Genomic DNA, 112,290 nt, shown 5'->3' with positions numbered 1-112,290 from the left:
CGCCGCCGCGGCCATCATGATCGTCGTGTTCGGGGCGTTCATGTTCAGCGGCAACCGCATGCTGACCCAGTTCGGGTTCGGGCTCGCGGTGGCGGTGTTCGTGGACGCGGTGATCATCCGCTGTCTGATCCTCCCGGCGGTCATGCAGTTGCTGGGGCGGCGGGCCTGGTGGCTTCCGGAGGGGCTGGCGAAGCGGATGCCCCGGGTGGCGATCGAGCACGACTGACGGGAGGGCGGTGCGTCCCGGCCCGCGCATCGCGTTACGGTCGGGACCACTGCCCCACCCTCAGGAGCCACCCCTTGCCTTCCCTCCCCGCCCTGGTCACCGGTATGGAACGCCATCAAGTCGCCCTCTACGTCGGGGCCCTGGCCGCCGGCGGCGTTCTCGGGCTGGCGGCTCCCGGCGCGGGGCCCGGTCTGGAGCACGCGATCAACCCCGTGCTGGCCGCCCTGCTGTACGTGACGTTCCTCCAGGTACCGGCCGCCGAACTGCTCCGCTCGCTGAGGGCGGGGCGTTTCCTGGGCGCGGCGCTCGTCGTGAACTTCGTCGTCGTGCCCCTCGTCGTCGCGGCGATGTTCGGCCTGCTGCCCGGCGACAGGGCCGTACGCCTCGGGGTGCTGCTGGTGCTGCTCGCGCCGTGCGTCGACTACGTCATCGTCTTCAGCGGTCTCGCGGGCGGCAGCGGTGAACGGCTCCTGGCGGCGACGCCGTTGCTGCTGCTCGCGCAGATGGCGCTGCTGCCGGGGTACCTGTACCTCTTCCTGGGGCCGGATCTCGCGAAGGTCGTCGACACCGGCCCCTTCGTGGAGGCGTTCCTCGTCCTGATCGTCGTCCCGCTGGCGCTCGCCTGGCTCACGCAGGCGTGGGCGGCCCGGCGCCCGGCGGGCGGGCGCGTCTCGGACGCCGCGGGGACGGCCATGGTCCCCCTCATGGTCGCCACCCTGCTGACGGTCGTCGCCTCCCAGGTCCCGAAGCTCGACGGCACGGGCCGACTGGACGACGTCGTCCGCGTCGTGCCGTTCTACGTGGCGTTCCTCGTCGTGATGCCGTTCGCCGGGCTGGCGGTCGCCCGGCTCTTCCGCCTCGGCACCCGTGACGGGCGCGCGATCGTCTTCACCGGCGCCACCCGCAACTCCCTGGTCGTCCTGCCCCTGGCCCTCTCCCTGCCCGGTACGTTCGCGGTCGCGGCCGTGGTCGTCGTGGCCCAGACGCTCGTCGAGGTCATCGGGATGGTGGTGTACGTCCGGGCCGTTCCCCGGCTCCTGCGCTGACGGACCGGACCGCCGGTTCGAGCAGCGACAGGCTCCGCTCCCCCGCGTCGAGCGCGGCCCGGACGCCGACCGGCATCGGCAGGTTCGCACCGGCGTGGCCGAACTCGACGTTGCCGAGGACGGGGATGTCCCGGTCGCCGAGGACGTCGAGGACGATCTCGGCGAGGGTGGGGGCGGTGCCGGACCCCGCGGCCGTCCCGAGCCCGTCGATCGCGTGCGGGACGCCGACGACCATGCCGGAGATCCGGTCGAGGACCCCCGCGTGCCGCAGCACCTGGAGATAGGTCCACACGTACGACGCCTGCCCGCCCGTCTCCTCCCAGAACAGCACGGCTCCGTCGAACCGTTCGAGCGGCAGCGCGTACGGGGTGGCCTGGACGAGCGCGACGCGGTTGATCACCCCGCCGATGAGCGGCCCCTCGGCGCGGCCGGCCCGCCAGCACTCCCACGACCGCGTGACCGGCAGCGCCCCGATCGCCCGGCCGCCGGTCAGCAGCGTCGCGTACAGCCCCTCCAGCAGCGCCCGGCGCTCCGTCGGAACCGTCTGCCACTGTCCGCCGAACCCGGGGGTGGCCAGGTCGGCGTGGAACCCGACCAGCCCGGTCCGCGCGTACAGCACCAGGTGCAGCAGCGAGATGTCGCTGTACCCGAGGATCGGCTTCGGGTCGGCGGCGACCGCGTCGAAATCGATCAGATCGAGGTATCCGAACACGTTCTGCCCGCCGTCGTGCGCGACGATCGCCCGCACCTCCGGATCACGCAGCAGCGCGTTGAACTCCGCGGCGATCTCCCCCGGAGCCGCCGCGCCCCACCACCTCTCCCGCCCCACCCGGAGCAACGGCGCCCGCCGCACCCGGAACCCCATCCCCTCCAGCACCCCGACCGCGCGCCCCAGATCCGCCTCGTACACGGCGTGCAGCGGCCCGGACAACGACGCGACGACGACAAGGTCCCCGGGCTTCAGGGCGCGGGGACGCAGCGGCAGAGATCCAGTCACCGCCGCAGTATCCCCACCCCTCTCACCGGCGCACCACGCAATTACCGCGCCCTCACACCACCGCGCCCAACGCCTCCAGCGCGTCCTCGCCCACCGGAATGAGGACGGCGCTGTCGACCCCGGCGTCGAACAACTCGCCCAGCGTGGCCCGCGCTTCCTCGGGCGTGCCGGTCACGGCGAGTCGGCGCACCCATTCGTCGGGGAGGGAGTCGGTGAACTCCTCGTCACTGGTGGCGCGTCGGCGCAGGGCGAGGAGGTCGTCGTAGAAGGGCAGCGGGGTGACGTGGGGGCGCCAGTCCGGCTCGCCGACGACCGCCAGGGCGGGGCGGACTGCTGCGAGGGCGGTGGCGGAATCGGGGTGCACGGACGCGAGGTTGTAGGCGACCAGGCGGTGCGGGCGGGTCGGTGAGACGTGCTTGAGCACCTCACGCGCGTACTCCGGCGACACCGGTTCCGCGAGGAGCGTGCCGTCGGCCACCTGGCCCGACAGTGCGAGGGACCTGGGTCCGCGGACCCCGGCGAGGAGGGCGGGCGGCACCTCGGGAACGGCGGTCTCGTGCAGCCCGACGCCGTCGAGGCGGACGTACTCGCCGTCGTGGTCGACGCTCTCCCCGCCCAGCAGCCGCTTGAGTACGGTGATGTACTCCCCCAGGAACGTCAGCGGGCTCCTGGGCCAGGCACCCGCGCTCCGCATCCAGCCGGGCATCCCGTGCCCGACGGACACGTCGACCCGGCCCGGATGCAGCTGCGCGAGACTGGCAATCTCCATCGCGGCGAACGCCACGTTCCGCGCGCCGGCGGGCAACAGGCCGATCCCCACCCGCAGTCGGCTCGTCACGGCGAGCGCGGTCGCCGCCTGCGCGACCCCGCCCCGGTACCCCAGATCCTCCACCACCCACAGCTCCCCGAACCCCAGCTCCTCGGCCCGCCGGGCGAACGCGACGACGTCCCCGGCCGCGAGGTCCCGGGGCATGACTACGCCGATCATGGTGTTCTCCTGTCACTGTCCGTCCCCGTCCCCGTTGCCGGTTCGGGGTCAGGCGAAGTACGCCTTCTCGTTCACATGGAACATGTAGTTGCGCCAGTTCGCCTTGATGTAGGTGTAACGGGCGGGGTCGTAGCTCCAGAGTCCGGCGAGGGCGTCGTCGACGAGGGGCTCGTTGGCGCGGACGAAGCGCAGGACGGCCTCGGAGACGGGGGCGTAGGACCAGTGCCAGCGTTCCTGGCTGATGGCCGGGGAGTTCTGGGCGGAGTCGGCCGTGTAGGTCTGGAGGAAGCCGTAGCGGGCGGCGTTGGCGCGCAGCCAGGCGTAGTGGTCGGTCTGGGGGCCGCCGTCGTTCCAGTCCTGGGGGGTGGTGTCGAAGAAGTCGGCGTCGGAGCCGAGGTGGTGGCGGGAGACGCCGGGGGCGGTGGAGGTGCGGAGTATCTCGGTCTGGCGTTCGTCGGAGGTGAGGGAGGACTCCCAGACCGTCCGGTGGGAGTCCTTGTCGGGGTCCCATTGCGGGTCCGTGCCCAGTTCTGCCGGGTACTTGGCGCGTATCTCGTCGGTGATGATCCCGAAGGTACCGGCGCCGCCCGAACCGGTGCGCAGGAAGTCGTACTTGCGGTCCCATATGGAGCGCTGCGTGGCGGCGGCGCGCACCCAGGAGACGACGACGTCGCCCCGTGCGGTCCCGGTGCCGCTCGCCGCCTCGTCGGCCAGGCCGTTGACCTGTGCCTCCATCTCCGCCTTGAGGTCGCCGGGCGCGGTGCCCGAGCCGGTTATCCAGGACGCGACGTCCGCCGGGGCGGCGGCGGCCAGGACGCGCCCGACCTGGAACCGGCGGCGGTCTATGGCCCACTGCGAGGTGAACTTCCGCGGCGGCGGGGCCGTGTCGGCGAACGCCTGCCGGCCGATCCCGGCCACGCCCGCGACGGCGCCCGTGGCGGCGAGCCCGAGGAATCCCCGGCGGCTGCGGGTCCTGCGGTGTCGTCCCGGGGCCGGCTCGCCGTGCGCGTCCTGCATGGAGTTTCCTCTCTGGGCGCCGCCGCGGAGGCGGCGGCGGTGGGGGGTGCGGCAGTTCGGAGCCCTCGAAGAGGGTCCGGACATCCGCCGCCCCCCGCCCAGCCTTCAAACTCCTTGAAACCTAACGCAGTTGCGCACACCCACACGCCAGAGCCGGTGAAAATCCGCTACAGATCAGGCAACGGACAGGTGAAGGTCCGCGGCCGGGACGCCTCCGCCTCTCAGAACAGGCCGTTGGCGTGCGGGAGTTCGGCCGGGATCGGGGCGATGACGTCCCAGTGCTCGACGATCTTCCCGCCGGAGACCCGGAACAGGTCCCAGTAGGCGACCGCGACCCCGAACTCGCCCTCCGACTGCACCAGCACGAAGTCGCCCTCGGCGACGACCCGGTGGACCGTCTTGTAGACCAGGTTCTTGCCCTGCTCGGCCCACTTCCCGGCGGCGGCGCCGAAGCCGTCGAGGCCGTCGGCGGCCTCCGGGTTGTGCTGGTGGTAGGTCTCCGTGGAGATGAAGTCCGTCAGCACGGAGTAGTCGGCGCCCTTCAGCACCTTCTCCGCGAACTCGGCGACCAGCGCGCGGTTCGCCTCGGTCCGGTCGAGGTCCGCGGGGGCGGCGGGGCCGTCGGTCTGGGTGCGTCCGGAGGCGGTGACCGCGACGACCGGCGTCAGCGCGTCCCAGTGCTCGGCGAGCCTGCCGTCCGCGTCGACGCGGAACAGGTCGAAGGCGACCAGCGGCGCAGGGCCGAAGCCGTGGTACGTGCCGTGCAGCGCGACCAGGTCGCCGTCCGCGATCACCCGGGCGCCCTCGTACCGGAAGTCCTCCCCCAGCCCTGCCACGAGTGCGCGCAGCGGCTCGGGGCCGTCCGCCGCGAGGCTGCTGTGCTGACGGTAGTCGGCGGCCACCCAGCGGTCCACCGCGCTCGGGTCCTTGTCCCCGAACAGCTCCCCCACCGCTTTCAGCACGATCTCCTTGTTGCCCATGGCACCTCTCCTGTCTGCGGACTCCGGCACTTGCTTGCGTTTCATCCTGTCCGGGGGCCGGGACGGGGGCACGGTGCAGTCGGGAACGATGACGGTAGAAAGGGGACAGGCGGCGTTCAGGGCGTGGGCAGCCAGGGCGCGAGCGCGGCGTCCACGACCTGCGTCACGGTGTCCTTGTCGAGGGTCTGGCCGAGCACGAACCGCTTGAAGAGGAGGGGGCCGAGGATCTGGGCGGCCAGGACTCCCGCGAGGTGGTCGTCGGCCTGCCCGAACATCTCCTCCCGCAGCCGCCGTACGCCCGGGTCGCGTTCCGAGCGGTCGATGACGGTGGCGATGACCGAGGCGGAGATCGGCTGGTTGAGCCACTCGGCCTGCTGGTCCAGGTGGACGAGGAGCTGTTCGCGGAGCGGGCCGCCCCGGAGGCCACGAGCCCAAACCGGGCTCCACTTGGAAGGTAATGGGCAACGCCCCTGAGGAGCACGACATGACCACGAACGAGAACGCCATCACCCTCCGGTTCACCGACCGGGCCGCCGCCTACCAGGCCCTCAGCGACCTCAAGCACCTTCCGCCGGCCGGCGCCGAGGTGCGCGGCGCCGTCCTCGTCGAGCGGCTGGCGGACGGCACGGTCCGCGTCCCCGAGGGGCTGGAGACCGACGCCGAGCAGGGCCTCGCCGTCGGCGGGGTGATCGGCTCCCTGGTCGGCATCCTCGGGGGCCCGCTCGGTGTCCTCATGGGCTGGGGCATCGGCGCGGTGATCGGCGGCGGTCACGGCTACCGGCGGGCCGAGGAGGCCACGGAGGCGGTCGGCGGGTTCACCCCGCACCTGCCGCCCGGCGGGACGGTCGTCCTGGCCGAGGTCGTCGAGCACGGCACCGAGGCGCTGGACGTCCTCGCGATGCGGCACGACGCGGTGCTGGAGCGGAGGCCGACGGACAGCGTCCGAGCCGAGCTGAAGGCGATGGAGGACGCCGCCGAGCGGATGCGGGGGGACGAGGTGAGGGCTCGGCGGGAGAGCAGGCGGGCCGGGGCGGAGCAGCGGATCAGGACCGGGGTGGCGCAGCTCAAGCGGAGGATCGCGTCGTAGCGGCTCCCCCAGGACGCGGGGCAACACCCCCCTGCCTCGCACGGCGAGGGGCGGGCCAAGCCGGGTCCGTCCCTCGCCACCCCCCCCTTCCTCCTCGACGCGCCTCTCAGGCGGCCGGTGCCGAGCCGGTCGACAGCAGGCCGTTCACCACGATCCGGGCGAGCGACTCGGCCGTGGCGGCGCGCTGCTCCGGAGAACCGGCGGCGGCGCGGCCCAGGCGGTGGGCCAGGGGGAGTTCCACCATGCCGGAGACGGGGGGTACGACGGCGTAGAAGAGCACGTCCATCGGGACGGGCGCCATCGCCCCGGAGGCCACGAGGCGGTCGATACTCGGCATCATGGTCCCGAGCATCGGGGCGAGGTAGTTCTCGTAGAGGTGGTCGAGGCGCTCGGTGTCGCGGGAGAACTCGTCCACGAAGACCCGCCCGATCAGCGGAGTCTGCGCTGCGGCCCGGTAGAAACCGGCGACGGTCCGGCGCAGGTTCTCGGCGTCGTCGGCGTCGGGGTCCGCCCGGGGCACGCTCTCCAGTTGCGCCCTCAGCGGGGCGTCGACGACGGCCCGCCAGAACGCGGCCTTGGAGCCGTACCGGTCGTTGATGAAGTTGTGGCTCACGCCGAGCCGACGGGCCAGCTCCCGCGCGGAGGCGCGTTCGTACCCCAGCTCCGCGAAGGCTTCGAGGCCGCGCAGCAGGATGTTCTCCTCGTCGGGCACCGCGGGCGTCTCGGTGCCGGGGCGGCCCGGCCGTCGGACGGTCTCGTCTGTCGTCTCCATCGTCGCGCCTCTCCTTCGGCCGTGCCGGGGCCTCTCACCATCCACCTTACTTGACACGTGTCAGATTGAAGGTGGGTCGAAGGCGGGCCTCGGTTCGGGCGTCGGGCCGGTGAGCCAGGCTCTGATGCGTGCGGACTGGGTGCGGATCTGGGGAAGGGCGTTCTGGGGGTCGTTGCCCACGCGCGCCTGGAGCGAGTCGCTCGCGTCGAGGGAGTTGAGCGCGTCCGTGTGACGGCCGAGAGTGCCGTACAGCACGGCGAGGTTGTTCAGGGCGACGGCGTGGTCCGTCGAGACGCGTCGTTCCAGTCCGCGGTGGATGGCCGTGGCCCTCAGGAGGGCGTCCAGGGCGTCCTCCCTTCGGCCGAGTTCGTTCCGCCGGCTGCCGAGGGTCGTCCACGCGCGGGCCAGCTCCTCGTCGGAGCCGAAGTCGACGGCTCGTTCGGCCGCCGCGAGGGCTTCCTCCCGGCGCCCGGCCGCCGCCAGCCGGTGGGAGAGGTTGTTGAGGATCATCGAGAGGCCGGGGGCGAAGTCGAGTCGGGTCGTCGCCTCGTACAGCCGCGCCGCCTCGGAGACGGCCGCGAGACTCTCCTCCGCGCGGCCCGACTCCCCGAGCCGCACGGACAGGTTGTTGAGGGCCGCGCCCAGACCGAGGGTGTGCTCCTGCGGAGCCCCCGCGGCCAACTCCCGGTAGACGCCGACGGCTTGCTCGGCGTGGGACAGGGACTCCTCCAGCCGCCCCAGGAAGGCGAGGTGGTTGGAGAACGTCATCAGACGGCCGGCGAGGGCCGGCCCGTGGCTGATCAGATCCGACCGGGCCAACGGCTCCAGCCGCTGGATGTCGTCGAAGAGGCGGTCGAGGAGGTCCTCGGCCGTGCGGGTGCTCGGCCGCTGCTCGAACGCGGCGGTGAACGCCCGCACCAGATCCCTGGCGGTCGGCCTGATGAGAGGCTCCGACGCCAGACAGTGCCGGAGGGTCACGAGGAGCGCGGAGTCGATCCGCAGGCTGCCGTCCGCGCCGGACCGGGGGTCCGTCCGCTCCCCGGCGAGCAGGCTCAGAAGCAGCGAGCCGGCGGCGTACATGTCGCTCTCGGGGGTGAGCGCGGGTCCGCTCGCCCCCGCCGCCAGGTAGGCGGCGTTGAGCGGCAGAAGGTCGCGGCGCGGGGTGCCGATCCCGTCCACGGTGGCGGTCATCCAGCCGATCAGCCGGACGCTGCCGTCCGTCACGAGCACGGTGCTCGGTGCGAGGGAGCCGTGGACGAGACCGAGTTCGTGGACGTGGGCGAGGGCCCAGGAGAGACTCAACCCGATCTGGAGGAAGACCTGTTCGGGAACGGCTCCCCAGTGACCGGCGAGGACGTCTCCCAGGTTGGGGGCGAGAGCGCCCCCGTCGTCGACCAGCTCCGCGGCGATCCACGGCGGTCCGCCGCCCTCGTCGGCCTGTACGTCGACCAGGGCGGGGGCGTAGCCGCCGTCCAGCCTGCGCAGGCACTCCGCTTCCGCGCGGACGAGTTCGAGCGCGGCCATCGGATCGTCGGTGTACAGGGCCACCGGGGTGCGGACCGTGACGAGCCGGCCGTCCTCGCCCTGCGCCAGGTACATCGTGACGAGCCGCCCGACCCGGTCCCTGCGCCACAACAGCCGGAACCGCCCGAGCCGTTGCGGATCGTCGGACGACAGGGCGCACCACCCGTCCGGAGCGGTGAGCGGCTCCTCGCCCCCCGTCGAGACCCCGAGCCGGTTCAGCAGCCGTTCCCGCAGCCAGCCGAAGGAGCGTCCCGTGTCGTCGACGACGGCCGTCCCGTCGGGATGGCCGACCCACGCGGGGAAGACCGGCGCGTGGCCGACGGCGTCCTCGATGTCCCGGGTGACGGCCTCGCTGGTGCGCAGCAGTTCCGCCGGGGACACCACGCCGAGGAGCACCCGCCGGGCCTCGCCCGTGAAGTCGAACCGCCGGTGGTGCGGGAGCAGTTCGGTGTCGTGCGGTTCGCGGACCTCGTGCATCAGGCCGCCGAGGAAGACCTCCATGAGGTGCCCGGAGTCCGTCGGTGCGCCGAGGGCGTGCTGCACGAGGCGCATCACGGGCGGCGTGACGGGGGCGACGGCCGCCACGTGGGCCGCGAGCCGGTACGCCTCGGTGGACGCGGCCTCGCGGAAGCGGAGCACCTCGTCGCCGTCCGGCGCTTCGACGGCCGTACGGGGGACGGGAGTTCGGCCGCCCTCCCACAGCGGGAGCGAGGCCGTGCCGCCCGGTGAGGCGAGGAGCCGCGCCCATTCGCCGACGGCTCGCGGGGTCGGGGTGAGGACGGGCACGGGGACGGAGTCGAAGGGGGCGAGCCCCGGCGGCAGGTCGGGGTCGGTGGCGTACCAGGCGCGGGTGGGGCCGCCCCGACGGTACGTGGTGACCTGGCCGTGGCGTACGTCGATCCCGGTACCGGCCCACAGCCGGCCCGGCAGCGCGTGGACGATCGCGACGGGACCGCAGCTCCCCCACCGGTCCGTGACGTCCCGCATCCCGCCGTCCCGCCACGCCGGGCCCACCCCGTCGCTGACGACGAGGACGAGCGTGTTCCCGCTCGGATCGCACAGCGTCCTCGGGGTGAGGGCGCGGCCACGCGGCCGAAAGGGCCTGGTGCGCAGCGCGGGGACGGCGCCCCGGGTGTCGAGGCCGTACACGCGCACGTCCCGAAAGGCCCCGGCGCGTTCCATGAGCCTGCGGACGTCGGCGGCGAGCCGCTGCCACAGGACCATGGAGACGCCGTCGTCGATGACGAGGGCGAGGGTGAGCCAGCGGGTGCGCACGGGACGGGTGACGGTCTCGGCGACGCCGGTGTCGGCGACGGCGGCGACCGTCCGTGCCACGTCGAGTTCGCTGCGGCGCCGGTCGGGGAAGCGCTGCCGCAGGGGTCGCAGCGCCTTGCCGAGGTGGAGCTGGCCGGAGCCGGTGAGGCGGGTCTCGGGGGTGCGGACGGGCAGTGCGGGCGACGAGGCCGTGGCCGGGGGTGCCTGCCCGGTGTCGTCCGTGGCCGTGACCGGTCGCGCGGGTTCGGGCCGCTCGGGTGGTGCGGGGGCCGGGTCGGGGCGCGGCGGCGTACCGGGCCGCGGTGGCGTCGGTTCGGCGGGGTGGGGCGTGGCGTCCTGGGCCGGCGGTGCGACGGGTACGCCGGCGGCGCGGGCCAGCGGCGCGGCGTCCCGGGGCAGCCGGTGGGCGAGCCACAGCGCGTCGAGGAGTTCCTCGTGGGAGACGTCCGCGCCGCTCGCGGCAAGGATCTGCGTCACGCGTGAGAGCACGCCGTCACACCGCTCCGCCGAGGCGGTGCAGGACCGCGTCGAGCAGCGCGCCGGCGTCGAGCTGGACGCCGCCCTTGCGGAGGAACACGGCGTTGAGGAGCTGGTCGGTGGCGAGTTCGCCGGCGGCGCGGCGGCCGAGGAACTCGCGCAGCAGGTCGTCCATGCCGTCGAGGGCGTCGGCGCCGAGGTGCGCGGTGACGATCTGCCGCAGCCGCCGCTCGTCGGGGTCGGGCAGGTCGAGGCGTACGCAGCGGCGCAGGAAGGCGGCCGGGAAGTCGCGTTCGCCGTTGCTGGTGATGACGACGACGGGGAACTCGGCGCAGCGGACGCGGCCCTTGGTGACGGGGGCGGTCTCGTCGGGGTCGTCGGTCTGGACGTGCACGGGGGTGTCGTCGTCGCCGAGGCGGACGAGTTCGGGGATCGCGAACTCGCCCTCCTCGAAGACGGTGAGGAGGTCGTTGGGGAGGTCGACGTCGCCCTTGTCGAGTTCGTCGATGAGCAGGACGCGGGGTCGGTCGGGGCGACGCGTGCGGGGGGCGAGCGCGCTGCCCAGGGGGCCGAGGCGGAGGTAGGCGCCGATGCCGGGCTGGGTGCCGTCGGTGTCGCGCCGGAGGCCGGCCTCGCGCAGGCGGCCGACGGCGTCGTACTGGTAGAGGGCGTCCTGGAGGGTGGAGCGGCTGTTCACCGGCCACTGGAGGACGCGGCCGAGGCCGAGTTCGTGGGCGACGGCGTGCGCCAGCGAGGACTTGCCGGTGCCGGGCTGGCCGGTCACCAGGAGGGGGCGGCGCAGATGGAGGGCCGCGTTGACGACGTCGGCCGCCTCGGCGTCGATCAGGTAGGGGCGGGTGGCGTCGGGTTCGCGGCGGTCGAAGCGGCGCCACGGCGGGGCGGCGGGGAACGGGGTGTCCCGGGGCTCGCCGTCCCCGCGGAACAGGCGCCAGTCGCCGTCCTGTGCCGGCTCTGCGATGGTCATGACGCGTTCGTTCCTCTCACGGGGTCCGCGAACCGCAGCGGCTCGATCCTCGGGTGGTGCTCCTCCGGCTCCCAGACGAGGGAGGGCCGGGCCCGGCGTCCGCCCGCTCCGGCGACCGCGTCGCTCCTGAAGTACCGGACCCGCTCGGGGAGTCCGTCCAGGTCACCGGCGGGTGCCAGGCCGGCGAGCCGGTCGGCGTCCTCGTGGCCGCTCGCGTCCCGGTCCCACAGCACGACCGGCGCGCCGAGCGCGAGGGCGGCGAGGAGCCAGGGGGTGCGCTGGTCGGCGGGGCCGTGCAGGACGACCCGTGCGGTGTCGCGGTGTTCCGTGCTCAGGAGGTGGACGAGCCGGTCGCGGCTGTCGCAGGCGGGGCCGACGACGAGGGTGATGTTCCGTCCGTTCGTCCACCGGCGCCGGCGGTGGTCCTCGCATCGGGCGCCGAGTTCGGGACAGCTCAGGGAGACCCGGTAGTCCGCGCCGATCGGCCGGGCCGGAAGGATGTCGTCGGCCGCGCCGGGGACCCATTCGTCGACGGCCCGCTGAAGGCCGTCCCGGTCGACCTCGACCGTCACCCACGGCACCCTGTCCCCCTGCCCCGGTTCCTGCCGGACGGCGAGGACCGCCTCGCTCAGGCAGCTCGCCACCTCGGTGGGGGTCTTGGAGACCGACTCCACCTCCTTCAGCACCCGGTGCGACCCGTCGTCGCGGGCGAGCAGAATCCGGCACCGGTACCGCTCGTCGCCCGCCTCGGCGTCGCGCTCCAGCTTCATCACCACCCGCGACACCGGGGAGAGGGGGCGCTTCGCCCAGCGGTCGGCGTCCGCGCGGCGGTCGGCCAGCACTTCGTGGCGGACGCCGAGCCGGGCGGCGACCGTCTCCGACCAGGCTCGCAGTTCTCCGCCGAGTGCCCCTTCGGTGGCCGCCGCGACGTACTCGACGACTCGCAGCAGCGCGGGAGCGGCCTGCTCGGTCAGCCTCTCCAGGTCCTCGATCACGTCGGCGAGGTGGTCCTCGTCCAGGCGGGGACGGGTGAGCGCCTCGGGGAGGATGTGGTGGCGCAGGGCCTCGCCGGCCGCGCGGGGGATCAGCGTCGGGTCGGCGGCGCGGCTGCGGCGGAGGCGGGAGAGCAGGTCGGCGTACTCGTTCGGGGAGAGGAGCGCGCCGTGGCCGAGGGTTCTCGCCGTGGCGAGGAGGGTGGTGAGCGCGGTGCGGGCCGTATCACGCAGGGTGGGGGCGAGGATCTCGGCGAGTGTCGCGAGTGCGCGGGGGTGGGCCTTGGCGAGCGCCACGAGGTCCGCTGTGCGGGGGGCGTATCCGGCGGTGTCGACACCGTCGTAGCCGAGTTCCCGCGCCAGCTCCCGGCCCCGCATGCCGAGGGTCGCCTCGTCCGGGAAGAGCGGGCGCAGCAGGCTCTCCAACTCGCGTTCGGCGGCGGTGCGTTCGGCTCCGGCCGCCGCTCTCGGCAAGGGGGCGCCGATCGCGGCCAGTCGGGGACAGCCGTCGAGGTGGGCCGTGAACGTGTCGTCGGTGGCGAACGAGGACACCGGTACGGCGATCAACCGGCGTGCCCCGTACGCCTGGTCCTCCTCGGTCACGACGCCGACGAGGTGGCCGCCGCAGAAGATCGCGGCGCCCGAGGCCCCTCCCCACGCGTTCCCGTCGCCCTCGCGGGGAGCGGGGGACGGGGTCTGGTCCAGGACGTAACGGCCCCTGCCGCCGGAGAGGACGGGGAGGAAGCCACGGAGGTGTTCGGGGGCGCGGAGGCCGCCGTTCTTCGCAGCCCACGGGTAGCCCAGGCCCTCGTACGGCAGCGGTGCGAGGCCCTCGGGGCGGCCCCAGCGGACGGGGCCCGGGAGGGGGATCTCCTGGTCGAGGAGCAGGAGGGCGATGTCGAGGCCGGCCGGGTGTTCCCAGAGGAGTCGGGCCGATGTCCTGGTCTGCTCGCCGTCGCGTTCGTGGCCGACGCGGACCTTGATGGTCCGCCAGGGCGCGGTGGTGACCTTGTCGATGAGTACGTGACGTGCCGTCAGCACCAGCCGTGGCGCGATCAGGTAGCCCGAACCGACCGTGATACGGCCCTCGTCCCCGCTGCGGATCAGGGCCAGTCTGCGCGGGTCCACCTCAGTCCTCGTCCAGCGACCCGGTCTCGTCGTCCGCGATCTCGGGGCGGGTGCCTGCGGCGGCCCGGTCCTTCACGGAGAGTTTGAGGGTCAACTTGTGGGTGCGGACGGTGGATTGGTCACCGCCGACGCCTACGGTGGCCACGCCGAAGGTGAGCTTGCCGTCGCCCTTGGTGGAGTCACGTAGCTCCAACTGGAGCTCCAGCTCGGCTTCTTCGACGCCGAACGCGAACTGCTGGTTCACGCCGAGGCGTTGGGCCTCGTACAGCTCCTGGCGCAGCTCCTCGATGGCTGCGGCCAGGCCGATCGTCGACATTCCGTGCGCCCCCGGGTCAGAGAAAGTCAGTGCGTTGTCGGTACGTTACAGCGCTGGCGGGAGGGGGTGGGGGTGATTGTGGAACAATCCGGGCGGGGGTGATCGCCGTATGGAAGCGGAGGCGCGGGGCGGGGAGTTCCGGGACGTGCTGTGGCAGGCCGTCAATGCGCTGCGGGGTTCTGTCGACGCTGCTCGGTACAAGGAGTTCGTGCTCGGGCTGGTCTTTCTGAAGTACCTCTCCAGCACGTTCGAGGAACGCCAAAGCCTGCTCACCGAAACTCTGTTCAGCCAGAACGCCCCTGAAGAACGGGTGGCACAGATCCTGGAGGACCTGACTCTGTACGATTTCTGGGTCCCACCGACCGCCCGATGGTCGTGGATCGAGGCCCATGCCAGGCAGGGGGGTGCGGGCAGGGTTCTTGACAAGGCGGCGGGCGCGATCATGCTGGCCAATCCGGATCTGACCGGAACCCTGGCGGGCGTTTTCGGTGACGCCGACATCGACCAGGACCGTCTGGCCGACCTCATCGACCTCCTCAGCACCCGCTGGGCCTCGTACAGACGAGTGTCAGCCGCACTCGCCGAGGAGTACTCGGCCTTCCTCGACGGCTTCGCACGGTTCGAGGGCAAGTCGGGCGTCGAGTTCCACACCCCACGTTCCGTGACCCGACTCGTCCTGGAGATCCTGAAGCCCTACTCGGGCCGGGTGTACGACCCGATATGCGGTGCGGGCGACATGCTCGCGCAGACGGCCATGTCCTTCGAGCGGAGTCGCGGCTCGGTCTACGGCCAGGAACGTCATACACGCACGTGGAACCTGGCCAGGATGAACCTCATCGTGCACGGCTTGCACGCTGATCTGGGTCCGGGCCCGGCTGACGCCCTCAGCAACGATCACCATCCGGACCTCAGGGCTGATTTCGTGATGGCCCATCCGCCGTTCAACCTCAGCGACTGGGCGCGCGATGTGTCCGACCCCCGCTGGACCTACGGCGTTCCTCCTGCCGACAACACCAACTACGCCTGGCTCCAGCACATCGCCGCGAAACTCACGCCCCAAGGAACCGCCGCCGTCATCCTGGCCAACGGCTCCCTCCATGCCCGCAAGGCCGAGGGCGAGATCCGTCGGGCCATGCTGGAAGACGACCTGGTCGCCTGCATCATCACCCTGCCGCCCTACCTCTTCCCCTCGACCACGATCCCGGCCTGCATGTGGGTCCTCGACAAGGACAAGTCGCCCCGCCAACTGTCGGAACGGACCGACCGGCGTGGCCAGATCATCTTCATCGACGCCACCGAAACAGGCACGATGGCCAGCAAGACCGAACGTGTCCTGGAGGACACCGACCTCGCGAAGATCGTCAACGCGTACCGATCCTGGCGCGGCACAGGCCCGCGCTACCACGACGAACCCGACTTCTGTTTCTCGGCGAGCCTGGAAGCCGTACGCGCGAACGAGTACTCCCTCAACCCGGGCCTCTACGTCACCCCCAGCCCACCGAACCTCATGCAGGACCTCTACGCGGTCTTCGACGGCCACGACCTCCCGCTTCAAGGGGGATGACACCTGGGGGCGCACTCGACGGAGCCGCCCCCAGCCACCTCACCCCCGCCCGCGCCTCACCACGTCACCGGCAGCCGCTCCACCCCGTGCACCGCCCGCCCCACGAACGCGAACTCCTCCGGGTCCTTCGCCAGCCGCAGTTCCGGCAGGCGTTCGAACAGCATCGGCAGGGCGATCTGGAGTTCGGCGCGGGCCAGGGACTGGCCGAGGCAGTGGTGGAGGCCGTGGCCGAAGGCGAGGTGGCGGTCGGACTCGCGGGTGAGGTCGAGGGTGTCGGGGTCCTTGAAGGTGCCGGGGTCCCGGTTGGCGGACTGGAGGGCGATCACCACACCCTCACCGGCCCGGATGGTGACCCCGCCGACCTCGACGTCCTCGGTGGCGATGCGCCGCATCCCGATGTGGACGATCGTGAGGTAACGCAGGAGTTCCTCGATCGCACCGGGTACGAGACTGTCGTCGGCGCGCAGGGCTGCGAGCTGCTCGGGGTGGCGCAGCAGGGTGATGGTGCCCAGGGAGAGCATGCTCGCGGTCGTCTCGTGGCCCGCGATGAGGAGTTGGACGAGGAGCCCGGCCGCCTCCGCCGCGCTGGCCTCGCCGGTGGCGACGCGTTCCGTGGCGAGCCGGCTCATCAGGTCGTCGGAGGGTGCGCCGGCCTTGGCCGCCAGCAGCTCCTGGAGGTAGCCGAAGAGGGCTCCCCATCCGGCGCGCATCGCCTCGGGTCCGGCGGAGACGGTGGCGAAGGCGGCGGCCTGCCGGTGGATGAACTCCCGGTCGGAGTACGGGACTCCGAGGAGTTCGCAGATCACGAGCAGGGGCAGCGGGAGCGTGAAGTGCTCGACGAGATCGGCCGAACTCCCCTGCTCCTCCAGCCCGTCGATCAGCTCGGACGTCAACCGGGCGATGGCGGGGCGGAGTTGCTCGACCCGGCGGAACGTGAACTCGGGGATCAGCATCCGCCGCAGCCGGGTGTGGTCCGGCGGGTCCATCGCGAACAGCTGGCCCGGCGTGCGCGGGGGTGTCGTCGGCTGGAGGCCGGGGAAGCCGGGGCGGAAGTTCTCGGAGCTGAACCGGGGATCGCTGAGGACGGCGCGCGCGTCGTCGTACCGGGTGACCAGCCAGGGATGGAGGTCGCCCCAGAGGGTGATGCGGTCCAGGGGGCGTTCGGTGATCCAGCTCCGGTACTCCTCGGCGGGGTCGAGGAGCGGGCGGGCGACGGGCAGCGGGGGCGGGGTGGGCGTCGAGTTCACGTGGGGCTCTTTCGATCCAAGGGGCATGGGGGGTGGCGGGTGTCTCGCCTCGGTCACTCGGTCTGCTTGAGGTCCGCCAGCCCCAGCAGCAGTTCCTTCACCTCGGTCGCGTGGATGGCCTCCCGGGTGAACTCCGGCCGGGAGCACAGGAGTACGGGGCCGTCCTGCGGGTCGTCGGGGAGGCGGCCGTGGCTGCCGCTCACCCCGGACGGGTCCAGCGGCACGGTCTGGATGCGGTACCGCAGGCCGAGCTTCTTGCGGGCGACCTGTCCGATGACGCGTGCTTTGAGGGCGGGGACGGTGTCGTCGTAGAGCAACTCGGCGGGGTCGTAGCCGGGTTTGCGGTGGATCTCGACCTGGCGGGCGAAGTCGGGGGCGCGGGCGTCGTCGAGCCAGTAGTAGTACGTGAACCAGGCATCCGACTCGGCCACCACGACCAGCTCACCGGAGCGTTCGTGGTCGAGACCGTGCTCCTTCTTGCCCGCCGCGTCCAACACCTGGTCCACGCCGTCGAGTTCGGCGACGATCTCCGCGACCCGGTCGAGGTCGGCGGGGTCACGAACGTAGACGTGGGCGAGCTGGTGGTCGGCGACGGCGAAGGCGCGGGAGGTCCAGGGGTCGAGGTACTCCATGCCGTCCTGGGTGTGGACTTCCAGGAGACCGGCCTCCCGCAGCGCGCGGTTGATGTCGACGGGGCGGGACGCGGGGGCGATGCCGTACTCGCTGAGGACGACGACCGTCGCACCCTCCTTCTCGAAGTGGTCCAGGAGGGGGCGCAGGGCGTCGTCGAGGCGGCGGGCCTCGCGGGCGGTCTCGGGGGAGCCGGGGCCGGTGCGCTGGGGCTCGTAGTCGAGGTGGGGAATGTAGACGAGGGTGAGGTCGGGCTGCTTCTCGTCGAAGATCTGCCGGGCGGCGCCGAGAATCCACTGCGTGGAGGGGAGGCCGGCGTTCGGGCCCCAGTAGGTGAACAGGGGGAACGTGCCCAGCCTGTCGGTGAGTTCGTCGTGCAGGGACGGCGGCCAGGTGTAGCAGTCGGGCTCCTTGCGGCCGTCGGAGTAGTAGACGGGGCGTGGGGTGACCGTCCAGTCGACGTCGGCGCCCATCGCGTACCACCAGCAGATGTTGGCGACCGTGTACCCGGGGTCGGCCTTGCGTGCGGTGTCCCAGATCTTCTCGCCGCCGACGAGGGCGTTGTGCTGCCGCCAGAGCAGCACCTCACCGAGGTCGCGGAAGTACCAGCCGTTCGCCACCGCCCCGTGCACGGACGGGAGTTCACCGGTGAGGAGAGTCGACTGGACGGTACAGGTGACGGCGGGCAGGACGGTGTCCATGCGGGCTTGGAACCCTCGTCCGGCGACGGCGGAGACGGCGGGCATGTGCCGCAACAGCCGTGGGGTGAGGCCGACGATGTCGAGGACGACGAGGCGGGTCATACGGCGAACTCCTTCTGGGTGAGGCCGAGTTCGAGGAACCGTTCGCGGGTCCAGGCGAGTTCGGCGGCGATCCCGGCGACGAGGCTGTCCCGGTCGTGGGGCCGCAGATGTTCCGGCAGGACGGACCAGGTGTAGGTCTCGACCTCGATGTGGTCGCACACCGCTTCGGTCCCGCCGAGCAACTCGCCCAGCGCGTGAGCGAGTTCACCGGAGGTCGTGCGCAACGGCGGTTCCGGGGCGGCGTGCAGGGGCGCGTGGAAGTGCACCCGCCAGGGGGAGCCGTCGTCGAGCTCTCCGGCGAGTGCGTCGGGCAGGTCGTCGACGCCGGTGACGGCGCCTTCGTGGACCGTGCGGGTCTGGTGCAGGAACCGGGGTTCGACGAACCGGGCGAGGGCTCGGCGCGCCTCGGGGTCGGCGGGGTCGTCGGCATGCAGGGCGCTGGACGCCTGAACCTTCACGACCGGGAGACCGACGTCCGCGAGCCGGCGCAGCGCCTGCGCGGGTTCCTCGAACTGCACGGCGAGGTGGCAGGTGTCGAGGCAGATTCCGAGGAACTCCGGGTCGACTCCCCCGAGTTCACGGGCCGCCTGCACGGTGTCCTCGACCACGCAGCCGGGTTCGGGCTCGAATCCGACCCGGATCGTGCGGCCCGATTCCCGTTCCACGGCGGCGAGTTCGGCGGTGAGTTCGTCCAGGGCCCGGCGTGCGGTGTCGCGTGCCTCGGTGGGCCATGGGGTGCGCCAGGCGAGGGGGAGCGTCGAGACGCTGCCGCGCCGCGCGTCGTCCGGCAGGAGCGCGGCCAGCACCCGGGCGCAATCGACGGTGTACCGCAGGCGCGCGGGGTCGGCCCAGTCCGGGAGATACACCTCCTTCTTGACGACCTCGCGGTGGAAACCGGCGTAGGGGAAGGCGTTGAGGGTGACCGTCTCCAGTCCCCTGAGGGCGAGTTCGTCCTTGAGCCGCTTCACCTCCCTTTCGTCGGCGGCGAGTTCGGTGACGACGTCACGCGCGAGCCACAGCCCGATGCCGAGCCGGTCGAGGCCCAGCCGTTCCCGCACCGGCCCGGCGTACTCGGCGAGTTGGGAGACGACGCCTTCCAGATCCTCCGCCTGGTGGACGTTGCCGCAGTAGGCGAGATGGACGGTCGTACCGTCGGAGTGTCCGAATCGCAACGCCCCTCACTCCCCGCCGCGTTTGATCGAGTTGCCCTCGTGGAGCGCGGTGTCGTCGGGTTTGATCTCGTCCAGTTCGAGCCGCCCGCTCTGCCCGTAGAACGCGACAGGATTACGCCACATCACCCGGTCCACCGCGTCCTCGTCGAACCCGCCGGCCAGCATCGCGTCCGCCGTCCTCCGCGTCTTCAACGGGTCCGAACTCCCCCAGTCCGCCGCCGAATTCACCAGCACCCGCTCCGTACCGTGCCGCCTGAGGATCTCCACCATGCGGTCCTCGCTCATCTTCGTCTTCGGATAGATCGAGAACCCCGCCCAGCAGCCACTGTCCAGCACCATCCCCACCGTCAGCTCGTTGAGATGGTCCAGGACGACCAGCTCCGGCGCGATCCCCGACTCCCGCACCACGTCCAGCGTCCGCCGCGTCCCCGCCGCCTTGTCCCGGTGCGGCGTGTGCACCAACGCCGGAAGACCGTGCTCCACCGCCAGCTGCAACTGCCGCGCCAGCACCTCGTCCTCCGCCGCGGTCATCGAGTCGTACCCGATCTCCCCCACCGCCACCACCCGGTCCTTCGCCAGAAAACGGTCCAACTCCTCCAGCACCGGCAGACACCGCGGATCGTTCGCCTCCTTCGGATTCAACGCGATCGTGCAGAAATGCTGGATACCGAACTGCGCCGCCCGATACGGCTCCCACCCCAACAGAGCGTCGAAATAGTCGTAGAAACTCTCCGGCGACGTACGCGGCTGCCCCAGCCAGAACGCCGGCTCCACCAACGCCCGCACCCCCGCCGCATACATCGCCTCGTAGTCGTCCGTCGTCCGCGAAGTCATGTGAATGTGAGGATCGAAAATGCGCATCAGGAGACTCCTGCCAGGGCGGTGAGGGCGCGTTCGGCGGCGGCGCGGCGGTGGGGGCCGGGTGAGTCGGCTTCGGCGGGCAGCCCGGAGGCTTCCAGCGTGCCGGGGTGGGCGCGGACGACGGGCCAGATGTCGGCGGGGACCTCGCGGCCGGCGGCGACCCGTTCGTGGGCGAAGTCGCAGAGCATACGGGCGAGTTCATGGTCGGCGCGGTCGGTGAGACCCGCGACGCGGGCCAGCGGGATGTCGGTGAAGACGCATTTGAGGACGGCGTGCCGGTAGCCGTCGGCGTCGAGGTGGCGGGCGGCGTAGGGGCCGACGGCCGCCGTGATCAGGGTGGTGTCGTTGGTGCGCAACGCCCCGTGGACCAGGGGAAGTCCGAGGCCGGCGAAGGTGGGGTCCAGGTCTTCGAGGTGGGCCAACGACATGAGGACGGCGCGCTGTTCGGCGGCGTCGCCGTGGTGGTGGAGGGTGGTGATCTCGTCGGCGAGCGCGGTGCCGCGCAGGGGCAGGGCGGCGAGCAGGCGGACGCGGGCGGCGTCCGCGACGGTCCACTCGGTGGTCAACTGCTCGCGTCCGCAGCGCCGTCCGACGGCCGGGAAGGCGGCGCGCAGAGCTGCCGGGTTCTCGCCGACGCGGGCCATCGTGGTGGTGAGCCAGGTGCGGGCTTCGGGGGTGAGGCGGGCGTCGAGGACGGTGTGAACGCAGGGGTGCACAGTGTGCGTCTCCTCCAGTGTCGGGTCAGGACGGCTCGGCGGCCTTGAGGAACTCCAGGGAGCGGCGGGCGACTTCGGGGGCGTTCGGTGAGGCGCCCTGGATCTCGACCGAGACCGGTCCGTCGTACCCGGCGGTCTTGAGCGCGGCGAGGACGGGCGGGAAGTCGATCTCGCCGGTGCCGAGTTCGAGGTGTTCGTGGACTCCGCGCCGCATGTCCTCGATCTGGACGTTGAGGAGGTGCGGTGCGGCGAGGGCGACGCAGTCGAGGAGCGGGAGGTCCTCGACGCAGTGGGCGTGCCCGATGTCGAGGGTGACGCCGAACCCGTCGGGGTCGCCGAGGCATCGGCGCAGGTCCAGTACACGTTGGACGGTGTCGACGAACATGTGCGGCTCGGGCTCGAACGCGAGGGCGACGCCGTGCTGTCGGGCGAGGCCCAGGACCTCTTCGCAGCCGGCGGCGAGCCGTTTCCACGCCTCTTCGTCGGTCATGTCCGGGGGCCGGGAGCCGCTGCACAGGTGGACGGCGGGGGCGCCGAGGTCGGCGGCGACGCGGACGGCGCGGGCGAGCAGGTCGACGCGGCGTCCGGCGTCCTCGCGGGACATCAGGGTGGGCGCGTGCTTGTGCCAGGGGTCGAGCAGGTAGGGGGCGCCGGTCTCGACCATGACCGTGAGGCCGAGTCGCCCGGTTCGCCGTGCCAGGTGGGCGACTCGGCGGGGCAGGTCGGGGGCGTACGGGTCGAGGTGGGTGTGGTCGAGGGTGAGGCCGACGGCGTCGTAGCCGAGGTCGGCGAGGACGGTCAGGGTGTCGTCGAGGCGGTGCGCGGTGAACCCGTTGGTGCCGAAGCCGTAGCGGAGACTCACGTGGGCGACACCTTGCGGGCCAGCCGGCGCGCGAGTGGATGCGCCACGGCGAGGGCTCCGGCGAGGCGGACGGCTCCGCTACCCGCGGTGAGTGCGGCCTGGAGCGGGAGCAGGCCCATGATCCCGGCGCCCACGGCTTCCCGGACGTTCGCGGCGGAGGGTTCCCGGGCTGCGCGGGCCTGTGCGGTGCCGTAGGTGGCGAGGTAGCCGAGGGCGGCGGCTGCGGCGCCGATCCGGGCGGGGCGGTCCGCGCGCCGTAGCGCGGGAAGTGCCGCTGTGGCGAGGCCGGTCGCGGCGCTGGCGGCCAGGGTGGTCGCCGGGAGTGTGCGCGGGGCGCCGGTCACCTCGTGGCGGCTGAGTGCCGTGACGGTGTAGGTGTGGGCGCCGACGAGGAGGGCTGCCGGGAGGGCGGCGGCGGTGCGGCCGGGGGCGGCTCCGGAGAGGACGTTCAGCGCGCGGGCGCTCGCCATGGCGGCGGGGCCGGCGGGGGTGGACTTGAGCGCGAGGTCGTAGGCCCAGACCGCTGCGGTGAGCGGGAGGGCCGTACGGAGTGCGTGTCTGCCGCCGGCGAGGGCGGCGAGGCCGAGGCCGGTGGCGGTGAGCGCGCAGGCGGTCGTGAGGGCGGTGCGGCGGGGTATCCGGCCGGAGGGTATGGGGCGTTCGGGGCGCTCGACCGCGTCGACCGTCGCGTCGGCGTAGTCGTTGAGGGCCATGCCCGCCCAGTAGAGGGCCGCCGACGACACCATTGTGGCGACGATGTGTGGGCGGACGGCCCCTCCGCCCGCGACCGCACCCGCCAGAACGTCTCCCGGCACACTCGACGCGGCCGGGAGCCGGACGAGTTTCGCCAGGTCAGCCGGGGAAAGGTTGTTCGATCCTCGCATGTCGGGATAGTAAGCCAGCCACTTTAACTTTCACATACCTTTCACCCCTCACCTTCGTGAAGAGGTTGTGCAGATCGCCCAGTTCAGGATTCGTCGTATGTTCTTCGGTATCCCGCAAGGGAGTTGCACAGGAATCAGGGCGATGACGTTCCCGTGCACGACGCTGAGCGGACGGTGGCCAGCGGCCACCCTGCCCCGTCCTGTCCACGAGCCCCTTCCCTGTGTGCGCGGTAGAGTCGGGCATGGCCATGGTCGAAATGGGACACGCTCGGGTGATCGAGCTCGGGTACCGCAACCCCACGCTCCCCGCTCTGCGGATGGAGGTGCTGGCCTTCGCGGACCTCACGGGGCGGCTGTCGACGGCCCAGTTCGAGTGGGTGCACCGGCCGGACTTCCACCAACTGACGCTCGTCCACGGTGGCGAGGGGACCGGCATGGTGGACTTCCTCGACACGCCGATGCGTCCGGGGACTCTGCTGCACATCCGTCCGGGACAGGTGCAGCGCCTGCCGGTGGGCCCCGATGGCGCGCCGGCCGAACTGGACGCGACGGTCGTCCTGTTCACCCCGGACTTCCCGCCCCGGCTGCCCGCGACGCTCCCCCTCGACATCCCCGGCCCGGAACTCTGGCGTCTCGGCCCCGCCGACCTTCCGCACTTCCGCCACGCCCTCGCCGACCTCGCGGCGGAGTACACCGAGTTCCCCGGCCGGTCGCCGGAGCTCACGAAGGAGTTGCTACGGCAGCTCCTCGCCGCCCTTCTCCTGCGCATCGCCCGCCTCCCCTCCCCCGACGGCCGCCCCCGCACCCTTCCCGAAGAGCCCTACCGCCGCTTTCTCCAGGAGTTGGAGCGTTCCTTCACCACCCTCCGCCAGGCCCACGACTACGCGTCCCGCATCGGCTACTCCCTCAAGACCCTCAACCGCGCCTGCCGGCGGGCCACCGGCCACACCGCCAAGCACCTCGTCGACGCCCGCGTGGTCCTGGAGGCCAAACGCCTCCTCGCCCACACAGACCTGCCGGTCGCCTCGATCAGCCACCGCCTCGCCTTCACCGAGCCGACCAACTTCAGCAAGTTCTTCACCCGCATGACCGGAACGACCCCGGGCACGTTCCGCGACACCCAGCGCGGCCCTTCCTGAACTCCCGGCTACGATCGCCCAGGTGATCCTCGACAAGTTCCCCCTCATCGGCGGCTTCAGGGAGTTGGAGCACGGCAGTCCGGACGGACCGTCGATCCGGGACGCGGTGCGCGCGGCGGCGCCGGGGTACGAGGGCGAGTTGGTCCGCTATCTACGGACCGGCACGACCGTGGCCGCCGCACCGGCGGCCGTGCCTGACGTGTTGAGCGGTACGGGGGCGTTCATCGGGGGGCTGCATCTGCTCACGGACGGGCATTGGTTGTGGTACTCCGACCTAGCTCACTACGTGGAGCGGTACCACGTGGAGATCGAGCCCGCGTTCGTCGAGCATGCGCGCGGCCATGGCTGGACTGTTCCGCAGGTCAGCGGGGAGCGCCTCGAAGCGATGGTGGCGTTGCTCATCGAGCCTGACGGTGTGTGAGAGAGAGCCGCAGGCCGGCGCGGGAAGGGCGGCGTCCCTACCGGGTCCCGTCCAGCACCGAGGCGTCGGTGAACGCCGGATCGCGGGGCCCCGTCTCCGCCCAGAACAGCACGGTGTCGTCACCGGCCTCGGACTTGTCCGCCGGGTTCTCCACCCTGCTCAGACCCGGTATCGGATCATGTGCACTTACGGAAACCACCGGAGACACGATGACCATCACATACTCGCCCGTGCCGGAACTCAACCTCCTCAAGGATTTCGAGGACGAGGTGGGCTACGAGAATTTCGCCGACGGATTCGGCCTCACGGAATACGGAGACGTCTCCGGTCTGGTGGCCGGCTGGTCCGGCGACCCGGAGTTCCTCGCCCGGCTGATCCCGTTCGCGCAGGCCACGGGCGGCGGCTCGTTCTACGCGTTGTGGAAGATCGACGACCGTGCCGACCTGGCCACCCTGCCGGTCGTCGTCTTCGGGGACGAGGGCGGACAGTACGTCGTCGCCCGTGACCTGCGGGAGCTGCTGCGGCTGCTCGGCTTCGACGCGGAGATCTCCGTCGACTGGGAGAGCGTCTACTTCTACCGCGACGAGGACGAGCCCCACTCCCCTTCCCACGACACGTACGCGGCCTGGCTGCACGAGCGGTTCGGGCTGTCGGTGGCCCAGGACCCGGACGCCGTACTCGCGGCGGCCGGCGAGGAGTTGGGACAGCGGTTCGCGGACTGGGCCGAGCCTTACCTGCCGTGAGAAGCGGCGCCGAGGGCGTGGTGGGGCGAGGTGACCCCGGTGCCGTGCCCACGCCCCGAAAGGAGTCTTTTACTTCTGTATGGTTGCCCGAAAAGGCGCCCTGTGACCGGCCTGATCCGCCCGTGGGCGCCTGTCCGTACGCGGAGGGGACCAGCGCTCATGACCACAGTGCCCGTACCGGCACCTGGCGAGCCCCCCGTCGCGCGGGAGGCGGAACTCGCCCGGCTCTCGGGCATCGTGGACGCGGCGGCGGCCGGCCGGGGCGCGCTGGTCGAGATCGGCGGCGAGCCCGGCATCGGCAAGACCCGCCTGGCCCTGGCCCTCCTGCGGATGGCCGCCCGGCGCGGACTCCCCGCCACCCGGGTCCGGGCCGTGCACGGGGACACCGTCCCGACGCACCCGGAACGCCGTGGCGGCGTCCTCGTCCTGGACGACGTCCACCGCTGCGACCCGGCCTCGACGGCGGCCCTCGTACGGCTCGTCCGGTCCGGCGCCCCCGGCCCCTCCGTCGTCGCCCTGGTCCACCGCCCCCGGCAGACCGCGCCGGACCTGCTGCGGGCACTGGACGACGGGGCAGGGGCCGGAAGGGTCACGCGGATCGAGCCGGGCCCCCTCGGCGAGGAGGCGGTGCGGGCTCTGCTGAAAAGCTGGCGCGTGGACACCGCGAACGCCGGCCGGCTGTGCGCCGAGGCCGCGGGCAACCCCCGTCACCTGCGTCTGCTGGTCGCCTCGGAGTGGCCCGCGACCGACCCCGACGAGCTTCTCCGCGAGGCGAAGCCCCTGTTCGCGGAGGTCGACGCGGTGCCGGCCGACGCCGGTACGGCGCTGTCGGCGGCGGCCGTCCTCGGCTCCCCGTTCCGCCCGCAGGACGTCGCCCGGGTCTCCGGACTGGGCCTGGACACGACGCTGGACGTGCTCGGGGAACTGGAGCGGGCGGACCTGATCCGCCCGGCGGGGCCCGCCGGGACCCTGCGGTTCCGGCACGCCGTGCTCGGTGAGGTCGTGCACGCGCGGACGGGACTGTCGCTGCGGCTGCGGGCGCACCGGCGTGCGCTGGAGATCGCCGGGAGCGGCGCCGAGCGCGCCCGGCACGCCGAGCACCTGCTGGGGACGGACGCCGCCGTCGCCGTACGCGCGCTGGCGGAGGGGGCCGCCGAGGTCGTGGGCCGGGAGCCGGGGACGGCGGCGCGGTGGTGGGGGCTGGCGTTGGAGGTGCTGCCGGAACGGGCGGCGCGGACCGGGCTGGAGCTGGACTGCTGCCGGGCGCTGGCCGCGGCGGGGCGGCCTCGGGAGGCACGGGCCCGCGCGCACGACCTGCTGGCGGACCCCCGGGTACGGCTCTCCGAGCGGGAGACGCTCCAGGCGTACACGGTGTGCGCCGAAGCGGAGCGGCGGCTCGGGCACTACGAGGAGGCGATCGCCGTCGTCGGGACCGCGCTCGGGATGCTGCCCCGGCCGCTCCCGGACCCGCTGCCGGCGGAGGCGGTGCGGCCGGCGATCGAGTACGGGCTCGCGCACGCCCTGCGCGGCACGCACGACGAGGCGCGGGACCTGCTGCGGGAGGCGGCGCGGGCGGCGGGCGGGGCGGACGACGCGGAGCGGACCGCGCTGCGGGTGCTGGCGGCACTGTCCGCGACCCACGCCGGGGACGTCGCGGAGGCCGTCGGCGAAGTCGCCGACTGTGCGCGGCTGTTGGACGCGCTGCCCGATCCCGGCGCGGGCCGCACCCCGGAGACGCTCGTACTCCTCGGGTGTGCCGAGCTGCACCTGGAGCGGTTCACGGACGCGATCCGGCATCTGGAGACCCGCGTCCCGGCGCCGGCACACCGGCTGCCGGCCCTGGCGATGGCCGAGCAGTGGACGGGCCGCCTGGCCGCCTCCGAGCGGCGGGCCCGGGAGGCGGAGGAGCTGGCCGGGTCGCTCGGCGCGGCGGACGCGGTGACGCTGGCGCGGGCGGTACGGGCGACGGCGCTCGTGTGGTCACGGGCGCGGCGGGACTCCGCGGAGGCGGTCGCGCTGATCACGGAGACGCTCGCGGCGGTCCGCCCCGGGCGGAGCTGGTGGACGGTGTCGGCGACCGGTCTGCTGGCCCAGGCACGGTTCCTCACGGGTGACGCGGCCGGCTGCCGGCGGACGCTGCTCGACGGGGCAGGCGGTGAACTACTGCCCCTGGTACGGCCGTTCGCCCGCCCCTCCCTGCTGGCCCTGCTCGCCACGGCCGCCCTGGAGTGCGGGGACGACGAAGAGGCGCGGCGCGTGCTGCGGTCCGCGGAGGAGGCGTCGGACCGGCTCGGGCTGCCGGTCCAGGAGGCGTACGTCCAGGAGGCGCGGGCCCGGCTGCACGCGGCGGACGGTGAACACGACGTCGCCGTCAAGCTGTTCGACCTCGCCGCCCACGCCTTCCGTCGCGCCGACATGCCGGTCCAGTACGCGTGGACGCTCACGGCGGGCGCCCGCTCCCTCGCCGGGTCGGAGGGGCTCCCGGCCGCACTCCGGCACCTGGAGCTCGCCGAGGGCGTCTCGCGGGTCCACGGCGCGCTCCTCGTCCACGACCACGCCACCCGCCTGCGCGCCGAACTCTCCGGGGCCGGCCCCCTCGCGCGGCTCAGCGACCGCGAACGGCAGACCGCCGAACTCGCCGCCTCCGGCCTGCGCACCCGCGAGATCGCCGCGCGCCTGCGCCTCAGCCCCCGCACGGTCGAGACCCACCTCTCGCACGCCTACCGCAAACTCGACGTCACGTCCCGCCTGGAGCTGTCGGCGGTGCTGCGGGCGGCGCCGTGACGGGCGGTCAGCGCCTTCGGCCGAGACGTGCGGCGAGTGTCCCGGTGAACTCCTCCGCCTGGGCGAGCTGCGCGCGCAGATCCTCGACCCTGCGCTGCGCGGTCTGCTCGAACCCCCGTATCCGGCCCAGGAGTTGGCCGACCTCCCAGGGGGCCAGCTGTTCCCCGGAGTCCAGCCGGTCCGTCGTCTCCAGGAGGGTCCGTATCTCGTCCAGGGTGAAGCCGAGAGGCTTCATGCTGCGGACGACCGTCAGCCGGGCGACGTCGGACTCGGTGTAGAGGCGGAAGCCGCCCTGCGAGCGGGCGGAGGGGGCGACGAGGCCGGCGTCCTCGTAGTGCCGGATGGTGCGTAACGGGAGTTCGGTCCGTACGGCGACCTCGCCGATCTGCATGTGCTGGCCGCTCACACGGGGTGCCCTTCTCGTCTGCCTCCGCGGATCTCCAGCCTAGCGTCAGGGCGGGGTCCCGCCCGACATGATCACGCCCGGCGGCCCTCCCCGGCACAGCGAGAAGTTCACCTCATCTCCCCGTTTCGACCTGGGCGTTCCCACATCGGCCGGGCGTTCGGTCCGCAAACGCGTGTGGCGCTAAGGATGCCGAAACAGTCATGTCACGAGCCGATAACACTGCCGGGCGGGCTGACATACAACGGTGAGTCCGGGCAGGTGCGTCCGCACGACGAAAGCGACCGCCCGACCAGGGGACTTCACGTGATGCCCAGCAAGACCGTCCTGACCCGCCGCCGACTCCTCGGCCTCGCCTCCGCAGGCGCCCTCGCGGGGGTGGCCGCGTGCAGCAGGACCGAGGGCGGCGCGGCGGACGACGCCGACCTGCTCGCCGCCCTGCGCAAGCGCGGTTCCGTGAAGGTGGCCTACGCGAACGAGGCCCCGTACGGCTTCGAGGAGGGCGGCACCCTCAAGGGGGAGGCGCCGACGCTGCACGCCGAGGTGTTCAAGGCGCTGGGCGTGCCGAGGCTGAAGCCGGTGTTCTCGGAGTGGGACGGGCTGATCCCTGGCCTGCTGGCCGGCAAGTACGAGGTGATCAGCGCCGGCATGGCGATCCTCCCCGACCGCTGCGCGAAGGCCGCGTTCTCCGAGCCGGAGTTCATCTCGCCGACCGCGATGATGGTGCCGTCCGGGAACCCGAGGAGGCTCGGCGACCTGGAGTCGGCGAAGCGGGCCGGGGTCACCCTGGGCGTGCTGTCCGGGGCGGCGGAGAAGGGGTACGTGGAGGCGGCCGGCATCCCCTCGGGCAAGGTCAGGACGCTGACGAAACCGCAGGACGGCGCCGACGCCGTGAAGAACGGGCGGATCGACGCGTTCGTCCTGACCGGGATCTCGCTGCGCTGGCTCAACAAAACCAACAAGGGGCTCGATGTCACCGAGCCGTTCCTGCCGATGGTCGGCGGGGTGAAGCAGTACAGCCCGGGCGGGGCCGTCTTCCGCAAGAGCGCGGGCTCCCTGCGGGACGCCTTCGACACCGAGCTGAAGAAGATCACCTCCGACCGGGAGCGGTACGTCCGGCTGCTCGGCCCGTACGGTTTCACCGCCGCCGAACTGCCGCCCGCGGACCTGACGACGGCACGGCTGTGCGCCGCGTGACGCGGGGGCACCGCCATGGATGACTTCCTGTCCGTCTTCCTCGACGAACTCCCGTCTGTGGGCGCCGGGTTGTGGGTGACCGTCGAGGCGACCGTGCTGGGCGCGCTGCTCGCGGCCGTCGTCGCCTTCGGCTGCGGGCTGGCCGCGGGCGCCCGGTGGCGCCCGGCCCGCTGGACGTCGAGAGCCGTCGTCGAGTTCTTCCGGGGTACCTCCCTGTACATCCAGCTCTTCTGGCTGTACTACGCGTTCCCGCTGCTCACCGGCTTCGAGTTCGCTCCGCTGGCGTGCGGGGTCCTCGCGTTCGGCCTGAACTACGGGGCGTACGGCTCGGAGGTCGTCCGGGGTGCGCTGGCCGCCGTGCCCGCGCCGCAGCGGGAGGCCGCCGTCGCGCTGAACTTCACTCCCCTGCAACGCCTTTACCGGATCGCGCTCCCCCAGGCGTGGCCGCAGATGATCCCGCCGTTCACCAACCTGCTGGTCCAGATGCTCAAGGCGACGCCGCTGCTGTGGCTGATCTCGGTGGCGGATCTGACGACGGTCGTCCAGTCGCTGCGCGACCGCACCGGCGAGACCGTGCCCGCCTACGCGACGCTGCTGGTCCTGTACTTTCTGCTGGCCTGGCTGCTGACGGCCGCGATGCGGCTCCTGGAGCGGCATGCCGCCGCCCGGCTCGGCCGGACCCCGATCGCGACGAGCGGAGGCCGCCCGTGACGACCTACCTGTGGGACTGGGAGGCGGCCCGCGAGGCGCTGCCGCTGCTGCTCGCCGGGTTCAGGACGACGCTCCTGGCGACGGTGCTGGGAACCCTCGTCGCCGCCGTCCTCGGTCTGGCGCTGGCGATCGGCGGGCGGGTGCCGAGCCGCTGGGTGTCCTTCCCTCTCAAGGCCGTCCTGGAGTTCGTGCGCTCGACCCCGCTGCTCGTCCAACTCGTGGGCGCGTACGCGGTGTTCACCTGGGTGTCGCCGCTCACGATCGGCGTCGCGGTGCTCGGCGTCCACTACTCGGCCTACCTCGCGGAGGTCTACCGGGCCGGCATCGACGCCGTCCCGAAGGGGCAGTGGGAGGCGGCGCGGGCGCTGTCGCTGTCGCCGGCCCGGACGTGGGGGGACGTGATCCTGCCGCAGGCCGTGCGGACGGTGCTGCCCGCGCTCGGCAACTACGCGATCGCCATGTTCAAGGAGACCCCGTTCCTCGCCGTGATCACGGTCTCGGAGATGGTCGCGCAGGCCCGTGAGTACGGCGCCGACCACTTCGCCTATCCCGAAGCCTTCACCCTCGCCGGACTGGTCTTCCTGCTGGCGAGCTACCCGACCTCGCTCGCCCTGCGGAAACTGGAGCAACGCCTTGGCCACTGACACCGAACCCCGTGAGAAGTCCCCGGCCGAGCCGCCGATGATCCGCTTCGAACAGGTCGTCAAACGCTACGGCGACCACACCGTCCTGGACGGGCTCGACTTCTCGGTGGAGCGCGGCCGGCACATCACGCTGATCGGCCCGTCCGGTTCCGGCAAGACGACTATTTTGCGGCTGCTGATGACGCTGGAGCGGGTGTCGGACGGCGTGATCTGGGTGGACGGCGAGCCGCTGTCGCACCGGCGCGGCGACGACGGCGCCCTGAAGCGGGCCGACGAGAAGCACCTGCGGTCGGTCCGGCGCCGTATCGGCATGGTGTTCCAGCACTTCAACCTGTTCCCGCACATGAACGTCCTGCGCAACATCACGGAGGCGCCCGTGCGCACGCTCGGGCGGCCCCGGGAGGAGGCGGAGGGGCGGGCGCGGGAGCTGCTCGACATGGTGGGGCTCGCGGACAAGGCCGAGGAGCATCCGACGCGGCTGTCCGGGGGCCAGCAGCAGCGGGTCGCGATCGCGCGGGCGCTGGCGATGGAGCCGGAGATCCTGCTGCTCGACGAGGTGACCTCGGCGCTCGATCCCGAACTCGTCTCCGGGATTCTGGACCTGCTGCGGGAGATCGCGGCCACGACCGACATCACCCTGCTGTGCGTCACCCACGAGATGGGGTTCGCGCGGGACGTGTCGGACGAGGTCCTCATGTTCGACGCGGGGCGGGTCGTCGAGTCGGGCAGCCCCGAGCAGCTGTTCACCGCGCCGAGCCACCGCCGTACGCGGGAATTCCTGAGCGCCGTCCTGTGAACTCCCCCACCCGCGCGCGCGATCCGCCGCCCCGGTCCGTCGCCGCCGCCACCCGTTCCCGACCCAAGGGACCCATGCCCTTTCCTCCTGCCCTGACCATCGACCGCCCGACCGTGGACGACGGGAGCGCCCTGTGGCGCATCGCCCGGGACTCCGAGGTCCTCGATCTGAACTCCCCCTACAGCTATCTCCTGTGGTGCCGTGACTTCGCGGACACCTCGGCGGTCGCCCGGCACCGGGGCGAGCCCGTCGCGTTCGTCACCGGCTATCTGCGGCCCGACCGGCCCGGCACCCTCTTCGTCTGGCAGATCGCCGTCGACGGCGCCCACCGGGGCCGCGGGCTGGCCGGCACGCTGCTCGACGCGCTGACCGCGCGGACCGCCGCGAGCGCGGTGGAGACCACCATCACGCCGGACAACACGGCGTCCCGGGCGCTCTTCGCGTCGTACGCGGCACGCCATCGCGCGGAGGTCGAGGAGACCGTCCTCTTCGACGACGGGCTGTTCCCCGGCGCCGGACACGAGTCCGAGGTGCTGCACCGCATCGGCCCTCTGCGCTGACCCTCACTCCCCTCTTTCTTCTCCCTCCCCCCTTCCTGAGGAGTTCCCGCATGACCACCACCGCCCGCACGACCGCCGCCGAGGCGCCCCTGAGTACGTTCGAGCTGCTGGAGTCGGAGGTCCGCAGCTACTGCCGGGGCTGGCCCGTCGTCTTCGACCAGGCCCGCGGCAGCCATCTGTGGTCCGAGGACGGCCGCCGCTACCTGGACTTCTTCGCCGGTGCCGGGTCCCTCAACTACGGGCACAACAACCCGGTCCTCAAACGCGCCCTGATCGACCATCTGGAGCGCGACGGCATCACGCACGGCCTGGACATGGCGACCACCGCCAAACGGGCCTTCCTGGAGAGCTTCCACGAGCTGATCCTCAAGCCGCGCGACCTGCCGTACAAGGTCATGTTCCCGGGGCCGACGGGCACCAACGCCGTCGAGTCGGCGCTGAAGCTGGCGCGCAAGGCCAAGGGGCGGGAGTCGGTCGTGTCGTTCACGAACGCCTTCCACGGCATGACGCTCGGCTCGCTCGCCGTCACCGGCAACGCCTTCAAGCGCGCCGGGGCGGGGATTCCGCTGGTCCACGGCACGCCGATGCCGTTCGACGACTATCTCGACGGGCAGGTCCCGGACTTCCTCTGGTTCGAGCGGCTTCTCGCGGACACCGGCTCCGGGCTGAACCATCCGGCGGCCGTCATCGTCGAGACCGTGCAGGGCGAGGGCGGGATCAACGTGGCCCGGCCGGAGTGGCTGCGCGGGCTCGCGGCGCTGTGCGCGCGCCACGACATGCTGCTCATCGTCGACGACATCCAGATGGGGTGCGGGCGGACCGGGCCGTTCTTCTCCTTCGAGGAGGCGGGCATCACCCCGGACATCGTCACCGTCTCCAAGTCCATCAGCGGGTACGGACTGCCCATGGCGCTCACCCTGTTCGGCCCCGAACTCGACCTGTGGGAGCCGGGCGAGCACAACGGCACGTTCCGCGGCAACAACCCGGCGTTCGTGACGGCGACGGCCGCGCTCCACGCCTACTGGACGGACCGGGAGACCGAGTCGCGTACCGCGCGGCTCGGGGAGACCGTCGAGCAGCGGCTTCTCGCGCTGTGCGCCGAGCATCCGGGGACCGCCTGCCGGGGGCGGGGGCTGGTGTGGGGCGTCGAGTTCGACGACCCCGCGCGGGCCGCGGCCGTCTGCGCGCGGGCGTTCGAGCGGGGGCTGCTGCTGGAGACGTCGGGGCCGCAGGGGGAGGTCGTGAAGCTGCTGCCGGCGCTGACGGTGAGCGAGGCGGAGCTGGAGGAGGGGCTGGACATCCTCGACCGGGCGGTCCGGGCCTCGGGCTGAGAGCACAACGACAGGAAGGAGACTCGGATGATCATCCGATCACTGACGGAGATCGAGAACACCGACCGGCACATCAGGTCGAAGTCGGGGACCTGGGAGAGCAAGCGCCTCGTCCTCGCCCGGGAGAAGGTGGGCTTCTCCCTGCACGAGACGGTGCTGTACGCGGGCACCGAGACCCGCATGTGGTACGCGAACCACGTCGAGGCCGTCCTGTGCGTCGAGGGCGAGGCCGAACTCACCGACGAGGAGACCGGCCTGACCCACGAGATCACGCCGGGGACGATGTACCTGCTCGACGGCCACGAGCGGCACACCCTGCGGCCCAGGACCGACTTCCGGTGCGTGTGCGTGTTCAACCCGCCCGTCACCGGCCGCGAGGACCACGACGAGAACGGCGTCTACCCCCTGCTCCTGGAGGACTGATCCCATGACCACGCTCACCGACCGCTACCCGAGCCGGGCCGCCGCCGAGACCGTCACGCCCCGTCAGGACCCCGTCGTCTGGTCGGGCCCCGGCCACCCGGGCCCCTTCACGCCCGACGACCTCTCCTCCTTCGACACGGACGGCTTCCTCGCGGTCGACCGGCTCGTCGAACCCGGTGAAGTGCCGCGCTACCGGGCCGAGTTGGACCGGCTCCTGCACGACCCCGCCGTACGCGCCGACGAGCGCGCGATCGTCGAACCCCGGTCCGGCGAGGTGCGTTCGGTCTTCGAGGTGCACCGGATCAGCGAGGTGTTCGCGTCGCTCGTGCGGGACGAACGGGTCGTCGGGCGGGCCCGGCAGATCCTCGGCTCCGACGTGTACGTCCACCAGTCGCGGATCAACGTGAAGCCGGGGTTCGGGGCGTCCGGTTTCTACTGGCACTCCGACTTCGAGACGTGGCACGCGGAGGACGGGCTGCCCCGGATGCGGACCGTCTCGGTGTCGATCGCCCTGACGCCCAACCTCGACACCAACGGCGGCCTCATGATCATGCCGGGTTCGCACCGCACGTTCCTGGGCTGCGCGGGCGAGACCCCCCGCGACAACTACAAGCGCTCCCTCCAGATGCAGGACGCGGGCACCCCCTCGGACCGGGCCCTGGAGACACTCGCCGACGCCCACGGCATCCGCCTCTTCACCGGTCCCGCCGGGTCCGCCGTCTGGTTCGACTGCAACGCCATGCACGGCTCCGGCGACAACATCACCCCCTACCCCCGCTCCAACCTGTTCGTCGTCTTCAACAGCGTCGACAACACGGCGGTGGAGCCGTTCGCCGCGCCGGTGCGGCGGCCGGAGTACATCGGGGCGCGGGACTTCACGCCGGTGCGGTAACCGGTGCGGTGGCCCAGGACCTGCGGGGCGCGGGTCGGCGGACCCGTGCCCCGGCCGTCCCGGCCGCGCCCGCCTCGCGGCGGTATCCTCCGAACCCCGTCTCTCGCAGGGAAGGTGCGTCGCGTGGAGTCCGAGGAGAAGCCGGAGACCGGTGCCGTACGGGTGCGGCCCGGGATGCCGGTGGAGTATTTCGACGGTGAGGCGTGGCGGCCGTACGTGGAGCTGCCCGATCCCGGTACGGGGCCCGTGGAGGTGTTCCGGCTGGACGGCGAGACGGAGGGCACCGAGGAGCGATGAGCCTCCTCACTCCGGCCGAACCGCAGGCCCCCGAACCGGTCGCGCAGCCCGTCACCGCCGATCTCGCCACCACCGTCGCCGACATGCGTGCCGTGGCCCGGTGGACCCTCACGGCGACGGCCGCGGTCGGCGGGCTCCTGCTCGCCGGGTTCCCGCTGGCCGCCGTCGGGAAGATCCACGGCCGTGACGACCTGTTCCTCGCGATGGGCGGGCTCGGTCTGGGGGTCACCGGGGTGTCCTGGGCGATCTGGTGGACCGGCGAGGTCCTCACCCCGCGCTTCACGACCCTGCGTGCCCTGGAGGACCGCGCCCTCGGTGACCTCCGCACGGCGATCGCCGCCGAACCCGAGGCGTTCTTCGGACCGTTCGGCACGACGGCCGCCGCCCTCGACGCCGCGTGCCGTACGCATGCGACGGTGGCCGTACGGCTGACCGAACTCCTCGCCCGTACGGGTGACGAACAGCAGCGGGTGTCCCTCGCCGCGAGCGTCGCCGCCGCCCACGCCAATCTCGCGCGGGCCACCGCCCGCCGGCGTCATCTGGTCGAGCTGATCCACGCGTGGCAGGTGCGGGCGGCCCTGCGGCGGGCGCGGGTGCAGACGTTGGTGGGATCGTTGCTGGTGGTCGTGGGGGCGGTGCTGTTCCTGTTCGCGACGGGCGGGAAGTAAGGGGCGGGGTGGCCGGGAAGAGGCGGCGCGTGCAGGGGTCGGGGCGGTCGAGAGAAGGCGGCGCGTGCAGGGGTCGGGGCGACCCAGAGAAGGCGGCGCGTGTCATAACCGGTCCGCTCCCCGGCCTCCTCCCCGAAGCGACCCCTCCGCCCGACAGCGCCCCGGCATTCTCCCCAACTCCCCCCACGCCACCCCCTCCCACCCCGATCATCGACCCATGACCCACCCCGCCGTCCCCGACTGGCACCCCGCCCACCGGCTCGCCGCCACCCTCTCCCACCGCCTGACCGCCTTCCTCGGCGAAGACCCCTCGGGCGTCACGGCCCCGGACTCCCCCGCCCTGGCGGCGGAACTCCGCTCCCACGCGGCACGCCTGCACGCCGGCCGGTGGCTCGTGGACGGCCCCTTCCTCCAGCTCGTCGCCGTCCTGCACCACGCCCGCGCCCTGGCCCTGGGCGATCGCGCCGAACTCGCCACGGCCGTCGAGCTGTTCGCCCTCCTGGGCAAGGTGAGCCCGGAAGCCGTCCCCCGGGAGCTGCGCCCGCTCACCGAGGCGATGGAGACGCCCGAGGTCGACGACCTCTCCGCGCTGGGCGCCCGCGCGATCGCCGCGTACACCCGCTGGGGCACGACCCTCGCCCCCGAGGCGCTGGACGAGGCCGTCGCCGTGAACAGGCACGTCCGGGACGCCCTGCCGCCCGGCCACCCCGGCGAGCCGATGGCCCTGGCCAACCTGTGCGCGGCGTTGCGGGACCGGGCCGTGCTGCGCGACGCCGGGGCGGACCTGGACGAGGCGGTGGAGGCGGGCCGGACGGCCGTACGGCGTGCCCTGCCCGGCGATCCGCACCGGGGGCAGTACCACGGCAACCTCGCCGGCGCGCTCGTCGCCCTCTCCGCCCGCGACCCCGGGGTCCTGGACGAGGCGGTCGTCTCGGGCCGGGAGGCGACCGCCGATCCGCGCTCCCCCGCGCTGTTCCACGCCCACCTCGGTCTGGCCCTCCTCGCCCGCGCGACCCTCGACGAGGAACACCCCTCCCCCGCCGATCTGGACGAGGCGATCGACGCCCTCGGAACCGCGTCCCGTGCGGAGCCGCACGTGCCGAGGCACCTCTCCCATCTCGGCATGGCCCTGCACGCCCGGTTCGCCACCACCGGCGACCCCGACGACCTGAGTTCCGCGCTGGAGCACACCGAGCGGGCCGTCCACCGCACCCCGCCGGCCGGCCCGGAGCTCTTCGTCCACCTCACCAACCACGTCCTGGCGTTGTCGACGCGGGCCCGGCACACCGGGGCGATCGAGGATCTGGACGCCCTCGTGGACGCCACGCGCCGGCTCGTGGAGGCGGCTCCGGAACCGCTGCGGGCCGACCGGATGCGGGCGCTCGCGCTGGTGCTGGGGAGCAGGTTCGAGGTGACGGGGGACGTCCGGGACTCCGACGAAACGATCGAGGTGTGCCGTCAGGCGCTGGAGCTGGGCGAGAACGAGGAACTGCGTACGCTGCTCGACGCGTTGACCTCCCCGAAGAACACGCCGACCGGCTCGCGTCTGCTCTCGGAGGCCCTCCGCGCCTGGGAGTCCGGCGACGACGACCGGCTCGCCGAACTCCTGGAGCACGCGATCCCCGCCCTGCGCCGCGAGGACACCCCTGCCGCCCGCTTCAACCTCGCCCGCGCCCTCGACCTGTCGTACGAACGGACCGACGACCCCGCCCTCCTCGACGAGTCGGTCGTCGCCTTCGAGGCGGCGCTCAAGAGCTTGGGGCCGGGGCATCCGGAGCGGGCGACGACGCTGTCCGCGCTCGGCGTGCAGATCCGCAAGCGGGGACTGCGCCGGGGCGACGCGGCGGAGCTGGACCGCGCGGTGCGGGTGAGCCGGGAGTCGGTGGAGGCGGCGCAGGTGGGTGACCCCGACCGCGCGGGGTGTCTGACACACCTCGCTGCGGCCCACGCCGCGCGCTACGAGCTGCTGATGACGGAGGCGGACCTCGCGGAGGCGATCCGGGCGGCGCGGGACGCCGTCGTCGCCCTCACTCCCGGGCTGTCCGCGCAGGAGCGCTCCGTGACCTGGAACAACCTGGGCATGCTGCTGCGCCGTTCGCACGAACGCTCCCATGCCCTCGCCGACCTGAACGAGGCGATCGACGCGCTGCGGACGGCCGTCGAAACGGCACCCGGCGGAACGGTCGCTGGCAACGCGGCGACCAACCTGACCCTCGCGCTGTCCGACCTGTACGACCGCACGGGCGGCCTGGCCGATCTCGACGAGGCGGTCGACGCCGGCCGGCTGGCGGTCGGGGCGTACCCGGCCGCGTACGTGCACCGGCCGGGCGCGCTGACGAACCTGGCGTTCGTACTGAGCGACCGGGCCCGGACCCTCGGCCGCCGGGGCGACGCGGACGAGGCGGTGCGGTACGGCCGGGCGGCCCTGGACGGCATGGACCCCGGCCATCCGTACCGCACCAAGTGCCTGGCAGGTCTCGGCACGGCGCTCATGAGCCGGTACGAGGTGGCGGGCGACGCCGCTGATCTGACGGCGGCGGCCGACGTCACACGGCAGTCACTGGACGCGCTCCCCGAGGGTGACTGGCGGCGGGTGTCGTCCCTGGTCCTGCTGGGCCAGACGCACACACTCCTGGCCGTGCACACTCTCGGTCACCTGCCCGTCTCAGGGCTGCCCCGGCTGGCCGACGGCATGCCCCTCGCCGAACTCCCCCGGTTCATCGGCCGGTTGCCCGCGTCGACGTCGGCCAAGGCGGGCGGGCTGTTGCACGTGGCGGGTGTCCTGCGGACGATCGGACTGTCCCGGCTCTCCGACTCCGTGGAAGCCTCGGCCGTGGCAAGGCTCACCGACGGCCTCGACGAACCCGGGCGGCCCGCGCTGCGGGCGGCGCTCGCCGCGTACCGGGAGGCGGCGGCCGTGGAGGGCGTGCCCGCGAAGATCCGTTTCAGCGCCTCCGCCCTCTGGGGCCTGCACGCGGCGCTGCTCGCGGACTGGCAGGAGGCACTGACCGCCTACCGGGTCGCCGTCGCCCAGCTCCCCGCCCTCGCCTGGCACGGCCTGGAGCTGGAGGACCGGATCAGCGGCCTGGCCGTCTCCGACAGCATCGCCTGCGACGCCGCTGCCGCCGCTCTCCACCTCGGTCTCCCCGACACGGCTCTCCACCTCCTCGAACAGGGCCGCGGCATCCTCCTCGCCCAAGCCGTCGACACCCGCTTCGACCTGGCCGAACTGGCCGAGTACGACCCCGGACTCAGCGCCCGCATCGAGGAGTTCCGCGCCGCCCTGGAGGACACGACGGACGCCCGCCGACGCCGTGAGCTGGCCGCCGGACTCGACGCGGCGACGGCCGACGCGTACCGGGTGCTCGGTCTGGACGCGCTCCTCACGCCGCCGACCTCCGAGGAGCTGCGGGAGTCCGCGGCGGACGGCGCGGTCGTCGTCGTCAACACCAGCTTGCTGCGCTGCGACGCGCTGGTCGTCACGCGGGACGCCGTCCGGGTCGTGCCGTTGCCCGATCTGGATCTGGTGTGGGTGAAGGAGGCGGCGGAGTCGCTGCTGTCGGCGCTGTCCTCGCCGCGGACGGCGGGGGAGGCGTTGCGCGTGACGCTGGGGAACCTGGAGTTCCGGGTGCTGGAGCCGGTCCTGGACGCGTTGCCGCCCGAGGTGACCCGGCTGTGGTGGTGCCCGACCGGCCCGCTCGCCCTCCTCCCGCTGCACGCCGCGACCCCGGCCCGCTTCGTCTGCTCGTACGCGACGACCCTGCGCTCCCTCACGGAGGCCCGTACGCAGCGTCAGGACGACACCCCCGGCCCCGTCCTGGTCGTCGACCAGGCGACCGTCCCGGACCTGGCGCCGCTCCCCGGCGCCCGCAAGGAGGCCATCGGCCTGGTCACCCGGCTCACGGACCGCACCCTGCTGACGGGCCCGAAGGTCACCCCGCCCGCGCTGCGCAAGGCCCTCCCCCACCACACCTGCCTCCACTTCGCGGGCCACGCCCGCCACAACGCCGCGCACCCCGGCGAGGGCGGGCTGCACTGCCAGGGCGGGCTCCTCACGGTGGAGACCATCACGCGGCTGCGCCTGCCCCGCGCCGACCTCGCCTTCCTCTCCGCCTGCGAGACGGCCCGCGGCACGGAACGCCTCCCCGACGAGCCCGTACACCTCTCGGGCGCACTCCAACTGGCGGGCTTCACCCACGTGGTGGCGACGCAGTGGATGGCCCGCGACGACATCACGCGGCAGCTGACGGAGCGTTTCTACGCGGAGCTGTGCCCGGACGGCCGCCCCGACCCCGCCCGCGCGGCGTTCGCCCTGCACAGCGCCGTACGGGAGATCAGGGAGCTGCACGACGACCCCCTGCTGTGGGCGGCCTACGTCCACACCGGCCCCTGAACCGCCGCTGTCCGCCGGGCCTCAGGCTTTCGCGAACCGTCTGATGAGCGTCTCCGAGCACATCCCGTGCAGCAGCACGCTCCCCAGCACGGACAGCACCGTCGTCTGGAGCACGGTGTCCGCCCGCACCCCGTCCGGCAGGCTGTTGTAGGCGATCAGCCCGAAGACGATCGTGGTCGTCCCCCGCGGCCCGAGCAGCCCGAGCAGCACCCGGTCCCGCCGCCCGAGCGGCGACCCGAGGAGCGCGAACAGGACGGGGACGACACGGACGACGGTGAGGGCGCCCAGGCAGAACAGGACCGCCTGCCAGCTCACGCCGATCGCGAAGGTCACGACGGCCGCGAGGCCGACGACGAACCACATGGTCATCGTCATCAGCGTGGTGACGTCCTCCAGGAGGCCGACCTCGTGGGTGCCGATGGAGGAGCGGTGGGCCTGTCTGCGGGCGACGAGGACGCGGTGGACGTAGCGGAAGGCGATCCCGCACACGAAGGAGGTGACGAAGCCGTTGCCGCCGATCTCGACGCCGGCCGTGTAGGCGATCAGCGGGGTGAGGAGGACGGCGATCCGGCGGGACTGGTCGGTGGTCCAGCCGGCGCGGTCGGCGTGGTGCAGCAGCCAGGCGACGAGGGCGCCGATGACGAGCCCGGCGAGGACCGCTTTCACGGCCTGTCCGGCGGCGCTGGTCAGGGCCTCCGTCGGGGTGTGGAGAGTGGTGCTCCCGCCGGCGAGCAGCAGCGCGAACAGGAAGAGCGGCGACACGATGCCGTCGTTGTAGCCGCTCTCGACGTTGAGGACGCTCCGTACGCGCGACGAGAGCCGCCCGTCGCGGACGACGCCTTCGCTGGGCGCGAAGTCGATGGGGACGACGACGCAGGCGATGACCAGCATCAGCGCCCAGGACAGGCCGGGGAAGGCCAGTTTCCCGAGGACCATCGCGGCGCCGAGGCTGAGCGGGAGCGCGATCAGCAGGACCCGGGCGACCAGCCGGGGCGAGTTCCCCCACAGGCGTCCGCCGCGCACCTCGGTCGCGTCGACGAACAGCAGGAACGCCAGGATGATCTCGGCGACGTGCTGGGCGACCTCGGTGTTGAGGACGGCGACGACGGAATTCTCGACGCTGAGGCCGACCAGGACGCCGGCCAGGACCATGGTCGCCGGGGCGCCGAGGTGCCAGCGCTGGAGGCGCAGCGCGGCGAGGGAGCGGATCAGGGCCATCACCGCGGCGGCCAGGATGGTGAGGATCACTGCGTGGGGGCTTTCGTGGGGACGGGGATACGAAGAGGGCGGGGGGGCGGGGTCGGGAGGGTGGCGCGGGGGTCAGTGGGCCGATCCGGTGACGTGTGCGGCGAGGCCCTCGACGAGTCCGCCGTACAGGTCCGGGCGGATGACCGCCAGCACGGCGACGCCGGCCGCGAGGCTCAGCAGGACGCCCTCCCACCGGCCGCCACGCGACCGGTGCTCCTTGTGCTGTTCGTGTCGTTGCATGGCTTCAGCCTGGGGGTCGCGGGGCGGGGCTGCCATCCGGCAGCTGTCCGGTTCGACCCCGCCGGTCGGCGGGGTGGGGTCGTCCTGGGGGAGGACGGTCCGCTCCTGCCGGGGGCGGTCCCGGGCGGGCGGTTCGCCCCGCTCGGTCGATCCGCTGTACAGTTCAGTCGTTCCATTGAACCGCTCGCCGGATCGGACCCCCCGCATGACCGCCTTCCGCATCAGCCCCGCCGTAGCCGAGGCGTTCCCCGGCACGCTCATCGCTGTCATCACCGCCTCGGGCCTGCGCGGGCACGAGGACTGGCCGGACACGGCGGCCACGCTCGCGGAGCTGGAGCAGCGGCTCGCGGACGGCTCCTGGCAGCCGGCCGACGAGACGGACCCCCGGATCGAGGCGTGGCACACCGCCTACCGCTCCTTCGGCACGAATCCGCGCCGCGTCCGCCCCAGCGTCGACGCCCTCGGCCGCCGCATGGCGAAGCGGGGCACCCTGCCGCGCATCAACCCGGCGGTCGACTCGTACAACGCGGTCTCCGTCCGGCACGGTCTCCCGGCCGGCGCCTTCGACCTGGACCGGGTGACCGGTGACGTCGACATCCGGTACGCGGACGGCACCGAGTCGTTCACGCCGCTGGGCGAGCCGGAGACGGTGGAGGCGCCGAAGGCGGGCGAGGTGGTGTACGTCGACTCGACGGACGTGCTCACCCGGCACTGGAACCACCGGGACGCGCACCGCACGCGTGTCACGGAGGACTCGGCGCGCGTCGCGTTCGTGCTGGAGACCCTGCACGCGGACCGGGACGGCCATCTGGTCAAGCTCGCGGCGGACGAACTCCAGAGCCTGCTGGCGCCGCACGCGGAGCGGACGGCCGTGGAGTATCTCGCCGTCAGCTGACGGAGGCCGCGGGCGGCAGGTGGACGGTCATGACGAGCCGGCACGTCCCGGTGCCGGCCCCCCGGTAGGCGTGCGGCAGGTCGCCGTCGAAGGTCGCGGTCTGTCCGGCGGCGAGGGCGTGTTCCGTACCGTCGACGACGAGCGTCATGCGCCCCGTGAGCACGCTGACCGTCTCCACGACCCCGGGCTGGTGCGGGCTGCTGGGGTAGTCCTCGCCCGGTTCCAGCCGCCACCGCCACACCTCGACGGGCGCGGGCCCGGCCGTGGTCAGCATCAGCCGCGCCTCACCGCCCCGCTCCCCCTCCCACAGTGGGGTGACGTCCTCGGCGGCCACGATCCGCACCCGGCCCTCGGCGGGGCCCTGCATCAGCGCGGACACGGAGATCCCGAGCGTGTCGGCCAGCCGGACCAGCGTCGCGAGGTTCGGGTTGCCCTGCGCCTTCTCCAGCGCCACCAGCGCGCCCTTGCTGACCTGCGCGCGCCGGCTCAGCTCGTCCAGCGAGAGCCCCGCGCGCGTCCGGGCGGCCCGCACGTTGTGCGCGACGGTCCGCAGCGCCGTGTCCGCCTCGGTCACCCGGCCACCGTCCTCACGGTCGTTCCACTGTTGTCCCCAGTCGTTCGGGCCGATTATAGGAGGACGGCACGGGTTCGCCGGCCGTTAACCCGCGCACACCGCGCCGCATAGCAGAGATCACCGTATTCGTCACGACGCGATGCGGCCCTTATGAGAAATGATCTCCGGCACCCCGGACGGAATTGGTGAAATCTTTACGACTCCACCTTCCGGCGGCATCGTCACTGGCCAGGAAGGAGTCCGGCAAGATCGCTTTTCGCGCGTCCCGAGCGGGCCTTGACAAAGGTTTCGGCATACGGAAAGGATGCCGGGGGAGGCGTGAAATGACCATCACGAATCAGCAGTCGGCGCCCGGACTCGACGCCGACCTTTTCTTATTACACGCGCCCAGCGTATTTGATTTCCGCGAGCGCGACGACATGCTGTTCGCCTATCTCAGCGACAGTGACAGCGTCAATGTGACGTCGGTGTACGAGATCTATCCCATCGGCTGGTTCTCGATAAAGCAGCGGCTGGCCGACGCCGGTTTCGAGACGAAGATTGTGAACGTCGCCTCGCTGATGCTGCTGCATCCCGAGATCGACGTGAAACGACTCATCGCCCGATTCGACGCCCCGATCTTCGGTTTCGACCTGCACTGGATGGCCCACTGCCACGGCTCGGTCGAACTCGCGGCCCTCGTGAAAGAGGTCCACCCCGAGGCGCTCACCGTCTTCGGCGGCATCTCGGCGACCTACTACGCCGAGCAGCTGATCCGGTACCCGAGCGTCGACGTCGTCGTCCAGGGCTACGACACGCTCGACCCGGTCACCGAACTCGTCAGCCGGGTGCGGCGCGGCGAGCGGGACTTCCGGGGCATCCCGAACCTGCTGTATAAGAAGGACGGCGAGGTCGAGGCCACCGGGTTCACGCACACCCCGGACAGCAACTACAACAACGTGCGCAACGACTGGTCGTACTACCGGGACGTGGCCGACGGCGGCCCCTCGGCGTCGAAGCTGATCATGACGCTGCCGAACACCGGGTGCGCACACGACTGCGGCTGGTGCGGCGGGTCCCGGTTCGCGTACCGGAACATCATGGGGGTCCGCCGGACGCTGGTGCAGAAGGACAACGACCTCGTCGTCGAGGAGCTGCGCACCATGCGGGAGGCCGCGAAGCGGACCTCGATCTACGCGCTCCAGTGCTATTCGGAGAACCGCACGCGGATGCACCAGTATCTCGACGCGGTGAAGGAACTCGGTTACAAGAGCGTCCACTTCGAACAGTTCAGCCTGACGCCGCCCGACATTCTGAAGAAGATGGGCGAATCGACGGACTCGTACATCATGCTCTCCCCGGAGTCCCACGACCTGAGGATCAGCAAGGCCGCCGGGCGCGGGAACTACACCATGGAGCAGATGGAGGAATGGATTCCGCGCGCGCTGGACGCCGGCGTGAAAGGAATCATGATCTGGTACTTCATCGGGATGCCCTACCAGGACCGGCAGTCGGTGCTGGACACGATCGCCTACTCTGAGCGGCTGATCCGGAAGTTCGGCGGCTGGGGCGCCCTTCCGCTGATCTGTCCGATGGTGCCGTTCCTCGATCCCGGATCGCAGTTCTTCGAGGAACCGGAGAAGCACGGCTACCGTATCCACCACCGCACCCTCGAAGAGCACCGCCAGGCCATGGTCGAACCGCTCTGGTATCGGCGGCTGAATTACGAGACCCGCTGGCTGAGCAGGCGTCAGCTCCAGGACGTCTCCTACGAGGCGATCACCCGCCTGGTGGAGATCAAAGGGGAATACGGAGTCCTTCCGGCGGGATTCTGCAAGGCCGTTCTGCGCACCATCGAGGAGACCCGGGAGTTGCTCGGGGAAATGGAGCGGGCGCTGACGCTCGACGAGGAGCTGCCCGCCGATCTGCGGGACGTGATCCGCGCCTACAACCGGAAGGTCCTGTCCTACACGAACGACCAGATCATGCCGGTGCCCAGACCGCTCGGCGGCCGGTGGTTCGACGACGCCACCGTCCCGCCGGAGCTGATCGAGGCCGTGTCCACGACGGCTCCGGTCCACGGGGCCTGAGCACGACAGCCGACGGGGGAGGCAGAGGTGCGGATCGCGGTGATCGGGGGTGGTCCCGGCGGGCTCTACTTCAGTGTGCTGGCCCGCCGTCAGCTCGGCCCGACGCACGAGATCACCGTCTGGGAGCGCAACGCCCCCGACGAGACGTTCGGGTTCGGCGTGGTCCTCTCCGACCAGGCGCTGGGCGGTATCGAGCGCGCCGACCCGGCGGTCGTGGCGGCGCTGCGTCCGCTGCTGACCCGGTGGGACGACATCGACGTCCGCTACCGGGGCACGACGTTCACGGCGGGCGGCAACGGGTTCGCGGCGATGAACCGGGCCGCGCTGCTGATGTCCTTACAGCGCCGGTGCGCCCAGCTCGGCGTACCCGTACGGCACGGCAGCGAGGTCGCCGACGTGGCGGCGCTGGCGGCCGAGCACGATCTGGTGGTGGCGGCGGACGGGGCGCACTCGCTGGTGCGGGCGCGGTACGCGCGCACGTTCCGGCCGACGGTGCGCACGGGCAGGTGCCGGTACATCTGGCTGGGCAGCGATCTGGAGCTGGACGCGTTCACGTTCTACGTCGTGGACACGCCGGGCGGGGCGATGCAGGTGCACGCCTATCCGGACTCCCGGCACGCCAGCACGATGATCGTGGAGCTGTCGGAGGATGCCTGGCGGGCGGCCGGTTTCGCGGAGGCCGCCCCCGAGCGGCTGGCGCCGGGCGAGAGCGACGAACGGTCGACGGGCCTCGTCGCCGAGCTGTGCCGGGACATCCTGGACGGCCACAAGCTGTACGGGAACAACTCGCGCTGGCTGCGTTTCCCCACGGTGCGCTGCGAGACCTGGCGGCACGACAACGTCGTCCTGATCGGGGACGCGGCGCACACCGCGCACTTCTCGATCGGCTCGGGCACGAAGCTGGCCATGGACGACGCGGCGGCGCTGGCCGGCAGCCTGCGTGAGCAGCCGACGACGCGCGCGGCGCTCGCGGCGTACGAGGCGCGGCGGCGGCCCGAGGTGGCGGCGCTCCAGCGGGCGGCGCAGGCCAGCCGGGAGTGGTTCGAGAACGTCGACCGGTACACCCACCAGGAGCCGCAGCAGTTCGCGGTGAACCTCCTGACGCGCAGCCGCCGGGTGTCGTACACGGCGCTGCGGCGGCGGGACGCGGGGTTCGTGTCGCGGGCGGAGCGGTGGTTCGCGGGGTCGGCGCAGGGTCCGGCGGGGCCGCCGATGCTCCAGCCGTTCCGGCTCGGGGGGCTGGACCTCGTCAACCGGGTGGTGATCTCGCCCGGCGAGCCGTCCCCGGCGCCGGGCGGGGTGCCGGGCGATCTCCAGCTGGTGCGGCTGGGCGGGGCGGCGCTGGGCGGGGCCGGGCTGGTGATGGCGGGTCCGGTCGCGGTGTCGGCGGCGGACCCGGCGGGCGGTCCGGGGCTGTACAGCGCCGAGCAGGAGGCGGCGTGGCGGCGGGTCGTGGACTTCGTGCACGCGCACTCCCCGGCGAAGGTCGGGGTGCGGCTCGGGCATCGCGGCGCCGCCGAGCCGGCCGGTGATCTGCGGCGCGCGTTCGCGGCGGCGGCCCGGCGTGCCGCGGCCGGGTTCGACCTGCTGGAGCTGGACTACGCAGACGACAGTCCGCTCGCCTCGTATCTGTCGCCGTCGGCCGTGCGGGGCCGGTCCGGGGGTTCGCCGCGTCATCCGCTGGAGCTGTTCGAGGCGATCCGCGCGGTGTGGCCGGCGGAGCGTCCGGTGAGCGTGCGGATCTCCCCGGAGCGCTGGTATCCGGGCGGGGACGGTGTCGACGCGGTGACGGAGATCGCGAACGAGTTCGCCGCGCGCGGCGCCAGCGCCGTCCACGTCTGTGCGGGGGTGCGGGCCGACCGGGACGTGTACGCGGACCGGATTCGCAACCAGAGCGGGCGCGGGAGCGGTTTCGCGGTGATCGCGGCGGGGGCGATCTCGGCGGCGGACGTCGACACGATCGTGCTGGCGGGGCGCGCGGACCTGTGCGTCGTGGACCAGCCGACGGTGAACTCGCTGCCCCTGCGGGGGACGGCGGATCGTGCTACCCCACAGGAGTGGTCATGACGGAGGAAGGTGCTGTGCTCCCTATCGCGGATCTCGGCTCGCTGCCGGAGGGCGCGGCCGGACACCACGCGGAGGTCGCGCTGTGCGCGGACACGCCGTGGCGGTCGGCGTGCCGGACCCCTGAGACGGTGGGCGACTTCGCGGCGGTGGTCGCGGACTACGCCGACCGGCTGTGGGGGGCCGGGGTGCGGCCGGGCGCGGTGGTCGCGCTGGTGAAGGCGAACCACCTCGACATCCAGGCGATCCAGTGCGCGGCGGTGCGGATCGGCGCGCTGCCCGCGCTGCTGTCGGTGCGGATGGAGCCGGCCGACCTCGTGCACTGCCTGCGGGAGCTGGACCGGCCGTACCTGCTGACCGACGCCGAGGGCGCCGAGGCGTTACGGCCCTGGCAGGAGTCGCTCGGCGGTGTCGTCACGCGCGTCCTGGCCCTCACCCCGGACACCGGCCTCCCGGGTGCGGTCCCGCTGGACGAACCGGCCGCCCACGAGGTCACCCGGCGTCCCGGCTCCGAGCCGATGCTGATCACCCACTCCTCCGGCACGACCGGCACCCCGAAGCTCCTCGTGCACACGGTCGACTCGCTGTTCGCGCACGTCGCCCCCCAGATGGGCGTGGTGCGGTCGCTGGACTACTCGGGGATCAGCGCGAAGTGCCTGTCCTTCGTCCACGTCCGCTCCTCGACGGGCATCCTCACCGCCCTCAACACGGGCGTCCCGTTCCTCGGCCTCGCCTCCCCCGACCTGCCGTCGGTGCGTACGGCGCTGCTGCGCCACCGCCCCCAGACGCTGGAGGCGCAGCCGAACATGTTCCTGCGCTGGGAGCCGCTGGCGCACGAGACGCCGAACCCCCTGGCGACGGTCGAGCGGTACATCAGCAGCTTCGACGCGATCCACCCCCGCACCCTGCGCACCCTCCTCGGCGCCTCCGAGCATCCGAACCCGGCGTTCATCCAGGCGTACGGCCAGACCGAGACCGGCCCGGTCACCGTCCTGATGACGTCCCGCGCGGACCTCGCCGAGCCGGGCCGCCTCGACTCCCGTGACGTGGGCGCCCCGTTCCCCGGCATGGAGGTCCGTGTCGTCGACGGCACCGGCGCCCCCCTGCCGGCCGGCATCCCGGGCCACATCGAGGTCCGTACCCCGGCCCGTGCCGAGGCGATGATCGGCCGTCCCCCGCTGCCCGGCCGGGACACCTGGTGGCCGATGCGCGACCTCGGCGTCCTGCGCGCGGACGGGCACGTGGAGCTGTACGACCGTGAGGTGGACCGGGTGCCGGGCGTGTCCAGCACACTGCGCGCGGAGGACGTCCTGCTGGACGAACTCCCGGAGCTGGCCGAGGTCGTGATCGTCGCCGTCGACGGGACGGCCACGGCGGTCGCGGCCACGGCGGACGGGAAACCGGTCGACGAGGACCGCTGGCGGCGCGCACGCGAGAGCGCGGGCCTGCCGCCGGACACCGGCGTGACGTACCGGTCGTGGGAGGAGTTCCCCGTCACCGGGACGCTCAAGGTCCGCCGCGGCCGGCTGCTGTCCGGCGGGGCGGGCGAATGAGCCGCTCCACCGCGCCGGCGGCGACGGTCCCGGACCGCTTCCCGCCGGCGGAACGCAAGACCGCGGCGCTGGTCCTCGGCGCCGCGTTCATGCTGCTCGCCGACACCTCGATCGTGAACGTCGCCATCCCGAGCCTCCAGCGCGACCTGGGCGCGAGCGTCCCGGACGTGCAGCTGGTGGTCGCCGGGTACGTGGTGGCGTACGCGGTCATGCTCATCGCCGGCGGGCGGCTGGGCGACCTGTACGGCCGGCGGCGCATGTTCATGATCGGCACGGTGTCCTTCACCCTGGCGAGCCTGGCCTGCGGGCTCTCCCAGGGGCCCGAGCAGCTCATCGCCGCCCGCGTATGGCAGGGGCTGTCGGCGTCGGTGCTGTATCCGCAGGTCATCGCCACCCTGCACATCGTGATCCCGCCGGAGCGGCGGGGGCGCGCGTTCGCCTGGCTGGGCGCGGTCATCAGCTGCGCGACGATCGCCGGGCCCATCATCGCGGGACTGCTCATCGCCGCGGACCTCGACGGGCTGGACTGGCGGCCGATCTTCCTCATCAACATCCCGGTGGGAATCGTCCTGGTCGCACTGGCCCCCCGGACCGTCCCGGCGCACAAGGGGCTGCGGCTGCGCCTGGACTACCTGGGCTCGCTGACGGTCGTCCTGCTGCTGGTCGCGCTGCTCGTGCCGCTGACCATCGGCCGCGACAGGGGCTGGCCGTGGTGGGGGTGGGCGCTGCTCGCCTGCACGCCGGTCCTGCTGACCGTGTTCCTGCGGCTGGAGTCGGCGCTGGAGAGGCGGGGCCGCTCCCCGCTGCTGCGGCCGGGGCTGTGGACCGACCCGGTGTTCCGCCTCGCCCTCGCCCTGTACCTGGTGTACTTCTCGGCGGTCATCCCGTTCTTCCTGTACTTCTCGATCACCCTCCAGTACGGCCTCGGGTACGGGGCGCTCGCGACGGCCCTCGCGATGACGCCGTACGCGGTCGGCAGCACGCTCACCTCGCTGCGGTCGGCGAGGACCGTGGCCCGGTTCGGGGCGCCCCGCACGATCCTCGCCGGGTGTCTGGTCTGCGCCGTCGGGAGCGCGCTGATGATCGCCACGCTCGGCTGGAACAGCTCGGGCAGGCACTTCGGGTGGGCGATGGCGCCGACGATGTTCTTCACCGGCCTCGGGCTCGGCCTGGTCCTCGGCCCGCTGCTGAACTTCGTGCTGGCCAGGGTCCGCCACGACGACTCCGGGGCGGTCTCCGGGGTGCTGTCCACCGCCCAGCAACTGGGCTCCTCGCTCGGGGTTGCCCTGATCGGGCTGGCGTTCTTCAGGGGGTTCCACGGGGATCTGACGGCGCTGGACTATCCGGCGCTGCGCACCGACATGATGCTCGGGCTGGCGGTGGTGGTGACGGCGTTCGTGCTGGCCTCGGCGCTCGTCCCGCTCATCGCGCGCGGCAGCCGGGACGGACGATGACCAGGAAGGCGGCACCGCACATGGACGGCACCTCGGCCCCGGGCGCGGCGACGGTCCGGCAGCAGATCCTCGACGAGATCGCCGCCCGCGCCACCCCGCCGCCGCCCTACGTGGTCCGGCTCTCCCTGGGGGTGCGGGCCCTGGAGTGGCGGCCGGGGTTCGTCGCGGTCACCTTCCACATCCCCGACGACCTGTGCGTGGAGCCGGGGATCGCGTTCGGCGGCCATGTCGCCGGCCTCCACGACCAGGCCGCCGGGTTCGCCATGTACAGCGTCCTGGAGGACGACCTGGTGTTCGCCACGACCCGGCTGGACGTCGGCTATCTGGCGGTGACCAGGCCCGGTGACGTCCGTCTCGAAGCGCGGGTCGCCGCGGCGGACGACCGCTCCGCCGAGGTCCGGGTCTCGCTCACGCAGGCCGGCAGGGTGACGAGCGAGTCCGTGGTCACCGAGGCGATCAGGAAGGCGAAGAAGTGAACTCGGCGAAGGCGAAGGAGAAGGGGATGCCGTGCTGACGGAGCGGGACGTGCAGGAGATGGTGGCGGGCGTCCTGGACATCGACGTCGCCGACGTCGGGATCGACAAGTCGTTCTACGTCGACCTCGACATGGACTCCCTCCACAAGGCGGAGTTCGTCGTGGCCCTGGAGCGGGCCTGCGGCACGGAGTTCGACCCGGCGGACGCCGCCGCGATGGACAGCGTCGGCGACGTGGTCCGGCTGCTCCACGACCGGCAGCACCGGGTCACGTGAACCCGGTCCGGCTGTTCCTCCTCGCCCACGACGGCGGCCGGCGCTGCGGCGTCGACCGGCACGCGGGCGCGGTCACCTACGCCTGGATGCGGGAGGCGGCGCGGGGCTACGCGGGGCGGCTGCGGGCGGCCGGGGTGCGGCCGGGCTGCCGTGCCGTCGTCGTCTCCGACGACCGTCTCTCGGCGGTCGCCGCGATCCTCGGCCTGTGGTGGCACGGCTGTGTGCCCGTGGTCCTGCACCCGATGCTGCGGCCGGCGGAGATCGCCTTCGTCGTGCGGGACTGCGCGGCGGAGTTCGTCGAGCTGACCGGCGCCCCCGAACAGGAGAGCGCGCTACGGGCCGAACTGGCGCGGCTCGACCCGCCGCCGCTCACCGGACTGGGCCCGCCCCGGCCGGAGTTCCTCCCGCACGAGCCCGCCGACTTCGGCGACACCGACGAACTCCTCGTCCAGTACACCTCCGGCAGCACCGGCAGACCCCGGGGCGTCCGGCACTGCGCGCGGGCGGTCCGCGCGGTCCTGCTCGGCATGGGCAGCCTGCTGGCGCTGACCCCCGGCGACGTCGTGCTGTCCACGGCGAAGCTGTCCTTCGGGTACGGCTTCGGGAACTCGCTGCTGCACCCGTACGCGGTGGGCGCCGCCTCGGTCCTGCTGGACGGCCCGGCGGACCCGTACGGGGTGGCGGCGGCGCTGGGCGAGCACCGGCCGACGGTCCTGCTGTCCGTGCCGCGGCTGTACGCGGGGCTGCTCACGCTGGTCGAGCACGGCAAGGCGGTGGAGACGGGTTCGCTGCGGCTGGCCGTGGCCACCGGGGAGCGGCTCCCGGACCGGCTGGCCGCGCGGATCACCGAGGCGTTCGGGGTGCCGCTGCTCAACGGGTTCGGGGCGACGGAGGTCCTGCACACGGTCCTCGCGGCCGAGGTGGGGCGCGGCCGGGCGGCCGGTCCCGGCTCGATCGGGCTGCCCGTCCCGGGGGTGACGGCGACGGTCCGCGACGACGCCGGGGAGCCGGTCGGCGACGGGATTCCGGGGCGGCTGCACCTCGCCACGGACTCCGCCGGGCTCGGCTACCTCGACCGACCCGAGGACACCGCCCGCACGTTCGCCGACGGCGGCGTCTACACCGGGGACATCGTGGTCCGCGCGGCGGGCGGCGGGCTGCGGCACATCGAGCGGGCCGACGACATGCTGCTGCTCGGCGGCTACAAGATCGCGCCGGCCGAGATCGAGCACGTCGTGCGGGACCTCGCGGAGGTCGCGGACTGCGCGGTCGTGGGCGGCAGGGACGCGGGCGGCCTCGAACAGGCCGTGGTGTACGTCGTCCCACGCGACGGGTCCGCCCCCGACGCGGCGCGCAGGGCGGTGCGGGCGGCGCTGCGGGCCGGGCTCGCGCCGTACAAGCGGCCCTCCCGGGTCGAGGTCATCGACGCGCTGCCGGTCACCGCCAACGGGAAGCTCGCCCGGTTCCGGCTGCGCGACGGGCTCGGGGCACCGGGAGGCGGGGCATGAGCTGGGACATCACCGGGATGAGCGTGGTGTGCGCGCTCGGCGACAGCGTGCCCGCCGTCCACGGCGCCCTGTGCGCCGGGCGCTCGGGACTCGCGCCGCCGGCGGCGTTCGACGCGTCGAAGTACCGGGCGCGGGCGGCCTTCGAGATCGACGACCGCGCGGACCCCGGCACCGACGAGCCCCTCCGGGCGACCCGCTGGCTGGTCCGCGTGGTCCGCGAGGCCCTCGCCGACGCCGGGCTGCCCGAGCCGGACCCGGGGACGCCGGTCCTGGTCGGGACGACGCACCGCGAGATGCGCACCGCCGAACTCTGGGACCGCGACGGCGGCCCCCTCGCCCCCGCCGACCTCCACTTCACCTCCGCGCTGCACACCGCCCTCGGCCTGTACGACGTCCAGACCGTCGCCAGCGCCTGCGCGGCCTCCCTGTACGGGCTGGGCATGGCCACCGACCTGATCGCCGCCGGGGACGCGGACACGGTCGTGGTCGCGGGCACCGACTCGATCCCGGAGAGCTCCTACGGCGGCTTCGACCGCATCCAGCATCCGTCGCCGGACGCGATCCTGACGTTCGACCGGTCCCGGCGCGGCATGGTCATCGGCGAGGGCGCGGTGGCGGTCGTGCTGCGCCGGGCCGGCAGCCACGCGGGCCGGGTCCACGGCCGGGTCCGGGGAGTGGGCATGAACTGTGACGCGTCGCATCCGACGGCGCCGGACGCCGTGGGCATCGTGCGGGCGATCGAGGAGGCCCACGAGCGGGCGGCCCTTCACCCCGAGGACGTCGGTCTGGTGGTCGTCCACGGCAGTGGCACCCCGCAGAGCGACCTCGCGGAGGCGGTCGCGCTGCGGGAGGTGTTCAAGGCGGCCGACCCGGGTCCGCTCGTCACCGGGGTGAAGGGCGGGACGGGCCACATCTCCGGGGGTGCCGGGCTGCTGAACCTCGTCGTGGCCCTGGAGTCGATGCGCACGGGGCGGGTGCCGCCGGTCGGCGGGCTCACCGATCCGATCGAGGAGGTGCGCGAGCTGCGGGTGGTGTCCGGCGGGCCGGCCGCCGGGGCGCCGCGCACCGCGCAGGTGCACGCCGTCGGCATGGGCGGCATCAACGCCGTGGCGATCGTGGAAGGGGGCGGGCGGTGAGGGAACCGGCCGCGATCACCGGAGTGGGCTGGGCGGTCGCCGGGCCCGGCTTCGACCCGGCGGCGGAGCTGGCCGGGCGCGGTATGCGGCACAAGGACCGGGCGTCGCGGTTCGCGGTGCGCGTCGCGCGCCGGGCCCTGGCGGACGCGGGGCTGCTGGGGGCGCCCGAGCTGGACGGGGCGGCGGTGGTCGTCTCCAGCAACTTCGGGAACCTGGAGCCGGTGTGCGACTCCGTCGCGACGATCGCCGCCGGGGACAGCCGGGAGCTGAGCCCGATCCGGGTGACGCATCTGTCGAGCGCCGTCGCCGCGTCCTGGGTGGCGCTCGAACACGGCGTCCGCGGCCCCAACCTGACGCTGTGCAACGGCGCTTCGAGCGGCCTGGACGCGGTGGCCGCCGCCCGGAACCTGATCGCGGCGGGCCGGGCCACGGTGGCGCTGGTGATCGGCGTGGAGCCGGACACCCCGGCGGTGGCCCGGCTGCACACCGAGTCCGCGGGCACCCGGTGGATCGACGGGGCCGTGGGGCTGGTCGTGGAGCCCGTGCGGCGGGCCGAGGAGCGGGGTGCGCGGGTCCGGGCGCGGCTGGCCGGGTTCGGCAAGGGGCCGGACGAGCGGTCGGCCGTCCGGGCGGCGGACGGCACGGCGGTGCGGCGGCGGGTCGCGGACGGGCCGAGCGTGCGGTTCGGGCGCTGCTCGGGCGCGCTCGGGGTCGTGCAGTGCGCGCTGGCCGTGGAGCTGCTGGCGGACGGGACCGGGGCGGTGCTCGCGGTCGCGGGCGCCGGGAGCGGGGAGTGCGACGGGACGTCGGTCTCGGCGCTGGTGCTGACGGCTCCTCGGAGGGGGGACTCATGACGACGGACGACGGCCGACGGGTCGTGATCACCGGACTGGGCGCGATCTCCTGCCTGGGCACCGGGGTCGACGCGCACTGGGACGGCCTGCTCGCGGGCGGCGGGACACCGTCCGAGGTGCCGCTGCCGCATCTGAACATGCGGACGAAGAGGATGTACCTCGTCGACCGGGCGCGGATACCCGCCGAGCCGGCCCGGTACGCGGGCGTCGAGCTGGGCAGCAGCCCGCGGCTCGCGGTCGCCGCCGCCGAACAGGCCCTCGTCGACGCCGGGCTGGACGGGGAGGCGCGCGCCGCGCTGCCCGTGGTGCTGGGGGTGGAGCTGGGCAACGCGGACATGCAGGAGATCCGGCGCAGTGCCGGGGACCCGGTGTGGACGACGCAGACGCCCGCGGTCGCCGTCGTGGGCGCGCGGATCGGCTCGCGGGCGGCGCTGACCAGCGTCGGCAACGCCTGCTCGGCCAGCGGCTACGCCCTCACCATTGCCTCGGACATGATCCGCGCGGGTGAGGCGACGACCGTCCTGGCCGGGGGCGCCGAAGGGATCACGCGGGCCGGGCTCGCCGCCTTCAACCGGCTCGGGGCCGCCGATCCGGTGCGCTGCCGCCCGTTCGACCGCGACCGCGCGGGGACCATGTTCGGTGACGGGTCCGCCATGGTCGTCCTCGAATCGGCGTCCCACGCCAGGGAGCGGGGCGCGACGGCGTACGCGGAGCTGGCGGGGACCGCCTGGAGCTGCGACGCCTACCATCCGACGGCCCCCGATCCGTCGGGCGAGCAGATCGTGCGGGCGATGACCGAGGCGCTGGCCGACGCCGGGCTGAGCGGCTCGGACGTGGGCTGTGTCATCCCGCACGGCACGGGGACACCGCTCAACGACGTGGTGGAGAGCCAGGCGCTGCGCCGGATGTTCGGGGAGCGGGTGCGTGAGCTGCCGCTGTTCTCGCTGAAGGCGATGATCGGTCACACGACGGGTGCGGCGGGCGCGTTCGCGTGTCTGACGGCGACGCTGATGCTGCGTCACCGGCGGGTCCCGGCGAACACGCCGGTCGACCAGGACCCGGAGTGCGCGGTGTGGCTCCCGCAGGAGGAGGCCGTGCCGCTGGGCGGGCCGGCGGTCCTCGTCAACACGTACGCGTTCGGCGGCAACAACACGTCTCTCGTCGTGAAGGCGGTCGACGGGGAGGGGGTCCGGTGAGCGTCACGGAGGTGGCCGTCGCGGGGCTGGGGATCGTCGCGCCGGGGGTCTCGGGGCCCGGGGACGCGCTCGGTGCGGCCGGGGAGGCGCGTGCCGGGTGGTTCCGGGCGGACGTCGCGCTGCCGGGGCGGGGGTACCGGCGGCTGCCCGACGCGTGCAAGTACCTGCTGGCCGCGTCCCGGCTGGCGGTCGGTGACGCCGGGGAGCGGTTCGCGAAGGTCGAGCGGAACCGGCGGGCGGCGGTGGTGGGCATCAACAACACCGGTGCCTCGCTGCTCGACGAGCTCGACCGGCTGATCATCGAGGACCGGGCCGACGAGATGTCGCCGTCCGCGAGTCCGTTCATCGCGATGAGCTCGTACGCCGGGCGGCTGTCCACGGAGCACGACGTCACGGGCTTCAATCTGACCGTCAACTCCCCCGTCACCGCCGGTCTGGAGGCGCTGCGGATCGCGGCCCGCGCGATGGCGGCGGGCCGGGCGCGGGCGGTGCTGGTGGGCGCGGTCGAGGAGGCCCTGTCGCCCGCCCAGGCGACCGGCCCGGCCACGGAGGCGGGCGCGGTCGTCCTGCACTGCGAGCCGGTCACCTCCGGCGAGGCCCGCTACGGCACCTGCGGGGTGCGCGCCGCGTTCCTGGACCCGGCCCGCGCCGGGACGGACGCCGGCGCCGTGCTCACGGAGCTGCTCGGCACCGACCCGCCGCCCCGCATCGACGCCGTCCTGGACGACTCCCCGCCCGGCACGGCCGCCGCCCGCCACCTGGACCGGCTGACGGACGCGTACGGCGTCGACGTGGTCGTCGTGCCGTCCTCCGCGCAGGCCGGCTGCCTCACCCCGCTGCGCCGGGTGCTGGGCCTGTTCGCGCAGGAGCACCCCGCCCCCGCCCGGCGCGGCGTCCTGGCCGTCTCCGCGCTGGGCACGCTGGCGTTCGCCGAGCTGACCGTCGTACCCCGCACCCGTCCGTGAACCCGTCCCGAAGGGAGAACCGCACGTGTCCGACACCGTCGACCTGGAAGACCTGCGCGCGCTGATAGCCGAGGAGCTCGAACTCTCGCCGGACGAGGTGAGCGACGACGCCGACCTCAAGAACGACCTCTCCGTGGACTCCCTCACCGCGATGGAGGTCGCCGTCCAACTGGAGAAGAGGTACCGCATCAAGATCGACGAGGAGGAGATCACCTCCCTCACCTCGCTCGCCACCATCCACCGCATCGTCACCGCCAAGGTCGACACGGGAGGGCGGTGATGTTCGTCCCCCTCAAGGGAGCCTGGGCGCTGGTCCTCGGTGTCTCCAGCGGTATGGGCAAGGAGACCGCGCGCGCCCTGGCCGAGGCCGGCTGCAACGTGATCGGCGTCCACTTCGACCTGGCCGAGGGCCGGGAGCAGGCGGAGCGGTTCGCGAAGGAGCTGACCGGGCTCGGTGTGGAGGCGCACTTCTTCAACCGCAACGTCGCCGCGAAGAGCGCCCGCGCCGAACTCGTCCCCGTCATCGCCGAGTTGACGTCCGGCACCGGGCCGCGGATCGTGCTGCACTCCGTCGCGTACGGCACGCTGACCTCGCTGCTGTCCTCCGAAACCGGCGAAGGGGTCACCCCGGCGCAGCTCACGATGACCGTCGAGGTCATGGGGCACAGCCTCGTGCACTGGACGCAGGACCTGCTGCGGGCGGGGCTGCTGGCGCGCGGGGCGAAGATCTACGCCATGACCAGCGCCGGCGGCACCCGGGTGCTGTCCGGGTACGCGCCCGTGTCGGCGGCGAAGGCGGTGCTGGAGTCCCACGTCCGGCATCTCGCGGTGGAGCTCGCGCCCCGGGGTGTCGCCGTGAACGCGATCCGGGCCGGCACCACGGTCACTCCGGCGCTGCGGAAGATCCCCGGCAACGAGCGGCTCGTCGCGCACTGCGAGGCGATCAACCCCGGCGGCCGGCTGACCCGCCCCGAAGACGTCGCGGACGCGATCGTCACCCTGTCCTGCACCGACTCGCCGTGGCTCACCGGGAACGTCATCGGGGTCGACGGCGGAGAGGCGCTCGTCGTCTGACCCTCACGACGGGTCGGCGGAAAGGAGAGCGGCACCGTGCCGTACATCGAGGAGTGCGCCCGGTGACGGGCGGGGAGCGGCCCGTCGCGGTCGTGACCGGGGGTTCGCGCGGGATCGGGCGGGCGGCCGTGCTGCGGCTCGCCGCCGACGGTTTCGACGTGGCGTTCTGCTATCTGTCCAGCCCGGAGCGGGCCGAGGAGGTCGCCGCCGAGGCCCGCCGCGCCGGGGCGCGGGTGCTGGCCCGCAAGACCGACGTGTCCGTCCCGGGGCAGGCCGAGGAGCTGGTCGCGGAGGCGGAGGCGGTCCTCGGGCCGCTGGGCGCGGTGGTCGCCAACGCCGGCGTCGTCCGGGACGGGCCGCTGGCCCGGATGAGCGACGGCGACTGGGACACCGTGCTGCGGACGAACCTGGACGGGACCTATCACATCTGCCGGGCGGCGGCCCGCTCGCTCATGCGGCACGACAGCGGGGCCATCGTCACCGTCTCGTCGGTCACGGGTGTGCACGGCAATGTCGGCCAGGCCAACTACGCGGCGTCGAAGGCCGGGATCATCGGGTTCACGAAGTCGATCGCGAAGGAGCTGGGCCGGTTCGGTGTGCGGGCCAACTGCGTCGCGCCCGGGATGATCACGACCGACATGACCGACGGGCTCACCGAGGAGCAGCGCAAGGAGCAGATCCGGCGGATTCCGCTGCGCCGGCCCGGGACCGCGGACGAGGTCGCCGACCTGGTGTCGTACCTCCTCTCCGGCCGGTCCTCCTACATCACGGGCCAGGTGCTGGGGATCGACGGGGGTTTCCCGCTCTGACGCCGGGAGGGCGACGATGCGTATCACCCGGACGGCGACGCCGTTCGAGCCGGCCGAGCTGGAGCGGGTCGCCGGGCTGGTCGACGTGCGGCGCGGCGGCGTGCTCAGCTCCGGGACGGAGTACCCCGGGCGTTACAGCCGGTGGGCCATCGCGTACGTCGATCCGCCCGTCGAGATCGTCGCGGTGGGACGGCGGCTGACGGCGCGGGCCCTCAACGCGCGCGGGCGGGTGCTGCTGCCCGTGGTCCTCGCGGCGATGCGGCGGGCCGGGCGGGCGGCGGGGGCGGACGGCGTCGTCGTCCCGGAGCCGTCGGGGTTCGCGCCCGAGGAGGAGCGGACCCGGCGGCCCACCGTGTTCAGCGCGCTCCGGGAGGTGGTCGCCGCGTTCCGGACGGACGATCCGCATCTCGGGCTGTACGGGGCGTTCGGGTACGACCTGGCGTTCCAGTTCGAGCCGGTGCGCAGGCGGTTGGAGCGGGGGTGCGGGCAGCGGGATCTGGTGCTGCATCTGCCGGACGAGATCTGGGTGGTGGACCGGAGGCGGGAGGAGGCGCGGCGGTTCTCGTACGAGTTCGAGGTGGGTGGGGGGTCGACGGTGGGGTTGGGGCGGGGGACGGAAGAGGCGGGCCCAGACAGAACATTCCCGGTTCGACCGTCCGATCCTCAGCCCGGCGTGTACGCGAAGCTCGTCGAGCGGGCGCGGGAGCGGTTCGCGCGGGGGGAGTTGTTCGAGGTGGTGCCGAGCCACGTCTTCCACGCCCGGTGCGCGTCCCCGGCGGCCTTCCACCGGCTGCTGCGCCGCCGCAACCCCGCGCCGTACGAGTTCCTGTTCAACCTGGGGGCGGGCGAGTACCTGGTGGGGGCGTCGCCGGAGATGTTCGTCCGGGTGACCGGGGACCGGGTGGAGACGTGTCCGATCGCCGGGACCATCGAGCGGGGTGAGGGTCCGCTGGAGGACGCGGCGAACATCGCCAAGCTGCTGGGGTCGGCGAAGGAGGAGTCCGAGCTGACGATGTGCACGGACGTGGACCGCAACGACAAGGCGCGGGTGTGCGTGCCGGGTTCGGTTCGGGTCATCGGGCGGCGGCAGATCGAGATGTACAGCCGGCTCATCCACACCGTCGACCACATCGAGGGGCGGCTGCGCCCGGGGTTCGACGCGCTGGACGCGTTCCTCACCCACATGTGGGCGGTGACCGTGACGGGGGCGCCGAAGACGTGGGCGATGCAGTTCATCGAGGACCACGAGGACACGCCCCGGCGCTGGTACGGGGGCGCGGTCGGGCGGCTCGGCTTCGACGGGTCGATGAACACGGGCCTGACCCTGCGCACCGCGCACATCACCGGGGGCGTCGCCGCCGTCCGCACGGGCGCGACCCTGCTGTACGACTCCGTCCCGGAGGCCGAGGAGCGGGAGACCCACGTGAAGGCCCGCGCGCTCCTGGAGACGCTGGCGGAGTCGGCCGTACCCCGCCCCGCCCGTACGGCGGCCCCCGCCGCGCGAGCGCCCTCCCCCGGCCGCCGGGTCCTCCTGGTCGACCACCAGGACTCGTTCGTCCACACGCTGGGCGACTACTTCCGCCAGGAGGGCGCCGAGGTGACCACGCTCCGGTACGGCTTCCCGCCGGCCCTGCTCGACGAGTACGCCCCCGACCTGGTCGTCCTGTCCCCGGGCCCGGGAGTCCCGTCCGACTTCGACTGCGCGCGCCTCCTGGACGAGGTCTACCGCCGGGCCCTCCCGGTGTTCGGCGTCTGCCTGGGCCTCCAGGCGATGGTGGAACACGCGGGCGGCACCCTGGCGTTGCTCCCCGAACCGCAGCACGGGAAGCCGGGCGCCGTCCGCGTCCTCGGCGGCGACCTGCTCGACGGGTTCGGCGCCGAGTTCACCGCCGGCCGCTACCACTCCCTGTACGCGCCGCCGGACGAGGTGCGCGGCTTCACGGTGACGGCGGCGACCGCCGACGGGGTGACGATGGCGATCGAGAATCCGGCGCTGGCCCGCTGGGCGCTCCAGTTCCACCCGGAGTCCATCCTGACCGCCTCCGGCCGCACCGGGCACCGCATCATCGCGCGCGTCCTCGACCTGTGCCGGGAGCGCTGACATGCACGTCGAACCCATGCGGGTCGCCTGGTCCGACACCGACGCCGGGGGCCGTATCCACTGGTCGGCGGTGTTCCGCTGGGCCGAGTCGGCCGAGCACGCCTGGCTCCGCCGCCTGGGCGCGTCCCCCGACGACACCGGCTCCTACCCCCGCCGCGCGACCGAGGCCACCTACCACCACCCCCTCCGCTTCGGCCAGTCCTTCGAGGTCCACCTCACCACCACCCACCTCGGCACCTCCTCCGTCACCTTCGCCTGGACGATCACCAGCGACGGCCTGACCTGCGTCACCGGCCGCCACACGGTGGTCCACGTCGGCCCGGACGGCCGTCCGGCGGCTTGGCCGGAGAGCCTCAGGAAGGGGCTCGGGGCCGGCTGAGACGCCGGGTCAGCGGCGCAGCCCCAGTGCCTCCGCCCCCGCGTACCGCGCCCGGCTGCCCAGTTCCTCCTCGATGCGGATGAGCTGGTTGTACTTGGCGGTGCGGTCGGCGCGGGAGAGGGAGCCGGTTTTGATCTGGCCGCAGGTGGTGGCGACGGCGAGGTCGGCGATGGTGGTGTCCTCGGTCTCGCCGGAGCGGTGGGACATGACGACGGTGTAGCCGGCGCGGTGGGCGGTGGAGACGGTGGCGAGGGTCTCGGTGAGGGTGCCGATCTGGTTGACCTTGACGAGGATCGAGTTGGCGATGCCGTCGCGGATGCCGGCGCGCAGGAGGGTCTCGTCGGTGCAGAAGACGTCGTCGCCGGTGAGCTGGCAGCGGTCGCCGAGGCGGGCGGTGAGGGCCTGCCAGCCTTCGTGGTCGTGCTCGCCCATGGGGTCCTCGATGGAGGCGACGGGGTAGCGGTCGACCAGGTCGGCGAGGTGGTCGGCGTGTTCGGCGGGGGTGCGGCGGACGCCTTCCCCGGCGTAGACGTACATGCCGTCCCGGTGGAACTCGGAGGCGGCGGGGTCCATGACGAGGGTGATGTCGGTGCCGGGCTTGTAGCCGGCCCGCTCGATGGCGCGGACGACGAAGTCGAGGGCCTCGTCGGCGGTGCGCAGGTCGGGGGCGAAGCCTCCCTCGTCGCCGACGTTGACGCTGTGTCCGGCGGCGCGGAGGCTGTCGCGCAGGGTGTGGAAGACCTCGGAGCCCATGCGGACGGCCTCGGCGAAGCCGCTCGCGCCGATGGGGGCGATCATGAACTCCTGGAAGTCGAGCGGGTTGTCGGCGTGGGCGCCGCCGTTGACGATGTTCATCATCGGGACGGGCAGGAGGCGCGCGTCGACGCCGCCGACGTAGCGGTACAGCGGCAGGCGGTGGGCCGCGGCGGCGGCCTTGGCGGTGGCGAGGGAGACGCCGAGCAGGGCGTTGGCGCCGAGGCGTGACTTGGCGGGCGTGCCGTCCAGTTCGATCATGGTGTGGTCGACGGCCGCCTGGTCCTCGGCGTCGAGGCCGACGACGGCGTCCGCGATGCTCTCGTTCACGGCGTCGACGGCCCGCCGTACCCCCTTGCCGTGGAAGCGCGCGGGGTCGCCGTCGCGCAGTTCCACGGCCTCCCGGGCGCCGGTGGAGGCCCCGGAGGGGACGGCGGCGCGGCCGAGGGAGCCGTCCTTCAGTTCGACGTCGACCTCGACGGTGGGGTTGCCCCGGCTGTCGATGATCTCCCGTGCGACGACCCTGCTGATCGCGGTCATGGCGCGTCTCCTCACGCTGGGCCCGGGCGGCGGCCGGCCGGACGGGCGGTAAGTTCCGACTGGAAACAAAGTGAGTCCCGAAAGGGAACTTACTATGGGGGCATGAGGATGCACAACGCCGACGAGACCTGCGGGATCGCGCAGGCCGCACTCGTCCTGGGCGACTGGTGGAACGTACTGGTGCTGCGCGAGGTCGCCCGCGGGCACGTCCGTTTCGACGCGCTCGCCGCCGAACTCGGCCTGTCCCGCAAGGTCCTCACGGAGCGGCTGGGCCGGCTCGTCGCGCAGGGCGTCCTGCGCCGCAGCCTCTACCAGCGCCGCCCGGTGCGCTACGAGTACCTCCTCACCGACGCCGGCACGGCCCTGCTCCCCCTCCTCGTCGCGATGCAGGACTGGGGCGACCGCTGGGTCCTCGGCGACGGCACGCTCACCGCGACGGCCGAGGCGGACGGCGCCGAGCACACCCGCGTGCACGCCCTGCCCGGCACCCGCCTGCCCGACGGCCTGGTCCCACCGGACGCCGCGGCGACCGTCCTGTTCACCTACCCCGGCACCGGCACCGACTGGGGCGACCCGGCGATCCCGGGCGCGGCGGGCTGCACCCTGGAGCACCGGCTCTTCCGTGACGCCTGGCCGGAGTTCCACCGGGCGGGCGTGGGCCTGTACGGCATCAGCACCCAACTCCCCCAGGAGCAGGCCGAGTTCGCCCGCACCGAGGAGCTCCCCTACCCGCTCCTGTCCGACGCCGGCCACGGAATCGCCGCGGCCCTGCGCCTGCCGACGTTCCGGGGCGCGGGTCGGCTCCGGCACAAACGGCTCATCCTGGTCGCCGACGCCGAACGGACCGTACGCCACACGCTGTTCCCGGTCACCGACCTGCCGCACGCGGTCGCGGAGAGCCTGCGGCTGGCGCTCAGCCTGCCCCGGCCGGCGGGGTGATGACCGTCTCCATGAAGACCTTCAGCAGGCGCAGCGGATCGAGCGACGGGTCCAGGAGGGCCTGGAGGCGGAGGCCGTCCAGCATCGCGAGGACCAGGGCGGCCTTCTCGTCGAGGGAGAGTTCCGGTCCGCCGTGGACGGCGCGCAGGGCGCCGGTGCCCAGCCGCCGCCGGAGCTGTTCGCCGCGCCGCGTGAAGTACTCGTGCGCCGGGTGGGCGGGGTTGGTCGCGGCGACGGACAGGGCGAGCCAGTGGCGTAGCTGCTCGGGGTCGGCGAACTCCTCGGCGTGCAGTTCCCCGAGGACGGCGGCGCCGTCCGTGCCGGAGGCCAGGCTGCGGTCGGCCTGCTCCTCGTCGTAGGCGTCGCGCTGGGCCAGGGCGGCGACGAGGAGTTCCTCCTTGCCGGAGAAGTGGTGCAGGAGGGCGGCGTGGGTGACGCCCGCGCGGGCGGCGATGTCGCGCAGCGAGGCCCGCTCGAAGCCGTGCTCGGCGAAGCTCGCGAGGGCGGCGCGGACGATCTGCGTCCGGCGGGCCGGGGTGGTGGCGTACGGCCCTCGCTGCCGGGCGCCGGGGTTCTCGCTCATGGTGCTCCCTCCGTCGGAACGCTTGCCTCGCGCCCCGGCCGGGAGTTTAATCACGCCGAACCCTAACCACCATGGTGAGATTTCACCGGAGCCCGGGAGCGCCCATGTCCGACCGCACGCCGTTCCTCTGGGGAGCCTCCAGCGCCCCGCACCAGACCGAGGGCAACAACGTCAACAGCGACTGGTGGGAGCGGGAGCAGCGGGTGCCCGGCCTGGACCGCAGCGGCGACGCGACCGACAGCTACCACCGGTACGAGGAGGACATGCGCCTGCTCGCGGACGCCGGGCTCAACGCCTACCGCTTCGGCGTCGAGTGGGCGCGGATCGAGCCCGTACCGGGCCACTTCTCGCGGGCCGAACTCGCCCACTACCGACGGATGATCGACACCGCGCTGCGGCTCGGGCTCACCCCGGTGATCACACTGCACCACTTCTCCAACCCGCGCTGGTTCGCCGAGGAGGGCGGCTGGCTCGGCCCCTCCGCGACCGACCGGTTCACCCGGTACGTCGAGGCCGTGACCGGCATCCTGGACGACGTCCCCTGGGTCGCCACCGTCAACGAGCCCAACATGCTCGCGATGATGATGACCGTCGAGCGGCAGCACCTCGCCGCGCAGGGGCTGGCCGGCGCCGACACCACGCGCCCCCGGCTGCCCGCCCCCGACCCGGAGATCGGCGCCCGGCTCGTCGAGGCCCACCGCGCGGCCCGCGAGGTGCTGCGCGACCGCACCAGTGCGGGCGTCGGCTGGACGATCGCCAACCGCGCGCTCGCCGCGCGGCCCGGCGGCGAGGAGAAGCTGCGCGAGGTCTCGTACGTCTGGGAGGACCTGTACCTGGAGGCGTCCCGGGACGACGATTTCGTGGGCGTCCAGGCGTACTCCAGCGAGTGGGTGGGGCCCGACGGACTCGAACCCCACACACCCCGTCCCGACGACACCATGGTCGGCAAGGCGTACCGACCCGACGCCCTCGGCATGGCCCTCCGCCACACCTGGGAGGTCACCGGCGGGGTCCCGGTCCTCGTCACCGAGAACGGGATCGCCACCCCCGACGACGAGCGCCGTATCGCCTACACGCGGGGCGCGCTGGAGGGGCTGTTCGAGGCCGTCGACGACGGTGTCGACGTACGCGGATATCTGCACTGGAGCGCCGTCGACAACTACCGCTGGGGCGACTGGCGGCCGACGCTCGGGCTCATCGCCGTCGACCGGGAGACCTTCGAGCGGCGGCCCAAGCCGAGCCTCGCGTGGCTCGGGGAGGTGGCGCGGAAGGGGCGGCTGTGAGGGGCTCAGGTCCGCCCGGGGGCGGAGTCCGCCAGGAACCGGTGCAGTGACTCCGCCATGTTCGCGACGAAGCCGTCCCGCCCGGCGAAGAGGTCCAGCGACAGATACGGGTTGAGGTCCTCCAGCTCGACGAGGAGCAGTTCCCCCTCGCGCGTCCGGCACGCGTCCACCCGCTGGATGCCGTGGTCGAGCGTGTTCCAGTCGATGAACCGCCGCGCGAACTCCAGGTCCGCGTCCGTGGCCTCGTACGGTTCCAGCGCCCAGCGCCGCCGCGGATCGGGGGCGTACAGGGCGTACTGGAACGTGTCGTCGATGTAGTAGAAGGACACCTCGTACCGGAAGTCGACCCTCGGCTGCACGAGGACGTTCCCGTACTCGACCCCGGCGAGTTCCCCGGCCGGCACGACCCGCAGCCCTATGGAGTCCGCGCCCGCCCTCGGCTTGACCACATACTCCTCGGCCTCCGGCAGCAGCCCCAGATCCGCCGCCCGGTCCACCGTGGGAATGACCGGATACCCCTCCCCGGTCAGCTCCACCAGATACCCCTTCCCCGCCATGTCCCCCCGCCCGCCCAACGGGTTGTAGACCCGCGCCCCACCCGCCACCGCCCGCTCCCGGAACACCTCGTACGCCTCCCGGTAGTGCAGCACGGGCCCGCTGTTACGGACGACCACCACGTCGTACCCGTCCATCAGCGCGGCGGCGTCCAGCGGATGGCACAAGGCGACGTCGAACCCGTCCCGCAGCCGGGACGTCACGAAGATGTCCTCGTCGCAGTACCGCCGCCCCCGCGCCTCGTAGGCCAGGTCGGTGACGTACAGAACTCTCGGACGCGCCATGTGTCTCCTCCGCTCGGTCGTGTCCGTCATCGCGATCAGCATGCCCGTACCGCCCTCCCGGACCTCACTCCGGTGTCCCCTTCCATGCCTCGGGGCTCAGGCGGTGGCTGCGGTGGCCGGCGGTGAGGACGTCGCGCAGTTCGGTCAGGTGGGGGGTGTCTGCCGGGAGGGTCAGGCTGGTCAGGAGGGTGAGTGCCGGGTCGGGTTCGAGGTCGCCGTAGACGTCGTGGTAGCCGGCCAACAGGCCCTCGAACAGGGGCTGGTGGAGGGCGGGGAGGCGGGCCGCCTTGTCGTAGACGGTGTGTTTCAGGGCCCAGGGGACGGGGCCGGAGCTGGAGAGGACGCGGCCGGCGCGGCGGAGGAGTTCGGGGGTGGGGGTGGCGGTGATGTGGTCGATGTCGTCGGCGAGGACCGCCGCGAAGGCCGTCTCAGCGGTCTCCCCGTCCTCGAACCAGTCCACCCACAGCGAGTACGTGACGGGTTCGGCGTCGCGCTCCGCCTCCAGGCGCCGCCGGTAGCCGGCCCAGAGGGCGCCGTCGGGCAGGGTGTCGGCGGCGAAGCGGAGTTCGCAGGTCACCCAGTAGTCGTCGAGGAGGTCGAGGAGCCCGAAGGCGAGCCGGGCGCGGCCGGCGGCGTCGAGGGCGTCGTCCGTGAAGACCTCGCCGGCCCAGCGGTGGGCGACGTCGTTGGCGGTCCGGGGCTTGTCCGGCTCGGCGGCGTCCGTCCAGCCCTCCTCCGTCTCGACTATGCCGCGTGCGGCGAGCCAGTGACGGGCTTCCTCAACAGATTCCATGCGGGCAGTACATCAGGAACAGAACTCGCCGACAGTCGCGGTGAGGATTTCGGTGAGCCGGTCCAGGGAGGCGAGATCGACGTACTCGGTCGCCGCGTGGGCACCCTCGCCGTCGACTCCGAAGAGGACACAGGGAATTCCGGCCCGGTCGAGGAGCGCGCAGTCCGTCCAGAAGGGTTCCGCACGGATCAACGGCGGCCGTCCCAGGGCGTGTTCGGCGTGTCGGCGCAGGACGCGGACGACGTCCGCCCCGGGGTCGGCCTCGAACGGCTCACGGTGGACGCCGCGCGTCAGCTGGTACCGGAAGCCGGGCACCCGCGACACCAACTCGTCCAGTACGAGGGTGAGTTCACCTGTGACGCCCTCGACCGTCTCCCCGGGGACCGTCCGCCGCTCCAGGGTGATCCGGCAGCGCGCGGGGTACGTGGACGCCTCCTCCCCGCCCTCGATCACGGAGGCGTGCACGGTCCCGGTGCCGAGGAGGGGATGCGCGGGCCCCTCGGCGAGACGCCGCCCCCACTCTTCGAGCGCGACCAGGAAATGGCCCGCCTTGGCGATGGCGTCGACACCGAGGTCGGGGCGGGAGCCGTGCGCGGCGCGGCCGAGGATCTCGACGTCGAACCAGGCGAACCCCTTGTGCGCGAGGGTGAGTTGGAGGTGGCTGGGCTCGGTGACGATCGCGGCGTCGGCCGTGAAGGAGGCGAGGACCTCCTCGGTGCCCGAGCTGCCGTGCTCCTCGTCGGCGACGCACGCTAGGACGACGTCCCCGCGCAGCGGACCGGCGGCGACCGCGCGGGCGGCGGCCACCATCATCGCCGCGATGCCGCCCTTCATGTCGAAGGTGCCCCGCCCGTACATCCGCCCGTCGGCGACCCGGGGCAGCAGCGGATCGCCGTCGTATCCGGCGAGGCCGACGGTGTCGAAGTGGCCGTTGAGCATGAGGGTCCGACCACCGCCGGTGCCGTGGGCGACGGCCACCAACGACGGCCGCCCCGGCCGCTCTTCGAGCCGGTGGACCTCGAAACCGCGGGCGGCGAGCCAGCGGGCGCAGTGGTCGGCGACGGCGGACTCACCCGCGCCGCCGGGCACGAGGTCGGGGTTGACGGAGTCGAGGGCGACGAGTTCGGCGAGGATGGCCGCCGGCTGGGACAACCGCTCACACATGGACGGCTCCCGCCAGTCGCAGCAGCGTCGTCGCCAGCACGTCCACGCCCTGCGCGCACGCCTCCGGCGTCGAGTACTCGCGCGGATTGTGGCTGATCCCGTCGTACTCGCCCCGCACGAAGATCATGGCCGTCGGGCAGAGCGCGGCGATCTCCTGGGCGTCGTGTCCGGCGCCGGAGAGCAGGGACAGGTGGGCGAGCCCGTGCTCGTCGGCGGCCTCGGCGATGGTCTTCTGCACCCCCTCGTCGAACGCGACGTACGCGGTCTTGGCCATGCGGCGCGTGGAGAACGTCAACCCCGCTCGGCTGCCCTCCAGTTCCCTCAGGTACGCCGCCAACGCGGCCTCCGCGCGGGCCATTTGGGCGTCGTCCGGATTCCGGAGGTCCACGGTCATCTCCGCGCGCGCCGGGACGATGTTCGTGAGGTCGGGGTGGACGACGAGGTGGCCGACGGTCGCGCGGAGTTCGCCGTACTCGCCGGAGTCCACCAACTCCCGGAGGAACAAGATGACTTGGGCCGCCGCGAGCCCCGCGTCGGCGCGCAGGTGCGTGGGGGTCGTGCCCGCGTGGGCGGCGCGGCCGTGGACGGTGATCTCCTGCCAGGAGATGCCCTGGACGCCGGTGACGACGCCGACGGGGACGCCGTGCTCGGCGAGGACGGGGCCCTGTTCGATGTGGCACTCGACGTAGGCGTACGGCGGGTCGAGGCGGGCGTCGGTGTCGCCGGCCCAGCCGGTGCGGGCGAGTTCGGCGCCGAGGGTGCGGCCGTCGCGGTCGGTGAGGGCGTGGGCGTACTCCAGGGTCAGGCGGCCCGCCGCGACGGCGCTGCCGAGCATGTCGGTGCCGAAGCGGACGCCCTCCTCCTCGGTGAACACGGCGACCTCGATGGGCCGTTCGGTGCGGATGCCGCGTTCGTTCAGGGTGCGGACGACCTCGATGCCGCCCAGTACTCCGAGGCAGCCGTCGAAGGCGCCGGCCGTGGCGACGCTGTCGATGTGGGAGCCGGTGAGGACGGGCGCGGCGGTCGGGTCGGTGCCCTCGCGGCGGCCGTAGATGTTGCCCATGCGGTCGACACGGACGGCGAGCCCGGCGTCCTCCATCCATGCGGCCACCTGGCGGCGGGCCGCCGCGTCGGCGTCGGTGAGGGCGAGGCGGTTCACCCCGCGCAGGCCGGTGCGCTCGTCGTCGTACGCGCCGATCTCGGCGAGGGTCGTCAGGGAGTGCCAGAGGCGGTCGGCGTCGATCATCGCTGGGGCCTTTCGGGAGTGAGGGGGGCGGGGGTGGTCATCGGGAGGCCGCTTCCGTGTTGAGGAGGACGACGACCGAGTCCGGGCCAAGGTCCAACTCGCCCCGGGCCGCGCGGAGTCCGGCGAGCGGGGCGGCGCCGCAGGGGCCCGAGGAGACGCCCAGGCGGGCGAGGTCGGCGGCGGCGCGGACGCTGTCGGCGTCAGGGATCGCGACCGCGGCGTCGAGACCGCCGTGCAAAAACGGCCACGCGATGCTGGACGGGGTACCGCAGTTGAGCCCGGCCATCACGGTCGCACCCGTGCCGACGCCGACCAGTTCACCGCGCGTGAGACTCTCCAACACGCAGGCGGCGGACCGGGGTTCCACCGACATCAGCGCCGGGGCACGGCCGCCCGGGCGGCTGCGGTAGTGGGTGATCACGGCCTGCGCGAGCGAGCCGACACCGACGGGTACGACGACGAGGTCCGGGCCGGCGGGGAGCTGCTCGTCGATCTCCTCGCACAGCGTGGCGTACCCCTCGACGATCCAGCCCGGGACGCGCTCGTACCCCGGCCAGGCGGTGTCCTGGATCAGCACGGCGTCGGGGGTGTCGGCGGCGCGGCGTACGGCGTCGTCGTAGGAGCCGTCGACCTCGGTGACCGTCGCGCCCTCGCCGGTGATGGCGTCGATCGCGGCGGCGGGGACGCCTCGGGGGACGTGGACGTGGGCGCGGTGGCCGAGGAGGCGGGCGATGCGGGCCACCGCGCGGCCGTGGTTGCCGTCGGTCGCGGTCACCAGGGTGACGGGGCCCGGCGGTCGTTCGGCGAGGGCGCGGTGGATCGCCCAGGAGGCGCCGAGCACTTTGAAGGCGGGGAGTCCGAGGCGGGCGGACTCATCCTTGACGAAGGCCCGGCCGACCCTCAACTCCTCGGCGAGGGCGGGGAGTTCGACGAGCGGGGTGGGGGCGTAGCCGGGGAGGGCGCGGTGGAAGTCGCGCACCTCGGTGGGGGCGGGGGCGCAGCGCCAGGCGCGGGCGGCGGGGCGGGACAGCCAGTGGGAGTCGGTCACCTGCTCAGGGTCCGCCGGAGCGGCATCATCGGTCCAGCGAATGTTTCCGACCTATACTCGTCGGAAAACCCGAACAGAAGAGCTGGACAGAAGAGCTGGACAGAAGAGCCGGACGGAATGACCGGACGGAAGAGCCGGACGAGAGGCGGAGGGCCGTGTTCGATCTGCACCGCCTGCGCCTGCTGCGCGAGCTGAAGCACCGGGGCACCCTCGCGGCCGTCGCCGCCGCCCTGTCGTACGCCCCGTCGTCCGTCTCCCAGCAGCTCTCGCAACTGGAGGCGGAGGTGGGGGTGCCGTTGCTGGAGCCGGTCGGGCGGCGGGTGCGGCTCACCGAGCAGGCGGAGATCCTCGTCGCGCACACCGAGGCGGTCCTGGAGCGGCTGGAGCGCGCCGAGGCCGACATCGCGAGGTCACTGACGGATCTGACGGGTACGGTGCGCGTCGCGTCGTTCCAGACGGCGGCGCTGGCCCTGGTCCCGGCCGCGCTGGGCCTGTTGCGGGCGGAGCACCCTCATCTCCGGGTCCATGTCACGCACATGGAGCCCGAGGTGGCCCTTCCGGCGCTCCAGGCACGGGACTTCGACCTCGTCCTCGCGGAGGAGTACCCGGGTGTGCCCGGCCGACGACCGGCGGATCTGGAACAGGAGGACCTCTTCGCCGACCCTCTCCGCCTCGCCGCACCCCTCGACTCGGCCGCGCCCCGACTCCCCGCGTCATTGGGCTCGTTGTCGGATCATCCCTGGGTGATGGAGCCCGAGGGCACCCCGGCCCGGCACTGGGCCGTGACCCGGTGCCGGGAGGCGGGTTTCGAGCCGGACGTCCGCTTCGAGACGACCGATCTCCTGCTGCACGTCCGTCTCGTCGAGGAGGGCCACGCCGCCGCCTTCCTCCCCGACCTCGTCTGGCGCGGCCACTCCCCCACGGTCCCGCTGCGCCGGCTCCCGGACGAACGCCGGGTCTTCACGGTCGTCCGCAAGGGCCGCAGCGGGCATCCGGCGATCGTGGCGTGCCGGGAGGCGCTGCGGCGGACGGTGGCTGTCTAGGCGCGGCGAGGCACGGGCCGGGACCCACACCCCGTGCCCGAGCGGCGACACCCGTTGCCGTCACGGCACCTCCGGCCCCCTGTACTCCCCCATCGCGTCGATCAGCCACCGCCCCAGATAGTCCGCGAACGAGGCCCTCGGCAGCAGCCGGTACGTCGGGCTGTCGTCGACCTGCCACAGCACCACCGGCACCGGACCGACCGTCGTGGACACCGCGCGCCCCGGCGTGAACGCGCGCGGGTGCAGGTCCAGCGGGCACCCCTTCTCCAGGACCGCGCGGGCGCTGGGCCCGGAGAGCTGGACCGTGGTGCGGTTGGCGGACACGTCGACCACGGAACCGGGGTCGGCGCCGAGCGCCTCCTTCAACTCGCCGGTGAGCGTGGCGGGTTCACCCCGGGAGAGCACGAGCCACTCGTCGGGCCCGGCCCAAGTGGCCGTATGCGCACCGGCGGTGGACGTCTGCCCGCACTCCCGGGGCAGCACCGCACCGAGCGCCTTCTCGATCCGGGCCGCCGCCTCGGACGCCGGGTCGACGCGGACGTTCACCATCGCGAGGAAAGGGAGTTCGGCCAGTGAGACGCCCCTCGGCCCGGTGACGGTCGCCGCGGACATCTGTTCCTTGAGGTGGGCCAGGGGGCTCACCGCGAACGCGGACGGGTCAGCCATCTCGGCGGGTCCCTTCGGGGTCGTAGAGGACGAAGTCGGTCACCTCGACGGGCACCAGCGAATCGCCGACGGGGGCGAGGAGCGTCTCGCCGTGCCGGGACCGGCCGCCGGCCACCAGCGCGAGGGCGAAGGGCCGGCCGAGGGCCTGGCTGTGGTAGCTGGAGGTGACGTGGCCGAGCATCGGTACGGGGACGGTGTCCAAGTCGGCGTCCGGCGCGAGGAGTTGGGTACCTTCGGGGAGCCGGGTAGTGCGGTCGGCCGGCAGCAGCCCGACCAGGTGCTTGCGGTCGGCGCGCTGGGTGTCGGGGCGCTGGAAGGACCGTTTGCCGACGAACTCCTTCTGCTTCGACACCACCCACCCCATCCCCGCGTCCTGCGGGGTGACGGTCCCGTCGGTGTCCTGGCCGACGATGATGTACCCCTTCTCCGCGCGCAGGACGTGCATGGTCTCGGTGCCGTAGGGGGTGATCCCGTACGGCTGCCCGGCGCTGTGCACCTGCTCCCAGACGGCGCGCCCGTACCACGCGGACACGTTGATCTCGTAGGCGAGTTCACCGGAGAACGAGATCCGGCAGATCCGGGCCGGCACCCCGGAGGCGAGGGTGGTCTCGCGGAACGCCATGAAGGGGAACGCCTCGTTGGAGAGGTCGATGTCCGGCGCCAACTCCCGCAGCACGTCACGGGACTTGGGGCCGACGACCGCGATGGTCGCCCACTGCTCGGTCACCGAGGTGCAGTACACGTCGAGTTCGGGCCACTCGGTCTGGAGCCACTCCTCCAGCCAGTCGAGGACTCCGGCGGCGCCCCCGGTCGTGGTGGTCATGAAGTACCGCTCGTCGTCGAGGCGCAGGGTGACGCCGTCGTCGAAGATCATGCCGTCGGGCTTGCACATCACGCCGTAGCGGGCGGTGCCCGGCTTCAGTTTCTTGAACGCGTTGGTGTAGATCCGGTTCAGGAACTCGCCCGCGTCGGCGCCCCGGATCTCGATCTTCCCGAGGGTGGAGGCGTCCATGAACGCGACGCCCTCCCGTGCGGCGCGGCACTCGCGGGCGACGGCGGCGTCCATGTCCTCGCCGTCCAGCGGGTAGTAGCGGGGCCGCTTCCACTGGCCGACGTCCTCGAACACGGCGCCGTGCCCGACGTGCCAGTGGTGCGCGGACGTCATCCGCTCCGGGTCGAACAAGTCGCCCCGCTCACGCCCCGCGAGGGCCGCGAACGCAACCGGCGTGTAGGGCGCCCGGTAGGCCGTGGTGCCGATCTCGCCGGGCGATCCGCCGAGCACCGAGGCGATGACGCCGATGGCGTTGACGCCGGACGTCTTGCCCTGGTCGTTGGCCGTGCCGAGCGAGGTGTAGCGCTTGACGTGCTCGACGCCGCGCATTCCGGCGCCGGTCGAGCGGAGCACGTCGGTGACGGTGACGTCCCGTTGCAGGTCGACGAAGTGCGTGTCGTACGTCTCGCCGGGCACCAGCCACAGCGCCCGCGTGACCCCGCGCTCCCCCGCCGCGACCGGCTCGGGCACCGGCACGGGGAACCCGGCCTCGGTCGCGGCCAGCGCCCCGGCCCGGGTCCCCTCGGCGACGCATGCGCCCGTGTCGTAGGTCCCCCGGGCGGCCCCCACGATCTGCTGGCCGCGCACGGTGCCGTCCGGCACGAACGCCACCAGCTCCTCGTCCCAGCGCACCTTCCCCTGCCGCTGGCTGTGCAGATGGACGACGGGACTCCAGCCGCCGGACACGGCGAGGAGGTCGCAGGCGAACGTCTCGACCGCCGAACGCCCGTCGAGGCTCTGGACGGTGACGCTCGTCAGCCGTCCCTCGCCGGCGGTGTCGACGACCGCGCTGCCGGTCAGCACCACCCCGTCCACCGAGGCCGCCCGCGCGGACCGCTCCGGGCGGGCGTCCACGACGGCGACGACCTCGACGCCCGCCGCGCGCAGGGCGTCGACGGTGTCGTACGCGCTGTCGTTGGTCGTGCTCACCACGGCCCGTGAACCCGGCTTGACCGCGTACCGGTCGAGGTAGGTCCGGACGGCCCCGGCGAGCATCACGCCGGGCCGGTCGTTGCCGGCGAAGACCAGGGGGCGTTCGTGCGCGCCGGTCGCGAGGACGACCCGCTTGGCGCGGATGTGCCACAGGCGCTGCCGGGAGACGCCCGCGAACTCCTCGTGTCCCGTGCGGTGTTGGAGGGCGAGGACGTAGTTGTCGTCGTAGGAGCCGAAGGCGGTGGTGCGGTGGAGGACGACGGTGTCGGGGGCGGCGTCGAGGCGGGCGCGGAGGTCGGTGATCCACTCCTGGCGGTCGAGGAGGGAGCCGCCGGGCTCGGGGCGGTCGTCGACGAGGATCACCCGGGCGCCGGAGTCGCTCGCGGCGACGGCGGCGGCGAGTCCGGCGGGGCCCGCGCCGACGACGAGCACGTCGGTGTGGGCGTACTTCTTGTCGTAGACGGCCGGGTCGGCGCCGGGGTCGAGGCGGCCCTTCCCGGAGAGGGTGCGGGCGGCGAGGCCGTCGTACAGCTCGATCGTGGTGGCCGGGAGCATGCCCTCCGAGTACGAACCGTCCAGCTGTATCAGGGCGTTGGGCTCCTCGACGCCCGCCGAGACGATGCCTCGGGGGCGGCCCCGGTAGAGGGAGGGGGCGACCTCGACGACGCCGTTCGCGAGCATCGCGGAGGCGAGGGTGTCGCCGGGGTGGCCGGTCAGCTCCCGTCCGTCGAGGGTGAACCGGAGGGTGGTGGCGCGGTCGATCCGTCCGCCGTGCGGGAGCCGGAAGGGCTGGTCGGTCATCGGGTTCCTTCCGGGCGGGGCTCGTCGAGGCGGTAGACGGTGAGGACCTCGTGGCTCGCGGTGTCGCGCAGGACGTTGAACCAGCGGCGGCAGCCGGTGCTGTGCACCCAGCGTTCGGAGAAGGGGCCCTTGGGGTTGTCCCGGTAGAAGACATACTCGGCCCACTCCGCGTCCGTGAGGTCGCCGGGGTTCTCCGGGTGCGGGACGTGGGCCTGGCCGCCGTAGTGGTACTCGGTCTCGTCGCGCGGGCCGCACCAGGGGCAGTCGATCAGCAGCACGGGTGCCTCCTCAGTGGGCCACGGCCGCGGCGCCGTGTTCGTCGATCAGGGCGCCCGTCGTGAACCGGTCGAGCGCGAACGGGGCGTTGAGGGCGTGCGGTTCGCCGGTGGCGAGGGTGTGCGCGAAGGTCCAGCCGGCCGCCGGGGTGGCCTTGAAACCGCCGGTTCCCCAGCCGCAGTTGACGTACAGGTTCTCGACCGGTGTGGTGCCGATGATCGGGGAGGCGTCGGGGGTGACGTCGACGATGCCGCCCCAGGTCCGCAGGACGTGCGCGCGGGCGAAGACGGGGAACAGCTCGACGGCGGCGGCCATCTGACGCTCGATCACATGGAAGGAGCCGCGCTGGCCGTACCCGTTGTACGAGTCGACGCCCGCGCCCATCACCAGCTCGCCCTTGTGGGCCTGCGAGACGTAGACGTGGACGTGGTTCGACATCACCACGGTCGGGTGGACCGTCTCGTGGAGTTCGGAGACGAGGGCCTGGAGGGGGTGGGACTGGACGGGGAGGCGGACCCCGGCGAGTTCCGCGAGGACGCTGCTGTGCCCGGCCGCCGCGAGCCCGACCCGGCCGGCGAGGATACGGCCCCGGTTCGTCTCGACGCCGACGACGCGGTCGCCGTCCTTGACGAAGCCGGTGACCTCGCAGCCCTGGATCAGGTCGACGCCGTACGCGTCTGCGCTGCGGGCCAGCGCCCAGGCGACGTGGTCGTGCTTGGCGATCCCGGCGCGGGGCTGGTAGGTCGCGCCGAGCACCGGATAGCGGGTGTTCGAGGAGACGTTGACGATGGGGCAGACCTCGGCGACCTGCTCGGGGGCCAGCCACTCCGCGTCGACGCCGTTGAAGCGGTTGGCGTTGACGCGCCGGATGCCCTCGCGGACGTCCTGGAGGGTGTGCGCGAGGTTGAGGACGCCGCGCTGGCTGAACAGGAAGTCGTAGTCCAGCTCCTCCGGGAGCCGTTCCCACAGTTTGAGGGCGTGCTCGTAGATCGCCGCGCTCTCGTCCCACAGGTAGTTCGAGCGGATGATCGTCGTGTTGCGGGCCATGTTGCCGCCCGCGAGCCAGCCCTTCTCCAGGACGGCGACGTTCGTGATGCCGTGGTTGACGGCGAGGTAGTGGGCGGTGGCCAGACCGTGCCCGCCGCCGCCGACGATGACGACGTCGTAGGAGCGTTTCGGGTCGGGGTTGCGCCAGAGGAAGTCGGGGTGCTCCGGGAGCGGGGCCTCGGTCATGCCAGGTCTCCGTATAGATCGGTCACGCGGGTTCGCCGTAGAGATCGGTCACGCGAGGTCGCCGTAGAGGGGGAACGCGTTCGCCAGCTTCGTCACACGGTCCCGGAGTTCACCCTCGGGAGTCTCCCCCTTGAGCGCCTCCGCGACGATGTCGGCGACCTCCCGGAACTCCGTCCGCCCGAACCCGCGCGTGGCCAGCGCCGGGGTCCCGATCCGCAGCCCGGACGACACCATCGGCGGACGCGGGTCGAAGGGCACGGCGTTGCGGTTGACGGTGATCCCGACCCGGTGCAGCCGGTCCTCGGCCTGTTTCCCGTCCAGCTCCGAGCTCCGCAGGTCGACGAGGACGAGGTGGACCTCGGTCCCGCCGGTCAGGACGGTGATCCCGGCCTCGGCGACGTCGTCGGACAGCAGCCGCCCGGCGAGCACGCGGGCACCCTCCAGGGTGCGGCGCTGGCGGTCCGCGAACTCCGGACTCGCGGCGACCTTGAAGGCAACCGCCTTGGCGGCGATGACGTGTTCGAGCGGACCGCCCTGCTGACCGGGGAACACCGCCGAGTCGATCTTCTTCGCGAGCCCGGCCCGCGTGAGGATCACCCCGCCGCGCGGCCCGCCGAGGGTCTTGTGCGTGGTCGTCGTGACGACATCGGCGTACGGCACCGGGTTCGGGTGCAGCCCGGCGGCGACGAGCCCCGCGAAGTGCGCCATGTCGACCAGCAGATACGCGTCGACCGCGTCCGCGATCCGCCGGAACTCAGCGAAGTCGAGCTGGCGCGGATACGCCGACCAGCCCGCGACGATCAGCTTCGGCCGGTGCTCCAGGGCGAGCCGCTCGACCTCCTCCATGTCGATCCGCAGGTCGGACTCGCGGACGTGGTAGGGGACGACGTCGTACAGCTTGCCGGAGTAGTTGAGGCGCATGCCGTGCGTGAGGTGGCCGCCGTGCGCGAGGTCGAGGCCGAGGATCGTGTCGCCGGGCTTCAGCAGGGCGAACATCGCCGCCGCGTTGGCCTGGGCGCCCGAGTGGGGCTGGACGTTGGCGTGTTCGGCACCGAACAGGGCCTTGACCCGGTCGATCGCCAACTGCTCGATGACGTCGGTGTGTTCACAGCCGCCGTAGTAGCGCCGGCCCGGGTAGCCCTCCGCGTACTTGTTGGTGAGCACCGAGCCCTGGGCCTCCAGGACTGCGGCCGGGGCGAAGTTCTCGGAGGCGATCATCTCCAGCGTGGACTGCTGGCGGTGCAGTTCGGCCGCCACGGCGGCGGCGACATCCGGGTCGAGTGCGGCGAGCGGGAGTGACAGGGTCATCTGTGCACCATCCTGGGAACCGGCTGATACGCGACTGATATATCAAGCTGTGCGGTAACGTATGGGAGCTCACCGCAAGCGTCAAGGGGGCGTCCGTGCAGCAGACCGCGACCGAGGAGCCGTCCCTCGCCGAACAGGCGTACCGCTCCGTCCGCGACCAGCTCGTCCTGCTCGCGATCCGGCCCGGCGCCCCCATCAACGAGGAGCAGCTCGCGCAGTCCCTCGGCGTCGGGCGGACCCCGCTGCGCGAGGCCCTCAAACGGCTCCAGTACGAGCGGCTCATCACGACCTACCCCCGGCGCGGGACGTTCGCCACCGACGTCAACATCACCGACCTCGCGCACGTCTCCGAGGTCCGCCAGGAGCTGGAGCCCCTCGCCGCCGCCCAGGCCGCGCGCCGGGCGACCCCCGCCGACCGCGTCGTCCTCACGGCGCTGCGCGGCGAGCTGGAGAGCGCGGACATCCGCCGCCAGGGCGCCGGCGAACTCCTGCGCCTCGACCTCCGGGTGCACCGCGCGGTCTACGCCACCACGCACAACCCGTACCTGGAGGACACGCTCGTCCAGTACGACAACCTCGCCACCCGCATCTGGTGCCTGTTCATCGACCGCCTCGCGGACATGGCCGGCCACGTCGGGGAGCACGGCCCGCTGATCGAGGCGATCGTCGCGGGCGAGCCGGAGCGCGCGGCTGAGCTGGCACGCAGGCACGTCGAGGGGTTCGAGAAGGCCGTACGCGCCGTCATCTGACGGCGCCCTCCCCGGCCCGCATCCGGGGTCTGCCCGCGAGCGTCGTCCACAGGTACGGCGCCACGTCGTCCTGCGGCAGCTCGGCGATCATGTAGCGCACACAGCGTTCGATCTTGACGCGCCACAGCCGGGCCGCCTCGTTGCCGTCGGCGTCGCACAGCGCCGTGTGGACGGCGGTGTCCTCGCTCGCGATGGTGTCGCACGCCTGCCCGTAGTTCATATCGAGGACGTTGACGAAGACCCGCAGGCGGGCGGTGAGGCGTTCGAAGGTGCCCGCCGCCTGCGGGAGGTCTGCGGCGCGGGCGAGGGCGTCCTGGTAGCGGAGGTCGACCTCGCGGATGCGGAGGTGGTCGTTGTCGCGGGCCGCCGCGCGGACCTCCGCGAGGACGGCCGAGGCGGGGGCCAGGTTGGCGCGGCCGAGCATCGCGACCCGGCGCAGGAGCAGGGCGCCGAGGCCGGCCCGCAGCGCGTACAGGTCGAGGACGTCCTTGGCGGTGATGACCGGGACGCCGGTGCCGCCGCCGGGCAGCGGGTCGAGCATCCCCTCGTCCACGAGCGCGCGCAGTCCCGCGCGGACGACGCGGCGGGACAGGCCCAGCCGGGTGGCGAGCGGCGCCTCCCTGACCCGGTCCCCGGAGCGGTGTCCGCCGGTGAGGACGGCGTCCCGCAGGAGGTCGACGACGGGGTCGGTGACGGTCGGGGCGGTGGGCGGGCGGTTCGCTGCGCGCTGCTCGACGGCTTTCGAGTCACTGTCGGGGCCGCAGATGGCGGGCGTCGCGTAGGAGGCGCGCGGGGCGACGACCTCGGTGAACGGGCCGGCTGCCGGGGTCCAGCCGGTGGACCAGGTGAGGAGCGCGTCGCGCAGGCGGGTGGGGGCGGGTGCCGGGTCGTGCGGGAGGCGGGCGGGGGTGAGGAGGCGGCGGGTCTCGGCGGTCCAGGCTTCGGGGGTGGGGGCGTGGTGCCAGCCGGGGGTGTTGTGGGGGTGTGCCGGGACGCCGTGCGCGAGGTAGTGGACGGTCGTCGTGGGGGTGACCGTGGCGCGGGTACGGGCGACGAAGGCGGCCAGGGCGTCGGTGTGGTCGCCGGGGGTGCCGCGCAGGGTCGCGAAGGCGCAGGCCACGCCGAGGACGTGCGCCGCCTCCGCGTCGTCGCCGAGGAGCCGGGTCGCCGCCGTCGTACCGGCGCCCTTGCGGCTCGTCACCGCGAGCACGCACACCGGTGGGGCCACGAACAGTCCGACGGGCTCGTCCGCGCGGGCGGGCAGCGACCAGGGCCGGCGGGCGCCCGGCGGTGAACTCAGGTGGTGGGTACGCCAGATGCGGCTCACCGTGCTCTGGCTGAGCCCGGTCTCGGCGGCCATCGCCCGGGTGGACCAGCCCCGCCGGGAGCCGTCCGGGGCGGGGGTGAGGGTGCGGACGAGGACATGGGCGACGGCGTCGTCATCAGCGGCTGGAGGACGGCCGGGGCGGGGGCGTTCGCCGAGGCCGGCCAGCCGGTCTGCGAGGAAACGGGAGCGCCACGTCGTCACCATGTCCCTTGACACGCCGAGGAGTCGGGCGACGGCCGTGCTCGTGGGCTCGGTCTCGCAGGCGAGGACGATCCGGGCGCGCAGGGCGCGGGCCTGGGCCGTCGTACGGCTCCGGGTCCAGGCGCGCAGGACGGCGCGTTCCTCGTCGGTGAGGACGACGCTGTCGCGGGGGCGGCCGGGCATGCGGGAAACGTAGCCGAACTTCCGACTCGACGGCACCCCCGTGGCCGTCGCGATGCGCCGGGCATTGTTGGCCGCCCGGCGCCTTCCCATACTTCGTTGCCATCCGGCGGCCACATCGCCGGCCTCCCCAGGACACCGTGAGTTCGCCACGGGTGCCCCCTTCCCCGCCCGGAACCGCTCCGAAGGCTGTGATGACCGTGAACGCAGGCAACAGACTGGACGAGGCGCCCCTGTCGCGCTTCCACAAGAAACTCGCGCTGTACTCCTCCGGCGGGCCGTTCCTCGACGGCTACGTCCTGAGCATCATCGGCGTCGCGATGGTGCAGATCACCCCGCAGCTGGACCTCTCCGACTCCGCGCAGGGCCTGATCGGGGCGTCCGCGCTGATCGGGGTCTTCCTCGGCGCGTTCACCGGCGGCTGGCTCACGGACCGGTACGGCCGGCAGGTCCTCTACACGATCGACCTGGCCGCGATCATCGTCTGTTCCGTCGCCCAGTTCTGGGCGGACGACGCGGTGTGGCTGTTCGTGCTGCGGCTGCTGATCGGCATGGCGGTCGGCGCGGACTACCCGATCGCGACCTCGCTGCTCGCGGAGTTCACGCCGAGCCGCTACCGGGGTCCCCTCCTCGGCGGGCTGGTCGTCATGTGGTTCGTCGGCGCGGCGGTCGCCTACATCACCGGCGAGATCCTCCTGAACCAGCTCGGTGACGACGCCTGGCGGTGGATGCTGTCCAGCGCCGCCCTGCCGGCGACGGTGATCGTGCTGCTGCGGCTCGGCACCCCCGAGTCGCCGCGCTGGCTCGCCAACAAGGGCCGTACTCAGGAGGCGGAGGCCGTCCTGAAGCAGGTGTACGGGCCGGAGGCGACGATCGCCGACCTCGCGGAGGAAGAGGAGCGGGAGAACGTCGACCTGAAGGCGATCCTGCGGTCCGGGTACGGCGGGCGGATGCTGTACATCTCGGTGTTCTGGACGTGTTCGGTCATCCCGCTGTTCGCGATCTACGCGTTCGGCCCGCGCATCCTCGACGCGCTCCGTCTGGAGGACGGTCTCGCGAACGTCGGCGAGGCGATGATCACGGTGATGTTCCTGATCGGCTGTGTGATCGCCCTGTTCGGGGTGAACCGTATGGGCCGGCGCCCGCTGGTGATCCACAGTTTCCTCTGGTCGGGCCTCGCGCTGCTGGTCCTCGGCCTGTTCCCGGACGCCCCCTCGGGCGTGATCATGACGCTGTTCGCGCTGTACGCCGTGATCATCGGCGGCACGCAGATCCTCCAGTGGATCTACCCGAACGAGCTGTTCCCGACCGAGGTGCGCGGCTCGGCCGTCGGGCTCGCCTCCTCGGCCAGCCGGGTCGGCGCGGCGACCGGCACCTATCTCGTCCCGATGGCCCTGACCGGCTGGGGCGTCGGCGGCACGATGCTCGCCGCCGCCGCGATCAGCCTCGTCGGAGCCGTCGTCTCCGTCCTGTGGGCGCCCGAGACGCGGGGCATGGCCCTGCACGAGGCCGCCGCCCTCGCACCCCGGCGGACCGCGCCCGTGGAGACCCCGGTCGGAGGAGCCCGATGAAGGACGTGGTGATCGTCGGCGGCGGGATCGCCGGCCTCGCGGCGGGCTGGCGCCTGCGGCACTGGGACACCCTGCTGCTGGAGTCCGAGGGGCGGGTCGGCGGACGCGTCCGCTCGGAGCGGCGCGGCGCGTACTGGATGAACTGGGGCGGGCACGTCTACGCGGGCGGGGACTCGGCGACGTCGTGGCTCCTGAACAGCACCGGCGTCGAGTCGGTGCCCGTGCCGGGCTCGCTGGCCGGGCTCTCGATGAACGGGAAGCTGCTGCTGAAGGGGCGGGTGGAGACGTACCCGTTCCGTATCCCGATGCCGATGCCGGCGCGGGTCGGGATGGTCAGGGCGGGCGCCAAGGTCGCGCTGCACGTGGCCCGGTACGCCCGGACCGTGCGGCGGCGGAGCGGCGAGACCGCCGCCCAGCACCAGCAGCGGATCTACGACTTCATGAACGACCGCTCCTTCCAGGACTTCATCGGCGATCTCCCGGAGGACGCGGAGGCCCTGTTCAAGCCGACGGTGACGCGCTCGTCCGCCGACATGGACCAGCTGTCGGCCGGTTCCGGCGTCGGCTACTTCAGCCTCGTGTGGAACATCGGCGGCGGCCTCTCCCGCAGCATCCTCGGCGGCCCCTCCACCCTGACGGAGAACATCGCCGCCGCCCTCGGCGACCGGGTCCGGTTGGGCGCGGTGGTCGACGAGGTCGTCCACAAGGGCGACTCGGTGGTCGTGCGCTACCGGCAGGACGGCGCCGAGCACGAGGTCCGGGCGCGGTACGTCGTCCTCGCGACGCCCGCGCCGGTCAGCCACCGCATCGCCGTCGACCTCGACCCCGACGTCCGCGAGGCCCTCGGCCGGATCGTCTACGGGCCGTACGTCAGCGCCGCGTTCCTCTCCGACGAGCGGGGGCGTCAGGTGTGGGACGACGCGTACGGGATCGCGACGCCGAAGCGGTCGTTCAACGTCGCGCTGAACATGTCGAACGTGGTGCACGGGTATGCGGCCGAGCGGCGGCCCGGCAGCAGCGTCATGACGTTCTCGCCGGGGGCGCTGGCGCGGGAGCTGCTGGAGCACGACGACGACACGATCCGCCGGATCTATCTCGACGATCTCGACCAGGTGCTGCCCGGGTTCGCGGGGCACGTCGTCGAGGCGGAGATCCAGCGGTGGCCCACCGGTTCGCCGTACTGCTTCCCGGGGCGGGCGAAGCTCCAGCCGGCGCTGACCCGGCGGGGCGGGCGGGTGTTCCTGGCCGGGGACTACCTCGGCACGTTCTACACGGAGACCGCGATCGGCACCGGTCTGTCCGCCGCGCAGGAAGTGCGGAGCCTGCTGGCGAGCGACCGGCAGATGACGGCGTAACCCCCTTACATTTCAGGAGAGTTGAGCATGTCCAACACACTGACGGGTGTCCTGACCGCGCTCGCCACGCCGTTCGCGGCGGACGGGCGGATCGACGAGAAGACGCTGAGGCTGCTGGTCGACCGGAGTGTCGACGCGGGCGTGGACGGGGTCGTCGCGTGCGGGTCGACCGGGGAGTTCGCGGCGATGAGCGCGGACGAGCGGCGGCTGGTCGTGGAGACGGTCGTCGACCAGACCGCCGGCCGGGTCCCGGTGATCGCGCAGACCGGCGCGCTGAGCACCCGGGAGGCGGTCGAACTCTCCCGGCACGCGGCGGAAGTAGGCGCGTCCGTCCTGATGGTGGTCGCGCCGTTCTACGAACCCCTCACGCCCGACGAGACGTCACGCTACCTGCGGACCGTCGCCGCCTCCGTGGACGTGCCGGTCATGCTCTACAACCTCCCGGCGGCGACCGGGGTGAACCTCTCCCCCGACACCATCGGGCAGTTGGCGCGCGAGGTGGAGAACATCCGGTACGTCAAGGACACCAGCGGGGACATGGCGCAGGCCGGTCAGCTGATCCGGTACCACGGGGACGTGGTGTCCACGTTCGTCGGCTGGGACAGCCTCCTGTTGCAGGCGATCGCCGAGGGGGCGGCCGGGGTGATGTCGGGGGTGGCGAACGTGATCCCGGGTGAACTCGTGTCGGTGTACCGGGCGTTGCGGGACGGGGACCTCGCGCGGGGGCGTGCGGAGTGGGCGCGGATCTATCCGCTGGTGGACGCGTTCCTGTCGGTGCCGTTCGTGCAGGCGGTCAAGGCGGGGCTCGGCGCGGCGGGGGTTGCGGCGGGCGGTCCGCGTGAGCCGCTGCTCGCGCTGGACGAGGCGACGGCCGCGCGGATCGCCGCTCTGGTCGAGGGGGTTCGGGGATGACGCGGGACGGTGTGGTCCTCCCGCCGGCCCGGCAATTCATCGGCGGGGTGTTCGTCGAGGGGGCCGGGGGCATCGAGGTCGTCGATCCGTGTACGGAGGAGGTCGTCGCGGTCGTTCCCGAGGGGAGCGCCGAGGACGTCGACCGGGCGGTGGCCGCGGCGGTGGCGGCGAAGGACGGGTGGGCGCGGCAACTGCCCCGGCAACGCTCGGAGTCGCTGCACGCGATCGCCGACCGGCTGGCGGCGGAGGCGGAGTCGTTGAGCGTGCTGGAGTCGGTGAACACCGGGAAGCCGCTCATGGTGTCCCGCGACGACGTGGGGCAGGCCGTCGACACGTTCCGGTTCATGGCCGGGGCGGTCCGCGCGACGACGTCCCTGGCCGCCGGCGAGTACGCCGAGGACCATCTCTCTGTGATCCTGCGCGAACCGCTCGGTGTCGTCGGCGTGGTCACACCGTGGAACTACCGGCTGCTGATGGCCGCCTGGAAGATCGCCCCGATCCTCGCGGCGGGCAACACCCTCGTCCTGAAGCCGTCCGAGCAGACCCCGCTCACCACCCTGAGGTTCGCGGAACTCGTCGCCGACCTGCTGCCGCCGGGCGTGCTGAACGTCGTGGGCGGGTACGGCCCTGTCGTCGGCGCGCGGCTCGCCTCGCACCCGGACGTCGACATGATCGCGCTGACCGGTTCCGTGCACAGCGGCCGGGCCGTCGCGCGGGCCGCCGCCGAGAGCCTGAAGCGGGTGCACCTCGAACTCGGGGGCAAGGCGCCGGTGCTGGTGTTCCCGGACGCCGATCTCGGGGCCGCCGCAGCCGCGTTGCGGGTCGCCGGGTTCTGGAACTCGGGGCAGGAGTGCGGGGCGGCGTGCCGGGTCCTCGTGCACGCGTCGGTCGCCGGGGAGTTCACGGAGCGGCTCGTCGCCGAGGTGCGGGGGCTGGTCGTCGGGGAGCCTTGGGACGGGGCGGACGTCGAGGTGGGGCCGATGGTGTCCAAGGCGCACTTCGAACGGGTCACCGGGTATCTGGAGCGGGCCCGCAAGGACGGGGTGCGGGCCGCCGTCGGGGGTGACCCCCTGGACCGGCGCGGGTACTTCGTCGCGCCGACCGTCCTCGTCGACGTGCCCGAGGGGGCGGAGGCGGCCCGTGAGGAGATCTTCGGTCCCGTGATCACCGTCGAGACGTTCACCGACGAGGACGAGGCGGTGCGGCGCGCGAACGCCGTCCCCTACGGGCTGTCCGCGTCCGTGTGGACGGGGAGCACCCGGCTCGCCCAGACCGTCCCCGCGCGCCTCGACTTCGGGACCGTGTGGGTCAACTCCCATCTGGTGCTGGCCAGTGAGGTGCCGTGGGGCGGGTTCAAGGGGTCCGGGTACGGGCGTGACCTGTCCCTGTACGCGCTGGACGACTATTCGCGGACGAAGCACGTGATGCAGCACCGGGGACGCTGATCCCCTCGGTGAGGGGCCGGGAGCCGCCACGGACTCCCGGCCCGGCAGGGCGCGTGCCCTACCTCGTCGGCGCCTTGGTGACGGCCGTCAGGACCGTCGCCGCGAGCGTCACGGCGCCGATCGTCACGAACGCCGTCCCGTAGCCGCTCGCCGCGAGGTGGGCGGTGGTGAGGGGGCCGATGACGCCGGCCAGGCTCCAGGAGACGAGCATCGGCCCGTAGACGGCGCCGATGTGGGCGACGCCGAAGAAATCGCCGGCGGTGGCGGGCATCGTGCCGAAACCGCCGCCGTTGGCGAGGCTCACCGCGCAGACGAGGGCCGCGAAGAGGGCGGGGTCGTGGGCCCAGGGCAGGGCGAGCAGGCAGAGCCCCTGGATCACCAGGAGCACGGCGAACGTCCGCATCCGGCCCGCCCGTTCGGACACCGCGCCGAACAGCGGGCGCCCGACGCCGTTGAACACCCCGGCCGCCGCCGTCAGCGCCGCCGCCGACCCGGCGTCGTACCCGGCGACGGAGTGCGCGGCGGGCGCCAGCACGCTGACGAGGCTGATCCCGGCGAGGGCGCTGGCGAACAGGATCGTCGCGAGGAGGTACCACTCGCGGCTGCGCAGCGCCTCGCGGGCGGTGTAGGAGGGGCCGGTGGAGCGGCCGACGACGACGGACGGGCCGCTCGCGGGCGGGTTGACGAACAGCCAGGCCGCCGGGAGGGTCATCGCCGCGCAGAGCAGGCCGACCGGCAGGAACGCCTGGGTGGGGACGGTCTCGTAGCGGTGGACGAGGGCCGCCATGACCGGTGCGCCGAGGACGGGTCCGAGGCCGAAGCCGCCGACGCTGATCCCGGTGATCAGGCCGCGCTTGTCCGGGAACCACTTCTGGAGGAGGGCCGTCGGCACGATGTAGCCGATCCCGAGGCCCACCCCCGAGACGACGCCGTAGCAGAGGATCAGAATCCACAGGTCGGCGGCGTCCCGGGCCAGGGAGCAGGCGACGATCCCCGCCGAGTAGACGGCCGCCCCGGTCATCGCCGTCACCCGTGAACCGTGCCGCTCCTGGAGCCGGCCGCCGCACCAGGTCCCGACGAAGACCATCCCGACGGCGACGCTGAACGGGAGGGTCGCGCGCGTCGCGTCGTACGCGAACGTCGAACCCGGTTCCCTGAGCGCCCGTCCGAACACGCTCCACGCGTACACCGATCCCAGGGCGAGCTGGAACACGACCGCCGCGAGGGCGACCCACCACCGGCGCGGCACCCCGGGCCGCCGGTGCCGGACGAGCACCGGCATCGACACGGAGACCACCACACGCCGGGCGGCGTCCGGCCGTACGTACACCTCCGGCGCACGCTTCTCACGGGACGTACCGACAACAGACCCCACGACAACCACCTAGGCAATCAGGCCGTCACGACGGCCAAGCCCGCGCGGGACCTGAACCGGCGGACGAACGTTTCGGCTCAGCTCTTGAGCCGCAGTCGACCACCGGCGCGGGGTGTGTCACGCACGACGCACGGCGTGTTCACTCGACGGGGTAGCCGGGCCGGTCCATCCGGCAGGCGGCCTTTCGGGGAAGGCTGATTGTCGTAACCGAGCGGTGAATCAGCGGGCGGAGAACGGGAGTTCGACCGTGACCCGGAGTCCTCCGGCGGGGCGCGGGGTGAGAGTGAGGGTGCCGTCGTGGGCCTGGGTGATGGTCGCGACGAGGGCGAGACCGAGGCCGACGCCCGGGTGGCCGGAGTGGACGCGTTCGGTGCCGCGTTGGAACGGTTCGGTGAGGGTGGCGACGAGGCCGGGGGCGAGGCGCTCGCCGGTGTTCTCGACGGTGAGGACGACCGTGCGGGGGCGGACGGCGGTGTGGACGCGGACACTGCCGTGGGCGGGGAGGTTGTGGACGATCGCGTTCTGGACGAGGTTCGTGACGAGCTGGAGGAGAAGGGCCGGTGAGCCCGTGGTGGGGGTGATGTCGCCGGTGGTCTCCAGGGTGACGCCGTGGCGTTCGGCGAGGGGGAGGAGGGTCTCGGCGGCCTCCTCCGCGAGGAGGGACAGGTCGACGGGTTCCGGGGTGAACGTCTTCTGTTCGGCGCGGGCGAGCAGGAGCAGCGCCTCGGTGAGGGCGATGGCCCGGGTGTTGACGGTGTGGAGGCGGTCGAGGAGTGCGCGCGGGTCGTGGTGGGGGTCGGTGCGGGCCACGTCGATGAGGGACTTGGAGACGGCCAGCGGGGTGCGCAGTTCGTGGGAGGCGTTGGCGGCGAATCTGCGCTGGGCGGCGACGTGCGCTTCGAGCCGTACGAGCATCGTGTCGAAGGCGTCGGCGAGTTCGCGGAACTCGTCGGCGCGGCCCGGGAGGCGGATGCGGTGGGACAGCGAGCCGTTCGCGGCGAGCCGGGTGGCGTGCGTGATGCGGTTGAGGGGGGCGAGCATACGGCTGGCCAGGAACCAGCCGCCGACCAGGCCGAACACCAGCAGGAACAGCAGGGTGAGGCCGCCGACGGGGGCGAAGTCACGGACGACGGAGAGCCGGTAGCCGGGCGCGAACACGATCCCGACGTGCCGCACGCGCGTCAGGAAGAACCATCCGGCGACGAGCATGATGCAGCCCGCCAGCAGCAGGAACCCCGTGTAGCTGAGGGTGAGTCTGAGGCGGACGCTCAGCCCGGGCTCCCTATCCACGCTCCCCTCCCCCGATCCGGTACCCGACCCCCGGCACGGTCACGATCAGCCACGGTTCCCCGAGCCTCTTGCGCAGCGCCGAGACGGTGATGCGTACGGCGTTGGTGAACGGGTCGGCGTTCTCGTCCCAGGCGCGCTCCAGGAGTTCCTCCGCGCTGACGACGCCTCCCTCGGCGGCGACGAGGACTTCGAGGACGGCGAACTGTTTCCGGGTCAGGGCGACGTACCGGCCGTCGCGGTGGACCTCGCGGCGGAACGGGTCCAGACGCAGGCCGGCGATCTCCCGGACGGGGGGCCTGCTGTGGGCGCGTCTGCGGTCGAGTGCCCTCAGCCGCATGACCAGTTCGCGCAGATCGAAAGGTTTCGTGAGGTAGTCGTCGGCGCCGAGGCCGAAGCCGGACGCCTTGTCGTCGAGACGGTCGGCCGCGGTCAGCATGAGGATCGGGGTGCCGCTGCCGGAGGCGACGATCCGGCGGGCGACCTCGTCGCCGGAGGGGCCGGGGATGTCCCGGTCGAGGACGGCGATGTCGTACGTGTTGACGCCGAGGAGCTCCAGCGCGGTGTCGCCGTCCCCGGCGAGATCGGCCGCGATCGCCTCCAGACGCAGGCCGTCGCGGATGGCCTCGGCCAGATAGGGCTCGTCCTCGACGATCAAGACACGCATGGGTCCAGGCTACGAGGGGGCGCATATCGTCGGCGTATCGAGAAGCGCATACGTCCTGGCAACAGTGGGGGGCGTTGGCTGGCGGCATGACTCGAATTCCCGGGGTGGCGCGGGCGCGCGCCACAATGTCGGCGCGGGCGCACGCCGCTCCTGACGCACCTGTCGTCCCCCAGTCGACGCGGGCGGATGCCGCGCCCTCCGCCGCAGAGGCTCCAGAGGCCCCCGAGGCCCCGCGCACTCTCCGCGCCCTCTTCCGACCCGCCCCCTGGCGCCGTGGCCCGGTGCTCGTCGTCGCCGCGCTCGCGCTGGGCCTGCTCATGCTGCTGCACGCGCGGCTCACCGGCCTCGCCGGGCTCGGCAGCCTGGTGGAGAGCTTCCTGCCGTGGTTCGGCCTGTGGGTGCCGGTGCTGCTGGCCGCCGCGCTGTGGCGGCGCTCGGCGTCGGCGGTGGTCGCGCTGCTGCTGCCCGCGACGGTGTGGCTGAGCCTCTTCGGCGGGCTGCTCGGCGACCGGTCCCGGCCGGGCGGTGACCTCGTGCTGGTCAGCCACAACGTCGCCGCCGGGAACCCGGACCCCGCCGGGACCGCGCGCGCCCTCGCCGCCTCCGGGGCGGACGTGCTGGCGCTGGAGGAGATCACCGAGCGGGCCCGGGGCGTCTACGAACGGGAGCTGTCGTCGGCGTACCCCTACCACTCGGTGCTGGGCACGGTCGGGGTGTGGAGCAGGCTGCCGCTGTCGGACACCCGGCCCGTCGACATCCAGCAGGACGCCGGACCGCTGGGCGCCGCCAAGACGGCCGCCGAGAAACAGGACTACGGCCGGGCCCTGCGCACGACGGTGACGACGCGCCACGGACCGCTCGTCGTGTACGTCGTCCACCTGGGGTCCGTACGGGTGAACCCCCGGTCGGGCTTCTGGACGGAGTCGCGGGACCGCAACGCGCAGGCGCTCGGCGCGGTCCTCGCCGCCGAGCGGGCCGAGCGGGTCGTCCTCCTCGGCGATCTGAACGGCACCTTGGACGACCGCGCCTTCGACGGCGTCACCGCGCGGCTGCGGTCGGTCCAGGAGGTGGCCGGGAAGGGCTTCGGCTTCAGTTGGCCGGCCGCGTTCCCGGTCGCGCGGATCGATCAGATCCTGGTGCGGGGTGTGGACCCGAGGAGCGCGTGGCTGCTGCCGGAGACGGGGAGCGACCATCTGCCGGTGGCGGCGCGGATCGGCTGGTGAGGGCGGGCCGGCCGGGGGGCAGAGGTCCGAAAGTCTCGGCCCGGCCCGCGCGGGGTCTTGTCCGAACTCGTCTGTGTTCTAGCGTGAGTTCATGGAGATCCTGCCGAGTGAGACAGCCGTGGCCCCGCCGCTCCAGGTCCCTCTGGGGCGGCTTCGGCGCCGGACGAGCATGAAGTGGCGGACCTATCCGGCGGACGTGCTGCCGCTGTGGGTCGCCGAGATGGACGTCGACCTGGCCGAGCCGGTCGTGCGGGCCGTCTCGGACGCGCTGGCGCTCGGGGACACCGGGTATCCGGCGGGCACCGCGTACGCCGAGGCGCTCGCGGAGTTCGCGGCGAAGCGGTGGGGGTGGGAGGGGCTCGCGGTGGAGCGGACGGCGGTCGTGCCGGACGTGATGCTGGGGGTCGTCGAGATGCTCAGGCTGGTATCCGGGCCGGGTGACGCCGTCGTCGTCAACTCCCCGGTGTACACGCCGTTCTACCAGTTCGTGGGGAACCTCGGGCGGGTGGTGGTGGAGGCTCCGCTCACGCAGGACGGTCGGATCGGCTTCGGTGTCCTGGAGGAGACGTTCGCACGGCTCCGTGCGGCCGGCGGGCGGCCCGTGTATCTGCTGTGCAGCCCGCACAATCCGACGGGGACGCTGCACACGGCCGCTGAGCTGGCGCAGGTCGCGGCGCTGGCCCGCGCCTACGGGGTGCGGGTCGTGGCGGACGAGATCCACGCGCCGGTCGTGTCGGCGGGCTCGCGGTTCGTGCCGTATCTGAGCGTTGCCGGCGCGGAGGGCGGGCTGTCGCTGATGTCCGCGTCCAAGGCGTGGAACCTCGCCGGGCTCAAGGCCGCCGTCGCCGTCGCCGGGCCCGAGGCGGGCGCCGATCTCGCGCGTCTCCCCGAGGAGGTCGGGCACGGCGCGAGTCACCTCGGCGTGATCGCCCACACGGCCGCGCTGCGGGACGGCGGGGACTGGCTGGACGCGCTCCTGACGGGGCTCGACGCGAACCGGCGACTGCTGTCGGAGTCCCTGGCGGCCCACCTCCCCTCGATCCGCTACACCCCGGCCCCTGCGACGTACCTCGCCTGGCTGGACTGCCGTCCGCTGGAGCTGTCCGCCGACCCCGCGTCCGTCTTCCTCGACCGGGGCCGCGTCGCCCTCAACTCCGGCCCGTCCTTCGGCACCGGGGGCGAGGGGTTCGTCCGGCTGAACCTGGCCACGTCGGCGGAGGTGCTGGAGGAGGGGGTGCGGAGGATGGCAGGGGTCTTCGGCTGAGGCTGAGACCGGGGCGGCGGGGCGGCGGGGCGGCGGGGCGGCGAGGTTCATCGGCTGCGGGGCGGGGCGCGGGCCCGTGAACCGGCGGCGGTCGTACGGGAGTCGCCGGACGCTCCGCGCCGAACCGGCGGCAGCACCTGCGGCGCTCGCCCCGCCCTCCCCCACTCGCCCCGCCTCCGCCCGCCCCGCCCTCACTCCCCCCGCAGCACCGCGATCCCCGCCTCCCCTCGCGCGCTCTGCGCGAGCAGTTCCGTGAGGGACGTCGCCGTTCCCTCGTGGTGGAGGAGGAGCACCGGCATTTTCTCGCCGCCCCGTTCGGGCGGGACGAAGTCGGTGACGATCTCCCGGCGCAGGAGGACGACGCGGTCGGCGTCGGCGGGATCGGAGGGGAGGCCGGCGAGGTGGGTGTGGAGGGCGCCGGGGTGGTCGGCGAGATCGCCGGCGAGGGTCTCGCGCAGGGCCAGGACGCTCACCGCGAGCCGGTCGCCCGCGCGTTCGTAGCGAGCGCACAGGTCGAACGGCAGGAGGTAGAACACGCCCTCCTCCCCCTCGTGCCCCCGGTTCAGCAGGACGCCGGTCATCCGCTCGGCCGGCTCCGCCGACCCGGCGTCGACGCCGAGCACCACCCCCACGTCGTCCGGCCCGAACGCGGGAACCGAGGTGATCCACATACGGGCGGAGTCGGCCGTACCACTCGCTTGGTCCATGCCTCCGATTGAAGCGCACGCCACTGACACTCCCCCGTCCCGCCCCCTTCCGGGAATGTCCGAAACAGGCCGGTGGTCTCCCCCAACCATTCCCCCGCGCCCTTGGTCTCACCGAGCACGAACAGCCGACTCACAGACCTCGGACGGGAGTTGCTCACCCATGTACCGCTGGGCCACCGCACTGGCAGCACTCACCCTGACCCTCACCGGAGCCGTTCTCGCCCCCTCCGCCGCAGCAGCGCCCCGGGCCGCCGCCTGCGAGACGGGCTGGGGCAGCGGGGCGAAGGCCGCACCGGGCTCGATCGACATGACCGGTACCCTCACGGACGTACGGACGGGCCGCCACGACTGCTACGACCGGATCGTCCTCGACATCCCCGGGATGACCACCGCCGACCCGGCCGCGTACTGGGTGCAGTACGTCCCGTCCTTCTCCCATCCCCCGACCCAGACGGGCATCCCGGTGACCGGCGGCGCCATCATCGAGATCGAGTTCACCGCGCCGCCCTCCCCCGCCTACCCCGCCCGTCTGGCGGCCCGCCTCCCCGGTGTCGACCTCACCGGCTACCGGACCTTCCGCGACGCCAAGTTCGGCGGCAACTACGACAACGCCACCCACCTCGGCCTGGGCACCCGGGCCCAGCTCCCCTTCCGTGTCCTCACCCTTCCCGACCGCCTGGTGGTGGACGTGGCCCACACCTGGTGACCGACCCCAGGGCTTGTTGACACATCACCCGCTGAACTGCGCCGCGTTCTCCGCCAGCCACGCGTCGAAGCTCCGCAGCTCCGGGTTGAGCTCCCGCAGCCGGACGAGGTCGCGTGCTCCGGTGAACTCCTGGTCGAAGTCGCCGTAGTACTGGAACATGTTGCCGATCTCGTCCCCGGCGGGGATGCCGAGGGAGCGGAACACGTCGTACGGGACGGACTGGAAGCGCACGGTCTCGCCGTACACGGTGGACAGTTTCTCCGCGTACTGCGCGCCCGTGAGGTGGTCGCCGGCGAGGCCGACGGTCTCGCCGATGTGGCGCTCGCCGCCCTTGAGGAGGGCGAAGGCGGTGCGGCCGATGTCGGCGACGTCCACGCCGGACAGGAGCTTGCCGTCCGCCAGCGGGAGGGTCAGCGTGAGGACGCCGTCGTCGCCGCGCTTGGGGGCGAACGGGCCCAGGAAGCCCTGGAAGTAGTAGGTGGTGTTCAGGAAGGTCGTCGGTACGCCGGCCTCGGTGAACAGCCGGTTCGCCGCCCCCTTCGCGTCGAAGTGGGGGACGTTGTACTCGCCCTGGAGCACCGGCATCCGCTCGTCCGTCAGCGGCAGCAGCTCGCGGGTGTCCTCCAGCGTCGACCAGACGACGTGCCGCAGCCCCGCCTCCTTCGCGGCCCGCACCAGCGCCTCGACCTCCGCGGTCTCGGCCGCCGCCGACATGTGGGCCCAGAAGTTGGTGACCAGGAAGGCCCCGTACGCCCCTTCGAACGCCTCCCGGACGCTCGCCTCGTCGGTGAAGTCCGCGCGGACGACCTCGGCGCCGAGCGCGGCCAGTTCCTTCGCGGCCGGCGAGTCGGGGTTGCGGGTCAGCGCCCGCACCGCGAACCCGGACTCCGGATCGGCCAGCGCCGCCCGCACGAACCCGCCGCCCTGCGCACCCGTGGCTCCGGCGACCGCGATGACCTTCTTGCCGCTCATGATGACCCTCCGAGAGGTTGTGGTTGAAGTGTCAACCAGAACCCTAGAACCGTCAAGGTGACACGTCAACCACCTCGCGCGCGAAAACCGCTACGATGCGCGAGTTGCCAAACTCAGCAAGTCGTCAGTTCACCGATCACGCGGAATCACGTCGAGGAGGGGTCGTCCTGGTGAGCGGTTTCACCGAGGCGTTGCGCGAGCGCGTACGAGCGGCACGGGAACGGCTCGCGGCGGCGCTCCGCGAGAACGACGCGTACGAGACCGCCGTCGCCCAGGACGAACTGGACGACGCCCTGCGCATCGCCCGCGCGCACGGCGTGGAGACGGAGCGGGACCCCGGCGGGGCCTAGGCCGCGCGGAACGGGCGTGCGGTCACGCGCCGCGTGACGTCCCGGGTGCCGATCTGAGGTCCGCTAGGAGTTCCGCCTGACCCGCGAGGACGCCGGAGAGGATGGCGCGGGCGACGCGCAGGAGTTCGGCGATGTCGGGGCTGGTGAGGGAGTAGTGGACGGTGGAGCCCTCCTTGCGGCTCACCACCAGGTTCGCGCGGCGCAGGACGGCGAGCTGCTGGGAGAGGTGCGCGGGTTCGATGCCGACCTCGGGGAGCATCTCGGCGACGGAGTGCTCCCGCTCGCTGAGGAGTTCGAGGACACGGATACGGGCGGGGTGCCCCAGTGTTTTGAAGAACTCCGCCTTCAGCTGGTACAGCGGCGTACTCACCGGCCCCCCACCTCCCGTTTCTGCCCACTCGTCACGACCACGCATGGTAACAACAACGCCGGTTGCCGCATCCGGCAAGCACCGAAGACGAGAGGGGAGCCGCGACGATGTGGCCACGGATCGACGGACTGCGCACGCTGGAGCTCGGCCCCCCGGGCGCCCTGCGCACCCGCCTCGACTCCCTCGCCCTGTCCGGCCGCAAGACCACGACGACCGGCCTGTTCGACGAGTACGAGCGGCAGGGCGAGATCCTGGAGACGCCGAGGGCGAGGGGGACGACGGCCGACGACGGCACGCTCGTCGTGTGCCTGGCCTTCCGTCTCCTCACGGCACCCTGACATCCGTCAGGACCGCCGGCGCCCCGCTCTTTCCTAGGGTTCGATCCGTTCTCGATCCCGGACCAGGAAAGGCCCGATCATGCGCAGAGCCCTTCACGGCGTCGCCGCGCTCGCCCTCACCACCGCAGCCGTCCTCACCGGCGCCTCCCAGGCCCAGGCCGACGGCGGCGCGTGGGACGGCTGCCCGTACGGCGCGGTCTGTATCTACCCGGAGAACGTGGTTCCGGCGAACAACCCGAACCCGAGCCACATCTTCTACTCCTACGGCTTCCACCCGATCTACAACCAGTACGGCAACCACTGGGTCCTCAACAACCAGTACGACGGGGCCGTCGCCGAGCTGTGCGAGTCCGTCGCCGGGGACTGCCACGACTCCATCCCCGAGGCGACGGGTTACCTCGTGAACCTCACGCCGATCAACTCCCTCCACCTGCGCGAGCACTACCTGTGAGGCGCCGGGTTCTCGCGGCCACCGCCGCGCTGCTGCTGGTCGGCGGAGTGGCGGGCACAGCCGCCGCGGACGCCCCGGCCGGCCGGTCCACGCCGGCCGCCGTCGCCGCCGTCACGGTGCCCAGCGGTGTCACCGCCGGGGTCGCCGTCTTCGACCGGCAGGCCGGGACCTTCACCGAACAGCTCAACACGAGCATGCAGTTCAGGTCCGCGTCGGTCGTCAAGATCCTGCTGGCGCTGGACTTCCTGTGGAACCGGGGCCCCGACTACAGCGTGCCCGCCGCCGACCGGGCGCGTCTGGAGCCGATGCTCCGCAGCAGCAAGGACGGCTCCGCCGACTACTACTGGACCGCGAACGGTGGCTCCGCGATCATCACCCGGATGGTCAGCCGGCTCGGTCTGCTCGACACCGCCCCGCCGCCCGCCGGGTACGAGGGCTACTGGGGCTACACCGCGCTCTCCGCCCGGGACACGGTGACGATCTACCGCTACCTCCTCGACCAGGCGCCCGCCCCGGTCCGGGACTTCGTGATGGGCAACCTGCGGCAGTCGACGCGGTGCGCCTCGGACAGCTTCGACCAGCACTTCGGCATCGCCGGGGCGTTCGACAAGCCGTGGGCGGTGAAGCAGGGCTGGTCGGGGTCGTACGCGGAGGGCACCTGCGGTCCGGTGGGCGCGGCCTCGGCCGCCGCCGCGAACACGAAGACCACCGCGACCGCGGCGGCCGTCGACCTGACGCGGCCCGCGCTGCACAGCACCGGGACCGTCGGTGCCAATGACCGGTCCATCGTCGCGGTGTACACGCTGCACCCGGTCGGGACGTCGTACGGGAAGGCGTACACGGACATCGGGCGGCTGACCCGCTCGCTGAACGTGCCCGGGGCGACGCGTCCGGCGGGCTGGTGGTACGGCACGTGGAGCGAGCACGTGAACGTCCGCCGCGACCCGTCGACGGCCAACGCGCCGATGACGCAGCTCCCGGCGGGCGTCGAGGTGTTGATCGGATGCCAGAAGCGCGGGCAGGAGGTGCAGGTGCCGCCCTACACGAACGACTGGTGGGCGTATCTGCCCCAGTACGGCGGCTGGATCTCCAACATCTACGTCAGCTCGCCCGACAACCGGATTCCGGACGTCAGGGAGTGCTGACCCCCTTCTGGTAGTCGGCGAGGTTGCGGAGCACCTTGTCCACGTACGGCTGGGCGCGTGCGGGGACTCCGCGTTCCTCGATGACGGTGCGGTCGCTGGTGCGCCAGCCGGCGGCGATCAGCGCGGGCAGGTCCGCTACGGGGAGCTGGGCCTTCTTGAACTGCTGGTCGAGCCAGCACGTGTACAGGCTCATCGTGGAGATGGCGTCGGGCGGCGACAGGTAGTCCTTGTCGCCGTCCCCGTCGCCGTCGACCGCCCAGGCACGGAACACCGCCGGCGTCCACATGGCGATGCCGTACTCCTCGGACGCGGGCCGGGAGGCGTGGATGTCGAAGCCGCTCTCCGCCTTCAGCATGGCGGCGAGCAGCGCGGGGGTGACCTCCGGGTCGGTGCAGCGTTTCGCGGCGTCGGCGATGACCGGGCGCAGGGCGACCGGTACGTCGGAGTCCTCCGGAATGCTTCCGGCGGCCGGCTGGCGGGCTCCGGTGACGACGGCGGGCGTGGTGCGTCCGCCGTCGTCCTTCCTGTCGTTCTTGTCGTTCCCGCCGCCTCCGAGCAGGGTGAATCCGGCGACGGCCGTGACGGCGGCGAGCGCGGCCAGCGCGGCGACCGGCCACGGTCCGCGCCGCACACGCCGGCCGGAGAGCCCCGCGATCCGGGACCTGAGGCTCGCGGCGGTGTGCTGGAGCCGGGTCTCGTGGTCCGGTGCCAGGCAGTCGGCGACGATCCGCCGCCAGTTCTCGTCGAGCCCGGCGTCCAGGCGCAGCGGGGTGGTGCCGCGGGCGTAGGACTGGGCGGCGAGGGAGCGGGCGCGGGCGGTGGCGCCGGGGAAGGGGTGCAGTCCGCCGGTGAGGACCTGGTGGGCGAGGACGCCGAAGGCCCAGATGTCGGCGGTCGGGCGGACGACGGCCCCGTCGGCGCCGGTGCGCTGCGACCACCACTCGGGCGGCAGGTGGTCGAGGGTGCCCAGCGGCGGCATGTGGGCGTGGGTGCCGTCGAGTTCGGTGGCCAGCCCGAAGTCCGCGAGCCAGACCTCGCCGTCCGTACCGAGCAGCACGTTCGCCGGTTTGAGGTCGCCGTGCACCCAGCCCGCGCCGTGCATGTGCGCGAGCCCCTCGACGACGCCGCGCAGGACCCGTAGGGGGTCGGGGACGGCGCGGCCCGCATTGAGCACCTCGCACAGGCTTTCCTCGGCGCGGTCCATGACGAGCGCGATCGCGCCGTCCAGCGCGGGCACGTCCGGGGCGTCGACGGTGCACACGGCACGGGTACGGACGAGGTGGGGGTGGTCGGCCTCGGCGCTGAACCGCACCTCGCGGTCGACGAGTTCACCGAGCGCGGCCCGCTGGCCGGGGGCGAGGGCGCCGGTCGGCAGCACCTTCACCGCGGCCGGGGTGCCGTCCGCGACCGCGCGTGCCTCGTAGACGGTGCCCCAGCCGCCGGAGCCGATCACGCCGGCCAGCTCCCAGCCGTCGACGCGGAACCCCTCGGGCAGCGTCGGCGTCGTCAGGTCGGTCATGCGCAGGCGCCCTTCCGTGACGGCAGCAGGGTGAGGTGTTCCTCGCGGACCAGGCCGAAGCGCAGGGCGTGCGAGGCGAGGCGGGCGCGTTTGGCCCCGGTGCGGCCGGCGCCGTCACCGCCGGGTTCGTCGCCGATGTCCAGGCGGAGTTTCGCGAACGCCAGGTAGTCGATGTGGTAGTTGACGGCGGATCTGGTCAGTCCCCGGCAGCTGTCCAGCGGGCGCAGGCGTTCGGCGATGTCACCGGCGCCGGGCAGCACGCTGTCCGCCGGGTCCCGCAGGCGCGGTTCGCACAGTGCCACGAGCACGAGGAAGTACTTCGCGGTCGCGTCGAGGGCGTACGGGTGGACGGTCAGCTCGCCCGCGCCGGGTGTCGACCGCTCGTCCAGGTAGGCGTGCTGCGGGGCGAACACCTTGAAGTCGACCGTGCCGTTCAGGCCGGGCAGGACGACCCGGGAGAACTCGAACGGCACGGGGGCGCCGAGCCGTCCGGGGGCGACCGTGAGGTACTCCCCGGCGCCCTCCAGGTTCTCCACGACGTACGCGGTCTCCTTGTTGAAGTTCGACAGCCGCCAGTAGTCCTCGGCGGCCTCCAGCCGTCCCGCGCGCCGGGAGATCCCCGGGTCGCGCAGGAGGATGGGTACGTCCCCTCTGCCGAACTCCGCCACGTCGCCCGGTCCCATGCGCAGCAGTTGCGGCCTGCCCGCGCCCTCGCCCTGCGGCCGTGGCGGGCCGGGCGGCTGGACGATGATCGTTTCCATGCCGGCTCTCCCCCGATGTGTTCACCGGAATTCTACGGACGGCTGCGATCACCGTCTGCCTGGTGTTGTGTGCGATCCGTGAATGGATGCCGCACCTCCGGCGAAGGCGGATGGTCGGTCCGGGCCGGGCTGCGCGACACCGAGAGCATCGTGGGTCGGGGCGGGCACCGCAAGCGCCGAGGTGGGGGCGGGGGAGGTGGGTGGTGGTGCCGGTTCGCCGGCCGGGGATGTCATGGATGAGCGGGCTCCCGCTATCTTGGCTACTCAACAATGCACCTAGGTGTGGGGACACCTGTCGGGGAGGGGCCTGGACATGGCGGACCGTGCGTTTCGGCGTTACGTCGCTCTCGGGGACAGTCAGACCGAGGGGCTCGGGGACGGGGACGACGTCCGGGGGCTGCGCGGGTGGGCGGACCGGCTCGCCGAGGAGCTCGCCCGGGAGGAGCCCGGTCTGCTGTACGCCAACCTCGCGGTGCGGGGGCGGCGGGCGGGGCAGGTGCGGCGGGAGCAGCTCGCGCCGGCTCTCGCGCTGCGGCCCGGCCTCGCGACGGTGGTGGCCGGGGTCAACGACGTGCTGCGGCCGGGGTTCGACGCGGACGAGGTCGCCGGTGAACTGGAGGCGATGTTCTCGGCGTTGACCGGGCAGGGGGCCGTCGTCGCGACGATGACGTTTCCCGACGTCGGGCGGATCACCCCGCTCGCGCGTCCGCTCGGCGGGCGGCTCCTCGCGCTGAACGCGCGGGTCCGGGAGGCCGCCGCCCGGCACGGCGTGGTCGTCGCCGAGACGGGGGCTCATGCCGTGGTGACCGATCCCCGGCTGTGGAGCGTCGACCGGTTGCACGCGAGTCCGCTCGGGCATGCGCGGATCGCGGCGGCCGTGGCCGAGGCGTTGGGGCTGGCGGGCAGCGACGACGCGTGGACCCTGCCGCTGGACACCGCCCCACCGCAGCGGTCCGTCCTGCGCGCGGTGAGCGCCGAGGCGCGGTGGGCGGGGGCGTTCCTGGGGCCTTGGGTGGTACGGCGGTTGCGGGGGCGTTCGTCGGGGGACGGGCGGGGGGCCAGACGGCCGGAGCTGCTGCCGGTGGTGGCGTGGGGTGGAGAGGTGGGGGGAGTCGGCGGGAACGGGGGAGGCCGGGAAGCCGGGCGGCGTGAGGGGACTGGACGCGGCTGAGAAGCTGAGCGGGGCCGGGGAACTGGACGCCGCTGCGAAGCTGGGCGGTGAGCGGGAACTGGACGAAGTGGGGAGCTTGGCCGGGGTGGGGAAGCCGGGAGGTTCCGCTCAGGGGCGTGGGGCTCTGCCCGGGCCGGCCGCTCCGCCCGCTCGCCCACCCTCCTCGTGAGCCTTGTTCTCCTCGCGGCCCACGTCCTCTTCGCGGCTCTCGCCCCGCCGCGCCGCCAGCCGCTGGTCGATCCTGCGCAGGGCGATGTCCCCCCACTGGAGGTTCTCCCGCTCGAACGCCATCCCCCGCAGCAGCGTGAGATACGGCCCGATGCGCTCTGCCTCAGCGAAGTACGCCTCCTCCGAGCGCCCCTCCAGCAGGCGTTGCCGGAGCCGTTCGTAGCGGGCGAGTTTCGCGGTGGCCCACTCCATCCGCTGGACGACGGCCGCCCGCACCGCCTCCCCGTCCCCCGCGTCCAGGCACTGCACCTTCACCATCACGTCGTCCCGGACGGCCGTCGGTCTCCCCGAGGGCTCGGCGGTGAACGCGCGCACCGCCTCCCGACCCGCCTCGGTGAGCGAGAACAACCGCTTGTCGGGCCGCCGTTCCTGCCGCACGACCCGCGCGGTGACCAGGCCCTCCCCCGCCATCCGCTCCAGCTCCCGGTACAGCTGCTGCGGCGTCGACATCCAGAAGTTCGCGACCGACGCGTCGAACGCCTTCGCGAGGTCGTACCCGGACGCCTCGCCCTCCAGCAGCGCGGCCATCACCGCGTCACGCAAAGCCATGAGGACACGCTAACAGCGGACGAGTAGTCAATTCGTTGAGTGAACGGGCCGCCCGCTCACCGGGAACACCGCCCGCACCTCCCATCCTGCACCGCTCCGGGGCCCGGTTCTCAGGTCGCCGCCGAGGGCGGTCACCCGTTCCTTGAGGCCGACGAGTCCGAAGCCGCCGCCGTGGGCCGCCGCGGGGAGCTGGGTGTGGCCGCGGCCGTCGTCGGTGACGGAGACGGTGAGGCGCCCCGGGTCGTCGAGGAGGCGGACGTCGATGTGGGTGGCGTCGCCCGCGTGGCGGCGGATGTTGGTGAGGGATTCCTGGACGACGCGGAAGGCGGCGGCCTGGATCTCGTGCGGGAGCTGGTCGGAGAGGGTGGGGGCGCGGTGCAGCGTGACCGTCTGGACCGGGGTCGCGAAACCGTCCGTGAGGTCGGCGATGGCCGCGAGGTCGCCCACGGGGCGTCGGTCGGCGTCCTCGTCGGTGTCGCGCAGGACACCGACGGTGCGGCGCATCGAGGCGAGCGCCTCCGTCGCGGCGCGTTCCATGCCGGCCAGGACGGGGTCGAGTTCCTGGCGCTGGGTGGTGGCCATCATGCGGGCCATCTGCGTCTGGACGAGGATGCCCGTCACGTGATGCGCCACGAAGTCGTGGAGGTCGGCCGCGATGGCGACGCGCTCGGAGCGCCGGGTGTCGCTGACGGCGACGGCACGGCGGTAGTCCATCGTGCGCAGGTAGGCGGCGAGGCCGACGAACAGGCCGACGAGGACGAGGCCGACGAACAGGAGGCCGAACTCGTCGGAGCCGAGCAGTCCCCCGCCCCGCACCGGAAGCAGCGCGAGCGCGGTCACACCGAGGGCGCCGCAGCCGACGGCCCACTTCGGCGGGCAGTGCCGGACCGCGAGGAACAGTCCGCACAGCAGGACGACGACCTCGCCGGGGCCGAAGAGGGGGGAGCCGTCGGTCAGCGTCGAGCCGAGGGAGTGGAGCGCCGAGGCCGCGGCGGGTGCGCCGGCCCTCATCTGCGGGGTGAGCCACTCGGGCCGCCGCACGGCCGGCCACAGCACGGCGGCGACGCCGACGGCCAGGACGGCGAGGGCCGGCAGGACGGGGGCAGCGGTCGGCAGGACGCTCGTCCCGTCGGCTCCCGCGATCATCACGTCGACGAAGCAGGCCGACAGGAGGAGGCCGACGGCGAACCCTCGGGCGAAACCGCGGAGTGAGACGGACTTCATGCCGATCACGGTACGGCGGGCCGGGCCCCGTCCGGATCGGCCGAACGGCCGAGGGGACCGCCTCGGGAGCGCCCGTGGAATTGGCCGTTCGGCCGAGGCGGGCCCCTCCTTCCGCGAGCGAGTCTGGAGGCACGTTCTCCCCACGCACTTCAGGAGCAGGTCGATGCAGCGCAGCAGGTTTCTCGTCGGTGTCCTCGGTGGTGTCGCCGCCGTGGCCGCGCTCGGCGCCCTCGTCACCCACCTGGTCTCGGGCACGGAGTCGACAACGCGCCTGGACGAGTTCACGACGGTGACGGTGGACGGCCACAAGGCCCTGGCGCCGAACATCGTCGCGGGCCGCACCCAGAGCAAGTACCACCCCTTGCCCTGGGTCGGCACCGAACTCACCGGCGTGACCTGCCCGTCCGGCCTGAAGGCCGTCCCCGGCGCCACCCTCACGTGCACCGGCACGAAGAGCGGCGGCGAGACGGTGGACATACCCGTACGAGTGAACAAGGCCGACGCGAAGAGCGTGACGTGGGCGTTCGACCGCTGACGGGCCCGCCCCCGAGACGCCGCACCCGTTCCCTCACCCACCCCTCGCCACCCCACCAGAAGCCCCCGGAGCCCTCATGCGTTCCCCCGTCCTCCCGCTGACCTGGCACCTCGCCAGATCCTCAGGCCGCCGCGGCCTCCAGTCCCAGCTCCTCGCGGCCGGCGCCGCGGCCATCGGCGCGTTCCTGCTGCTGGTGATGGTCGCCGCCGCCCTCGGCTCGGCCGACCGCGCCGACCGCACGACCTGGCGCACCCCCGAAGCCGCCCCGGCATCCGCCGCGACGGCGATCCAGGCCATGACAACGACGTACGTCCGCCACGACCCGGTGACCGTCGTGAACCTCGCCCAGCTGCCGAACCGCCCGGCGACTCCGGCGCCGCCGGGCCTGAACGCCTTCCCGAAGCAGGGCGAGGTCTACGTCTCCCCCGCCCTCGCGGACCTCCTGGACAAGCTCCCCAAGAACCAACTCGCCGCCCGCTTCCCGGAGGTGCGGTCCTACGGAGTGATCGGCGCCGCCGGTCTCGCCTCTCCCGACGACCTGGTGGCCGTGGTCGGCCGCGCCGCCACGGACCCCGCGGTCTCGGAGGCCGCCGGCCGGCAGAACTACTACGACGAGGACCTCACCGAGCGGGCCCTGATCTCCGGCTTCGGCGGCACGAAGGCGAGTGTGTTCACCGGCTCCGACCGGACGACGGTCCTGATGGGCGTCGTGCTCCTGATCGTCCCGGTCGTCGTGCTGGCCTCGGCGGCGGGTCGGCTCGGCGCGGCCCGGCGTGAGCAGCGGCTCGCCGCTCTGCGGCTGGCGGGGGCGACACCCCGGCAGATCCTCGCCATGACGGCCGCGGAGGCGGCTGCGGTCGGTGCGGCCGGGGCTCTGGCGGGCGCCCTCGCCTACGCGGCGCTGCTTCCGGCGCTCGCCGAACTCCCGTACGGCGTGGGCGCTTGGTACACCGGCCAGTTGTGGGTGGGTCCGCTGTGGCTCGCGACGATCACGCTGGCGGTGACCGCGCTCATCACGGTCAGCGCGGTGACGACGCTGCGGCAGGTGGCGTCTTCGCCGCTGGGTGTCGCGCAGCAGTCGAACCCTCGGCGGACGCGGTTGATCCGTCTGGTGCTGTTCCTCGGGGTCCTGGCATACATCTGGGGGACGACGGGCGGGGACAGGCAGTTGACGGGGCAGCGGCTCGTCGCGCTGCTGCTGCTCTTCTACGGCGCGTTCTGGCTGTTCGGCCCGTGGGTCGTGGACCGGCTGGGCCGGATCGTGGGCCGGTACGCGGTCCGTCCGGCGACGCTGCTGGCGGCGCGCAGGCTGAGCGACGACCCGCGCGCGGCGTGGCGCACGGTCAGCGGTCTGGTGCTCGCCGGGTTCGTGGCCGGGTTCTTCTCGATCAGCACGCTCACCCTCGACGGTCCGAAGCACCACGGCCAGGTGGCGGTGGTCACCGCGAACGCGGCCGACGCCCGGCAGACTGCGACCGCGGCCCGTACGGCACTGCGCGACGCGGGTGTCACGGCGACGGTGACCGTCACGGGCGAGGACGAGTACGACAGTCTGCTGGGTGGTGTCCCCGGGGTCACGGCGAAGGTCTCCGGCGGCCAGGACCGTGTCGACGCGGCCGTGACCGCGCTGACGCCCCTCGGAGCGGGCCGGCTGCCGTTCACGCAGGAGTACGTGTCCGCGCCGGACGACACGGTGACGGCGCGGGTCGCGACGGTCAGCACGGCGACGCTCGTCCTGAGCTTCCTCGTCGCCTCGGCCTCGGCGGGTCTGACGGCCGCCGCGAACGTCCTGGACCGGCGCCGGGTGTTCGGGCTGCTGAGGCTGTCGGGGACACCGCTCGCGGTGCTGGACCGGGCGCGGATACGCGAGACGGTGATCCCGTTGACCGTCCTGGCCGGGGGGACGACCGCGATGGGTGTCTTCGGCGCGACGCAGCTCAACAAGGCGGCGGGGACGACGATGAACACGTCGGGGGCCGTGCAGTTGGCGGTGTGTCTGGCCGTCGGGGCGCTGGCGATGTGCGCGGCGGTGCTGGGGAGCCGGCCGCTGCTGCGCAGGGTGACGGAGGGATCTGCGCAGGGGGCGGAGTGACCCGGCCCGCCCCGGCATCGCCGGGCAGGCGGTTTCCGCCCCGGCGCCGGTCCGTACGATGATCGCCGGGCAACCCGGCAAGCACGGTCCGAAAGGCGGAGCAGGATGGCGAACGGTGAGGTCGGTGTACTCGACGACCCGGTGGGTGAGTCGCTGCGGGGGCACCACTCGCATCTCGCGCGCCGGGTGGGCGGGGCGGCGACGTACGTGACGGACGTCGCGACGTTCTCGGCGGTGCCGGTGGACCCGGACGCGCGGGACTGGGCGGATCTCGCGGAGTTGCTCGGCCGGGACGCGTTCGCGGACATGTTCAGCTCGCCCGCGGTGCCGCCGTCCGGCTGGGAGCCGGTGTTCGTCCTCGAAGGCCGGCAGCTGATCTGGCCGGAGGGCAGGGTGCCCGGCGAGGCCCCCGGTGTCGTCGAGCTGGGCCCGGACGACGTCCCGGAGATGCTGGACCTCGTCGAGCGGACCCGCCCGGGACCGTTCTGGAAGCGCACGGCCGAACTCGGCACGTACCTCGGCGTCCGGGACGGCGGCTCGCTCGTGGCGATGGCGGGTGAACGCCTCCGCCCGCCGGGCTGGACCGAGATCAGCGCCGTCTGCACGGCCCCCGAGGCACGCGGCCGAGGCCACGCGGCGCACCTGGTCGACGCGCTGACCGCCCGTGTCCTCGCGCGCGGTGAACGCCCCTTCCTTCACGTCGCCGAGTCGAACACCGCCGCCCTCGCCCTCTACGAACGCCTCGGCTTCACGACCCGCAGGCAGGTGACGTTCCAGGGCTTCCGCACCCCGTGACGACAGCACGGACCGAGCCGGCCCCCGTCGCCCTCGCGCCGCTCAGATCCGGTGCGTCTCCCGGAACGCCCCAGGTGTCACCCCGGTCTGGCGGGTGAAGAACTTGCCGAAGTTGGTGGGTTCGGGGAAGCCGAGGCGGCGGGCGATGGTGGCGGCGGGTTCGTCGGTGTGGGCGAGGAGGCGCTGGGCCTCCAGGGCGACGCGCGCGTCGATGAGGGGTTTCGCGGGCTGACCGGTGGCAGCCGTGCACGCGCGGGTGAGGGTCTTGACGGTGTAGCCGAGGCGGTGCGCGTAGTCGGCGGCGCGGCGGGTGGTGGCGTAGGAGCGTTCCAGCTCTGCGCGGAACCGGGCGTACACCTCACCGCCCGCGTGCGGGTCACTGCCGTCGGGGCGGGGCAGGCGGTCGATCTGGAGCAGGAGGGTGGCCAGGAGGTGGCGGAGGATCTCCGCCGAGGCCGTCCGGCCGTCCGCGGCACTCAACCCATGCACGCCACCCGACTCGTGCACGCCTCTCGACTCGTGCACGCCACCCGACTCGTACTCCGCCCTCAACTGCCCCAGCAGCGTGGCCAGTACGGCATACTCGGGGCTCGCGCCGAGTTGTCGGCACGCCGGTTCGTCCCCGGGGTCCAGCAGTCGGCCGGCGCTGCTGAAGGGGGGTGGGAAGGCGGGGGTGAACAGGACGTGGACGCCGTCGGCGGTGCCGGGGCGGGTGTGGTGTTGGACCTGGCCGGGGCGTACCCACAGGAGGGTGCCGGGGCGGCAGGGGTGGGTCACGAAGTCGACCATGTGCTCGCCGGTGCCGTCCGTGACGAGCGTGAGGGTGTGGAAGTCGACTCGGTGGACGCCGTGCCGTCTGCGGCGGCGCAGGTCGGCGAGGCCGACGATCTCGAAGCCGGGGACGCGTGGCGCCGGCGGATTGAAGTCCAGCCGGGGGATCGCGTCGTCCTCGCTCACCATGATGTCCTCGTTCTACCATCCGGGGTCCCCAGCGTATCTCGCCCGGCCTGTGCGTTCCCGGCGAGAGTGGTGAGCACCAGCCCGCTTTCACCATACGGAGCCCACCATGAACGGCACGGTCACCATCCTCGAACGAGGCCCGGTCCGCATCCACAGCTACATGTCGCCGGCCGACACCTTCCACACCACCACCCAGTTCGTCGAGACCCCGGCCCGGATCGTCGCCGTCGACGCCCAGATGCTGCCCGCCCACGCGGACGAGGCCGTCGCCTACGCGAAGGGGCTCGGCAAGCCGCTGGACCGGCTGATCGTCACCCACGCCCACCCGGACCACTACAACGGCGCCGCCCGCTTCGGCGTACCCGTCCACGCGCTGCCCCAGGTCCGCGCCCAGATCCTGGCGCGCGGCGACAGCGTCCTCCCGACGGGCGAGACGATCCCGGTCGGCGACTTCACGCCGACCGTCGACCTGTTCCCCGGCACGGAGGTGATCGACGGTGTCCCGTTCGTCTTCGAGGCCCTGGCGGGCGGCGAGGCGCAGGACGAGATCGTCGTCAAGCTCCCCGAACAGGGGGTGCTGATCGCCCAGGACGTCATCTACCACGACGTCCACCTCTATCTCGGCAACGACGACATCCCCGGCTGGGAGGCGGCCCTCGCGACCCTCGCCGCCGACCCCGCCTACGACACGATCCTCCCCGGCCACGGCCTGCCCACCGGCCCGGAGATCTACGACCGGGTCCGCGCCTACCTCTCGGACGCCCGCGAACTCCTGACCACGGAGCGAGCGGCCGACGGCGAGACGTACAAGAAGGCGATCACCGACCTCCACCCCACCTACACGGGCCCCTTCCTCATCGACATCGCGAACCGCTCGCTCTTCCCGGCCGAACACTGACCCCGGAGTCACCTCGACACCCCACGGCCGCCGCCCCCGCCCGTCAGACGACGAGCGGGCCCGCCACCTCCAGTTCGCCGTGCTCGATGAGCCGGCGGACGGATTCGAGGACGGCCGCTTCCGGTTCGTAGCGCGGGGCGTACCCGAGCAGGGACTCGGCCTTGTCGATGCTGAAGCAGTGGCTGCGGTGCAGGTGCTCCCAGCTGGCCTCGGCGTGCTCCGGGGAGGCGGTCCGGCGGAACTCCTCCCAGGTGACGAACTCCAGCGAGGCGCCGTGCCCGAACCAGCCGGCGGCGATCTCGGCGTAGCCGCGTACGTTCAGGGCGGTGGGGGCGACGATCACGAAGTCCTCGCCCGCAGCCGCGTCCCGGCGTGCGATCGCCAGCTCGAAGCTCTGGGCGACGTCGTCGGCGTGGACGTGGTGCATCGACTCGGTGCCGCTGCCGGGGACGCGGAGCGGGCGGCCCGCCGAGAGGGTGGCCCACACCTCGGGGTCGAGGCTGCCGAGGGGGCCGATCGGATGCCAGCCGGGGCCGACGATGTGCCCGGGGTGCAGGGAGGTGGTGACGAGTCCGCCGGACGCCGTCTCCTCCTTCAGCATCCGTGCGATGAGGTCCTTCTGGACGCCGTACTCCCCCTCGGGGGCGGTCCCGGAGTCCTCGGAGATCGGCGAGCGCAGGCTCGGCCCGTAGCGCCAGATGGACCCGCAGTGCACCAGATGCCCGGCCTGCCCGCGCAGCCGCTCGACGAGCGCGCCGGCCGACTCCAGGGTGAAGCAGACGAGGTCGACGACGGCGTCCGCGCCCAACTCGGCGATCCGGTCGGGGAATCCGGCGTCCTCCCGGTCCGCGACGACCTGCCGCACCTGCTCCCACTCGGGGGCGCCGACGTACGCGGCACGGCTCCCCCGGCTGACGTTGACGACCTCGTACCCGGCCCGGACCAGCCGGGGCACGAGGAACGTGCCGATGTGCCCACTCCCGCCGATGACGACGACTCGCTCGCTCATGGGCTCCACGGTAGATCAACTCGGGCCGTCTCAGGCGGTCGGCTTCTTCCGCGCCCGGTACGCCGCCGCCTTGATCCTGTTGCCGCAGGACTCCATGCCGCACCACTGCCGGCGCGTCCCCCGCGAGCGGTCGACGTAGGTGCGGGTGCACTCCGGGTTGCCGCACTCCTTGAGGAGCGGGACGTCCGGACCGCTGAGCAGTTCGACGGCCTGGCGGGCGACCAGGGACAGCGCCTCCTCGGGGGTCGCCTGCGTCCACCGGCCGGAGGGCGTGAGCTGGGGCACGGCGGCCGGGGTGCGGGCCGCGTTGTTGACGACCGTCAGCGCCGATCCGTCGTACGGCTCGCCCAGGCGGCGCGCGGTCACGAGACGGTAGACCGCCTCCCGCACGGTCTTCGCCTGCTCGACGTCACCCTCCTGGGCCGGGGAGACCGCGTCGACGACGCCGGACTCGACGTACCAGGCGGTGAGCCGGTCCGGGGTCGTGAGCATCTCGAAGCGGGTGGAGCGGCGGGCGCGGAGAGTGGCGGCGAAGTCGAGCGCGGGGTGTCCGCAGACAAAGGAGTGAGCGGGGTTCACGTCACCATTCTGTACGGTGACGTCCGGGTCGGCAAGGTTCAGAGACCCAGGTCGAGGGCGAGGCAGGCGAGGGTGCGCCGGTCGGGGTCGTAGGCGAAGCGGGCCGGGTCCTGCGGGGTGGCGGGGCGTTCCTCGACGAGGTCGTCGTACCGGATGCGCTCGGGGAGTTTGCCGAACTTCGCGTGGCGGAGTGCGGAGGCGTTGTCGTTCGCGGGCTGCTGTCGCATGTGACCCTGCTCCTCTTCCCATGAGAGACGGTCCGCGTCGGGGCTGCCGACACACCAGTATCGTCACCGGTTCAACCGGTGACGTCAATGGGGTCGTCGGAATATGGGCGCGGTCGCGGTTCAGACCGCCGGGAAACCGGTGATGTCCGCCTCCCAGTCGAGGAGTTCCGCGAGGGTGTCGTCGCCGGGGCGGGTCTTGCCGACGGGGCGGCCGTTCGCGTCGGTCGCGGTGTACGTGCCGCGTGACATGGCCCCGCTGGTGACGATGTTGTGCTCGACGCGGGGGCGGCGCAGCGCCTCGTAGCGGGCGAGGGCCGTGTCGGTGTCGGGGAGGTCGCGCAGGCATTTCGCGAGGACGACGGCGTCCTCCAGGGCCATCGAGGCGCCCTGGCCGGTCGCGGGGGACGCCGCGTGGGCCGCGTCCCCGAGGATGAGGGCGCGGCCGGAGCGCCAGGGCATGCCGACGGGGAGTTCCGTGGCGTTGGTGACCATGAGGTGGTCGGGGGTGCCGGCGACCATCGCGGCGGCGGGGGTGTCGTCCTTGCGCAGGAGGGGGACGAGGAGGTCGCGCCAGTCGGCGGGGGTGCCCTCGGCGATCGCCTGTTCGGTGAGGGGGTCGCCGCCGACGCGTGCGAACCAGTACGTCTCGCCGTCCGGTGAACAGGCGAAGCCGAACGCGGCGCCGCTGCCTCGGACCATGGTGAAGCAGTCGGTGTCGGCGGCCGGTGCGACGTCCTTGGTGTAGCCGTAGAAGACGTACTGACCGGCGTAGCCGGGTGCAGTGCCGGGGGCGACGGCTTCCCGGACGACCGAGCCCAGCCCGTCGGCGCCGAGCAGCAGGTCGCCGGTGGCCGTGGAGCCGTCGTCGAAGTGGGCGGTGATCCCGTCGGCCCCGTCCTCGACGCGGGTCAGGCGGGCGCCGTAGCGCACCGCGATCCCCCGCCGTACGGCCTCCTCCTGGAGCGCGACGGCGAACTCGCCGCGCCGCAGGCAGCGGAAGTTCAGCGACGGGTCGTGCGCCTCCCCCATCGGCGCGTGCGCGGCCTCCGCGCCTGTCGCCTCCAGGAGCCGGATCGCCCGCAGCGGGAACCCGATCGCGGTGACGGCGTCGGTGGCCCCGAGTTCCCTGAGCGCCCGCATCCCGTTGCTGGCGAGCGTGAGGAACGCCCCGAGGTCCTCCGCCGAGTCCGGATGCGCCTCGAACACCTCCACGTCGAGCCCCGCCCGGTCCAGGGCCAGCGCCGACGCCGCGCCCGCGATCCCGCCTCCGACGACCAGTACTCGCGTCACCGCTCCACACTCCACTCGTCCCGACGACCGCGGGGGCGAAATGCCCCTGCCCGCACATGTTTCCACGGCCCGCGCGACAGGGGCCGGTACCGCCACGCCTCCCACTGAGACGTTTCAGGGTAAATCGAACATGGGCAGTTGTTTCCCTTGTGTGCTGACAACTACCCATGAAAGGGGTGCTGTTGACGCATCTTCAAATCCCCGAGGACGTGATGCGCGCACTGGGGTACCGGTGTGTGGATCTGCTCGTCCAGCACCTGTCCGGGACGGCGGAGGGGCCGGTGCCGACCGCGCCGGAGCGCCGGTCCCCGGACGAGGCGCTGCCCCGGGGCCCGGCGCCGGACCCGGGGGCGGTGCTGGAGGAGACGTGCCGGATGCTGTGTACCGGGAACGCGCATCCGGACCACCCCCGGTTCCTCGCGTTCGTGCCGAGTCCCGGGAACGTCGTCGGGGTGCTGGCGTCGATGCTGGCGACGGGGTTCGCGGTGCCGGGCGGGCGGCGGTTCACGGGCCCGGCGGCGGCGGACGTCGAACTCACCACCGTCCGCTGGCTGGTGGAGCTGCTGGGGCTGCCGGAGGGGACCGGCGGGCTGTTCGTGCCGGGCGGTTCGCTGGCCAACCTGACGGCGTTGACGGTGGCCCGGGACCGGCGTGGTCCCGGCGTCGCCTACTTCTCCGACCAGACGCATCTCTCGGTGCCGCGCGCCCTGCACGTGCTGGGCGTCGGGGCGGAGCTGGTGCGCCGGCTGCCGTGCGACGGGGCGCAGCGGCTGGACGTGGAGGTGCTGGCCCGCGCCGTGCGCCGGGACCGTCGTGCCGGGCGGCGGCCGTTCGTCGTGGTCGCGAACGCGGGGACGACGAGCACGGGGGCGGTCGATCCGCTGCCCCGGCTCGCGGAGTTCTGCCGGGCGGAGGGGCTGTGGCTGCACGTGGACGGGGCGTTCGGGGCCGCCGCCGCGCTGACGGAGGAGGGCCGCAAGGAGCAGGCCGGGCTCGGGCTCGCCGACTCCTTGACCGTCGATCCGCACAAGTGGCTGTTCCAGCCGGCCGAGTTGGCGTGCGTGCTGCTGCGCCGGCCCGAGGAGCTGCGGAAGTCGTTCGGGGTGCGGCTGCCCGGGTACCTCGCGGAGAGCGGCGAAGAGCCCGGTCCGCAGGGCGATTTCATGCAGTACGGCATCCAACTGACCCGTGAGTTCCGGGCTCTGCGCCTGTGGCTCTCGCTGAAGGTGTTCGGCGCCGACGCCTTCCGTGACGCGGTGGCCCAAGGGATGCGTACAGCGCGGGAGTTGGGGCGGTTCATCGACGCCGAGCCGGGGGTGGAGCTGGTGACGCCGCCGTCGCTGGCCGTGCTGACGTTCCGGTGTGCGGGGGCGGACGCCGACCTGGTCTGCCGGGAGCTGCGGGCGGAGGGGGACGCGCTGGTGATGCCGACGACCGTCGACGGGGAGCGGGTCTTCCGGCTGTGCACGATCAACCCGCGTGCGGACGTGGGGGAGTTGGAGGACGTGGTGCGCCGGTTGCGGGAGTTGTCCGAGTCGCTGCGGAAGGGGGCCTGAGATGCGACTGCCGGACGCGGAGCAACTGCACGCCGAGGCAAGGGCGTCGACGGGACTCGGTGACTTCGGTCCGACGGGCTACCGGGACGCCCTCGACCGTCTCCTGCACGCCCTGGACACCGAGGCCCGCCTCCACGCCCTCGGCCTCGCCGAGGCCCACGACACCCTGCGCACCGCGCTCGTCCACCGCCTCCGCCTCCACGCCCACCCACCCCCGTACCCCACGGCCCTGCACTCCCCCGTCGTCATCGTCGGCCCGCCCCGCACCGGCAGCACCCTCCTGCACCGCCTACTCGCCCACCACCCGGGCCTGCACGCGATCCGCCTGTGGGAACTCACCCACCCGGTCTCCCCTCCCGGCGCCACCGACGCCGAACTCATCGCCTCGACGCGCCGGAGGGTCGCCGCGTACTACCGGGCGGCGCCCGCGCTGCGCCGTATCCATCCGATGAGCGCGCGGGCGCCGGAGGAGTGCGAGTACCTGATGACGACGGACTTCCACAACTCGGTGCTGGGGCTGATCAGTTACCGCGTCCCGGCGTACGCGGAGTGGCTCCTGGCCCAGGACCTCACCGCCTCCTACCGTCTGCACCGCCGCCAACTGGCGCACATCCTGGCCCGCCGTCCCGCGCCTCCTGCCGCCCGGCTCCTCCTGAAGAGCCCCTCCCACCTCTGGCACCTCCCGTCCCTCGCCGCCGTCTACCCCCGCCTCACGGTCGTCGCCCTGCACCGCGACCCGCTCCAGGCCACCGCCTCGGCGTGCAGCCTGGCCCTCCACGCCCGCCGCAAACGCAGCGCCCACACCGATCCCCACGAGATCGGCCGCCAGCTCACCGCCGCGATCCGCCTCGGAGCGGAGCGCCTCGCCGCGTTCCCCGGCGTCGATGTCCACGTCTCCTACGACGACCTGGCGGCCGACCCGGTCACCACCGCGACCCGCGTCCTCGACGCCCTCGGCCTGCCTCACACGCCTCAGCTCCGCG

At 72.9% G+C, this 112,290-nt stretch carries 108 protein-coding genes (2 of these 108 cut by a window edge); 58 read left to right on the top strand and 50 right to left on the bottom strand.

What is annotated here, in order from left to right; genetic code table 11:
- Positions 1–226, top strand: the final stretch of a protein-coding gene (locus tag ABZX85_RS15470; RefSeq protein ID WP_355867449.1) for an MMPL family transporter. Its footprint begins 1,919 nt before the window's first position; 226 of the gene's 2,145 nt are visible here — the last part of the coding sequence; its start codon lies off the left edge, out of view; the stop codon is at positions 224–226.
- Between the two features lie 104 nt (positions 227–330).
- The gene (locus ABZX85_RS15465; protein WP_355867920.1) at positions 331–1,272 is read left to right on the top strand and encodes a bile acid:sodium symporter; all 942 of its coding nucleotides are present in this window, start codon (positions 331–333) and stop codon (positions 1,270–1,272) included.
- Here the strand turns inward: ABZX85_RS15465 and ABZX85_RS15460 are convergent.
- The 5 genes from ABZX85_RS15460 to ABZX85_RS15440 form a co-directional block, all read right to left on the bottom strand.
- Positions 1,223–2,269, bottom strand: a complete 1,047-nt coding sequence (locus ABZX85_RS15460) for a S66 peptidase family protein (RefSeq protein ID WP_355867447.1) — start codon at positions 2,267–2,269, stop codon at positions 1,223–1,225. The genes ABZX85_RS15465 and ABZX85_RS15460 overlap by 50 nt on opposite strands.
- Positions 2,270–2,321: 52 nt before the next feature.
- Positions 2,322–3,257 carry an LLM class flavin-dependent oxidoreductase gene (locus ABZX85_RS15455; RefSeq protein ID WP_355867445.1) on the bottom strand — a complete coding sequence of 312 codons (936 nt, stop codon included), beginning with the start codon at positions 3,255–3,257 and terminating at the stop codon, positions 2,322–2,324.
- A 48-nt stretch (positions 3,258–3,305) separates the two neighbouring features.
- A complete protein-coding gene (locus ABZX85_RS15450; RefSeq protein ID WP_355867442.1) occupies positions 3,306–4,274 on the bottom strand; it encodes a D-alanyl-D-alanine carboxypeptidase family protein in 969 nt (322 codons plus the stop codon).
- 221 nt (positions 4,275–4,495) lie between these two features.
- Positions 4,496–5,254 (bottom strand): nuclear transport factor 2 family protein, encoded by a 759-nt coding sequence (locus ABZX85_RS15445; RefSeq protein ID WP_355867439.1) that lies wholly within the window; start codon positions 5,252–5,254, stop codon positions 4,496–4,498.
- 116 nt (positions 5,255–5,370) lie between these two features.
- A complete protein-coding gene (locus tag ABZX85_RS15440; protein WP_355867437.1) occupies positions 5,371–5,529 on the bottom strand; it encodes a hypothetical protein in 159 nt (52 codons plus the stop codon).
- A 209-nt stretch (positions 5,530–5,738) separates the two neighbouring features.
- Between ABZX85_RS15440 and ABZX85_RS15435 the strand changes: the two genes are divergently transcribed.
- Positions 5,739–6,341 carry a hypothetical protein gene (locus tag ABZX85_RS15435; protein ID WP_355867434.1) on the top strand — a complete coding sequence of 201 codons (603 nt, stop codon included), beginning with the start codon at positions 5,739–5,741 and terminating at the stop codon, positions 6,339–6,341.
- Between the two features lie 106 nt (positions 6,342–6,447).
- On the opposite strand, the gene ABZX85_RS15430 is transcribed toward ABZX85_RS15435, so the two are convergent.
- Genes ABZX85_RS15430 through ABZX85_RS15410 form a run of 5 tightly spaced genes read right to left on the bottom strand, consistent with a single transcriptional unit; the run spans position 6,448 to position 13,810 of the window.
- The gene (locus tag ABZX85_RS15430) at positions 6,448–7,113 is read right to left on the bottom strand and encodes a TetR/AcrR family transcriptional regulator (protein ID WP_355867431.1); all 666 of its coding nucleotides are present in this window, start codon (positions 7,111–7,113) and stop codon (positions 6,448–6,450) included.
- A 60-nt stretch (positions 7,114–7,173) separates the two neighbouring features.
- The gene (locus ABZX85_RS15425) at positions 7,174–10,389 is read right to left on the bottom strand and encodes a tetratricopeptide repeat-containing protein kinase family protein (protein ID WP_355867429.1); all 3,216 of its coding nucleotides are present in this window, start codon (positions 10,387–10,389) and stop codon (positions 7,174–7,176) included.
- Between the two features lie 16 nt (positions 10,390–10,405).
- A complete protein-coding gene (locus tag ABZX85_RS15420; RefSeq protein WP_355867426.1) occupies positions 10,406–11,374 on the bottom strand; it encodes a MoxR family ATPase in 969 nt (322 codons plus the stop codon).
- Positions 11,371–13,494 carry a trypsin-like peptidase domain-containing protein gene (locus ABZX85_RS15415; protein WP_355867423.1) on the bottom strand — a complete coding sequence of 708 codons (2,124 nt, stop codon included), beginning with the start codon at positions 13,492–13,494 and terminating at the stop codon, positions 11,371–11,373. Before ABZX85_RS15415 ends, ABZX85_RS15420 begins: the two co-directional genes overlap by 4 nt.
- Position 13,495: 1 nt before the next feature.
- Positions 13,496–13,810 carry a trypco2 family protein gene (locus tag ABZX85_RS15410; protein ID WP_355867420.1) on the bottom strand — a complete coding sequence of 105 codons (315 nt, stop codon included), beginning with the start codon at positions 13,808–13,810 and terminating at the stop codon, positions 13,496–13,498.
- A gap of 145 nt (positions 13,811–13,955) precedes the next feature.
- On the opposite strand from ABZX85_RS15410, the gene ABZX85_RS15405 reads away from it, so the two are divergent.
- Complete coding sequence (locus tag ABZX85_RS15405; protein ID WP_355867417.1) at positions 13,956–15,374, top strand: class I SAM-dependent DNA methyltransferase; 1,419 nt, start codon at positions 13,956–13,958, stop codon at positions 15,372–15,374.
- Positions 15,375–15,430: 56 nt separating this feature from the next.
- On the opposite strand, the gene ABZX85_RS15400 is transcribed toward ABZX85_RS15405, so the two are convergent.
- From ABZX85_RS15400 to ABZX85_RS15370, 7 genes are read right to left on the bottom strand one after another with little or no spacing between them, the layout of a single operon-like run.
- Positions 15,431–16,621, bottom strand: a complete 1,191-nt coding sequence (locus ABZX85_RS15400; protein ID WP_355867414.1) for a cytochrome P450 — start codon at positions 16,619–16,621, stop codon at positions 15,431–15,433.
- Between the two features lie 53 nt (positions 16,622–16,674).
- Complete coding sequence (locus ABZX85_RS15395; protein WP_355867412.1) at positions 16,675–18,054, bottom strand: nucleotide pyrophosphatase/phosphodiesterase family protein; 1,380 nt, start codon at positions 18,052–18,054, stop codon at positions 16,675–16,677.
- On the bottom strand, positions 18,051–19,226 hold the full coding sequence (gene eboE / locus ABZX85_RS15390) for a metabolite traffic protein EboE (protein WP_355867409.1): 1,176 nt from the start codon (positions 19,224–19,226) through the stop codon (positions 18,051–18,053). The genes ABZX85_RS15395 and eboE overlap by 4 nt, the downstream gene beginning before the upstream one ends.
- A 6-nt stretch (positions 19,227–19,232) precedes the next feature.
- Positions 19,233–20,087: a TatD family hydrolase gene (locus ABZX85_RS15385; protein ID WP_355867406.1), complete on the bottom strand. Its 855-nt coding sequence runs from the start codon at positions 20,085–20,087 to the stop codon at positions 19,233–19,235.
- Complete coding sequence (locus ABZX85_RS15380) at positions 20,087–20,803, bottom strand: EboA domain-containing protein (RefSeq protein ID WP_355867403.1); 717 nt, start codon at positions 20,801–20,803, stop codon at positions 20,087–20,089. Before ABZX85_RS15380 ends, ABZX85_RS15385 begins: the two co-directional genes overlap by 1 nt.
- A gap of 25 nt (positions 20,804–20,828) precedes the next feature.
- Positions 20,829–21,665 carry a sugar phosphate isomerase/epimerase family protein gene (locus ABZX85_RS15375; protein ID WP_355867400.1) on the bottom strand — a complete coding sequence of 279 codons (837 nt, stop codon included), beginning with the start codon at positions 21,663–21,665 and terminating at the stop codon, positions 20,829–20,831.
- Positions 21,662–22,549 (bottom strand): SCO3242 family prenyltransferase, encoded by an 888-nt coding sequence (locus ABZX85_RS15370; protein WP_355867397.1) that lies wholly within the window; start codon positions 22,547–22,549, stop codon positions 21,662–21,664. Before ABZX85_RS15370 ends, ABZX85_RS15375 begins: the two co-directional genes overlap by 4 nt.
- Before the next feature lie 242 nt (positions 22,550–22,791).
- Between ABZX85_RS15370 and ABZX85_RS15365 the strand changes: the two genes are divergently transcribed.
- Together ABZX85_RS15365 and ABZX85_RS15360 are read left to right on the top strand one after the other, a co-directional pair.
- Positions 22,792–23,688 (top strand): helix-turn-helix domain-containing protein, encoded by an 897-nt coding sequence (locus tag ABZX85_RS15365; protein WP_355867394.1) that lies wholly within the window; start codon positions 22,792–22,794, stop codon positions 23,686–23,688.
- Between the two features lie 22 nt (positions 23,689–23,710).
- Entirely contained in the window at positions 23,711–24,109 is a 399-nt protein-coding gene (locus ABZX85_RS15360; protein ID WP_355867391.1) for a hypothetical protein, read from the top strand.
- A 37-nt stretch (positions 24,110–24,146) separates the two neighbouring features.
- Here ABZX85_RS15360 and ABZX85_RS15355 read toward each other — a convergent pair whose 3' ends face one another.
- Complete coding sequence (locus ABZX85_RS15355; protein ID WP_355867388.1) at positions 24,147–24,308, bottom strand: hypothetical protein; 162 nt, start codon at positions 24,306–24,308, stop codon at positions 24,147–24,149.
- A gap of 10 nt (positions 24,309–24,318) precedes the next feature.
- On the opposite strand from ABZX85_RS15355, the gene ABZX85_RS15350 reads away from it, so the two are divergent.
- Together ABZX85_RS15350 and ABZX85_RS15345 are read left to right on the top strand one after the other, a co-directional pair.
- Positions 24,319–24,852 carry a hypothetical protein gene (locus ABZX85_RS15350; protein ID WP_355867385.1) on the top strand — a complete coding sequence of 178 codons (534 nt, stop codon included), beginning with the start codon at positions 24,319–24,321 and terminating at the stop codon, positions 24,850–24,852.
- A 159-nt stretch (positions 24,853–25,011) separates the two neighbouring features.
- The gene (locus ABZX85_RS15345) at positions 25,012–27,636 is read left to right on the top strand and encodes a LuxR C-terminal-related transcriptional regulator (RefSeq protein ID WP_355867382.1); all 2,625 of its coding nucleotides are present in this window, start codon (positions 25,012–25,014) and stop codon (positions 27,634–27,636) included.
- A 7-nt stretch (positions 27,637–27,643) separates the two neighbouring features.
- Here the strand turns inward: ABZX85_RS15345 and ABZX85_RS15340 are convergent, their stop codons facing one another.
- Positions 27,644–28,042, bottom strand: coding sequence for a MerR family transcriptional regulator (locus ABZX85_RS15340; RefSeq protein ID WP_355867379.1), 399 nt, complete (start codon positions 28,040–28,042; stop codon positions 27,644–27,646).
- A 306-nt stretch (positions 28,043–28,348) separates the two neighbouring features.
- On the opposite strand from ABZX85_RS15340, the gene ABZX85_RS15335 reads away from it, so the two are divergent.
- The 11 genes from ABZX85_RS15335 (at position 28,349) to ABZX85_RS15285 (ending at position 39,951) form a co-directional block, all read left to right on the top strand.
- Positions 28,349–29,236 carry a transporter substrate-binding domain-containing protein gene (locus tag ABZX85_RS15335; RefSeq protein ID WP_355867376.1) on the top strand — a complete coding sequence of 296 codons (888 nt, stop codon included), beginning with the start codon at positions 28,349–28,351 and terminating at the stop codon, positions 29,234–29,236.
- A gap of 15 nt (positions 29,237–29,251) precedes the next feature.
- Entirely contained in the window at positions 29,252–29,947 is a 696-nt protein-coding gene (ehuC, locus tag ABZX85_RS15330; protein WP_355867373.1) for an ectoine/hydroxyectoine ABC transporter permease subunit EhuC, read from the top strand.
- Positions 29,944–30,591 carry an ectoine/hydroxyectoine ABC transporter permease subunit EhuD gene (ehuD, locus tag ABZX85_RS15325; protein ID WP_355867370.1) on the top strand — a complete coding sequence of 216 codons (648 nt, stop codon included), beginning with the start codon at positions 29,944–29,946 and terminating at the stop codon, positions 30,589–30,591. Before ehuC ends, ehuD begins: the two co-directional genes overlap by 4 nt.
- A 37-nt stretch (positions 30,592–30,628) precedes the next feature.
- Positions 30,629–31,387, top strand: a complete 759-nt coding sequence (gene ehuA, locus ABZX85_RS15320; RefSeq protein ID WP_355867917.1) for an ectoine/hydroxyectoine ABC transporter ATP-binding protein EhuA — start codon at positions 30,629–30,631, stop codon at positions 31,385–31,387.
- A gap of 74 nt (positions 31,388–31,461) precedes the next feature.
- A complete protein-coding gene (ectA, locus tag ABZX85_RS15315; protein WP_355867368.1) occupies positions 31,462–31,947 on the top strand; it encodes a diaminobutyrate acetyltransferase in 486 nt (161 codons plus the stop codon).
- A gap of 50 nt (positions 31,948–31,997) precedes the next feature.
- Entirely contained in the window at positions 31,998–33,278 is a 1,281-nt protein-coding gene (gene ectB, locus ABZX85_RS15310) for a diaminobutyrate--2-oxoglutarate transaminase (RefSeq protein ID WP_355867365.1), read from the top strand.
- Between the two features lie 27 nt (positions 33,279–33,305).
- The gene (locus tag ABZX85_RS15305) at positions 33,306–33,701 is read left to right on the top strand and encodes an ectoine synthase (protein WP_355867362.1); all 396 of its coding nucleotides are present in this window, start codon (positions 33,306–33,308) and stop codon (positions 33,699–33,701) included.
- A 4-nt stretch (positions 33,702–33,705) separates the two neighbouring features.
- Positions 33,706–34,593, top strand: a complete 888-nt coding sequence (thpD, locus tag ABZX85_RS15300) for an ectoine hydroxylase (protein ID WP_355867359.1) — start codon at positions 33,706–33,708, stop codon at positions 34,591–34,593.
- A 123-nt stretch (positions 34,594–34,716) separates the two neighbouring features.
- Positions 34,717–34,890: a hypothetical protein gene (locus tag ABZX85_RS15295; protein ID WP_355867356.1), complete on the top strand. Its 174-nt coding sequence runs from the start codon at positions 34,717–34,719 to the stop codon at positions 34,888–34,890.
- Positions 34,887–35,558: a hypothetical protein gene (locus ABZX85_RS15290; RefSeq protein ID WP_355867353.1), complete on the top strand. Its 672-nt coding sequence runs from the start codon at positions 34,887–34,889 to the stop codon at positions 35,556–35,558. The genes ABZX85_RS15295 and ABZX85_RS15290 overlap by 4 nt, the downstream gene beginning before the upstream one ends.
- Positions 35,559–35,775: 217 nt before the next feature.
- Positions 35,776–39,951: a CHAT domain-containing protein gene (locus ABZX85_RS15285; protein WP_355867350.1), complete on the top strand. Its 4,176-nt coding sequence runs from the start codon at positions 35,776–35,778 to the stop codon at positions 39,949–39,951.
- A 21-nt stretch (positions 39,952–39,972) separates the two neighbouring features.
- On the opposite strand, the gene ABZX85_RS15280 is transcribed toward ABZX85_RS15285, so the two are convergent.
- Positions 39,973–41,199, bottom strand: coding sequence for a cation:proton antiporter (locus tag ABZX85_RS15280; protein ID WP_355867347.1), 1,227 nt, complete (start codon positions 41,197–41,199; stop codon positions 39,973–39,975).
- Between the two features lie 72 nt (positions 41,200–41,271).
- A complete protein-coding gene (locus ABZX85_RS15275) occupies positions 41,272–41,439 on the bottom strand; it encodes a hypothetical protein (RefSeq protein ID WP_355867344.1) in 168 nt (55 codons plus the stop codon).
- 205 nt (positions 41,440–41,644) lie between these two features.
- Between ABZX85_RS15275 and ABZX85_RS15270 the strand changes: the two genes are divergently transcribed.
- The gene (locus ABZX85_RS15270) at positions 41,645–42,334 is read left to right on the top strand and encodes a phenylalanine--tRNA ligase beta subunit-related protein (protein ID WP_355867341.1); all 690 of its coding nucleotides are present in this window, start codon (positions 41,645–41,647) and stop codon (positions 42,332–42,334) included.
- Here ABZX85_RS15270 and ABZX85_RS15265 read toward each other — a convergent pair.
- A complete protein-coding gene (locus ABZX85_RS15265; protein WP_355867338.1) occupies positions 42,327–42,908 on the bottom strand; it encodes an XRE family transcriptional regulator in 582 nt (193 codons plus the stop codon). The two genes, ABZX85_RS15270 and ABZX85_RS15265, sit on opposite strands and share 8 nt — an antisense overlap.
- A gap of 323 nt (positions 42,909–43,231) precedes the next feature.
- Between ABZX85_RS15265 and ABZX85_RS15260 the strand changes: the two genes are divergently transcribed.
- The 16 genes from ABZX85_RS15260 to ABZX85_RS15185 all read left to right on the top strand — a co-directional run bounded on the left by ABZX85_RS15260 (position 43,232) and on the right by ABZX85_RS15185 (position 60,820).
- A complete protein-coding gene (locus ABZX85_RS15260; protein WP_355867335.1) occupies positions 43,232–44,977 on the top strand; it encodes a cobalamin-dependent protein in 1,746 nt (581 codons plus the stop codon).
- Between the two features lie 27 nt (positions 44,978–45,004).
- Positions 45,005–47,044 (top strand): FAD-dependent monooxygenase, encoded by a 2,040-nt coding sequence (locus tag ABZX85_RS15255; protein WP_355867332.1) that lies wholly within the window; start codon positions 45,005–45,007, stop codon positions 47,042–47,044.
- The gene (locus ABZX85_RS15250) at positions 47,041–48,594 is read left to right on the top strand and encodes a class I adenylate-forming enzyme family protein (protein ID WP_355867329.1); all 1,554 of its coding nucleotides are present in this window, start codon (positions 47,041–47,043) and stop codon (positions 48,592–48,594) included. Before ABZX85_RS15255 ends, ABZX85_RS15250 begins: the two co-directional genes overlap by 4 nt.
- Positions 48,591–50,048: an MFS transporter gene (locus ABZX85_RS15245; RefSeq protein ID WP_355867326.1), complete on the top strand. Its 1,458-nt coding sequence runs from the start codon at positions 48,591–48,593 to the stop codon at positions 50,046–50,048. Before ABZX85_RS15250 ends, ABZX85_RS15245 begins: the two co-directional genes overlap by 4 nt.
- On the top strand, positions 50,045–50,524 hold the full coding sequence (locus ABZX85_RS15240; protein ID WP_355867323.1) for a PaaI family thioesterase: 480 nt from the start codon (positions 50,045–50,047) through the stop codon (positions 50,522–50,524). The genes ABZX85_RS15245 and ABZX85_RS15240 overlap by 4 nt, the downstream gene beginning before the upstream one ends.
- A 31-nt stretch (positions 50,525–50,555) precedes the next feature.
- Positions 50,556–50,798, top strand: coding sequence for an acyl carrier protein (locus ABZX85_RS15235; RefSeq protein ID WP_355867320.1), 243 nt, complete (start codon positions 50,556–50,558; stop codon positions 50,796–50,798).
- Positions 50,795–52,306, top strand: coding sequence for an AMP-binding protein (locus tag ABZX85_RS15230; RefSeq protein WP_355867317.1), 1,512 nt, complete (start codon positions 50,795–50,797; stop codon positions 52,304–52,306). Before ABZX85_RS15235 ends, ABZX85_RS15230 begins: the two co-directional genes overlap by 4 nt.
- Positions 52,303–53,442 (top strand): beta-ketoacyl synthase N-terminal-like domain-containing protein, encoded by a 1,140-nt coding sequence (locus ABZX85_RS15225; protein ID WP_355867315.1) that lies wholly within the window; start codon positions 52,303–52,305, stop codon positions 53,440–53,442. The genes ABZX85_RS15230 and ABZX85_RS15225 overlap by 4 nt, the downstream gene beginning before the upstream one ends.
- On the top strand, positions 53,439–54,296 hold the full coding sequence (locus ABZX85_RS15220) for a beta-ketoacyl synthase N-terminal-like domain-containing protein (RefSeq protein ID WP_355867312.1): 858 nt from the start codon (positions 53,439–53,441) through the stop codon (positions 54,294–54,296). The genes ABZX85_RS15225 and ABZX85_RS15220 overlap by 4 nt, the downstream gene beginning before the upstream one ends.
- The gene (locus ABZX85_RS15215; RefSeq protein ID WP_355867309.1) at positions 54,293–55,492 is read left to right on the top strand and encodes a beta-ketoacyl-[acyl-carrier-protein] synthase family protein; all 1,200 of its coding nucleotides are present in this window, start codon (positions 54,293–54,295) and stop codon (positions 55,490–55,492) included. The genes ABZX85_RS15220 and ABZX85_RS15215 overlap by 4 nt, the downstream gene beginning before the upstream one ends.
- The gene (locus tag ABZX85_RS15210) at positions 55,489–56,457 is read left to right on the top strand and encodes a beta-ketoacyl synthase N-terminal-like domain-containing protein (RefSeq protein WP_355867307.1); all 969 of its coding nucleotides are present in this window, start codon (positions 55,489–55,491) and stop codon (positions 56,455–56,457) included. Before ABZX85_RS15215 ends, ABZX85_RS15210 begins: the two co-directional genes overlap by 4 nt.
- A 25-nt stretch (positions 56,458–56,482) precedes the next feature.
- A complete protein-coding gene (locus ABZX85_RS15205) occupies positions 56,483–56,737 on the top strand; it encodes an acyl carrier protein (protein WP_355867304.1) in 255 nt (84 codons plus the stop codon).
- Positions 56,737–57,531, top strand: a complete 795-nt coding sequence (locus ABZX85_RS15200) for an SDR family oxidoreductase (protein ID WP_355867301.1) — start codon at positions 56,737–56,739, stop codon at positions 57,529–57,531. Before ABZX85_RS15205 ends, ABZX85_RS15200 begins: the two co-directional genes overlap by 1 nt.
- Positions 57,532–57,593: 62 nt before the next feature.
- Positions 57,594–58,340: a 3-oxoacyl-ACP reductase FabG gene (fabG, locus tag ABZX85_RS15195; RefSeq protein WP_355867298.1), complete on the top strand. Its 747-nt coding sequence runs from the start codon at positions 57,594–57,596 to the stop codon at positions 58,338–58,340.
- A gap of 16 nt (positions 58,341–58,356) precedes the next feature.
- Positions 58,357–60,441: an anthranilate synthase component I gene (locus ABZX85_RS15190; protein ID WP_355867295.1), complete on the top strand. Its 2,085-nt coding sequence runs from the start codon at positions 58,357–58,359 to the stop codon at positions 60,439–60,441.
- 1 nt (position 60,442) lies between these two features.
- Positions 60,443–60,820 carry a thioesterase family protein gene (locus tag ABZX85_RS15185; RefSeq protein WP_355867292.1) on the top strand — a complete coding sequence of 126 codons (378 nt, stop codon included), beginning with the start codon at positions 60,443–60,445 and terminating at the stop codon, positions 60,818–60,820.
- A gap of 9 nt (positions 60,821–60,829) precedes the next feature.
- Here ABZX85_RS15185 and eno read toward each other — a convergent pair whose 3' ends face one another.
- Positions 60,830–62,113, bottom strand: coding sequence for a phosphopyruvate hydratase (eno, locus tag ABZX85_RS15180; protein ID WP_355867289.1), 1,284 nt, complete (start codon positions 62,111–62,113; stop codon positions 60,830–60,832).
- 102 nt (positions 62,114–62,215) lie between these two features.
- Here eno and ABZX85_RS15175 point away from each other — a divergent pair, with 102 nt between their 5' ends.
- On the top strand, positions 62,216–63,052 hold the full coding sequence (locus ABZX85_RS15175; protein ID WP_355867286.1) for a winged helix-turn-helix transcriptional regulator: 837 nt from the start codon (positions 62,216–62,218) through the stop codon (positions 63,050–63,052).
- Here ABZX85_RS15175 and ABZX85_RS15170 read toward each other — a convergent pair.
- Positions 63,027–63,635 carry a helix-turn-helix domain-containing protein gene (locus ABZX85_RS15170; protein WP_355867283.1) on the bottom strand — a complete coding sequence of 203 codons (609 nt, stop codon included), beginning with the start codon at positions 63,633–63,635 and terminating at the stop codon, positions 63,027–63,029. The two genes, ABZX85_RS15175 and ABZX85_RS15170, sit on opposite strands and share 26 nt — an antisense overlap.
- A 104-nt stretch (positions 63,636–63,739) precedes the next feature.
- Between ABZX85_RS15170 and ABZX85_RS15165 the strand changes: the two genes are divergently transcribed.
- Positions 63,740–64,918: a family 1 glycosylhydrolase gene (locus ABZX85_RS15165; protein ID WP_355867280.1), complete on the top strand. Its 1,179-nt coding sequence runs from the start codon at positions 63,740–63,742 to the stop codon at positions 64,916–64,918.
- A gap of 5 nt (positions 64,919–64,923) precedes the next feature.
- Here the strand turns inward: ABZX85_RS15165 and ABZX85_RS15160 are convergent, their stop codons facing one another.
- From ABZX85_RS15160 to ABZX85_RS15140, 5 genes are all read right to left on the bottom strand, one after another.
- Positions 64,924–65,757: a hypothetical protein gene (locus tag ABZX85_RS15160; RefSeq protein WP_355867277.1), complete on the bottom strand. Its 834-nt coding sequence runs from the start codon at positions 65,755–65,757 to the stop codon at positions 64,924–64,926.
- A 64-nt stretch (positions 65,758–65,821) separates the two neighbouring features.
- Entirely contained in the window at positions 65,822–66,550 is a 729-nt protein-coding gene (locus ABZX85_RS15155) for a hypothetical protein (protein ID WP_355867274.1), read from the bottom strand.
- A gap of 12 nt (positions 66,551–66,562) precedes the next feature.
- Complete coding sequence (locus ABZX85_RS15150) at positions 66,563–67,714, bottom strand: ArgE/DapE family deacylase (RefSeq protein ID WP_355867271.1); 1,152 nt, start codon at positions 67,712–67,714, stop codon at positions 66,563–66,565.
- Positions 67,707–68,960 carry a Zn-dependent hydrolase gene (locus ABZX85_RS15145; RefSeq protein ID WP_355867268.1) on the bottom strand — a complete coding sequence of 418 codons (1,254 nt, stop codon included), beginning with the start codon at positions 68,958–68,960 and terminating at the stop codon, positions 67,707–67,709. Before ABZX85_RS15145 ends, ABZX85_RS15150 begins: the two co-directional genes overlap by 8 nt.
- Before the next feature lie 37 nt (positions 68,961–68,997).
- A complete protein-coding gene (locus ABZX85_RS15140) occupies positions 68,998–70,008 on the bottom strand; it encodes a pyridoxal-phosphate dependent enzyme (protein WP_355867265.1) in 1,011 nt (336 codons plus the stop codon).
- Between the two features lie 155 nt (positions 70,009–70,163).
- Between ABZX85_RS15140 and ABZX85_RS15135 the strand changes: the two genes are divergently transcribed.
- On the top strand, positions 70,164–71,051 hold the full coding sequence (locus ABZX85_RS15135; RefSeq protein ID WP_355867262.1) for a LysR substrate-binding domain-containing protein: 888 nt from the start codon (positions 70,164–70,166) through the stop codon (positions 71,049–71,051).
- Positions 71,052–71,111: 60 nt separating this feature from the next.
- Here ABZX85_RS15135 and ABZX85_RS15130 read toward each other — a convergent pair whose 3' ends face one another.
- The 5 genes from ABZX85_RS15130 to glyA are packed head-to-tail and all read right to left on the bottom strand — an operon-like array spanning position 71,112 to position 77,319.
- Positions 71,112–71,717 carry a sarcosine oxidase subunit gamma family protein gene (locus ABZX85_RS15130; RefSeq protein ID WP_355867259.1) on the bottom strand — a complete coding sequence of 202 codons (606 nt, stop codon included), beginning with the start codon at positions 71,715–71,717 and terminating at the stop codon, positions 71,112–71,114.
- Positions 71,710–74,502, bottom strand: coding sequence for a sarcosine oxidase subunit alpha family protein (locus ABZX85_RS15125; protein WP_355867256.1), 2,793 nt, complete (start codon positions 74,500–74,502; stop codon positions 71,710–71,712). The genes ABZX85_RS15130 and ABZX85_RS15125 overlap by 8 nt, the downstream gene beginning before the upstream one ends.
- On the bottom strand, positions 74,499–74,780 hold the full coding sequence (locus ABZX85_RS15120; protein WP_355867253.1) for a sarcosine oxidase subunit delta: 282 nt from the start codon (positions 74,778–74,780) through the stop codon (positions 74,499–74,501). The genes ABZX85_RS15125 and ABZX85_RS15120 overlap by 4 nt, the downstream gene beginning before the upstream one ends.
- Positions 74,781–74,790: 10 nt before the next feature.
- Positions 74,791–76,011, bottom strand: a complete 1,221-nt coding sequence (locus ABZX85_RS15115) for a sarcosine oxidase subunit beta family protein (RefSeq protein WP_355867250.1) — start codon at positions 76,009–76,011, stop codon at positions 74,791–74,793.
- A gap of 48 nt (positions 76,012–76,059) precedes the next feature.
- Entirely contained in the window at positions 76,060–77,319 is a 1,260-nt protein-coding gene (gene glyA, locus ABZX85_RS15110; RefSeq protein ID WP_355867247.1) for a serine hydroxymethyltransferase, read from the bottom strand.
- 95 nt (positions 77,320–77,414) lie between these two features.
- On the opposite strand from glyA, the gene ABZX85_RS15105 reads away from it, so the two are divergent.
- Entirely contained in the window at positions 77,415–78,068 is a 654-nt protein-coding gene (locus ABZX85_RS15105; RefSeq protein WP_355867243.1) for a GntR family transcriptional regulator, read from the top strand.
- Here the strand turns inward: ABZX85_RS15105 and ABZX85_RS15100 are convergent.
- A complete protein-coding gene (locus tag ABZX85_RS15100) occupies positions 78,061–79,779 on the bottom strand; it encodes a helix-turn-helix domain-containing protein (RefSeq protein WP_355867240.1) in 1,719 nt (572 codons plus the stop codon). The two genes, ABZX85_RS15105 and ABZX85_RS15100, sit on opposite strands and share 8 nt — an antisense overlap.
- A 191-nt stretch (positions 79,780–79,970) precedes the next feature.
- Here ABZX85_RS15100 and ABZX85_RS15095 point away from each other — a divergent pair, with 191 nt between their 5' ends.
- From ABZX85_RS15095 to ABZX85_RS15080, 4 genes are read left to right on the top strand one after another with little or no spacing between them, the layout of a single operon-like run.
- On the top strand, positions 79,971–81,347 hold the full coding sequence (locus ABZX85_RS15095; protein ID WP_355867237.1) for an MFS transporter: 1,377 nt from the start codon (positions 79,971–79,973) through the stop codon (positions 81,345–81,347).
- Positions 81,344–82,702 (top strand): NAD(P)/FAD-dependent oxidoreductase, encoded by a 1,359-nt coding sequence (locus tag ABZX85_RS15090; protein WP_355867235.1) that lies wholly within the window; start codon positions 81,344–81,346, stop codon positions 82,700–82,702. The genes ABZX85_RS15095 and ABZX85_RS15090 overlap by 4 nt, the downstream gene beginning before the upstream one ends.
- A 27-nt stretch (positions 82,703–82,729) precedes the next feature.
- Positions 82,730–83,614 carry a dihydrodipicolinate synthase family protein gene (locus tag ABZX85_RS15085; RefSeq protein ID WP_355867232.1) on the top strand — a complete coding sequence of 295 codons (885 nt, stop codon included), beginning with the start codon at positions 82,730–82,732 and terminating at the stop codon, positions 83,612–83,614.
- Entirely contained in the window at positions 83,611–85,059 is a 1,449-nt protein-coding gene (locus ABZX85_RS15080; protein ID WP_355867229.1) for an aldehyde dehydrogenase family protein, read from the top strand. The genes ABZX85_RS15085 and ABZX85_RS15080 overlap by 4 nt, the downstream gene beginning before the upstream one ends.
- Positions 85,060–85,117: 58 nt before the next feature.
- On the opposite strand, the gene ABZX85_RS15075 is transcribed toward ABZX85_RS15080, so the two are convergent.
- The 3 genes from ABZX85_RS15075 to ABZX85_RS15065 all read right to left on the bottom strand — a co-directional run bounded on the left by ABZX85_RS15075 (position 85,118) and on the right by ABZX85_RS15065 (position 88,388).
- Positions 85,118–86,434: an OFA family MFS transporter gene (locus ABZX85_RS15075; RefSeq protein WP_355867226.1), complete on the bottom strand. Its 1,317-nt coding sequence runs from the start codon at positions 86,432–86,434 to the stop codon at positions 85,118–85,120.
- Positions 86,435–86,653: 219 nt separating this feature from the next.
- Positions 86,654–87,724, bottom strand: coding sequence for a HAMP domain-containing sensor histidine kinase (locus ABZX85_RS15070; protein ID WP_355867223.1), 1,071 nt, complete (start codon positions 87,722–87,724; stop codon positions 86,654–86,656).
- Positions 87,717–88,388: a response regulator transcription factor gene (locus ABZX85_RS15065; protein ID WP_355867220.1), complete on the bottom strand. Its 672-nt coding sequence runs from the start codon at positions 88,386–88,388 to the stop codon at positions 87,717–87,719. The genes ABZX85_RS15070 and ABZX85_RS15065 overlap by 8 nt, the downstream gene beginning before the upstream one ends.
- Positions 88,389–88,705: 317 nt before the next feature.
- Here ABZX85_RS15065 and ABZX85_RS15060 point away from each other — a divergent pair, with 317 nt between their 5' ends.
- Positions 88,706–89,611 carry an endonuclease/exonuclease/phosphatase family protein gene (locus ABZX85_RS15060; protein WP_355867915.1) on the top strand — a complete coding sequence of 302 codons (906 nt, stop codon included), beginning with the start codon at positions 88,706–88,708 and terminating at the stop codon, positions 89,609–89,611.
- A gap of 91 nt (positions 89,612–89,702) precedes the next feature.
- Positions 89,703–90,875 carry a MalY/PatB family protein gene (locus tag ABZX85_RS15055; protein WP_355867218.1) on the top strand — a complete coding sequence of 391 codons (1,173 nt, stop codon included), beginning with the start codon at positions 89,703–89,705 and terminating at the stop codon, positions 90,873–90,875.
- A gap of 191 nt (positions 90,876–91,066) precedes the next feature.
- On the opposite strand, the gene ABZX85_RS15050 is transcribed toward ABZX85_RS15055, so the two are convergent.
- Positions 91,067–91,582 (bottom strand): hypothetical protein, encoded by a 516-nt coding sequence (locus tag ABZX85_RS15050; protein WP_355867215.1) that lies wholly within the window; start codon positions 91,580–91,582, stop codon positions 91,067–91,069.
- Between the two features lie 160 nt (positions 91,583–91,742).
- Between ABZX85_RS15050 and ABZX85_RS15045 the strand changes: the two genes are divergently transcribed.
- A complete protein-coding gene (locus tag ABZX85_RS15045) occupies positions 91,743–92,288 on the top strand; it encodes a hypothetical protein (RefSeq protein WP_355867213.1) in 546 nt (181 codons plus the stop codon).
- 24 nt (positions 92,289–92,312) lie between these two features.
- On the opposite strand, the gene ABZX85_RS15040 is transcribed toward ABZX85_RS15045, so the two are convergent.
- Positions 92,313–93,260: an NmrA/HSCARG family protein gene (locus ABZX85_RS15040; protein ID WP_355867210.1), complete on the bottom strand. Its 948-nt coding sequence runs from the start codon at positions 93,258–93,260 to the stop codon at positions 92,313–92,315.
- Between the two features lie 170 nt (positions 93,261–93,430).
- Here ABZX85_RS15040 and ABZX85_RS15035 point away from each other — a divergent pair, with 170 nt between their 5' ends.
- Positions 93,431–93,610, top strand: a complete 180-nt coding sequence (locus tag ABZX85_RS15035) for a hypothetical protein (RefSeq protein WP_355867207.1) — start codon at positions 93,431–93,433, stop codon at positions 93,608–93,610.
- A gap of 22 nt (positions 93,611–93,632) precedes the next feature.
- Here ABZX85_RS15035 and ABZX85_RS15030 read toward each other — a convergent pair whose 3' ends face one another.
- Complete coding sequence (locus tag ABZX85_RS15030) at positions 93,633–93,980, bottom strand: metalloregulator ArsR/SmtB family transcription factor (RefSeq protein WP_355867204.1); 348 nt, start codon at positions 93,978–93,980, stop codon at positions 93,633–93,635.
- A gap of 107 nt (positions 93,981–94,087) precedes the next feature.
- Between ABZX85_RS15030 and ABZX85_RS15025 the strand changes: the two genes are divergently transcribed.
- The 3 genes from ABZX85_RS15025 (at position 94,088) to ABZX85_RS15015 (ending at position 95,914) form a co-directional block, all read left to right on the top strand.
- Positions 94,088–94,318: a hypothetical protein gene (locus ABZX85_RS15025; RefSeq protein WP_355867201.1), complete on the top strand. Its 231-nt coding sequence runs from the start codon at positions 94,088–94,090 to the stop codon at positions 94,316–94,318.
- A gap of 79 nt (positions 94,319–94,397) precedes the next feature.
- Positions 94,398–94,769, top strand: coding sequence for a hypothetical protein (locus ABZX85_RS15020; protein WP_355867199.1), 372 nt, complete (start codon positions 94,398–94,400; stop codon positions 94,767–94,769).
- The gene (locus ABZX85_RS15015; protein WP_355867196.1) at positions 94,766–95,914 is read left to right on the top strand and encodes a hypothetical protein; all 1,149 of its coding nucleotides are present in this window, start codon (positions 94,766–94,768) and stop codon (positions 95,912–95,914) included. Before ABZX85_RS15020 ends, ABZX85_RS15015 begins: the two co-directional genes overlap by 4 nt.
- Here the strand turns inward: ABZX85_RS15015 and ABZX85_RS15010 are convergent.
- Positions 95,901–97,433 carry a serine/threonine-protein kinase gene (locus ABZX85_RS15010; RefSeq protein ID WP_355867193.1) on the bottom strand — a complete coding sequence of 511 codons (1,533 nt, stop codon included), beginning with the start codon at positions 97,431–97,433 and terminating at the stop codon, positions 95,901–95,903. The genes ABZX85_RS15015 and ABZX85_RS15010 overlap by 14 nt on opposite strands.
- Complete coding sequence (locus tag ABZX85_RS15005) at positions 97,430–98,194, bottom strand: serine/threonine protein kinase (RefSeq protein ID WP_355867190.1); 765 nt, start codon at positions 98,192–98,194, stop codon at positions 97,430–97,432. Before ABZX85_RS15005 ends, ABZX85_RS15010 begins: the two co-directional genes overlap by 4 nt.
- A 313-nt stretch (positions 98,195–98,507) precedes the next feature.
- On the opposite strand from ABZX85_RS15005, the gene ABZX85_RS15000 reads away from it, so the two are divergent.
- On the top strand, positions 98,508–99,365 hold the full coding sequence (locus ABZX85_RS15000) for an SGNH/GDSL hydrolase family protein (protein WP_355867187.1): 858 nt from the start codon (positions 98,508–98,510) through the stop codon (positions 99,363–99,365).
- Between the two features lie 108 nt (positions 99,366–99,473).
- Here ABZX85_RS15000 and ABZX85_RS14995 read toward each other — a convergent pair whose 3' ends face one another.
- Positions 99,474–100,142, bottom strand: coding sequence for a PadR family transcriptional regulator (locus ABZX85_RS14995; protein ID WP_355867184.1), 669 nt, complete (start codon positions 100,140–100,142; stop codon positions 99,474–99,476).
- A gap of 27 nt (positions 100,143–100,169) precedes the next feature.
- On the bottom strand, positions 100,170–101,366 hold the full coding sequence (locus ABZX85_RS14990) for a histidine kinase (RefSeq protein ID WP_355867181.1): 1,197 nt from the start codon (positions 101,364–101,366) through the stop codon (positions 100,170–100,172).
- Positions 101,367–101,529: 163 nt separating this feature from the next.
- Between ABZX85_RS14990 and ABZX85_RS14985 the strand changes: the two genes are divergently transcribed.
- The 3 genes from ABZX85_RS14985 (at position 101,530) to ABZX85_RS14975 (ending at position 104,788) form a co-directional block, all read left to right on the top strand.
- Positions 101,530–101,901: a DUF4333 domain-containing protein gene (locus ABZX85_RS14985; RefSeq protein WP_355867178.1), complete on the top strand. Its 372-nt coding sequence runs from the start codon at positions 101,530–101,532 to the stop codon at positions 101,899–101,901.
- A 76-nt stretch (positions 101,902–101,977) separates the two neighbouring features.
- The gene (locus ABZX85_RS14980; RefSeq protein ID WP_355867175.1) at positions 101,978–103,993 is read left to right on the top strand and encodes an FtsX-like permease family protein; all 2,016 of its coding nucleotides are present in this window, start codon (positions 101,978–101,980) and stop codon (positions 103,991–103,993) included.
- Positions 103,994–104,098: 105 nt separating this feature from the next.
- Positions 104,099–104,788, top strand: coding sequence for a GNAT family N-acetyltransferase (locus ABZX85_RS14975; RefSeq protein WP_355867172.1), 690 nt, complete (start codon positions 104,099–104,101; stop codon positions 104,786–104,788).
- 42 nt (positions 104,789–104,830) lie between these two features.
- On the opposite strand, the gene ABZX85_RS14970 is transcribed toward ABZX85_RS14975, so the two are convergent.
- Positions 104,831–105,748 (bottom strand): AraC family transcriptional regulator, encoded by a 918-nt coding sequence (locus tag ABZX85_RS14970; protein ID WP_355867169.1) that lies wholly within the window; start codon positions 105,746–105,748, stop codon positions 104,831–104,833.
- 106 nt (positions 105,749–105,854) lie between these two features.
- Between ABZX85_RS14970 and ABZX85_RS14965 the strand changes: the two genes are divergently transcribed.
- Positions 105,855–106,646 (top strand): MBL fold metallo-hydrolase, encoded by a 792-nt coding sequence (locus ABZX85_RS14965; protein WP_355867166.1) that lies wholly within the window; start codon positions 105,855–105,857, stop codon positions 106,644–106,646.
- 43 nt (positions 106,647–106,689) lie between these two features.
- Here ABZX85_RS14965 and ABZX85_RS14960 read toward each other — a convergent pair whose 3' ends face one another.
- The 4 genes from ABZX85_RS14960 to ABZX85_RS14945 form a co-directional block, all read right to left on the bottom strand.
- Positions 106,690–107,655: an NAD(P)-dependent oxidoreductase gene (locus tag ABZX85_RS14960; protein WP_355867163.1), complete on the bottom strand. Its 966-nt coding sequence runs from the start codon at positions 107,653–107,655 to the stop codon at positions 106,690–106,692.
- Positions 107,656–107,685: 30 nt separating this feature from the next.
- Positions 107,686–108,234 (bottom strand): CGNR zinc finger domain-containing protein, encoded by a 549-nt coding sequence (locus tag ABZX85_RS14955; protein WP_355867160.1) that lies wholly within the window; start codon positions 108,232–108,234, stop codon positions 107,686–107,688.
- A 38-nt stretch (positions 108,235–108,272) separates the two neighbouring features.
- Positions 108,273–108,461, bottom strand: coding sequence for a hypothetical protein (locus tag ABZX85_RS14950; RefSeq protein ID WP_355867157.1), 189 nt, complete (start codon positions 108,459–108,461; stop codon positions 108,273–108,275).
- A gap of 120 nt (positions 108,462–108,581) precedes the next feature.
- Positions 108,582–109,751, bottom strand: a complete 1,170-nt coding sequence (locus ABZX85_RS14945; protein WP_355867154.1) for an FAD-dependent oxidoreductase — start codon at positions 109,749–109,751, stop codon at positions 108,582–108,584.
- A gap of 182 nt (positions 109,752–109,933) precedes the next feature.
- Between ABZX85_RS14945 and ABZX85_RS14940 the strand changes: the two genes are divergently transcribed.
- Both ABZX85_RS14940 and ABZX85_RS14935 read left to right on the top strand, forming a co-directional pair.
- A complete protein-coding gene (locus ABZX85_RS14940; RefSeq protein ID WP_355867151.1) occupies positions 109,934–111,307 on the top strand; it encodes a pyridoxal-dependent decarboxylase in 1,374 nt (457 codons plus the stop codon).
- A 1-nt stretch (position 111,308) separates the two neighbouring features.
- Positions 111,309–112,290 carry the 5' portion of a sulfotransferase gene (locus ABZX85_RS14935; RefSeq protein ID WP_355867148.1) on the top strand. Its footprint extends 77 nt past the window's final position, so the window shows 982 of its 1,059 coding nt (coding positions 1–982); the start codon lies at positions 111,309–111,311; its stop codon lies off the right edge, out of view.

It is taken from the genome of Streptomyces sp. NPDC004539, from assembly GCF_040610055.1.
In the GTDB taxonomy this organism is placed as follows: domain Bacteria; phylum Actinomycetota; class Actinomycetes; order Streptomycetales; family Streptomycetaceae; genus Streptomyces.
The sequence above is the reverse complement of the archived record's forward strand: the minus strand, read 5'-3'. Positions and strand labels throughout refer to the sequence as shown.

Bases quoted from the DNA above. Each gene is read 5' to 3' on its own strand.
- ABZX85_RS15465 (WP_355867920.1), top strand. From the start codon at position 331: ATGGAACGCCATCAAGTCGCCCTCTACGTCGGGGCCCTGGCCGCCGGC.
- ABZX85_RS15455 (WP_355867445.1), bottom strand. From the start codon at position 3,257: ATGATCGGCGTAGTCATGCCCCGGGACCTCGCGGCCGGGGACGTCGTC.
- ABZX85_RS15450 (WP_355867442.1), bottom strand. From the start codon at position 4,274: ATGCAGGACGCGCACGGCGAGCCGGCCCCGGGACGACACCGCAGGACC.
- ABZX85_RS15445 (WP_355867439.1), bottom strand. From the start codon at position 5,254: ATGGGCAACAAGGAGATCGTGCTGAAAGCGGTGGGGGAGCTGTTCGGG.
- ABZX85_RS15440 (WP_355867437.1), bottom strand. From the start codon at position 5,529: ATGTTCGGGCAGGCCGACGACCACCTCGCGGGAGTCCTGGCCGCCCAG.
- ABZX85_RS15435 (WP_355867434.1), top strand. From the start codon at position 5,739: ATGACCACGAACGAGAACGCCATCACCCTCCGGTTCACCGACCGGGCC.
- ABZX85_RS15430 (WP_355867431.1), bottom strand. From the start codon at position 7,113: ATGGAGACGACAGACGAGACCGTCCGACGGCCGGGCCGCCCCGGCACC.
- ABZX85_RS15420 (WP_355867426.1), bottom strand. From the start codon at position 11,374: ATGACCATCGCAGAGCCGGCACAGGACGGCGACTGGCGCCTGTTCCGC.
- ABZX85_RS15410 (WP_355867420.1), bottom strand. From the start codon at position 13,810: ATGTCGACGATCGGCCTGGCCGCAGCCATCGAGGAGCTGCGCCAGGAG.
- ABZX85_RS15395 (WP_355867412.1), bottom strand. From the start codon at position 18,054: ATGACCCGCCTCGTCGTCCTCGACATCGTCGGCCTCACCCCACGGCTG.
- ABZX85_RS15385 (WP_355867406.1), bottom strand. From the start codon at position 20,087: ATGCGCATTTTCGATCCTCACATTCACATGACTTCGCGGACGACGGAC.
- ABZX85_RS15370 (WP_355867397.1), bottom strand. From the start codon at position 22,549: ATGCGAGGATCGAACAACCTTTCCCCGGCTGACCTGGCGAAACTCGTC.
- ABZX85_RS15365 (WP_355867394.1), top strand. From the start codon at position 22,792: ATGGCCATGGTCGAAATGGGACACGCTCGGGTGATCGAGCTCGGGTAC.
- ABZX85_RS15350 (WP_355867385.1), top strand. From the start codon at position 24,319: ATGACCATCACATACTCGCCCGTGCCGGAACTCAACCTCCTCAAGGAT.
- ABZX85_RS15345 (WP_355867382.1), top strand. From the start codon at position 25,012: ATGACCACAGTGCCCGTACCGGCACCTGGCGAGCCCCCCGTCGCGCGG.
- ABZX85_RS15335 (WP_355867376.1), top strand. From the start codon at position 28,349: ATGCCCAGCAAGACCGTCCTGACCCGCCGCCGACTCCTCGGCCTCGCC.
- ehuC (WP_355867373.1), top strand. From the start codon at position 29,252: ATGGATGACTTCCTGTCCGTCTTCCTCGACGAACTCCCGTCTGTGGGC.
- ehuA (WP_355867917.1), top strand. From the start codon at position 30,629: ATGATCCGCTTCGAACAGGTCGTCAAACGCTACGGCGACCACACCGTC.
- ectA (WP_355867368.1), top strand. From the start codon at position 31,462: ATGCCCTTTCCTCCTGCCCTGACCATCGACCGCCCGACCGTGGACGAC.
- ectB (WP_355867365.1), top strand. From the start codon at position 31,998: ATGACCACCACCGCCCGCACGACCGCCGCCGAGGCGCCCCTGAGTACG.
- ABZX85_RS15305 (WP_355867362.1), top strand. From the start codon at position 33,306: ATGATCATCCGATCACTGACGGAGATCGAGAACACCGACCGGCACATC.
- thpD (WP_355867359.1), top strand. From the start codon at position 33,706: ATGACCACGCTCACCGACCGCTACCCGAGCCGGGCCGCCGCCGAGACC.
- ABZX85_RS15290 (WP_355867353.1), top strand. From the start codon at position 34,887: ATGAGCCTCCTCACTCCGGCCGAACCGCAGGCCCCCGAACCGGTCGCG.
- ABZX85_RS15285 (WP_355867350.1), top strand. From the start codon at position 35,776: ATGACCCACCCCGCCGTCCCCGACTGGCACCCCGCCCACCGGCTCGCC.
- ABZX85_RS15275 (WP_355867344.1), bottom strand. From the start codon at position 41,439: ATGCAACGACACGAACAGCACAAGGAGCACCGGTCGCGTGGCGGCCGG.
- ABZX85_RS15270 (WP_355867341.1), top strand. From the start codon at position 41,645: ATGACCGCCTTCCGCATCAGCCCCGCCGTAGCCGAGGCGTTCCCCGGC.
- ABZX85_RS15260 (WP_355867335.1), top strand. From the start codon at position 43,232: ATGACCATCACGAATCAGCAGTCGGCGCCCGGACTCGACGCCGACCTT.
- ABZX85_RS15250 (WP_355867329.1), top strand. From the start codon at position 47,041: ATGACGGAGGAAGGTGCTGTGCTCCCTATCGCGGATCTCGGCTCGCTG.
- ABZX85_RS15245 (WP_355867326.1), top strand. From the start codon at position 48,591: ATGAGCCGCTCCACCGCGCCGGCGGCGACGGTCCCGGACCGCTTCCCG.
- ABZX85_RS15240 (WP_355867323.1), top strand. From the start codon at position 50,045: ATGACCAGGAAGGCGGCACCGCACATGGACGGCACCTCGGCCCCGGGC.
- ABZX85_RS15225 (WP_355867315.1), top strand. From the start codon at position 52,303: ATGAGCTGGGACATCACCGGGATGAGCGTGGTGTGCGCGCTCGGCGAC.
- ABZX85_RS15215 (WP_355867309.1), top strand. From the start codon at position 54,293: ATGACGACGGACGACGGCCGACGGGTCGTGATCACCGGACTGGGCGCG.
- ABZX85_RS15200 (WP_355867301.1), top strand. From the start codon at position 56,737: ATGTTCGTCCCCCTCAAGGGAGCCTGGGCGCTGGTCCTCGGTGTCTCC.
- ABZX85_RS15190 (WP_355867295.1), top strand. From the start codon at position 58,357: ATGCGTATCACCCGGACGGCGACGCCGTTCGAGCCGGCCGAGCTGGAG.
- ABZX85_RS15185 (WP_355867292.1), top strand. From the start codon at position 60,443: ATGCACGTCGAACCCATGCGGGTCGCCTGGTCCGACACCGACGCCGGG.
- eno (WP_355867289.1), bottom strand. From the start codon at position 62,113: ATGACCGCGATCAGCAGGGTCGTCGCACGGGAGATCATCGACAGCCGG.
- ABZX85_RS15175 (WP_355867286.1), top strand. From the start codon at position 62,216: ATGAGGATGCACAACGCCGACGAGACCTGCGGGATCGCGCAGGCCGCA.
- ABZX85_RS15170 (WP_355867283.1), bottom strand. From the start codon at position 63,635: ATGAGCGAGAACCCCGGCGCCCGGCAGCGAGGGCCGTACGCCACCACC.
- ABZX85_RS15165 (WP_355867280.1), top strand. From the start codon at position 63,740: ATGTCCGACCGCACGCCGTTCCTCTGGGGAGCCTCCAGCGCCCCGCAC.
- ABZX85_RS15160 (WP_355867277.1), bottom strand. From the start codon at position 65,757: ATGGCGCGTCCGAGAGTTCTGTACGTCACCGACCTGGCCTACGAGGCG.
- ABZX85_RS15155 (WP_355867274.1), bottom strand. From the start codon at position 66,550: ATGGAATCTGTTGAGGAAGCCCGTCACTGGCTCGCCGCACGCGGCATA.
- ABZX85_RS15150 (WP_355867271.1), bottom strand. From the start codon at position 67,714: ATGTGTGAGCGGTTGTCCCAGCCGGCGGCCATCCTCGCCGAACTCGTC.
- ABZX85_RS15145 (WP_355867268.1), bottom strand. From the start codon at position 68,960: ATGATCGACGCCGACCGCCTCTGGCACTCCCTGACGACCCTCGCCGAG.
- ABZX85_RS15130 (WP_355867259.1), bottom strand. From the start codon at position 71,717: ATGGCTGACCCGTCCGCGTTCGCGGTGAGCCCCCTGGCCCACCTCAAG.
- ABZX85_RS15125 (WP_355867256.1), bottom strand. From the start codon at position 74,502: ATGACCGACCAGCCCTTCCGGCTCCCGCACGGCGGACGGATCGACCGC.
- ABZX85_RS15115 (WP_355867250.1), bottom strand. From the start codon at position 76,011: ATGACCGAGGCCCCGCTCCCGGAGCACCCCGACTTCCTCTGGCGCAAC.
- glyA (WP_355867247.1), bottom strand. From the start codon at position 77,319: ATGACCCTGTCACTCCCGCTCGCCGCACTCGACCCGGATGTCGCCGCC.
- ABZX85_RS15100 (WP_355867240.1), bottom strand. From the start codon at position 79,779: ATGCCCGGCCGCCCCCGCGACAGCGTCGTCCTCACCGACGAGGAACGC.
- ABZX85_RS15095 (WP_355867237.1), top strand. From the start codon at position 79,971: ATGACCGTGAACGCAGGCAACAGACTGGACGAGGCGCCCCTGTCGCGC.
- ABZX85_RS15090 (WP_355867235.1), top strand. From the start codon at position 81,344: ATGAAGGACGTGGTGATCGTCGGCGGCGGGATCGCCGGCCTCGCGGCG.
- ABZX85_RS15085 (WP_355867232.1), top strand. From the start codon at position 82,730: ATGTCCAACACACTGACGGGTGTCCTGACCGCGCTCGCCACGCCGTTC.
- ABZX85_RS15080 (WP_355867229.1), top strand. From the start codon at position 83,611: ATGACGCGGGACGGTGTGGTCCTCCCGCCGGCCCGGCAATTCATCGGC.
- ABZX85_RS15065 (WP_355867220.1), bottom strand. From the start codon at position 88,388: ATGCGTGTCTTGATCGTCGAGGACGAGCCCTATCTGGCCGAGGCCATC.
- ABZX85_RS15060 (WP_355867915.1), top strand. From the start codon at position 88,706: ATGCTGCTGCACGCGCGGCTCACCGGCCTCGCCGGGCTCGGCAGCCTG.
- ABZX85_RS15055 (WP_355867218.1), top strand. From the start codon at position 89,703: ATGGAGATCCTGCCGAGTGAGACAGCCGTGGCCCCGCCGCTCCAGGTC.
- ABZX85_RS15050 (WP_355867215.1), bottom strand. From the start codon at position 91,582: ATGGACCAAGCGAGTGGTACGGCCGACTCCGCCCGTATGTGGATCACC.
- ABZX85_RS15045 (WP_355867213.1), top strand. From the start codon at position 91,743: ATGTACCGCTGGGCCACCGCACTGGCAGCACTCACCCTGACCCTCACC.
- ABZX85_RS15040 (WP_355867210.1), bottom strand. From the start codon at position 93,260: ATGAGCGGCAAGAAGGTCATCGCGGTCGCCGGAGCCACGGGTGCGCAG.
- ABZX85_RS15025 (WP_355867201.1), top strand. From the start codon at position 94,088: ATGTGGCCACGGATCGACGGACTGCGCACGCTGGAGCTCGGCCCCCCG.
- ABZX85_RS15020 (WP_355867199.1), top strand. From the start codon at position 94,398: ATGCGCAGAGCCCTTCACGGCGTCGCCGCGCTCGCCCTCACCACCGCA.
- ABZX85_RS15010 (WP_355867193.1), bottom strand. From the start codon at position 97,433: ATGACCGACCTGACGACGCCGACGCTGCCCGAGGGGTTCCGCGTCGAC.
- ABZX85_RS15005 (WP_355867190.1), bottom strand. From the start codon at position 98,194: ATGGAAACGATCATCGTCCAGCCGCCCGGCCCGCCACGGCCGCAGGGC.
- ABZX85_RS15000 (WP_355867187.1), top strand. From the start codon at position 98,508: ATGGCGGACCGTGCGTTTCGGCGTTACGTCGCTCTCGGGGACAGTCAG.
- ABZX85_RS14995 (WP_355867184.1), bottom strand. From the start codon at position 100,142: ATGGCTTTGCGTGACGCGGTGATGGCCGCGCTGCTGGAGGGCGAGGCG.
- ABZX85_RS14990 (WP_355867181.1), bottom strand. From the start codon at position 101,366: ATGAAGTCCGTCTCACTCCGCGGTTTCGCCCGAGGGTTCGCCGTCGGC.
- ABZX85_RS14985 (WP_355867178.1), top strand. From the start codon at position 101,530: ATGCAGCGCAGCAGGTTTCTCGTCGGTGTCCTCGGTGGTGTCGCCGCC.
- ABZX85_RS14980 (WP_355867175.1), top strand. From the start codon at position 101,978: ATGCGTTCCCCCGTCCTCCCGCTGACCTGGCACCTCGCCAGATCCTCA.
- ABZX85_RS14975 (WP_355867172.1), top strand. From the start codon at position 104,099: ATGGCGAACGGTGAGGTCGGTGTACTCGACGACCCGGTGGGTGAGTCG.
- ABZX85_RS14970 (WP_355867169.1), bottom strand. From the start codon at position 105,748: ATGGTGAGCGAGGACGACGCGATCCCCCGGCTGGACTTCAATCCGCCG.
- ABZX85_RS14965 (WP_355867166.1), top strand. From the start codon at position 105,855: ATGAACGGCACGGTCACCATCCTCGAACGAGGCCCGGTCCGCATCCAC.
- ABZX85_RS14960 (WP_355867163.1), bottom strand. From the start codon at position 107,655: ATGAGCGAGCGAGTCGTCGTCATCGGCGGGAGTGGGCACATCGGCACG.
- ABZX85_RS14950 (WP_355867157.1), bottom strand. From the start codon at position 108,461: ATGCGACAGCAGCCCGCGAACGACAACGCCTCCGCACTCCGCCACGCG.